The organism is Novosphingobium aerophilum, assembly GCF_014230305.1.
Taxonomy (GTDB): domain Bacteria; phylum Pseudomonadota; class Alphaproteobacteria; order Sphingomonadales; family Sphingomonadaceae; genus Novosphingobium; species Novosphingobium aerophilum.
In genome coordinates this window covers 1-99,077 of record NZ_JACLAU010000011.1, presented here as the reverse complement: position 1 = coordinate 99,077, position 99,077 = coordinate 1, and the positions used below count along the sequence as shown (strand labels likewise).

Below are 99,077 nucleotides of genomic sequence, written 5' to 3'. Positions count from 1 at the left end.
TTGGCGAGTGGAACCGGGTCTTCCCAGATCCCGCCATGACGCTCGCCGCCGTCGACAGGCTCGTGCACCACGCCACCATCTTCGAGATGAACGTCGAAAGTTACCGCAGACGTACCGCACAGGCCAGCCGCACCGGCGCCGGACGCCCCCCCGCCTACACCACGCCAAAGGTTCTCGAGACCATCCGCGACAATCAGGATGAGAACGACGACCTTGCCAGCGACAATCAAAACAGGCACTGATCGACGCGCCGCGACAATCACATTCTCATCCTGATTGACGCGCAATCCTCATCCAGTTTGTCGCGCTACACACCACACCCGAAAGCGCGACGTCGCGGCCCTGCACCAGTCGTTCGACCGCGATCGCCTCGGCCTCCATCCGTTCGGCATTGCCCAGCACGGCCTCGCCCAGCGGCGTCAGCTCATAGCCCCGCGGCGTGCGCTGGAGCAGCCTTGCCCCCGCGCGCAGCTCCAGGGCTTCCAGCCTCCGGCTCATCGTCGACTGGCGCACGCCCAGCTCGCGGGCGGCGCCGGACAGGCTCCGCGCCCGGGCAATGGCCAGAAAGCTGCGGACGTCGTCCCAATCCATAAGGGCATGCACTTTCGCATAGAAGAGTTGCATTTTCAGCGGATGGGCATGCACATAACACTGAACTATCTCGCGGCCGAGCCCTTCCTTCGCGGGATGTCACGATGCAACCGACCCTGTTCCTGTCCCACGGTTCGCCCATGCTGATCCTGCAGGACAGTCCCGCGCGCGGTTTCCTGGCCGGGCTGGGGCAAGAGCTCGATCGGCCGGACGCGGTGATGGTGGTGTCCGCCCACTGGGGAACGGCCGTTCCCACGGTTTCCGCGGCGGCCCGGCCGGAGACGATCCATGACTTCCACGGCTTTCCCCGGCCGCTTTACGCGCTGACCTATCCCGCCAAGGGCGCCCCCGACCTGGCCGATCGTCTGGTCGACCTGATCGGAGCGGCCGGGCTCCGGGGCCATCGCGATCCCGCGCGCGGGCTGGACCATGGCGCCTGGATCCCGCTGCTGTTGATGTGGCCGGAGCACGATATCCCGGTGCTGCAACTGTCGGTACAAAGCGCCCTGGGTCCCGGCCATCACCTCCAACTGGGCCGGGCTCTCGAGGCCTTGCGCCGGGACAACGTGCTGGTGATCGGTTCGGGCAGCTTCACGCACAATCTGCGGGCCTTGCAGCAGGATGCGCACGAGGGCCAGGAGCCGGCCTGGGTGACCGACTTCGCCGCGTGGATGGACGCGGCGATCATGGCCGGCCGGACCTGCGATCTCCTGTCCTACCGCCGCCTGGCCCCTCACGCCGAGGACAATCACCCGACCGAAGAGCACCTGCTGCCCCTGTTCGTCGCGCTCGGCGCCGCCGGCGCCCGGGCCAGGCCCACCCGTATGCACAGCTCGACCGATCTGGGCGTGCTGCGCATGGATTCGTACCGCTTCGACTGATCCCCAACCCTTACTGCAACAGGAACCCAAGCCCATGACCAAGATCCTTGTCATCCGTTCCGCCGCGACCGGTGCCGCATCGGTCAGCAACACGCTGATCGACGCCTATCTTGCGGCCCATCCCGGGGCCGAGGTGGTCGAGCGCGATCTCGATGCCGATCCGGTGCCCCACGTCACCTCGGCCAGCCTCGCCGGGATCGGCCGCGAGGCGCCGGAGGGTGCCGCCTTTGCTGAGACCCGCGCCCTGCAGGATCAACTGATCGGCGAGGTTTTCGCCGCCGACGTGCTGCTGATCGGCCTGCCGCTCTACAACTTCGGCATGCCCTCGACCCTCAAGGCCTGGTTCGACTACATCGCCCGCGCCGGGACGACCTTCCAGTACACGGCCGAAGGTCCCGAAGGGCTGGTCAAGGGCAAGCGCGCGATCCTCGCCCAGGCCCGTGCCGGCAAGTACGACGATGCCGCCGGGTTCCCCTTCGGCGCGGCGCATGTGAAGAGCCTGCTCGGCTTTGTCGGGGTCACCGACGTGACCGTGGTGACAGCCGAAGGCCTGGCCTTCGGGCCGGATGCGGCAGCGGCAGCGGTGGCGCAGGCCAAGGCCGAAATCGCGGCGCTGGCCTGAACCTGCAGGAAGGCGCCGCCGTTCAGGCGGCGGCGTCCTCCACCCAGTCGGCGGGCAGCTTGCGCCCCGCCAGGAACAGCAGCGCCGCGCTCACCAGGTACAGCGTGAGTCCGTAGAGCATGGAATAGCGCAGCGACTCCGAGCCGTAGAGCGGGGCAAGCGCCCGCGACAGGGCGCCCAGGGCATAGATCCCGCCGCCCAGCCCGATCAGGTTGTTGATCAGCAGGAAGCAGGCCGAGGCGGTCGCGCGCGAGGCGGCGGGGACCAGATGCTGGACCGCCGACAGGACCGGGCCGAGCCAGACGTAGGCGAGGGCCTGCGGAACCAGGAACAGGACGAAGGCGAGGCCGGCGCTGCCGCTGTGGATCCCCGCGGCGAACAGCGGGGCGGCGATGACGAAGGCCAGCGCCGGAAGCCAGGCGAACCAGCCGCGCTGGGTGCGGCCGAGCCGGTCGGCGATCCGGCCCCCCAGCAGCATGCCGGTGGTGCCCCCGATCAGCAGGATCGCCCCGATGAACCAGGCGGTTTCGATCAGGCTCAGCGCGAAGGAGCGTTGCAGCAGCGAGGGCAGCCAGAACGCGATGCCATAGCCCAGCATCGAGCAGGCCGCCGCCCCGAAGGCGAGCAGCCAGAACGAGGGCTTGTGCGCCAGGGCCGCGGCCACCGCCGCAAAGGCCGGGCTTTCGCCGGCGGCGCGGTCGGCGCGGGGCTGGTCGCGCACCACCAGCTTGAACAGGGGAGCCAGCAGCAGCCCGGCACCCCCCACCACCAGGAAGGCGGCGCGCCAGTCGACCGTGGCGGCAATGTAGCCTCCCGCCAGGACCCCGGTGGCCGAGCCGAGCGGGATGCCGAGCGAATAGACCGACAGGGCGAAGGCGCGGCGCTCGGACGGGTAATGGTCGGCGATCAGCGCATAGGAGGGCGCGACACCGCCCGCCTCGCCGATGCCCACCCCCAACCGGGCGAGGAAGATCTGCCAGAAGCCCCCGGCCAGGCCGCACAGCGCGGTGAACAGGCTCCACAGCGCCAGCGATCCGGTGATGACCCAGGATCGGCTGGTGCGATCTGCCAGCCAGGCGAGCGGCACGCCCAGGGTGGAATAGAGCAGCGCGAAGGCCAGCCCGCCAAGCAGCCCCATCTGCGCATCGTCCAGCGCCAGTTCGGCCTGGATCGGCCCGGCCAGGATCGACAGAATCTGCCGATCGACGAAGTTGAACACATAGACGGCCAGCAACATGGCCAGGACCAGCCCCGGTCGCGCCGGGCGTTCCGGGATCGGCGGCGCAGCGGTCGCTTCAGGCGGCATGCGCAGCCAGGAAGTCGCGGATCGGACCGAGCGCGGCCGGTTCGTCGAGAATCGGGGCATGGCCCACGCGTGGCACCTCGGTCTGGGCGAAAACGCCGGAATGGCGCCGGCCCATCTCTGCCACGGTCGCCGCGGAGAGCAAGTCCGACAGCGCGCCGCGCACCACCAGCACGGGTTTCGCGTCGAGCAGGCTCCACAGCGGCCACAGGTCGGGCGGGACCGTGGCGGGGTCGGTCCCCGCCACGCCGAGCGCGATCTGCGGATCGTAGGCGAACGCGACCCGGCCGTCCGCCTGTTCGATGCAGGTGCGCCGCGCGAAGGCCAGCCAGTCCGCCGCGGTGAAATCGGGGAAAGCCTCGCCATTGTTGGCCCGGCACCGCGCGGCGGCCTCGTCCCAGGACGCGAACGGCGCGGCGGGGCCGACGTAACCCTGGATCCGGGTCAGGCCCGCCTGGTCGATCACCGGGCCGACATCGTTCAGCACCAGGCAGCGCAGCGCCTCGGCGCGCATCGCGGCCATGACCATGGCGATCAGTCCGCCCATCGACGTGCCGATCACGCTCACGACCGGGACGTGCAGGCTGTCCAGCAGCGCGAACATGTCGCCCGCGTAGACATCCGGGCGATAGCTCGCCGGATCGGGATCCCAGTCCGACCGGCCGCGACCGCGCTGGTCGGGCACGATCAGCCGGTAGGACCCGGCGAGGTGGCGGGCCAGCGGCTCGAAATCGGCGGAATTGCGTGTCAGCCCGTGCATCAGCAGCAGCGCGGGACCCTGCTCGCCATAGAGGCGCGCGGACAGGTCGAGCCGCCCGCAGGCGCTGCGGTAGCGATGGACGCGATAGTCCATGGCGATCTCCCGTGGGGCCGGACGGAGGCTCACCTCCGTCCGGCCGGCCCGATCAGAACTGCAGCGTCGCTGTGGCGAAGACCTGCCGCGGGTTGCCGTAGAACGCGGTCAGCGTGCCTTCGCGGCCGAGCGAGGCGATCGGCAGGCCATTGGCGCCCAGGGTCGGGGCACCGGTCGTCGCATTGGCGGCGATGAAGGTGTAGCCCGAGGTCTTGTACTTCTTGTCGAGCAGGTTGCGGCCGTAAAGCCCCAGGCTCCACCGCCCGCCCGGCGCGGTGTAGACCGCGCTGGCGTCCCACAGCGCGAAGCCCGGCTGATCGATGTAGGGGTTGGGGATTTCGAACTGGTAGGTCTTCGACCGGTAGGACACGGTGGTCCCGAGGTTGACCTTGCCGTCGCCCACCGGGGTTTCGTAGGCCAGGGTCCCGCTCCAGGTCAGCCGCGGGGTGTTCTGCACCTTGCGGAAGGCGGCGACGTCGGTCGGCTGGCCGGCGATCAGCGTGATGTACTGGCGATATTCGGCATCGATATAGCCGAACGAGCCCGACAGGTTGAGTCGGTCACCCGAGCTCAGCAGGTCACGGCCCAGACGGGCGGTGCCTTCGGCCTCGAAGCCCTTGAAGCGGGCCTTGCCGGCGTTGGACACCACGCCGCAGAAGCTGGGCAGGTTGCCCACGGTGCAGGCCACCGAACCCGGGATCTGCACGTCGGTGTAGTCCGCATAGAAGCCGGTCAGCGAGATGTAGAGCCCGCCGTCGAACAGGTTGCCCTTGTAGCCGAGCTCGTAGGAATCGACCTTTTCCGGACGGAAGCTGAGGAATCGCGCGATCTCATCCTGCGAGCGGACGCCGTCGCCGTTGGTGTCGGGCGCGTTCACGCCGACGCCGCGCGGATCGAAGCCGCCGCCCTTGAAGCCCTGCGAATAGGACGCGTAGAGGTTGTGATCGGGACTGGGCTTGAAGCTGACCGAGGCGCGCGGCGTGAACTTGCGGAACAGCTGGCGACCGGTGAAATTGGTGCTCGGCGCGCCGAAGGCCACGCCCGCCCCGCCGAACACCGGCGAGCCGCCACCCAGGTAGTTCTGCCGCAGGATCGAGGCCCGACGCTCGTCCGAGGTGTAGCGGCCGCCCAGTTCCAGGCTGAGCTGCTCGGTCAGGTCGTAGGAGAAATTGGCGAAGACCGCCCAGGTCTCGGTATCGACATTGGCCTGGGTGAAGGCGGCAAGGCCGGCCACCGTCGTGAACAGGCGCACGTCGAAGGCGGTGTCAGCCTTCGCGCCCAGATAATAGGCCCCGACCAGGCCCTTGAGCGGCCCTTCATCGTAGAGCAGTTGGAATTCCTGGCTGACCTGCTCGTTGCGGTAGATGCCCGGCACGTCGACGTCGGAGGCGGGCAGGGCGTCGAAGTCGATCGGGGTGCGGCTGACGTCCTTGCGCCAGGCGCTGATCGAACGCAGCGTGATGGCATCGCTCAGTTCGGCGGTGGCATTGATCGCGAAGCCGCCGGCCTCGATGTCCTGCCGCGGATCGTTCAGCCCGCCGCGGGTGTCGAACACGTTGGGCAGGACCGGCGCGCCCGACAGCAGGCCCGGGATCAGGCGCGTGCCGCCGCGGGGGTTCGACTTGTCACGGGTATAGTCGCCCGAGAAGCGGACCAGCACCGGCTGACCGTTGCCACCCAGCTCGACCGTGGCGCGGCCGGCCCAGATGTTCTTGTCGTAGTTGTCGAGCCCGGTGGTGAGGTTCTTGCCGAAGCCATCGCGGCGCAGCCGGGCCAGCGATCCGCCAACGCGGATCAGGTCCGAGATCGGGGCCGAGGCCGTGATCACGCCTTCGGCCTGGTTGTAGGTGCCGTAGGTCGCGCGGACCCGCAGCGAGGGGGTGTCGGGCAGAGACTTGGTGACGTACTTCAGCGCGCCGCCGATGGTGTTGCGGCCATAAAGCGTGCCCTGCGGTCCGCGCAGCACCTCGATCCGCTCGACGTCATAGATGTCGAGCACGGCCGCCTGCGGGCGGTTGAGGTAGACATCGTCCAGATAGATGCCGACGCCCTGCTCGAAGCCCGAGACCGGGTCCTGCTGGCCGATGCCGCGGATGAAGGCCGACAGGGTGGAGTTGGTCCCGCGCGACGGCTCGAGCGTGACGTTGGGGGCGGCCTGGGCCAGATCGGTGATGTCGAGCGCGCCGCTGCGGGCAAGCTGCTCGCCGCTGAAGCTGCTGAGCGCGATCGGCACGTCGACCAGGCGCTCCTCGCGGCGGCGGGCGGTCACGACGATCGCGCCTTCGCCTTCGTCGGTGGTGGCGGCAGCGGCCTGATCCTGGGCCTGGGCCGCCGTGATGAACGGGCTTGTCCCGGTGGCGAGGAGCGTGGCGAGGGCCACGGCGCTTGCACGAGTCGCAAAGATTGAACGCTTAATCATGGCCTTACCTCCCAGCAGCATCCATTATGAGCGTACAGCTAGGCCAACCTGAAAACTGATTCAACTTTCATTGTTTGCCATGGCGCGGCAATCCGGTTAGCTGTGGCGCAATGACCACAGGTGCCGATCGTCCCGAGCCCGCGGCGGACCGCACGCCGCGCACCGAGCGCGGGCGCAAGACGCTGCGCAAGCTGCTTGATGCCGCGGCGGTGGAGTTCGGCGAGAAGGGGTTCCACGAGGCTTCCATCACCGGGATCACCCGGCGGGCGGGAACCGCGCTGGGCAGCTTCTACACCTATTTCGAATCCAAGGAGGAGATCTACCAGGCGCTGGTCCGCGACCTGTCGGGCCGGGTGCGCGATGCCGCACGCAAGGCCGCGGTCGGCGAGGGCGACGCTTTTGCGCGCGAACGCGCGGCCCTGCTCGGCTTCCTGCGGTTCGTGCGCGAGCACAAGGAAATCTACCGGATCATCGATGAGGCCGAGTTCGTCGATCCGGCCAGCTTCCGCATTCACTACGAAAGCACGGCGCGGCGGATGCACGAACGCCTCCGCGCCGGGGTGGAACGCGGCGATTTCCGCGCGGACCTGTCCGAAGCCCACGTCTGGGCGATCATGGGGATGAACGTGTTCCTGGGCTTGCGCTACGTCGTCTGGGGGGATGACCTGCCCGCCGACGATCTGGCGGCGCTCGCCAACGACTTTCTCCGCCGGGGCATCGCCGCCGATAGCTAGGCGGCCGACACGATTTCGACCGGCACGATGTCCAACGGCCGTTGGCGCTCGGAAGCAGCTGTTCGGGGCGTGGCCTTAGACCGGTTCCACCGCCTGGTCTTTTGTCGTCGCCCCGGACTTGATCCGGGCCCCGGCTCAGCGCTTCGTTTCGCCAGCGGGTTCCGGATCGGGCGGATTGTGTTTCAGCACGAAGTTCACCGAGGCCTCCAGCATGGCCTGGCGGGTCGCGCTTTTCGACAGCCAGTGATCCTCGCCCTGCAGGGTGACAAACTCCACCGGCTTGCCGGCGTCGCGCAGGGCATTGGCCATGGCGCTGCTCTGGGCATAGTCGACCACGGTGTCATCCTTGCCGTGGATCAGCATCACGGGCACCGTCACCTTGTCGGCATAGCGCTGCGGTGAGACCAGCTTGAGATCGCGGCCAGTGCCGATTTCGGCCTTGAGTGCACGGTTCAGGGCGGCGTCCTGATAGTCGTTGATCCGGCCTGCAACGAACCGGCCGAGATCGCCGATCCCGGCGACCGAGACGGCACAGCGGTACAGTCCTTGCTGCAGCGTCACCCCTGCCAGCGCGGCATAGCCGCCATAGCTGGCGCCAACGATCGCCATGCGCTTGGGATCGATGATGCCCTGTCGGACCAGTTCGGCGACGCCATCCGATATGTCGGTCTGCATCTTGCGGCCCCATTCGCCGTGCCCGGCTTGCTGAAAGGCGTCGCCATACCCGGTCGAGCCGCGGAAATTGGGCTGGAACACGGCGTAGCCGCGCGAAGCATAGGCCTGGGCCCACCAATCGAAGCCGGGCTCGTCATGAGCGGTTGGGCCGCCGTGCGGCATGACCACCGCCGGCAGATTACGCGGCGTGCGTCCGGGCGGCAGGGTGAGCACGCCCTCCATCTTCTGCCCATCGCTGGCAGTGTAGCTGATGAACCGGCTGGAGCCGACATCCTTCGGATCGAGAGGATAAGCGAAGCCGATAGGCGCGGCGCGGTGCTGCGAGACGTCGACCCTGTACCAGGTGCCAGGATCATCGCCGCCATCAACCTTGACCAGCAAATGATCGAAATCGTCGCTGGCGCTCTCGATCGACAATCGCTTGCCCGCAAAGGCGGCCTGGAGCTTGCGGTAGGCTTTGTCGCGTGCGGGATCGAAGAAGGCGCTGCCACCGCCGGCGCGGCCGCTGGTGTAGCCGGTCATTTGCCGGCCCTTGTCCAGCCACACCCGATCCACGTCGAGATCGTCGAGGAATGGTTGAGGCGTTCCCCCCGCGATCGGAACGGTGAACCAGCGGGATTCGACACCGGCATCGTCCTGGGTCGAATAGACCACCCCGCTGCCATCGGGGGTGAAGCCGATCAGCGAGGCGGAGCCCTTTGCCACGCCCGAGGCAATCGTGGCATGCTGGCCGTTGAGCAGCGTCCAGTGACCGTTACTGTGAACCCAGTTGAGTGTGGCACCGACCATGCCATGGCCATCGACCAGCCAGTCGCGCTCGGCGTCGCCGTCTTCGGCGCGCCTGGCGATGCGCTTGGATTTACGGGTCTGCAGGTCGACCTCGTAGAGGTCCGGCCGCACCGCGCCAGTCGGCAGATAGCTGTCCGACCCCGCCACCCCACGCACCAGCGTGACGCCTCCGAAATAGCCGAACCAGCGGCCGTCCCGTTCGATCAGGCCGAAGGTGCCGCGCACGCCGCCGGTGATATCGTGATCGTCATGGAAAACAGCCCAAGGCGGTGACTTGTCGAGCGGCAGGACGAACACGGCCCCCAGTTCCGTCTTGCTGGTGATGAAGCCCATCGGCAGCGCAGCGGTCACGCTGTAGCTGACCAGCACGGCCTGATCGCCGGCCCATCGGATCGCGCGCAGCTTGTCGTTCATGCCGAACGGGAAGCTGGTCACCAGCGCGCCCTGCTGGTCGATCACCAGAAGGGTACGACCGCCCTTGATCGTCGCGAGCATGGCGACATGGCGCCCGCTGGGCGAGATGGCCGCATCCTCGAAGCCGGGCAGCCGTCCGTAAGCTTCAAGCGGTGGTGGCGCGGCCAGGGCGGTAGGACCGAAAGCTCCGCCCAGGGCGAACAGCAGCGGTGCTGCCAGCATCCTGGCCCGCCCCGACCGGGCACCGGCACGCCGCAGTGTCCGAGCAATCATCAGCCCGTTCCCTTCCCCTGAGCCCCTATGCTCGGCACAGTCTTGACGGACCGGGCCGCCCCATCAATCGAGTTCGTAGAACCGCCGGATCACCGCCCAGCCCTCGGCCGCGGTCTCGACCGGGGTGAACAGGTTCAGGTCGGCGGCATTGATCACGCCCTCTTCGGCCAGGGCCCGGAAGTTGATCACGCGGTTCCAGAAATCGGCGCCGTAGAGCAGAATCGGGATCGGCTTCATCTTGCCGGTCTGGATCAGGGTCAGCAGCTCGAAGAACTCGTCGAAGGTGCCGAACCCGCCCGGGAACACCGCCACCGCCCGCGCGCGCAGCAGGAAGTGCATCTTCCGCAGCGCGAAGTAGTGGAACTGGAAGGACAGGTGCGGTGTGACATAGGCATTGGGTGCCTGTTCGTGCGGCAGCAGGATGTTGAGCCCCACCGTCTCGCCCCCGGCCTCGATTGCCCCGCGGTTGGCCGCCTCCATGATCGAGGGGCCCCCGCCCGAGCAGACCACGAACTGGCGCATGCCGTTTTCGACCACGGCGGCCTCCGTCGCGATCCGGGCGAGCTGGCGGGCCTCGTCGTACCACGGCGCCTTGGCCACCAGCCGTTCGATCACGGCGCGGCGTTCGGGCGTGGTCGCCGTGGCCAGCGCGGCCTCGGCGGCTTCCGGGGCGGGAATCCGGGCCGAGCCATAGACCACCAGGGTCGATCCGATCCTGGCCTCTTCCAGCAGCATCTCGGCCTTGAGCAGCTCAAGCTGGAAGCGCACCGGGCGCAGTTCCTCGCGCAGCAGGAAATCGGTGTCGCGGAAGGCCAGGCGATAGGCCGGGTCCTGGGTCTGCGGCGTGGTGTGGGGGTGGGCTTCGGCGAACGAGGCTTCCTGTTCGGCCTTGTAGAACTTGCGGCGGGTCAGCCCCCGCGCCTTGTCGTCTTCGCTCATGACCACTGGATGCTCGGAACGGCGGCAAAGCGCAACGGTCATTGCAGCGCTATCGGCGTTGGGCATGGCGGATTTACACGGCGGCGTTTCGCATTAGGCTCTGCGGCGGGGGACTATCGATGAGCTGGCACTGGGCCGCCTTTTACGCACTGGCCGTCCTGATCGCCCTGTTCGGCGTGGCGGCGCTGGTGGAGCGCGGTCGCTGGGCGCCGGCGCGCCATCCGACGATCCGCCACCGCGCCTACACCCTGGCCCTGGGGGTCTACTGTTCGAGCTGGACCTTCTACGGCGCAGTCGGCTCCGCCGTGCGCGAAGGGTGGAACTATCTGCCGATCTACGTCGCACCGGTGCTGCTGCTGCTGTTTGCGCCGCGCTTCCTGCGCGCGCTGTCGCAGGCCGTCGCCAACGAACAGGCCAAGACCCTGTCGGACTTCATCGCCGCCCGATTCGATCATGATCCGATCGTGGCCCGGCTGGTGACGGTGATCGCGCTGCTCGGCACGATTCCCTACGTCGCGCTGCAGTTCCGGTCGATCGGCAAGGCCCTGAGCCTGGTCACCGGGCAGCCGGTGGCGGTGCCGGCGATGATCGTCGCGGCGCCGCTGCTCGCGCTGTTCGCGATCCTGTTCGGCGCACGCCGATTCGAGCTCGCCGGGCGGAGCGAAGGGCTGGTCTTCGCGATCGGGGCCGAATCGCTGATCAAGGCGGTCGCGCTGATCGCGGTGGCGGCCATGGCGACGGGCTTGCTGATCGCCGCGCCCCCGGCCCAGTTGGCGGCGGGCCTCGCCACCCTGGGCGAACGGTTCCATCCCGGTCACATCTCGTTCGAGACGCTGGCGATCATGGTCATCTCGGTCTTTGCCGTGCTGATCCTGCCGCGCCAGTTCTACATGGCCGTGGTCGAGGCGCGCACCCCCGATGATCTGGTCGAGGCGCGCCACGGCCTTGCCGCCTTCATCGCCATCATGGCCGCCATGGCCCTGCCGATCGCGCTGGCCGGGGTCACGCTCCTGCCGGCGGGAGAGTCTCCGGACAACTTCGTGCTCGACCTGCCGACCCATGCCGGCAACCCGGGCATGCTCGTGCTCGCGCTGATCGGCGGGATCGCCGCCGCGGCCTCGATGGTGATCGTCGATTCGACCGCGCTGGCCACGATGGTCTCGAACGATCTGATCTTCCCCACGCTGCACCGGCGCGGGGCGGCGGGTCCGGGCGGAGGCGATGCGGCGATCCTCCAGGCCGGGGCGCTGGGACGGCGCATGCTGCGGGTCCGCCGGATCTCGATCATGGCGGTGATGTGGCTGGCGCTGGCCTGGGCACTGCTGGTCTCGCCACGCGAATCGCTCGCCTCGATGGGCTATGTTGCCTTCGCCGCGATGGCGCAGATCTCGCCGCACCTGCTGCTGGCCACTTATGCCGAGCGGCGCGACGTGCTGGCGGCGCGGGTCAGCCTGGGGGTGGGGATGGCGCTGTGGCTCTACACCCTCGCCCTGCCGCCGATCCTGCCCCAGCCCTGGCTCGATGCGCTGCGCCACGGCCCGCTCGACCCGCTGCGGCTGTTCGGGGTGGGGCAGGCGAGCCCGCTGGTCCATGGCGTGGTCTGGTCGCTGGGTGCCAACGTCCTCGCTTATGGCCTCTTCGCCGCGCGCGCCGCCCGCCCTTCGCCCCGCTTGCGGATCGCGCCGTTCGCCCGCGGGGTCAGCGACATCGGGGACCTGCACCGGCTGGTCGCCAGCTTCGTCGGCGAGGATGCCGCCAGCCGCGAATTTCCCGCCGATCGCCACGGACGCCCGATCGATCGCAAGTCGGCCCGCCGCGCGCGTGAGCTGATCGCCCGGGTGGTCGGCGCGGCCTCGGCCCGGGCGCTGGTCGCCTCGGCGCTGGCGGGAGGGCAGATGTCGCTGGGCGATGTCACCCGTCTGCTCGACGAAGGATCGCAGTCGCTAAGCTTCTCGCGCCAGTTGCTCGCCGCCACCTTCGAAAATGTCGATGCCGGGATCAGCGTGGTCGATGCCGAGATGAACCTGGTCGCCTGGAACAGCCGTTATCTCGACATCTTCGGCTATCCCCCGGGGCTGGTCCAGGTCGGGGTGCCGGTCGCCGAGCTGATCCGGCACAACGCCCGGCACGGCGATTTCGGCCCGGGCGAGGTGGAGTTCCATGTCGCCAAGCGGCTCGAGCACATGCGCCGCGGCAGCCCCCACGGGTTCGAGCGGCGCCGCAACGACGGGCGGGTGATCAAGACCGTGGGCGGGCCGATGCCCGGCGGCGGTTACGTGATGAGCTTCACCGACGTGTCGGAAGAGGCGCGGGTCCGCGACGAGCTGGAGACTACCCTGGCCGAACTCGAAAGCCGTGTCGCCGACCGGACCCGTGAGCTGTCCGCCGCCAATGCGCTGCTGGCCCGGGCCACCCGCGACAAGACCCGGTTCCTCGCCGCCGCCAGCCATGACCTGCTCCAGCCGCTCCACGCCGCGCGGCTGTTCGCCGCCGCCCTTGCGCGCGATCCCGGCACGGCGCGGCAGGATCTGGTGGCACGGGTCGATCGCGCGATCGTCGGGGCCGAGGCGCTGCTGCGCGCCCTGCTCGACATCAGCAAGCTCGATGCCGGCGGGGTCCAGCCCGACTGCGCCCCGATCGATCTGGCACCGTTTCTGGCCGACCTGGCCGAAGGCATCCGCCCGCTCGCCGAGGAGAAGGGCCTGACCCTGCGGCTGGGCCCGCTGGCCGGCGCGGTGGTGACCGATCCCGGCTTGCTGCGCTCGGTCCTGCAGAACTTCCTGACCAATGCGGTGCGCTATACCGATCGAGGCGGGATTGTGCTGGGGGTGCGCCGAAGGGGCGAGGACCTCAGGATCGACGTGATCGACAGCGGCATCGGCATCGCGCCCGACCGGCACGACGAGGTGTTCGGCGAGTTCACCCGCCTGGGCCAGGTCGAGGCCGAGGGGCTCGGGCTGGGCCTGGCCATTGCCCAGCGGATCGTCCGGCTGCTCGGCGGGCGGATCGAGCTCGCGTCCACGCCGGGGCGGGGCAGCCGCTTCAGCCTGGTGCTGCCACGGGGGGAAGCCGCGCCTCCGGTCCTGCCCTCCGGCACCGTGCCCACTCCGGCCGAGGCCCGCCCGCTGACCGTACTGGTGGTCGACAACGAACCCGAAATCGTCGCCGCCACGGCCGCGCTGCTCGCCGCCATGGGCCACACCGCGCACGCGGCAACCACCGCCGCCGAGGCCAGGGCCCTGGCGGGCGAGGTCGATGCCGCGCTGGTCGATTTCCAGCTCGGCGACGGGGCCGACGGCCTCGACCTTGCGGCTGCACTGCGCCGGACGCGCCCCGGGCTGCCGGTCGCCCTCGTCACCGCCGAGCGCGACAGCCAGGTCGCCGCGCGCGCCGCTGCGATGGGTGTGCCGGTGCTGGCCAAGCCTGCTGATCCCGCCACGATCGAGGCGTTTCTCGGGCGGGTGTAGCGCAAGGACCGTAAGCCGGCGGCGCCCGGACAGGACGGGCGGACGCGGTCTCAGCCGAGAAATGACTTGGGCAGGCTGGCCCACCCGGGTTAGCTGGTCCCATGGCCGATGCCGATTTCTCGTTCGACCTTGCTGGGCTGTCGCATGCGTTGGAGCTGCTGGGTGCGGTCACTGAGGGCGCTGAAGCTGCGCTTCCCTTGCCGAGCACCTTGCCCGAGGTGGGCTGTGGGACCTGCGCCGCGCTGGATCGGCTCGCTCCCCATGTGATTGGCGGCGCAGCCCGGCTCGGTGAGGCGACGGCCTTTGCCCACATGGATCCGCCCACGCCCTGGATCACGTGGGCCACGACCCTGTGGAACGCGTCGGTCAACCAGAACCTGCTGCATCCGGCGACGGCCCCCGTGGCTCGGGATATCGAGCAGAGGGTCATTGACTGGATCGTCCCGCTGTTCGCGATGGGCGGCGGGCACATGGTGCCGGGCTCGACGCTGGCCAACCTGACCGCGCTATGGGCGGCCCGCGAATGCGCAGGCGTCCAGGCCGTCGCCTATGGGGAGTCGGCGCATCTGTCGGTGGGCAAGGCGGCGCATATCCTGGGCTTGGCTGCGCATCCCCTGCCGTGCCGACCCTCCGGAGCGCTGGTGCCAGAGGCCCTGCCGGTGGATCTGCGGCGGACGGCTCTGGTTTTGACGGCCGGCACGACCAGCACAGGCGCGGTCGACGACCTGTCGCTGTGCGGGCGGGCCGCCTGGACCCACGTCGACGCCGCCTGGGCCGGGCCGCTCCGCTTCAGCCACCGGCACGCGCCGGTTTTGGCCGGGATCGAGCGTGCCGATTCGGTGGCGATCTCGGCGCACAAATGGCTGTTCCAGCCCAAAGAGTCAGCCTTGATCCTGTTCCGGGATGCCGCCCGGGCCCATTCCGCCATCGCCTTTGGTGGCGCCTATCTGGCGGCCCCCAATGTGGGGGTGCTCGGATCGCACGGCGCCGCGGCCGTTCCCCTGCTGGCCACTTTGCTGGCCTGGGGGCGCGAAGGTACCGCCGCCCGCATCGACGCCTGCATGGCCTTGGCAGCCCGGTTGGCGGACCTGGTGTCGTCCTGCGCGCAGCTCGAGCTTCTGGCGCCGCCGCAGACCGGCGTGGTGGTGTGGCGGCCCAAATCCGCTGCACTCACCGACCGGCTGTTCGCCGCCATGCCGGCCGGATCCTGTTCGCTGACCACGCTGGCAGGCGAACGCTGGATCCGGAATGTCGCGGCCAATCCGAACTTCGCGATCGCCGCTTTCGCAGCGGCCCTGGAGGACGCCCTGCGGACACTCGGGGCGTCGTGAGCAGGAGAAGGGAACTGCTGCCGCCCTAGCCGACGTTCACCCGACCCTAGTGCCGCAGGTCCAGCCCCAGCGCGCGCGCTGCCAGGGCCGCCTGGGTGCGGTTCTGGACGTCGAGCTTGCGCATGATCGCGGTCATGTGCGCCTTCACCGTCGCCTCGCTCATCGACAGGTCATAGGCGATCTGCTTGTTGAGCTTGCCGTCGAGCACGGCGAGCAGGACCTTGAGCTGGGTCGGGGTCAGGTTGGCGACCTCCCGGCGCACGGCATCGACCGGCTGGTCGCCGGTCGGGCCCGGGCCGCGCGGGGTGGTGCCGAGCGGCGTGGTGCCGAGCGCCTCGGCGATGGCCCGCTCGATCACCCCCAGGTCCGAATCCTTGGGCAGGAAGCCCACCGCCCCGAAGGCGCGGGCCTCGTCGGCGGCCCCGGCGCCGTCCGCGCTCGACACCACCAGGATTGGCACCTCGGGCCTTTCGGCATGGAGCAGGGCGATCCCCGAATAGCCGACCGCGCCGGGCATCTTGAGATCGAGCAGGATCAGTCGCAGGTCCGTCGCCTCGCCGGTCGCGCGGGCGGCGGCCGCCAGCGTTCCCGCCTCGATCACGTGGGCCTGCGGCACGACATTCGCCACGGCCAGGGCCAGGGCCTGGCGGAACAGCGGATGATCGTCCGCGATCAGGATCGTCTCTATGGCACCCCCCGCTCGCTCGGCCCGCCCGCCCGCTCCCTGTCGGGAGTCGGGCCGCGGGCCTAGACCGCCTCGGGCAACCGGGGCCGGTTCGCGAGCAGATTATCGACCACGGACGGATCGGCAAGGGTCGACGTGTCGCCCAGGTTCGAAACGTCGTTCTCGGCGATCTTGCGCAGGATGCGGCGCATGATCTTGCCCGACCGGGTCTTGGGCAGGCCGGGGGCGAACTGGATCACGTCGGGCGTGGCGATCGGCCCGATCTCGTGCCGCACCCACTGGACCAGCTCCTTGCGCAGCGCCTCGTCGGGTTCGATCCCGGCGTTGGTCGTGACATAGGCATAGATGCCCTGGCCCTTGATCTCGTGCGGCATGCCGACCACGGCGGCCTCGGCCACCTTGGCATGGGCGACCAGCGCGCTCTCGATCTCGGCCGTGCCCATGCGGTGGCCGGACACGTTGATCACGTCGTCGATCCGTCCGGTGATCCAGTAATAGCCATCGGCGTCGCGGCGGCAGCCGTCGCCGGTGAAGTACTGGCCGGCGAAAGTGGTGAAATAGGTCTGGAAGAAGCGCTCATGATCGCCCCAGACGGTGCGCATCTGGCCCGGCCACGAATCGGTGATCACCAGGCAGCCTTCCCCGGCGCCCTCGATCGGGGTGCCGTCGTTGTCGACCAGCGCGGGCTTGACCCCCAGCATCGGCCGCGTCGCCGAACCGGGCTTGAGCGCGGTGGCGCCGGGCAGCGGGGTGATCATCACCCCGCCGGTCTCGGTCTGCCACCAGGTGTCGACGATCGGGCAACGGCTTTCGCCGATGACCTTGTGATACCACTCCCAGGCTTCCGGATTGATCGGCTCGCCCACCGAGCCGAGCAGGCGCAGGCTCTGGCGGCTGGTCTTTTTCACCCACTCGTCGCCCTCGCGCATCAGCGCGCGCAGCGCGGTGGGGGCGCCGTAGAAGATCTCCACCTGGAACTTGTCGACCACCTGCCAGAAGCGGCTGGGATCGGGGAAGTTGGGCACACCTTCGAACATCACCGTGGTGCCGCCGTTCATCAGCGGGCCATAGACCACGTAGGAATGGCCGGTGACCCAGCCGATGTCCGCCGCGCACCAGTAGATCTGGCCCGGGCGGTAATCGAACACCAGCTCGTGCGTCAGCGAGGCCCAGACCGCATAGCCGCCGGTGGTGTGGAGCACGCCCTTGGGCTTGCCGGTGGACCCCGAGGTGTAGAGGATGAACAGCGGATCCTCGGCGTCCATCTCCTCGGGCGGATAATCGGCGCTCTGCGCGGCGACGCCTTCGTGCCAGTCCACGTCGCGGCCCGGCTGCATCGCCACCGCCGCGCCGGTGCGCTTCAGCACGATCACCGTATCGACCCCGGCGCAGTGGCCCAGCGCCTCATCGACATTGGCCTTGAGCGGAACCTTCTTGCCCCCGCGCAGACCTTCGTCGCTGGTCACCACGATCCGGCTGCCGCAGTCCTCGATCCGCCCGGCAAGCGCCTCGGGCGAGAAGCCGGCAAAGACGATCGAATGGATCGCGCCGATCCGCGCGCAGGCCAGCATGGCCACGGCCGCCTCGGGCACCATCGGCAGGTAAAGCGTCACCCGGTCGCCGCGCTTGACCCCGCGCGCCTTGAGCAGGTTGGCGAAGCGGCAGACCTGCTCGTGCAGCTCGCGATAGGTGATGCGCCGTTCCGGGTCGGCCGGGCTGTCGGGTTCCCACAGGATCGCCACCGAGTCGCCGCGTTCGGCCAGATGCCGGTCGAGGCAGTTGGCCGAGAGGTTCAGGGTGCCGTCGGCAAACCAGCGAATCCGGAAATCGGCGGCGTGGAACGAGGTCTGCTTGACCTGGGTGAAGGGGCGCATCCAACTGATTCGCTGGGCCATTTCGCCCCAGAACGCATCGGGTTCGTCCACCGAGCGGCGATAGAGTTCGTGATAGCGCGCCTCGTCGACCAGGGCATTCGCGGCCCATTCGGCAGGGACGGGATAGACGGCCTCGGCCATGTTCGGTTCCTCTCACGCTCTGATGGCTGTGCTGGTGGCTGTGAGTGTGTCGTAGCGCGGGGGCGCGTGACAAGCACTAAGACCTAGGTCGTAGGCCCCCACCCCTCTCCTCCGCCCTCTCCTCTACCATGGTCGTGCCTGTGCCGGTCCGATCCGCCTGATAGCCCCTGAAGCGGGACACGAGGGTCAGGACCGAGGCGCCCAGCGCCCAAAGACCGCACGACAAGACCGCACGACGGAGAGGGAACCGATGACGTTCAGGACAACCACGCTCGCCACGTTGCTGGCCGCCAGCGCGCTCGTCGCGCCGCACACCGCCATGGCGGCCACCGCGCGCGAGAAGGCGCTGGAGGCCCGGCTCGAGAAGCTGGAAGCCCAGATGCTGCAGTTGCAGGCGCAGCTCGCCGCCGCCCAGGGCGAACAGGCCCAGGCCGCGGCCGCCGTCACCGAGGCCCGCGCCGCCACCGCCCAGGCCCAGGCGGCTGCGGCCCAGGCCCAGGCCGCCACCGCCCAGGCCGGCGAGGCCCGCACCAAGCTTGCCGCGCTGGAGACCAGGCCGCAGCCCGAGGGCTTCCGCAATGGCAACACCACGCTCAAGCTGGGTGGCTATCTCAAGCTGATTGCCGCCTACAGCCACTTCAGCAACGGATCGGTGCCCAGCAACACGCTCGGCCGCGACTTCTACCTGCCCCAGGCGATCCCGACCACGCCGGGCGGGCGCGGCTTCACCACCGAGGACTTCACCGCCAAGCAGACCCGGCTGTGGCTCAACTTCGATTCGCAGGTCGCCGGCCATGCGGTGAAGGGGTATCTCGAGACCGACTTCCAGACCACGCCCAGTGCCTCGACCAGCGTCACCGGGGGCGGATCGCAGCGCACCACCAACGGCTACACCCTGGCGCTGCGCCGGGCGATCCTGACGGTCGACAAATTCACCTTCGGCCAGGACTGGACCACCTTCCAGTACACCGGCGCCCTGCCCGAAAGCACCGACTATGTCGGCGGCGCCGAGGGCACGGTCTTCGTCCGCGAACCGCTGATCCGCTATTCGACCCCGCTGTCGCGGCAGGTCACGCTGCATCTCGGGATCGAGAACCCGGAAAGCGCGCTGGCCATGGCCGGATCGGCCGCAGTGATGGAAAGCGGCACCGATCACATGCCCGATTTCACCGCGCGCCTCGTCTTTGCCGGCCAGCGCGGCGAACTGTCGGTCGCCGGGCTGGTCCGCCAGGTCCGCGGCGAGAGCACCGGCACGGCGCTGGTCAACAACACCGCCAGCGCGGGGGCAGTGGGCAGCGGGGTCACCGCAGGGGGGCTCGGCGGCAGCCTGGGCGGCAAGCTGTTCCTCAATGACGCCCGGACCAGCGACATCCGCTTCATCACCGCTTACGGGCGCAACATCGGCCGCTATGTCGGCCTGAACTTCGCGCCCGACGCGGTCTACAACCCGGCGACCAACCGTCTGGCCGATGTCGATGTCTTTGCCGCCCTGGCCTCGGCCCACCTGGCCGTCACGCCGCATCTGCGGGTCAACCTGATGGGTTCGGTCCAGACGGTCCACTATGCCAGCGGGCTGACCTTCGCCCAGCTCAACGGCCTCAACAAGCGCGCCTGGAGCGCCGCCGCCAACCTGTTCTACACCCCGGTCAAGAACATCGACCTCGGCATCGAGTATCGCCATGGTGAGCGCACCGTCGTCAATGCGACGATCGCGAACGGCGAGGCGAAGGGCCAGATCGACCGGGTGGAATTCGCCGCCAAATACAGCTTCTGATAAGGACACAAAAGGAGAGGGCCCATGTCGCAACTGGACATATCCGACGATTTCTCCGCCTTGCCACGCCATCACCAGGCCACGCACAGCGAGAAACTGATCATCACCGCATCCTCGCTCGGCACCGTGTTCGAGTGGTACGATTTCTATCTCTACGGCCTGCTGACCGCGATCATCGCAGCCAAGTTCCTGACCGGGCTGAACCCGACCACCTCGTTCATCATGGCGCTGCTGGTCTTCGCCGCGGGCTTCATCGTCCGCCCGTTCGGCGCGCTGGTCTTCGGCAAGATCGGTGACACCTTCGGGCGGCGCTACACCTTCATCATCACCCTGCTGGTGATGGGTCTTTCCACCTTCCTGGTCGGCTGCCTGCCCACTTACCAGACGGCCGGCGTCGCCGCGCCGATCATGCTGGTGGCGCTGCGCATGTGCCAGGGCCTGGCCCTGGGCGGGGAATACGGCGGCGCGGCGACCTACGTGGCCGAGCACGCCCCCGACAACAAGCGCGGGTTCTATACCAGTTGGATCCAGATCACCGCCACGGCGGGTCTGGCCATGGCGCTGCTGATCGTCATCACCGTCCGCTCGCCGGTCACCGGCGTGGGCGAGGACGCGTTCAAGGAATGGGGCTGGCGCATTCCCTACCTGATCTCGGGAGTGTTCCTGGCGATCGGGCTGTGGCTGCGCCTGAAGCTGCACGAAAGCCCCGTGTTCCAGAAGATGAAGGCGGAAGGCACCCAATCCAAGGCGCCGCTGACCGAGGCCTTCGGCGAATGGAAGAACCTGAAGATCGTGCTTATCGCCTTCTTCGGCGCGATCGCCGGGCAGGCGGTGGTCTGGTACACCGGCCAGCTCTACGCGATGTTCTTCCTGGAAAAGATGCTGAAGGTCGATGGCCTGACCGCCAACAGCCTGATCATCGTCGCGCTGCTGCTCGCCACCCCCTTCTTCCTGGTGTTCGGCGCGCTGTCGGACAAGATCGGGCGCAAGCCGATCATCATGGCGGGCTGCGCGCTCGCCGCGGTGACCCTGTTCCCCACCTTCCACGCCCTGACCAAGGCGGCCAATCCGGCGCTGGCGCATGCGCTGGCGACGGCCCCGGTCACCGTCACCGCCGATCCGGCCGAATGCTCGTCGCAGTTCGATCCGGTCGGCGCCAACAAGTTCGACACGACCAGCTGCGACATCGTCAAGAACGCCCTCGCCAAGGCCGGGATCAATTACGAGAACGTCGCCGCCCCGGCGGGGACGATCGCCGCGATCACGATCGGTTCGACCACCGTGGTCGCGCCCGATCCGGCCAAGGTCACGGGCGATGACAAGAAGAAGGCGATCGCCGCCTTCACCGCCAGGGTCGTCGGCGCTCCGGCGGTCAAGGCCAAGCCGGCCGAGGGCGGCAAGCCCGCGGTCGAGGCCAAGGAGGCCGTCGTGGGCGAGCTCGCCAAGGTCGGCTATCCGACCAAGGCCGATCCGGCGCAGATCAACAAGCCGCTGGTGATCGCCCTGCTGTGGTACCTCGTCCTGCTGGTGACCATGGTCTACGGCCCGATCGCCGCCATGCTGGTGGAACTGTTCCCCAGCCGCATCCGCTACTCGTCGATGTCGCTGCCCTACCACATCGGCAACGGCTGGCTGGGCGGACTGCTGCCGGCGATCGGCTTCGCCATGGTGGCGGCCAACGGCAACATCTACCACGGGTTCTGGTATCCGGTGGTGGTCGCCGCCGCGACCCTGGTGATCGGGCTGTTCTTCCTGCCCGAAACCTACAAGCGCAGCATCGACGGCTGACCGGGACCGCCCGGTGCGGCAGAAAGCCCCTCCCCGCCAGGGGAGGGGCTTTTCATTGGACCGCTGCAATTCGCCGGCTTCTTGCTCTCGATCAAGGCAACACAGCGATTTTTGCTGCACATGCGAAGTCACCCCCCTGATGGAGACTTCCGATGAGCGATCTCGAAACCCTCACCAAGCTGACCACCCGCACCGGCGTGGTCCTGACCGTCCGTCCCGCGACCGCGGCCGACGAGCCCGCGCTGGTCGCCTTCTTCGACGCGGTGAGTGATGAGGACCGCCGCTTCCGCTTCTTCGCCGCCGCGGCCCATGTCAGCCACGACCAGCTCGAGCCGCTGATCCACGCCGACCATTTCCGCTCGGAAAGCTACCTCGCCTTCGACCAGGCCAGTGGGGCGCTGGTCGCCTCGGCGCTGCTCGCCTGCGACAACGCGCTCGACACCGGCGAGGTCGCCGTCTCGGTCCGCGGGGATCGCAAGGGCGAGGGGATCGGCTGGGCCATGCTCGACCACCTCACCGCCGAGGCCCAGCGCCGCGGCGTGCGCCGGGTCATCGCGATCGAAAGCCGCGACAACCACGCCGCGATCGAGGTGGAACGCGACGAGGGCTTCGTTCCCGAGGCCTTCGAGGGGGATCCGACTTTGGTCGTCCTTGCGAAGACCTTCCGCTGAGGCGCAGAGTCGCCGGCGCGGACGGAGTCGCGCCGGCGACCGCTGCTGCACCGGAGGGGACCCATGAGCGAGGCCTATACCCGCGCCTGGCAGGCGAGCATCGACGATCCGCAGGGCTTCTGGTCCACAGCGGCCGGGGCGATCGACTGGATCGATGCGCCGCAGGCGGCTTATCGCGAGCAGGACGGCTGGTTTCCCGGCGGCAGGCTCAACACGGCCTACAACTGCATCGATCGTCACGTCGCGACGGGGCGGGGTGAGGCCCTGGCGCTGATCTATGACAGCCCGGTCACCGATACGGTTGCCCGCTACACCTATGCCGAGTTGCAGGGCGAGGTGGGCCGGGTCGCGGCGATGCTGGCGCGGCTGGGGGTCGGCCAGGGCGACCGGGTGGTGCTGTACATGCCGATGATCCCGCCCACGGTCTTCGCCATGCTCGCCTGCGCGCGGCTCGGGGCGGTCCATTCGGTGGTGTTCGGCGGCTTCGCTCCGCTGGAACTGGCCAAGCGGATTGACGACGCCACGCCCAAGGCCGTGCTGACCGCATCCTGCGGGATCGAGGGATCGCGCACGATCGCCTACAAGCCGCTGGTCGACGAGGCGTTGACCCTGGCCCGGCATGCGGTCGATCACGTGGTGGTCTACCAGCGCGAACGGCTGGCGGCCGAGCTGACCGGCCCGCGCGATCACGACTGGATGACGCTGCACGCCGCTGCCGCGGGCGATCCGGTGCCCCCGGCGGCCGAGCTGGCCGCAGCCGATCCGCTCTACATCCTCTATACCTCGGGCACGACCGGCACGCCCAAGGGCGTGGTCCGCGAAAACGGCGGGCATGCCGTGGCGCTCGCCTGGTCGATGGCGAACATCTATGGCGTCGGCGCGGGCGACGTGTTCTGGGCCGCCTCGGACGTGGGCTGGGTCGTGGGCCACAGCTACATCGTCTATGCCCCGCTGCTGGTTGGCGCGACCACGGTGCTGTTCGAGGGCAAGCCGGTGGGCACCCCCGATCCCGGAACCTTCTGGCGCGTCATCGCGCGGCATGGCGTGAAGGCCTTCTTCACCGCGCCGACCGCGATCCGCGCCGTGCGCAAGGAGGACCCGGACGCGCGCTTCCTGGCCGAGATCGGCACCGGGCCGTGCCAGGCGATCTTCCTGGCCGGCGAGCGCGCCGATCCCGAGACGATCGCCTGGGCCGAGGCCAGGACCGGGCTGCCGGTGATCGATCACTGGTGGCAGACCGAACTCGGCTGGCCGGGCGTCGCCTCCTGCGTGGCGCTGGGCGATCTGCGCCGGCGGCGCGGCTCGGCGGGCTTTCCCGTGCCGGGCTATGCCTTCGCGATCCTCGACGAAAGCGGCCAGCCGGTCCCCACCGGGCAGAGTGGCGCCGTGGCGATCAAGGCGCCCTTGCCGCCGGGCGCGTTCCGCACGCTGTGGAACAATCCTGCCGGCTACGCGAAGAACTTCGCCGCCTTTCCCGGCTGGTACGAGACCGGCGACGCCGGGTTCTTCGATGCCGACGGCTTCCTGCACATCATGGGCCGCACCGACGATATCATCAACGTCGCCGGGCACCGCCTCTCCACCGGGCAGATGGAACAGATCGTCGCCACGGTGGATGGCGTGGCCGAAGGTGCGGTGATCGGCGCGGACGATGCGCTGAAGGGGATGATCCCGATCGCCTTCGTCGTCCCGCGCGCCGGGGCCGAGGCCGATGCCACGCTGTCCGCCCGGGTGATCGCCGCGGTGCGGGGGGAACTGGGGGCGGTTGCCGCGCTGAAGACCGCCTTCGTCGTGCCGCAGCTGCCCAAGACCCGCTCGGGCAAGATCCTGCGCAACCTGCTGCGCAAGATCGTCAACGGCGAGGAGGCCCCGACCCCGCCGACGATCGACGACCCGGCGGTGCCCGCCATGCTGCGCGCGGTGGTTTTCGGGGAGAAGGTCTAGGCCGTAAACGCATAAACAGCGCCATCGAGGTTTGAGGCAGAAAGGCCCAGCGCAAGGCGGATAGGCGCAGGAATAGTGGTTCTATTTCAAGCCTATCCAACGCGGCGATGGGCCTTTCTGGGCAAATCCCTGCGGGACGCCCAAATGCCTTCCATCTCGGCCAAATCCGCCCTTGGAAAGGCAAGCAGCCTTCCCTGCGGGCGGCTTAGCCCGATCTGTTCGCCATTTGGGCGCCTCGATGGCGCTGTTTATGAGTTTACGACCTAGGGGGCTCCGTCCCGCGCGCGGCGGCTTTCTCTGGCGGCTGCCTGCGCTCAGTTCTTCTTGGGGACGCTGAAGCTGCCGCTCACCCGGCCGCCGGGGTTAGGGCTGCCGGGCTGGGCCGTGCCGCGCCCGTCGACGCTGGCCAGGCCGGTGTTGAGGTCGATCACCAGCCGCCCGCCCTTGAGTGTGTCCGCCCCGCGATTGAGCGAGACGTTCCCGGCCAGGGTGATTACCCGGCGGTTGAAGTCATAGACGCCCACGTCGCCACGGGCGGTCTGGCCGCCGCGCGACACCGTGACGCCGCCGGTCGCGTCGATCCGCTGGATCTTGACTCCGCCGTTGTCGGTATAGGCCACCGTGGTGCGCGCCGCGCGCAGCTTGAGATCGCCCTGGGTGATGTCGACATTGCCGGCCAGGATGACGCGGTTCTGCTTGTCCTGCAGCACGATGCTGTCGGCCGCATAGTCGACCGGGGCATTGCTGTTGAACCCGCTGAGCGACTGGGCACCGGCTTCGCGCCCCGACGGCGCGCCGAGGACGAGCAGGGCGATGGCCAGTCCAATTGGGAGGCGGCGGAGCAGCGGCACGGCGGATGCGGACGGCAGGTCGGGCATGACGGCCTTCTAGACCAAGGCCGCGCCAAGTGGGAACGGCTTTTTCCGTGCCGGCGCCATCACCGTCCCCCGCCGGGGGTACCCTGCATGCGCAGGTGCGCCCGCCCCTTCAGCGCGACCACCCGTTCGTCCAGGTCGGCCTCGATCCGGTCGGCGCTGAAGGTGCCGCTCGGCACGGCCCCGGCCACCCCGCCGGTGCCGGTGACCTGCTGGGCCTTGAGATCGATCTGCACGTTGCTGGTGGTCATGCGATAGCCGTCGGCGGCGCGGAAATCGATCGGTCCGGCCACGTCCAGGGCATTGGCCCGGACGTCATAGCGGGCCGATCCGGCCTTGAGCTCGGCCGGGCCGTCCTTCAGCAGGATCCGCGCCGACAGGTCATTCATCTGCACCACGGGCACCGCGTTGGAATGCTGCACGGCCTTGCCCGCGGTGACCGAGAAGGGCCGTCCGCGCTGGTCCTCGCCGCGGTACATCGCCTGTTCCACGCGCAGCCGTTCGGTGGTCAGCGCCACCTTGTTGCGATCCAGCAGGAAGCTCACCTCGCCGCGCGGAAACAGCGGGGCGATGACCATCACCGCCACCACCGCACCGATCCCGGCCGGCAGGAACCGGGCCAGGAACGCCACCAGCCGGTCATGCGACCCGCCCGGCATCGCGAAGAGCCGGCGGCGATTGCGGATGATGTCGGCCTGATCCGTCATGCGATCTCGGTCATGGGCTGGTCCAGCCGCTATTCGTGGCTGAAAATGTCCTTTTCCGCCCACCCGGCCAGGTCGAGCCGGGCGCGCACCGGCAGGAAATCGAAGCAGGCCTGGGCCAGCTCGGTCCGCCCCTCGCGCGCCAGCCGCTCGACGAAGATCGTGTGCATGGCGTGCAGATAGCGCACGTCCGACGCGGCATAGTCCTGCTGCGCCTCGCTCAGCACCGGGCCGCCCCAGTCGCTCGATTGCTGCTGCTTGGAGATTTCCTTGCCCAGCAGCTCCCGCACCAGCTCCTTCAGGCCGTGCCGGTCGGTGTAGGTGCGCACCAGCTTGCTGGCGATCTTGGTGCAGAACACCGGCGCGGCGGTGACGCCCAGGTAGTGCTCGATCGCGGCCAGGTCGAACCGGGCGAAGTGGAACAGCTTCAAACGCGCCGGATCGGCCAGCACCGCGCGCAGGTTGGGTGCGGCATAGTCGGAGCCGGGCTTGAACCGCACCAGGTGCTCGTCGGGGCCGCCGTCGGAAATCTGCACGACGCAAAGCCGGTCGCGCGGGGTGATCAGCCCCATGGTTTCGGTGTCGACGGCGATGGGCCCCGGGGCAAGCACGCCCTGGGGGAGATCTTCTTCGTGGAGATGGACAGCCATGACCGCCGTGCTTAGGCGCAATGCGGGGCCAGCGGAAGCCCCCTATAAGGCATGTGAGGCCGCGATGCTGCAGTCGGTTCCCCCTTCATGGCGAGACGCGCTGGCCCCGGCGCTGGGCACGCCGCAGGCGCGCCAGCTCGGCGGGTTCCTCCAGGCCGAGGAAGCGGCGGGCAAGCGCATCTATCCACCGCGCGGGACCCGCCTGGCCGCGCTGGAGCTGACCCCGCTCGACGCGGTCAAGGTGGTGATCCTGGGGCAGGACCCCTATCACGGTCCGGGGCAGGCGCACGGGCTGTGCTTCTCGGTCCAGCGCGGGGTCAGGGTGCCGCCCAGCCTGGTCAACATCTACAAGGAGCTGGAAAGCGATCTGGGCCTGCCGCGCCCCGCTCACGGCAACCTGGAAGCCTGGGCGCGGCAGGGGGTGCTGCTGCTCAACAATGCCCTGACCGTGGAGGACGGCCAGGCCGGATCGCACGCCGGCAAGGGATGGGAGGCGATCACCGATGCCGCGGTGGCCGCGGTCGCGGCCAAGCCGCAGCCCTGTGTGTTCCTGCTGTGGGGCAGCCATGCGAAGAAGAAGGCGTTGGCCGTCCCCGGCCTGGCGCAGAGCCACCACCTGGTGCTCACCGCGCCACATCCCAGCCCGCTCTCGGCCCATGCCGGGTTCCTCGGCTGTCGCCACTTCAGCCAGGCCAACGCCTTCCTCGAGGCCCAGGGGCGCGGGGCGATCGACTGGCGGGTGTGAAAGGGCTGTGGCCGCAAGGCTGCCTTCACGACATAACCAGCTTCGTCATGCTGAACTTGTTTCAGCATCCATTTCGCACGGGGCACGGTTCCAGCAGGGGGAAGCTGACGGCAGCGACGCGCGCGATTTCAAGACCTGAAGCTAAGGCGGCATGGATGCTGAAACAAGTTCAGCATGACGACCGGGGGGGGTCAGGGTCGAGCCTACCCCAATCGGCGCAGGGCTTCCTCGCGCCCGATCAGCGGCAGCAGCGCGGCCATGTCGGGGCCATGCTCGCGGCCGGTGAGCGCGAGGCGCAGGGGGAGGAACAGGGCCTTGCCCTTGCGTCCGGTCGCCTCCTTGAGTGCGCCGGTCAGCGCCTTCCAGATGTCGGCGTTCCAGTCCAGCCCCGCCAGAGTGGTCGCGGCTCCGGCCACGAAGGCTTGGTCCTCGTCCGCCAGCTCGGGCGTGGGCACCGGCCCCGTGACCACCTGCCACCAGTCGCCCGCCTCACCGATGTGCGCCAGATTTGGCCGGATCGCCTCCCACGCGGCCACGCCCATGCCGTCCGGCAGCAGGTGCGCCACGCGGGCATAGGGCAACTGGTGGACGATCTGGGCGTTCAGCCGGTGCAGCTCGGCCTCGTCGAAGCGCGCCGGGGCGCGGCCGAAGTGGGCGAGATCGAAGGTGGCCGCCAGCGCCGCCCGGTCGGCAATCGGCTCGACCGGCTGCGACGTGCCCAGCCGGGCGAGCAGCGCGACCAGCGCCTCGGGTTCGATCCCGGCCTCGCGCAGCTCGGCGATCCCCAGCGAGCCTAGCCGCTTCGACAGCTTGCCCTCGCTCCCCACCAGCAGCGCCTCGTGCGCGAAGGCCGGAGGTGTCGCGCCCAGCGCGGTGAACATCTGGGCCTGGACCGCGGTATTGCTGACGTGATCCTCGCCGCGCAGCACCTGGGTGATCCCCATCGCGATATCGTCGATCACCGAGGGCAGCATGTAGAGCCACGATCCGTCGGCGCGGCGCACCACCGGGTCGGACAACTGGGCCGGATCGAACCGCTGGGGTCCGCGGATGCCGTCGTCCCAGACGATCGGCTCGTCGTGGTCGAGCCGGAAGCGCCAGTGCGGCGCCTCGCCCGCGTCCGCCTTCGCGGCATGGTCGGCCTCGGTCAGGTCGAGCGCGGCACGGTCATAGACCGGCGGCAGCCCGCGCCCCAACCGGACCTTGCGCTTCAGCTCCAGCTCCTGCGCGGTCTCATAGCAGCGATAGACCCGCCCCGCCGCGACCAGCCGGGCGAACTCGCGCTCATACAGCGCAAACCGCAGGGACTGGCGCTCCTCGCCATCGGGCTCCAGCCCCAGCCACGCCAGATCGGCGCGGATCGCGGTGACATAGTCCTCGCGGCTGCGCTCGGCATCGGTGTCGTCGATCCGCAGCAGGAAACGCCCGCCCGCGCGCCTGGCGAGCAGCCAGTTGTGCAGGGCGGTGCGGATGTTGCCGACATGCAGCAGCCCGGTGGGCGAGGGGGCGAAACGGGTGACAGTGGTCATGCCCAGCGCCCTACCGCGCTGGCTCGGCCAAGGCTAGCGCGTGCTTTGGTCCTGCCGCAATGCGGACCCTGTCAGTGTGCCGCCTTACCTTTCGCGAGCACCAGTCGAACAATCACGAACCCACCCGACAGGATCACCGCTGCAAGTCCGACCAGGTGAGCGATTGGACCCCATCTGACCACAAATGAACTGACGATCCTTCCACCGGCGATTGTCACGCCTAAAGTCACGATCAAAGCCACCCAACCCTTCCAGTTGAGAGGTGCAGCGGAGAAGCGACCTGCTGATCGCGAATACACGAACCAATGGCCATCATGGTCCGACTTGCCGGGCCTTCACGCGCTCCGGAAGGAATGGGTGATCGGATAGCGCCGGTCGCGGCCGAAGTTGCGGCTGCCCAGCTTCACTCCGGGCGGGGCCTGGCGGCGCTTGTATTCGGCCAGGTTGAGCAGGCGTTCGATCCGCGCCACCGTGTCATGGGTGAAGCCCTCGCTCACCAGTTGGGCCACGCTCTTTTCGTGCTCGACCAGGCCGAGCAGGATCGCGTCGAGCTCGTCGTAGGGCGGCAGCGAATCCGAATCCTTCTGGTTCTCGCGCAGCTCGGCGGTGGGCGGCTTGGTGATGATGTTGTCCGGCATCACCGGGCCCTCCGGCCCCAGCCCAATCTTCGGGCGGTGCGCGTTGCGCCAGCGCGCGATTGCGAAGACCGTGGTCTTGTAGGCGTCCTTCAGCGGGTTGTAGCCGCCGGCCATGTCGCCATAGATCGTGGCATAGCCGACGCTCATCTCGCTCTTGTTGCCGGTGGTCAGCAGCATCGGCCCGAACTTGTTGGACAGGCCCATCAGCGTCACCCCGCGGATGCGGCTCTGCAGGTTCTCCTCGGCCAGGTCCGGCGCCCGGCCCGCGAAGACCGGGGCGAGCATGCCGGTGAAGGCCTCCACCGCCGGGCCAATCGGCACCGTGTCATAGCGGCAGCCGATCAGCCGGGCGCATTCGGTCGCGTCGTCCAGGCTCTCCTGGCTGGTGAAGCGGCTGGGCAGCATCACCGCCCAGACCCGCTCGGGCCCCAGCGCATCGGCGGCGATCGCCGCGCAGATCGCGCTGTCGATCCCGCCCGACAGGCCCAGCACCACCCCGGGGAAGCGGTTGCGGTCCACATAGTCACGCAGCGCCAGCACCATGGCGCAGTAGATATCCTCGGGGTGGTCGGCCAGTTTCGCCACCTCGCCCCGGTCACAGCGCCAGCCGGTGGCGGTGCGGGTCCAGCGGGTCTCGACCACCTGCTCTTCCCAGTCGGCCAGTTGCACCGCCAGGCTGCCATCGCCGTTGATGACGAAGCTGGCGCCGTCGAACACCAGCTCGTCCTGCCCGCCGACCCGGTTGAGATAGGCCAGCGGCAACCGGGTATCGACCGCGCGCAGCTTGGCCACGCCGTCGATCCGCAGCGTGTCCTTGTCGATCTCGTAAGGGCTGCCGTTGGGCACGATCAGCAGCTCGGCGCCGAAATCGGCCAGGTGGCGGCACACGTCGGGCTGCCAGATGTCCTCGCAGATCGGCACCCCGATCATCACCCCGCGGAACACGATCGGTTCGGGCAGGGGGCCTGGCTGGAACAGGCGCACCTCGTCGAAGGTGCCGTAATTGGGCAGCTCATGCTTGAACCGCACCGCCGCGATCTTGCCCTGGTCCAGCAGGGCGACGCCGTTGTGCAGCGCCCCGTCGCGGACGAAGACCGATCCCACCAGCATGGCCGGGCCGCCATCCGCCGTGGCCGCCGCCAGCCTCTGCAGCTCGGCCGCGGCGCGCTCGATCAGCGCGGGCTTGAGGATCAGGTCCTCGGGCGGATAGCCGATCAGGTGCAGTTCGGGAAAGACGATCAGGTCGGTCCCCCGCGCCCGCTCGCGCGCGGCGAGCATGGCGGCGGCATTGCCGGCAAGATCGCCGACCACCTGGTTGAGCTGGGCAAGCGTGATGGAAAGCGTATCGACCATGCACCTTCCTTAGGTAGGCAATGGTCGGGGGGCAATCGGGTTGCGGGGGCAGGCCCCGTTGATGGGGCGATGTGCCCGCGCCGAAAACCGTCATCCTGAACCTGTTTCAGGATCCATCCTGCCGCCGGTCGCGGAGTCCTGACCGACGCGTCTGCCTTCGCTCCGCACCATCGCTCCACTTGGGTCAAGGGGCGCGATGGATCCTGAAACAAGTTCAGGATGACGAGGAAGGCAGACGCGAGGGCTTGTGGGTCGGCTGCCCGCCCCTACTTGCTGGCGTAGGCCTTGACCAGCTCGGTCAGCATCGACCGTGCGGTGTAGACGCCCTGGACGCCGATCCGTTCATTCAGGCCGTGGGTGCCATTGCCATCCGGATCGCCCACCACGCCCGGCGGGCCGTAGGACGGGATGCCGATCGCCGAGAGATAGATCCCGTCGGTCGCGCCGGTCGACAGGAACGGCACCAGCGGCGCCTTGGGATAGTACTTGGCGGCCAGCTTCTGCGCCGGGCCGACGATCTTGGGATCGAGCGGCGGCGGCGTGCCCGGAGGGCCGCGGTCGTCGGCCAGGGTCACGGTCATGCGCGGGTCGGCGATCACGCGTTCCAGGTCCTTGCGCACGTCCTCGATCGCCACGCCGGGGAAGATCCGGCAGTTGACGTTGGCCGTGGCGCGCTGGGGCAGGGCATTGTTGGCGTGGCCGGCGCTGACCAGGGTCGCGACGCAGGTGGTGCGCAGCATCGAGTGGAAGGACTTGTCGGTGTTGAGCAGCGCTTCGGCCGCCTTGTCGCCCGGGTTGGCGGCGATCGCTTCCATCGCCTTGCCCATCTCGTCGCCGCGCGCCTTGCCGGCCTGGCTGAAGAAGGCGCGGGTGGTGTCGTTGAGCATGACCGGGAAGTCGAACTCGCGCAGCTTCACCATGGCATCGGACAGCTCGTAGATCGCGTTGTCCTTGACCGGGGCCGAGGAGTGGCCACCCGGATTGGTCGCCTCGATCCGGAAATTGGCCACGACCTTCTCGCCCACGTGGAGGTTCTGCACAACCACCGTGCCCTTGCCGTCGGTCCGCCCGCCGCCACCTTCGTTGAGCGCGAATTCGGCGCTGATGAGGTCAGGCTTGTTCTGCGCCAGCCAGCGGGCGCCGTTGAACGCGGTGGAGGTTTCCTCGCCGCAGGTCAGCGCCAGCTTGATCGTGCGGGGCAGCTTGGTGCCCTCCTTGCGGAAGCGGGCCAGCATATCGACCCAGATCGCGTCCATCGCCTTCATGTCGGCGGTGCCGCGGCCATAGAAGTAGCCGTTTTCCTCGATCAGCTTGTAGGGATCGCGGGTCCAGTCCTCGCGCTTGGCCACGACCACGTCGAGGTGGCCCAGCAGCAGCATCGGCTTCAGCGTCTTGGACGTGCCGGGCAGGGTGACGACGATCCCGCCCTCCTTCGGCGCTTCCGGCACGGCGAAACGGAAGATCTCGGCATCGCCGAAGCCAGCGCCGCGCAGGTGAGCCTCAACCTTGTCGGCCAGCAGGGTGCACGATCCGGTGGTGATCGAGGTGTCGGTCTCGACCATGTCCTGGAACAGGGCCCGGAAGGTGGCGAGATCGGGGGCGAGGACGGGGGCGGGGGCCCCGGGCGCCGAAGCCGGCTGGGCCGTCGCGGCCGTGCTCAACAGGCCGGCCATCACCAGCCCGGAAACGGCTCCGGCCATGCTGCGCTTCGCTTGCTTCATGCTGATTGCTCCCCTGGGGCGTTGTTGCTGAACCGCGACGATGCCCGATCGTCCCGACCGCGCCAAGGGGGCAATTCCGCTCCGCCCCGGCCCTGTCCCAGCGGGCAGGAGCGCCCAACGAAAAGCCCCGCCGGATCGCTCCGGCGGGGCCTTCTGTGTCACCTAGGCTGAAAGACTTACGCCTCGTCGCCCTCGATCAGGTAATCGCCGGCATCGGCGTCGGTGCCGTGGGTTTCACCCTCGACCGCAGCCAGCGGATCGTCGCCGATCGCCGCTTCCGGACCCTGGGCCAGCTCGGCGGCATGCTCTTCCGCGGCCGAGGCCGGGGCGATGAGCGATTCCTGCAGCTTGCGGTACTGCGCGCGCAGCGCCGCGTCGCGGCTGGAGGCCGCCACGCGCAGGCGGTTCATGCCGGCGCCGGTGCCCGCCGGGATGAGCCGGCCGACGATGACGTTCTCCTTGAGCCCGATCAGGCTGTCCTTCTTCCCTTCGACCGCCGCCTGGGTGAGCACGCGGGTGGTCTCCTGGAACGAGGCGGCCGAGATGAACGAACGCGTCTGCAGCGAAGCCTTGGTGATGCCCAGCAGCACCGGCTTGCCTTCGGCGGGCTTCTGGTCGCCCGACAGCTTGGCGTTGTACTCGTCCATCTCCTGACGGTCGACCTGCTCGCCGGCGAGCAGCACGGTGTCGCCACCGTCGGTGATCTCGACCTTCTGCAGCATCTGGCGAACGATCACCTCGATGTGCTTGTCGTTGATCTTCACGCCCTGCAAGCGATAGACTTCCTGGATTTCCGCGACGAGGTACTCGGCCAGCGCCTCGACCCCCAGCACTTCCAGGATGTCGTGCGGATCGGGCGAGCCCGAGATCAGGTTGTCGCCCTTCTTGACCCAGTCGCCTTCCTGGACGTCGATCACCTTCGACTTGGGGATCAGGTACTCGACCGGTTCGCCCTCCTCGGGGATGATCGCGATCTTGCGCTTGGCCTTGTAGTCGCGGACGAATTCGATCCGGCCCGAGACCTTGGCGATGATCGCGTTGTCCTTGGGCTTGCGCGCCTCGAACAGCTCGGCGACGCGCGGCAGACCGCCGGTGATGTCGCGGGTCTTGGCGGCTTCGCGGCTGGCACGGGCCAGCACGTCACCGGCCTCGACCGCCTGCCCGTCCTCGACCGACAGCGTGGTGCCCGGGGCCATCAGGTAGCGCGCGGCCTCGCCCGACTGCTCGTCGAGCAGGGTCAGGCGGGGACGCAGGTCTTCCTTCTTGCCGCGCGACGCGCCGCGGTTCTCGGTCACCACGCGCTGGGCGATACCGGTGGCCTCGTCGGTCAGCTCGGTCATGGTCCGGCCGTCGATCAGGTCCTGGTACTTCACGACACCCGACTTCTCGGTGATGATCGGGGTGGTGAAGGGGTCCCATTCGGCCAGGCGATCGCCCTGGCTGATGATCGCGCCGTTCTCGTGCAGCAGGTGGGTGCCGTAAGGCACGCGGTGCAGCGCGCGCTCGCGGCCCTCGCTGTCGAGCACCACGATCTCGCCATTCCGGGCCAGCGACAGCCGGCGGCCGCGCTTGTCCGTGATGGTCGGGATGTCGCGGTATTCGACGGTGCCGTCGCAGATTGCCTCGAGGTGCGACTGCTCGTTGACCTGGGCCGCACCACCGATGTGGAAGGTGCGCATGGTCAGCTGGGTGCCGGGCTCGCCGATCGACTGGGCCGCGATCACGCCGACGGCCTCGCCGATGTTGACCGGGGTGCCGCGGGCCAGGTCACGCCCGTAGCAGGTCGCGCAGACGCCCTGTTCGGCCTCGCAGATCAGCGGCGAGCGGATCCGCGCGCCCTGGACGCCGGCCGCCTCGATCTTGGCCACGGCGGGCTCGTCGAGCAGGGTGCCCTTGGCGACCAGCACGGCGCCGCTCTTGTCGGCGATGTCCTCGGCCAGGGTGCGGCCCAGGATGCGCTCACCCAGCGAGGCGATGGTCGAGCCGCCCTGGACGATCGCGCGCATTTCCAGCGCCCGTTCGGTCCCGCAGTCCTGGATCACCACCACGCAGTCCTGCGACACGTCGACCAGACGGCGGGTCAGGTAGCCCGAGTTCGCCGTCTTGAGCGCGGTGTCGGCCAGACCCTTGCGGGCGCCGTGAGTCGAGTTGAAGTATTCAAGGACGGTCAGGCCTTCCTTGAAGTTCGAGATGATCGGCGTCTCGATGATCTCGCCCGAAGGCTTGGCCATCAGGCCGCGCATGCCCGCGAGCTGCTTCATCTGGGTCGGCGAACCGCGCGCGCCCGAATGGCTCATCATGTAGATCGAGTTGACCGGCTTCTCGCGGCCATGCTCGTCCACCGGGGTGGCGCGGATCTCGTCCATCATGGCGGCGGCCACCTGGTCGCCGCAACGGCTCCAGGCGTCGATCACCTTGTTGTACTTTTCCTGCTGGGTGATCAGGCCGTCCTGATACTGCTGCTCGTAATCGGCCACCAGCGCCTTGGTCTGCTCGACCAGTTCATCCTTGCTGTCGGGGATGATCATGTCGTCCTTGCCGAACGAGATGCCGGCCTTGAACGCGTGGCGGAAGCCCAGCGCCATGATCGCGTCGGCGAACAGCACCGTGTCCTTCTGGCCGGTGTGGCGATAGACCTGGTCGATGACGTCGCCGATTTCCTTCTTGGTGAGCAGGCGGTTGACCACCTCGAAGGGCACCTTGTGGCTCTTGGGCAGGCATTCGCCGATCAGCATGCGGCCCGGGGTCGTCTCGAACCGCTTGATGTAGGTCACGCCGTTCTCGTCGGTCTGCGGCACGCGGGCCGTGATCTTCGAGTGCATGGTGACCGCGCCGGCCTCGAGCGCCTGGTGCACCTCGGCCATGTCGGACATGATCATGCCCTCGCCGGGTTCGCCCTTGCGGTCCATCGACAGGTAATAGAGCCCCAGCACCATGTCCTGCGAGGGCACGATGATCGGCTTGCCGTTGGCAGGGCTGAGGATGTTGTTGGTCGACATCATCAGCACGCGCGCTTCGAGCTGGGCTTCCAGGCTGAGCGGCACGTGGACCGCCATCTGGTCACCGTCGAAGTCGGCGTTGAAGGCCGAGCAGACCAGCGGGTGAAGCTGGATCGCCTTGCCCTCGATCAGCACGGGTTCGAACGCCTGGATGCCCAGGCGGTGCAGGGTGGGCGCGCGGTTGAGCAGCACGGGGTGCTCGCGGATCACCTCGTCCAGGATGTCCCAGACTTCCTTGCGCTCCTTCTCGACCCACTTCTTGGCCTGCTTCAGGGTCATCGACAGACCCTTGGCGTCAAGCCGGGCATAGATGAACGGCTTGAACAGCTCGAGCGCCATCTTCTTGGGCAGGCCGCACTGGTGCAGCTTGAGCTCGGGACCGGTCACGATCACCGAACGGCCCGAATAGTCGACGCGCTTGCCGAGCAGGTTCTGGCGGAAGCGGCCCTGCTTGCCCTTGAGCATGTCGGACAGCGACTTGAGCGGACGCTTGTTGGCGCCGGTGATGACGCGGCCGCGGCGGCCGTTGTCGAACAGGGCGTCGACCGCTTCCTGCAGCATGCGCTTTTCGTTGCGGACGATGATGTCCGGCGCGCGCAGCTCGATCAGCCGCTTCAGGCGGTTGTTGCGGTTGATCACGCGGCGGTACAGGTCGTTGAGGTCCGACGTGGCGAAGCGGCCGCCGTCGAGCGGGACCAGCGGGCGCAGTTCCGGCGGAATGACCGGCACGACTTCCAGGATCATCCATTCCGGACGGTTGCCCGAATCGATGAACGATTCGACGACCTTCAGGCGCTTGATGATCTTCTTCGGCTTCAGTTCCGACTTGGTCTCGGCCAGCTCCTTGAGCAGGTCCTCGCGCTCCTGCTCGAGGTCGAGCGACATCAGCATGTGCTTGACCGCCTCGGCGCCGATCCCGGCCGAGAAGGCGTCCTCGCCGTACTCGTCCTGGTATTCGTACAGCTCGTCCTCGGTCAGCAGCTGGTACTTCTCGAGCGGGGTCAGGCCCGGCTCGATCACCACATAGCTTTCGAAGTAGAGGATGCGCTCAAGCTGCTTGAGCTGCATGTCGAGCAGCAGGCCGATGCGGCTGGGCAGGCTCTTGAGGAACCAGATGTGCGCGACCGGGGCGGCCAGCTCGATGTGGCCCATGCGCTCGCGGCGGACCTTGGTCACGGTGACTTCGACACCGCACTTTTCGCAGACCACGCCCTTGTACTTCATGCGCTTGTACTTGCCGCACAGGCACTCGTAGTCCTTCACGGGGCCAAAGATGCGCGCGCAGAACAGGCCGTCACGCTCGGGCTTGAACGTGCGATAGTTGATCGTCTCGGGCTTCTTGATCTCGCCGAACGACCACGAGCGGATGCGCTCGGGGCTGGCGATGCCGATCTGGATCTGGTCGAAGGTTTCGGGCTTCGCCATCTGGTTGGTGAACTTGGTCAGGTCGTTCATGTCTTGGTCCCTCTAGGGGTCAAACTGGTGAGGCGAGGGCGGGGCGGCGCCAGGGGCGCCGCCCGCTCCTGTTACTCCGCGGCTGCGGCCAGGCCGTCGTCATCGTCGTCGTTGTCGAGCGACGAGAGTTCGACGTTGAGGCCGAGCGAGCGCATTTCCTTGACGAGCACGTTGAAGCTCTCGGGAATGCCGGCCTCGAAGGTGTCGTCGCCCTTGACGATCGCCTCGTAGACCTTGGTGCGGCCGACCACGTCGTCCGACTTCACCGTGAGCATTTCCTGCAGGGTATAGGCGGCGCCGTAGGCCTGGAGCGCCCAGACCTCCATTTCGCCGAAGCGCTGGCCGCCGAACTGCGCCTTGCCGCCCAGCGGCTGCTGGGTGACGAGCGAGTAGGGCCCGATCGAACGCGCGTGGATCTTGTCGTCGACCAGGTGGTGCAGCTTCAGCACGTACTTGTAGCCGACGGTGACCTTGCGGTCGAAGGCCTCGCCGGTGCGTCCGTCATACAGTGTCACCTGGCCCGATTCATCGAGCCCGGCCAGCCGCAGCATGGCCGACACGTCGGCTTCCACCGCGCCGTCGAACACCGGAGTGCCCATCGGCACGCCGCCGCGGACGTTCTCGGCCAGGTCGACGACCTGCTCCGGAGTGCGGCCCTTGATCTCGGCGGAGTAGTTGTCGCCATAGATCTCGACCAGCAGCTCGCGCACCGCTTCCGGCGCCTCGCCCGGGACCGGGTTCGGGTTGGCCTCGCGCCAGGCATCCAGCGCCGCGCCGACCCGCTTGCCCAGACCGCGCGCGGCCCAGCCAAGGTGGGTCTCGAAGATCTGCCCGACGTTCATGCGGCTGGGCACGCCCAGCGGGTTGAGCACGAAGTCCACCGGAGTGCCGTCCTCCAGGAAGGGCATGTCCTCCTGCGGCAGGATGCGGCTGATGATGCCCTTGTTGCCGTGACGGCCGGCCATCTTGTCGCCCGGCTGCAGCTTGCGCTTCACCGCGACGAAGACCTTGACCATCTTGAGCACGCCCGGGGCCAGCTCGTCGCCGCGCTCCAGCTTCTCCTTGCGGTCCTCGAACTTCTCCTGGATCGCCTTGACGGCCTCGTCGTACTGCGCCTTCAGCGCCTCGACCTGGGCCTGGGCGGCATCGTCCGCCACGGCGAACTTCCACCATTCATAGCGTTCGGCCTCGGCGAGCACCTCGTCGGTGATCTCGACGCCCTTCTTCACGCCCTTCGGCGCCGCCGCGGCGACCTGGCCGATCAGCATCTCGCGCAGGCGGTTGAAGGTGGCGCGGTTGAGGATCGCGCGTTCGTCCTCGCGGTCCTTGGCGAGGCGTTCGATTTCCTCGTTCTGGATCGCGCGGGTACGGTCGTCGATCTCGATACCGTGGCGGTTGAACACCCGCACATCGACGATCGTGCCCGACACGCCCGGGGGCAGGCGCAGCGAGGTGTCGCGCACGTCGCTGGCCTTTTCGCCGAAGATCGCGCGCAGCAGCTTCTCTTCCGGGGTCATCGGCGATTCACCCTTCGGGGTGATCTTGCCGACCAGGATGTCGCCCGGGTGCACTTCGGCACCGATGTAGACGATGCCCGCCTCGTCGAGGTTGCGCAGGGCCTCCTCACCGACGTTCGGGATGTCGCGGGTGATGTCCTCGGGCCCGAGCTTGGTGTCGCGGGCCATGACCTCGAACTCCTCGATGTGGATCGAGGTGAAGACGTCGTCCTTCACGATCCGTTCGGAGATCAGGATGGAGTCTTCGTAGTTGTAGCCGTTCCAAGGCATGAACGCGACGAGCACGTTGCGGCCCAAGGCCAGCTCGCCCAGTTCGGTCGAGGGGCCGTCGGCGATGATCTCGCCGGCCTCGATCAGGTCGCCCACCTTCACCAGCGGGCGCTGGTTGATGCAGGTCGACTGGTTGGACCGTTCGAACTTCTGCAGGCGATAGATGTCGACGCCCGACTTGCCGGCCTCGATCTCGCCCGCGGCGCGGATCACGATGCGGGTGGCGTCGACCTGGTCGACCACGCCCGAGCGCAGCGCGGCAATCGCCGCGCCGGAATCGCGGGCAACGGTCGCTTCCATGCCGGTGCCGACGAACGGCGCCTCGGCCTTGACCAGCGGCACCGCCTGGCGCTGCATGTTCGAGCCCATCAGCGCGCGGTTGGCGTCGTCGTTTTCCAGGAACGGAATGAGCGAGGCGGCGACCGAAACGAGCTGCTTGGGGCTGACGTCCATCAGCGTGACCTGCTCGCGCGGGGCCATCACGAATTCGCCGCCTTCACGCGCCGAGACCAGCTCTTCGACGAACGAGCCGTCCGCGTTGAGCTCGGCCGAGGCCTGGGCCACGGTGTGCTTCTGCTCCTCCATCGCCGACAGATAGACGACCTCGTTGGTCACCTTGCCGTCGATGATCTTGCGGTACGGGGTTTCGATGAAGCCGTACTTGTTGACGCGGGCGAAGGTCGACAGCGAGTTGATCAGACCGATGTTCGGGCCTTCCGGCGTCTCGATCGGGCAGATGCGGCCGTAGTGGGTCGGATGGACGTCGCGGACCTCGAAGCCCGCGCGCTCGCGGGTCAGACCGCCCGGCCCGAGCGCCGAGACGCGGCGCTTGTGGGTGACTTCCGACAGCGGGTTGGTCTGGTCCATGAACTGCGAGAGCTGCGAGGATCCGAAGAACTCGCGCACCGCAGCCACGGCCGGCTTGGCGTTGATCAGGTCGTTCGGCATGACCGTCGACACGTCGACCGACGACATGCGCTCCTTCACGGCGCGCTCCATGCGGAGCAGGCCGACGCGGTACTGGTTCTCGAGCAGCTCGCCCACCGAACGGACGCGGCGGTTGCCGAGGTTGTCGATGTCGTCGACCTCGCCCTTGCCGTCCTTCAGGTTCACCAGCTCCTTGACCACCGCCAGGATATCGTCGGTGCGCAGGGTGGTGATGGTGTCCTCGGCGTCGAGGCCCAGGCGCATGTTCAGCTTCACGCGGCCCACGGCCGACAGGTCGTAGCGGTCGGCGTCGAAGAACAGGCCGTCGAACAGGGCCTCGGCGGTCTCGCGCGTCGGCGGTTCGCCAGGGCGCATCACGCGGTAGATGTCGGCCAGGGCGTGGTCGCGGTCCGGGGCCTTGTCGGCCTTCAGCGTGTTGCGGATCCACGGACCGGTGTTGATGTGATCGATGTCGAGCAGCTCGATCCGGTCGATCCCGGCCTTGTCGAGCGCGTCGAGGTTCTCGGGGGTGACCTCGTCACCGGCCTCGATCCAGATGCGTCCGGTGCTCTCGTCGATCAGGTCGTGCGCCGAATAGCGGCCGAAGATTTCCTCGGTCGGGATCAGCAGTTCGACCAGGCCGTCCTTCTGCGCCTTGTTGGCCGCGCGCGGCGAGATCTTGGTGCCGGCGGGGAACACGACTTCACCCGACTTGGCGTCGACGATGTCGAAGGCCGGCTTGGCACCGCGCCACTGCTCGACGTGGAAGGGCACGCGCCAGCCGCCCTCGCCGCGGTTCCAGGCGACGGTCTCGTAGAAGTAGTTGAGGATGTCCTCGTCGTTCAGGCCCAGCGCGTGGAGCAGCGCGGTGACCGGCAGCTTGCGCTTGCGGTCGATGCGGACGTTGACGATGTCCTTGGCGTCGAACTCGAAGTCCAGCCATGAGCCGCGGTAGGGGATCACCCGGGCCGCGAACAAGTACTTGCCGGACGAATGGGTCTTGCCGCGGTCATGGTCGAACAGCACGCCCGGCGAGCGGTGCATCTGGCTGACGATCACGCGCTCGGTGCCGTTGATGAAGAACGTGCCGTTCTCCGTCATCAGCGGCATGTCGCCCATGTAGACGTCCTGCTCCTTGATATCGAGCACGGAGCGGGTCTCGGTCTCGGCGTCCACCTCGAACACGATCAGGCGCAGCGTGACCTTCATCGGGGCGGCATAGGTGATGCCGCGCTGGCGGCACTCGGTCACGTCGTACTTCGGCGCTTCCAGCTCGTAATGGACGAAGTCCAGCTCGCTGGTGCCGGCGAAGTCGCGGATCGGGAAAACCGAGCGCAGGGTCTTCTCCAGGCCCGAGACATAGCCGGTCGCCGGGTCGGAGCGCAGGAACTGCTCGTAGCTTTCGCGCTGCACCTCGATCAGGTTCGGCATCTGCACCACTTCGTGGATGTCGCCGAAGATCTTGCGGATGCGCTTCTTGCCCGACACTCGAGCAGCGCTCGAGCTGGGGTTCTGGGCCTTGGTTGCCATGGAGGAGTGTCTCGCCTCTTCGCTCAGCACCGGGGGAAGGGTCCGCCCGGCGAAAAAATCACGCCACGCGCGGCGGTGGCCATGCCGACGCGAATCGGTCGGACGCGCCCCATCCCTCACGGGATCGGCTGTCCGAACCGGTTCGCGTCACGCATGAAAGCCCGGTTTTCCGCTTCCTTCCTGGGCCAGCCCCCGCGCATGGGCCGCCTTGCTCGAAGCGTCGGGCGAAGGCGCGATATAGGGGAAGGCGCCGCGAAGTCAAGGATTTGGGGGAAACTGGGGGGGCGGAGTAGGCGCGTGGCCTTCGACACGCTCAGGCCGAGCGGGATTTGGTGAATGGGCCCGCGGTCCCGGGCCGGGAACCCAAACGCTCAGGCACAGGCACAGGCACACCCACACCCGCTCAGGCACACCCACAGCCGCTCAGGCTGAGCTTGTCGAAGCCCACGCGGCAAGCCCTCCCCTTGGGGAGATTCCCTCACTCCGGCGACGGAAACCGCGTCTTGAAGGTGAAGGCCTGCGGGCACGGCCCATAGCGGTCGAGCAGCCAGAGGCGCGACAGTCCCTCCTCGATCGTCGGCTGGTGCCCGGCGGGAACCCACCACAGCGCGTGATAGGCGCCCTCGAACCGCTCGAAGTACTCGCGCCGCCGGCCCAGCTCGGCCGCGTGGCCGCTCTGGTAGACATAGGCGTGGAGCGCATCGGCGTCGGCCCAGACCGACAGGTTCACGATCAGCAGCGGGTCCGGGGTGGGCTGCAGCGCGGTGGCGTTGCCGTCCTCGGTCTGGAGCCGCCAGACGAAGCCCGGGGCGGCATCGGCGAGGGCGTTGACCCGGTCGAGCGCGGCGAAGAACGGGGCGACGCGCGGGTCGCCCTCGGGGGCCAGCAGGCGGCCGATGTTGATCTGGGCGAGCTGCCAGGCGGACGCGGCAAGGGTGGCATTCATGGGCAGGGCACCTCCGGCGCGATCCATTGCAACCCGCGATGGTGTTCGCAACCCCGCGGTTTGCCGCCGGTTCGGCCAACCATCGCGTCGCCATATCGAAAAACAATATTATTGATTGACGATAAGGCCGACTCGGATTATTGAATATCAATATGACGCATATCGGAGAACAACCAATGACCGCCCGTCGCGCCACGCTTGCCGTGCTGCTTGTTGTCGCCCTCCTGTGGAGCCCCGCGCTGACCCTCGAGGTTCACGTGGTGCTGCGCCCGGCCACGGCCGCCCCGGTGGCCTGAGCCCCTTTCGAGGAGAACCCCCATGTCCCTTAAACCCAAAGACCCCCTGCTCGCCGCGGCGCGTATCGTCCTGTTCATCGCGATGGGCGCCATGGCGGTGGCCAGTGTCGCCACCCTCATCGCGGCCCCGGCCATCGTCATCTACCGTGATGCGGTGCTGGCCCAACTGGCGGCCGACGGAGCCCCGGCCGAGGCGTTGGGCGCGCTGGTCGCGATCATGGCCCTGGTCGCCCTCTGCACCGCGCTGGGCTTCCTGTTCTTTCGCCACATGGCCCGGATCGTCGGGACGGTGGGCGAGGGCGATCCGTTCATTCCGGCCAATGCCCGCCGTCTCAGCGCGATGGGCTGGATCGTGGTGGCGGTGAACGTGGCCTCCATCCCGCTGGTTTCGATCCTGCGCTGGCTGGAAAGCGTCACCGAGCACCTGCACACCGACGCGGGCCATGACATCGACGGCCTGCTGCTCGCCCTGGTCCTGTTCATCCTCGCCCGGGTGTTCCGCGAAGGCACGCGCCTGCGCGACGAAGTGGAAGGAACCGTGTGATGCCGGTGACCGTCAAGCTCGACGAGCTGCTTTACCAGCGCCGCATGACGCTGACCGAACTGGCCGAGCGGGTGGACATCACCCTGGCCAACCTCTCGATCCTCAAGACCGGCAAGGCCAAGGCGATCCGCTTCTCGACCCTCGAGGCGATCTGCCAGGTGCTGGACTGCCAGCCGGGCGACCTGCTGGGCTATGATGCGGAGCCGCGGTCGTGACCGCGGTTCCCTTCCCGCTGCCGCGCTGGCGCCTGGCCCTGCTGCGGCTGGCCTACCTGATCATCGTTGTCGGCATGGCCGCCACGCTGTGGCCGGACCTGCTCGATCCCGAGCGGACCTGGCCGCTGTCGGCCGGAGTGGTCAACGCCATGCTCGCGGCGCTGTCGCTGCTCTCGCTGGTCGGCCTGTTCCGCCCGCTCGCCATGCTGCCGGTGCTGCTGTTCGAAGTCCTGTGGAAGCTGATCTGGCTAGTCCGGATCGCCTGGCCCGCCTGGCGCGCCGGTCCGCTGTCGGCCGACATGGCCGAGACGCTGTTCGCCGTCGGCCTGATCCTGCCCTTCATGGCGCTGATCCCCTGGGACCTGGTCTGGCGCCGGCTGGCCGCAAGCCCGGCCTGAGCCGCGCCCTTTTGCCCGCGGCAGGGCCGATCAGAACAGTCCGGGGATCAGCCGCCAGCGCACCACCTGCATGTATTCGGCATAGGCCGGGTCCTGGCTCAGCAGCCGCTCCTCGGCCAGCAGGCGCAGGATCTGGGCCCACCAGCCGATCGCATAGATGACGATGTTCATCGGGTGGAACATCAGGATCATCACCGCCATGTGGACCAGGGCGTAACCGGCGTACATCGGATGCCGCACGAAGCGGTAGGGACCCGAAATCTTGATTCCGCGATTGGCCGGGGCGACCCCGAACGAGCGGCGCAGGGTCAGCTTGGCCCAGGCCTGGATGCCGTTGCCGACCACAGCCAGGAACACGCCGAGCGGAACCAGCAGCGGCAGCGGCGGCACGCCCGGCAGGACCAGCAGGCCGGCGCAGGTCGCGGTCATCGCCAGCAGCCAGTCGCCCAGCGCCATGGACAGCTTCTCGGTCGGCCGCCGGATCAGCGTGAACACCGCCACCGCGGTTTCCGAGATCAGCAGCAGCACGCTCCACGGGTTGCTGGAAACCTCCACCCGCGAGGCGAGCACGATCCACAGCAGCACGACCAGCACCTGTTCGGCGCGGTCGAGCACGGCAGGGCGGAGCCAGGCCGGCTGCTTGGTCAGGGTCGTCGTGGTCATGGCATGGGGCCCCTCGTGGCGGTGCCTGCCGAGGTGCCAGAACGCGGTTAACAAACCGTTAGGGGGTCTGCGGGGCGCGGCTTCCTTGACTCCTGCCGCCTGCCCGCGTAGTGGCCCGCCCCGACCGACCGGGATTCGTCCCGCCGGTCATCCGTCCGAGACAGTTGGTGCCACGGGTCTGCCGCGGCTTAATTTCCAGCCTAGACGGGGAAATGAGATTTTTCGCCCCCCGCCGCTGCGGCGTGGTGCTTCGCGTTGCTCCTGATTGTCCGGGGTGCGCACCTCCTTCCCCCTCAACGGACTCGCCCGGGCTGCTTCGGCAATCCGGTCAACCTAGCCGGTCGTCCGTTCGCGGGCGGCCAATGTGAAGGAGTAAGGCATGGATCGTTCGCAGAAAGCCGAATCGGTCGCATCGCTGAACGCGACTTTCCACGAGGTCGGCGTGGTGGTGATCACCCGCAACCTCGGCATGACGGTGGCCCAGTCCACCGCCCTGCGCGGAAAGGTCCGTGAAGCGGGCGCGACCTACAAGGTTGCGAAGAACCGTCTTGCCAAGCTTGCCGCCAAGGACACGGCTTACGAGGGGATCATCGATTTCCTCACCGGCCCGACCGCGATCGCCGCTTCGGTCGATCCGGTTGCCGCCGCCAAGGCCGTGGTCGACTTCGCGAAGACCACCGACAAGATCGAGATCGTCGGTGGCTCGCTGGGTTCGGTCGTCCTCAATGCCGATGGGGTCAAGGCTCTCGCCACGATGCCCTCGCTGGACGAAATGCGCGCCAAGCTCATCGGCCTCGTTCAGGCTCCGGCCACGAAGATCGCCCAGCTCTCGACCGCTCCGGCGGCCAAGCTGGCCCGCGTCTTCCAGGCCTATGCCGACAAGGCCGCCTAAGACGTTTCAGACGAATTTCCGGGACTGTCCCGGACCATCAATCAGGAGTGAAGCATCATGGCCGATATCGCCAAGCTTGTTGAAGAACTGTCGAAGCTGACCGTCCTCGAGGCGGCTGACCTTGCCAAGGCCCTGGAAGAGGCCTGGGGCGTGAGCGCCGCTGCCGCCGTTGCCGTGGCCGCTCCGGCCGGTGGTGGCGAAGCCGCCGCCGCGGTCGAAGAGAAGACCGAATTCGACGTCATCCTGACCGGCGACGGCGGGAAGAAGATCCAGGTCATCAAGGAGGTCCGCGCGATCACCAACCTGGGCCTGACCGAAGCCAAGGCGCTCGTCGAAAGCGCGCCGAAGGCCGTCAAGGAAGGCGTGTCGAAGGCCGAGGCCGAAGACATCAAGAAGAAGATCGAGGAAGCCGGCGGCACCGTCGAGATCAAGTAAGCTTCCGGTTTCTTCCCGGTACAGCAGAAAGGGCGGCCCCGGTGGGGTCGCCCTTTTTCTTTGGCGCCCGAACTTTTGCCCCGGTCCGGCCGGCAGCGCTTTCCTAACGCCGCCCGGCCGCCTAACGGCTGTGGGTGATGTCCCCGCCGGTCCCTTCCCGTCCCTGGCACGCCGAGATCGGTGCCACCCTGCGTCTGGCCGGGCCACTGGCCGCGGCCAATGTGCTGCAGATGATGGTCTATGCGATCGACGTGGTGTTCGTCGCGCGGCTCGGGGCCGAGCCGCTCGCTGCGGCCAGCCTGTCGACCGCGCTGTTCGGCCTGATCGCCTGGTGCTTCTCGGGCCTGACCGGGGCGGTCGCGCCGCTGATCGCCGCCGAGCTCGGCAGCCGGCGCCATGCCGTCCGGCAGATCCGCCGCAGCGTGCGCATGGCGCTGTGGCTGGCCCTGGCCTGCGCGGGGGTGGGCATGGCGATCTGCGCCCAGGGCGAACGGCTGATGCTGCTGACCGGCCAGGACCCCCACGTCGCCGCCCGGGCCGGATCCTTCCTGGCGGTGCTGATGCTGTCCCTGCCGCTGATGATCGCCGCCAATGTGCTGCGCACCTTCGTCTCGGCCATGGGCCGGCCCTACTTCGCCACCGCGATCACGGCCCTGTCGATCGGGGTCAACGCCGCCGGCAACTATGTGTTCGTGTTCGGCCATTTCGGCGCGCCGGCGCTTGGTCTGCGGGGCTCGGCCGTGTCGACCGCGATCACGGCGCTGCTCACCCTGCTGGCCTATGTCGCGGCGATCCGCGGTGACCGGCGGCTGCGGCGCTATCATCTGTTCGGCCGGTTGTGGCGCCCCGAATGGCAACGGCTGGGCGATCTGCTGCGGATCGGCCTGCCGATCGCCGCGACGATCCTGGCCGAGGCCGGGCTGTTCAGCGGCGCGGCCTTTCTGATGGGGCGGATTGGCGAGGCCCAACTGGCCGGGCACACCGTGGCGCTGCAGGTCGCCGCGTTCTGCTTCCAGGTGCCCTTCGGCATCGGCCAGGCCGCGACCATCCGGGTCGGTTATCACTTCGGCGCGGGGGACCGGGCCGGCGTGGCCCGGGCCGGGTGGGTCGCCCTGGCGACCGGAGCCGGGTTCATGGCCCTGACCGCCAGCGCCATGGTGCTGATCCCCCACCCGCTCGTCGCGCTTTATGTCGACATCGCCAATCCGGCCAATGCCGCGATGATCGGCTTCGCCACCCAGTTCATGCTGGTTGCCGCCGCCTTCCAGCTGTTCGACGGGATCCAGGCCGTGGCGGCCGGCGTGCTGCGCGGGCTGCAGGACACCCGCGTGCCGATGCTGATCGCGCTGTTCGCCTATTGGGTGCCGGGCGCCGCAGCCTCGATCGGACTGGGCCTGTTCACACCGCTGGCGGGCCTGGGGGTCTGGCTGGGCCTGCTGATCTCGCTGGCGATCGTCGCGGGGCTGCTGCTCTGGCGCTGGTCGCGGCGCGAACACCTGGGCCTGGTCACGGCCTGACCGTCGAATCCGGAGTCTGTTTCAGTCCGGTCGAAACGGCAACAGCGCCGCTACGTCGCAAACTCTAGCGCTTCACGAACCACGCATCGGCCGGCACCGCTGGCACCGGATCGAACCTGTGCGGATCAAACATGGGATGGTAGGCCGGATCGTGTGCCAGCCACTCCGACCAGCGCGACAGGAACAGTGCCACCTCCGCCCCGGGCGGTGCGGTCTCGCCGCGAGAGGCCTTCTCGGCGTGAGTGAAGCAGGCGTCGGGGTTGTAGACCAGCCGGTAGCCAAGCCCCCGGATGCGCAGGCACAGGTCGACATCATTGAACTCAAGACTGAAGCGCTCGTCGAAGCCGTTGACCCGTTCCAGGATCGACCGCCTTGTGGCCAGCACGGCACCGGTCAGCATCGACCATTCGCGCTGGGCCTCAGCCCAGCCGAAGTACGTTCCGGCGTCGGCCGGCCAGCCCAGCCAGGCGTGCACCGCCGTGCGCAGCGCCGGGATCATCCCCGCGTGCTGGATCGATCCGTTGGCATAAAGGAGCCTGGCCCCCACGGCGCCCACGCTGCGTTCGGCCAGGAACCCCACAAGGGCCTTGAGCCACTCCGCATCGCTGGGCTCGGCATCGTCGTTGAGGAAGATCACGTGATCGTCCGGGGCGAGCCGCCACAGTTGGTTGGCCTTCGCCGCATAGTTGAACTGGGCTCCGGCATGTTCGGGGGTGTGGACGCGGATCAGGCGGAATGGCCAGCGCTGCCTTGCCCAGCCGGGTTCATCGGCGAAATTGTCGCCAACAATGGCTGTGATCGTTTCCAGTGGCCAGTTGGCCCGAGCGATCGCCCCAAGCAGACGCTCGATATAGGTGCCGTCTTCCCCGGGCCGCAGCGCCCGGTTGGTCGGGATCAGCAGCGAGACACGGGGAAACAGGCCCTCGCCGAATTGCCGCTGCTGTCGGAGCTGGCCCGGGGCACCGGCCTCGACCAGGTCGACGCCGGCCAGATGGCGGCGGGCGACCAGGGCGGCGCGGCGCTGCTCGACCGGAGGCAAGGGGCGTTCCCCGGGATGGACCAGCAGCACCTCGGGAATGCGCGCGATCGTCCGCCCGGCCTCGGCGACGCGCAGGACCAGGTCATACAGCGCAGCACCGCGCCGTTCGCGTGCCAGTCCGCCCAGTGCGTCGAACAGGTCGCGGCGGATGATCACCGGCGCGCCGATATAGTCCTGCGAAACCAGCAGCGTGGCATTGAAGTCGGGCTTGAGCCGCACCCGGTGTTGCGCCGGGGCCTCCACCGCCGCATCGTCGGCATAGAACAGCGCCACGTCGGGCCGCTGCGCCGCGGCCTGCAGGATCACCCGGTCGGCATCGGCCCGGATCCGCGACGATCGCGGCGCCAGCACCAGCCAGTCGTTCGCCGGACCCGGCGGCAGGGGCGTCGCGTCCCAGGCCAGGTCGTCCGCCAGCCTGACCGGAATGACGCCCGCCTCGAAGGCGACACGGCCGAACGGCACCCCCGCGGTCGGATCGATCCGAACATCGGGGACAGGCGGCGGCTGGATGGCCGCGCTGCGTCGGGCAACTGGCTTCGCCTTGCCGTCATGCCCCGCGCTGTCCTCTACAGCGGCGGCGAAGCTGTCCTCAATCCGGCGTGCTACGCTGGCATAGCTCAGCCTGTGTGCCACCGCGGCACGGGCCGCCTGGCCCATGCGATGATCCCCCGCGCTGGCCGCATCGGCGGCTCGGGTCAGCGCGGCCGCCAGCGCACCCTCATCGATCCGAGCCCAGGCATGGCCCTTGAGATAGTGGCCATGGTCCTCTTCCAGGACCGCGCGGGTGGCGGACACCGGATAGCCGCAATCCGCGGACAGGAAATCGCGAGTGCCGCCGAAGTCGGTCGCCACTACCGGCCGCCCCACCGCCATGGCCTCGGCCACGGTCAGGCCGAAGCCTTCCGAACAATGTGGTGAAGCATAGACGTCAGCGGCCGCGATCAGGCTGGTCACCTCGTCCGCGTCCAGCGAAATGTCGGCGAGAACCGCTCCCGGCGTTGCGGCGACCAGCCTCGCCAGCGCCTCTCCTGCCGCTGGCCGGTCATAAAGATGCTTGGTCTTGAGCAGCAGGGACCAGCCGCGGCGGGCCAGCCCCGCCGCCGCGAAGGCCCGGACCAGCGCCTCGGGGTTCTTGCGGATTAGGTAGCTGGCCCCGTCGAAAATGTAGAGGATCACCCGCCGGTCGGGATCGACGCCCACCCGCCGCAGCATGGTCTCGCGCCCGGCGGCAATGCCTGCCGGCACGGGGACCGGATGCGGGATCACGTCGACCGGTAGATCGACATGGGCGGAGAAGATGTCGGCGCAGTACTGGCTGGGAGCCCAGATCCGGTCGACCGAGTGCAGGTCGTGCTGCCAGGCCGGAGGAATGGTGTCGGTCTCCCAGACCCAGTAACCGATCCGCTGCCTCGCGGACCGCACGATCTCGCGCTGGTCCGCAGTGAGCAGGTGCCACGAATCAGGGTTGAGGTGCACCACCGCGATGTCGGGCTGGCCGGCGAAGTCGGTGGTGGCGACCGGGGGGCAGATCTGGCGGTGCACGTGGAACGGCCGGGCCACGGGATGGACGTTCAGCCGGACGCCGGTGTGGCGCAGTGCGCACAGCAGTTCTCGGCTGGCCGAGCCCAGGCCGTTGTCGTAGTTCCAGGGGCCGAGGAACGCCACCTTGAGGGTATGGTCGCGGGAAATCGCCGTGCTACCCGATCCGGCCACGAGCAGATCGGTCGATGGGCCTGCCGGAATGTGGCTGCAGTCCGCGGCGTCAATCGCCGCCTGGACCAGACGGACATCGAACCCGGCAGCCCTCAGGATTCCCGGCCAGTTTTCGCGCAGATCCCGGAGCGCCCGCCGGACCGGCTCGGGCCAGTCACTGCCCGTTGCGAAACTGTCACGCAGCAGCAGCAGCTTTACGAAGGGGAAGCCCTGCGCAATCAGTTCCCGCCAGCAGAACAGGGTGGGATTGCCAGGGCCCGATCCGGTGTAGAGCGCTGCCACGGAAAGCCCGGCGGCCTGCATCCGGGCCGCGAAGGGCACCTCATAGGTGCGGATCACCTCGTCCTTGTCGCTCAGGTTGCGGATGTCGCGGAAGAAATGCTGGAAGGCCCAGGACCCCAGTGCCCGGGGGGCCAGGGCCAGGAAATAGCTCGACAGGTGCCAGCCATGCTCGTGGCTTGCGGTCAGCCCCGTCACGTCTGCGCCGCTGGCCCGCAGGCGTTCGATCAACGTGCGGAAGCGGGCCGGGTCGCTGCTGCAGACCACGCTGTCGTTGGTCAGGATCAGCCGGCTGGCGCCGAGCAGTGCAGGTTCGATCTGCAGGGCATGGGCCCAGGCGCCGAAATCGTAGCCAGCATTGTCGCGCACGATGATCCCGCTGGCGGTGGCGATCTCGGCCGGTCGCAGTTCAAGCGGGCGATCAACCACGGCCACCAGCAGCACGGTCAGGCCATTGGCGCGCAAGGCCTCCATATAGGGTTGCACGTGGGGCTTGAGGCGCCCGGCCGGGGCATGGGTGACCAGGACGGCCGCTTCATGGCCCGGTTCGAACGCCATCTCCTTGACGATCACGTGCCGCACCGCCTTGCCCCGCCGCGAAGGCGCGACCCGCCCGTTCGGTGCCCGACCTTCGCCTTGGCCCCAGCGCAGGTAGTGGACCAGCGGGTTGATCCCCGATGCGACCACGTCGGGGGAGGATTCGATATAGAATCGGGTATCGAAGGAGGGGCCCGGATTGCGCCCCTCGGCATGTCCGTGAAGCAGGTAGTGCTGCAGCGGATCGAGGCCTTCGGCCTTTACGTCGGGATAGGCCTGAAGATACCAGTCGGGGTCGAACAGCCCCGCCTTACGGTTATCCTCGGTGAAGACCAACGCGCGCAGCGCCGCGCTGTCCTCTGCCACCCCATTCGCCGACCGCAACCGCAACAACCTCTTGCCGACAACCCTGCTGAAATTCATCGATGCTATCCGACTTGGGCACATGCACGATCGCTGCACTTTGGCCGGATGAATGACATGCGCGGAGACCCAGACTTGAAGGCGGACCTGCGCTGTTTGTCGCACCTGCCTGCCGTCGGCGGCGTGTTTACCCAGGGTGCGGTCGGCTTTCCCTAAGCCATTTGATAGAAATCTAACTCGTTGGGCTAGTTGGTCTATGTCAGGGCGCGCGCCGCGCCGCACAATGCGCCTTGGCACAAGACACGACCGGCTCCGTCGCGCGACGGAGCCGGTCGTGAAAGGTCCCCCTGGTCGGGCAGGATCAGGCGAGCCGGACGCGCACCTGGGCAATGCCGCTGTGGGCGCGGTGACGGCGCAGGGCGAAGCCGATCATTCCCAGGCCCGTCATCAGCAGCAGCCAGGTCGCCGGTTCGGGGACCGCGCTGGGGTTCGGAATGTCTCCGGCGGAAAAGACGATTTGGCCGCTGTAGCCACTGTTCTCCAATGCCGGCGTGCCCTGGATGGACAGGGTGTAGTTGCCCGCATCGACCGGGAACGGATAGAGCCGGTACTGTTCATCGGTATCCATGCTGAACACGGTCGGGAAGATGTCCAGCACGCCGAGCGAGCCCCCGGACAGCCACACGCGGGTGATGTCGGTGTCGTTCGGACCGCCCGGATAGTTGGCGATCGTCTCGATGCTGATCCCCAGGATACCGGCCAGCGTGGTGAAATCCAGCGTGCGGGTGAACAGGCCGCCCGGCCCGACCGGCATGTTGGCATCGCTGAACGTGGTCGTGAACGATCCGTCGGCGGCCGTGTCGGTGTTGCTGGCGGCGACCGTGGTGGCCGCTTGCGAGGCCGGTGCCATGACGAGGGCCGATCCAACGGCCAGTGCTGCTACAAGTCTCTTCATACCCGGGTACTCCCTGCCTTGGCTGGTCGGTTAATGGGGGGTTAACCGAAGCTGGCGGGTTGCGTTCCTGCAGTTCCCGGAAATTTCTTTTATATCAGGCAATTATCGATTGTATCGGGATCGGCTGGGGCCGCCGCCGGATCAGCGGCGGCCCGCAGCGCGGTCATCGTCTCAGCGGGGCATGCCGCTCAGCCCGCTGGCCTTGCGCAGGGCGGCCCCGTCCAACCGGTAGCCGTCGAGGAACACGGTGTGGACATGGCGCAGCGCGGTGATGTCCTGGGACACGTCGCCCTCGACCAGGATGACGTCGGCCACCTTGCCGGGGGTGATCGATCCGGTGCGCCCGTCCATGCCGGTCAGTCGCGCCGGGACGATCGTGGCGGTCTGCAGGGCCTCGGCATTGCTCAGCCCGGCCTGCTGGTACAGCTCCAGCTCGCGCACCAGTTCCAGCCCATAACCATCGGTCCCCGCCACGATCCGCACGCCGGCCTTGTGCAGCCGGCCGACCAGCCCGACCATCTTGGCGAAGCTCTTGCGGAAATCGTCGCGGGTGAGCCCATCGAACAGCGGGTAGCCCGAAATCCTCCAGCCGCGCGCCACGGTCGGCGGGGCCACGTCGGCATAGGGGGCATATTCGGGCGGCATGGCGCTGCCGTCCGAGGTCATCAGCGGTTCCCACACGGTCAGGGTCGGGTCGATCACGGTGCCGCGCCGGGCCAGCTCGGCATAGAAGGCCGTCATCTCGGGAGAATCGAGATCGACGTCCTTGCCGTACTTGGCCGGGCCCTCCAGCCGCGCCGCGGTGTTGGCCTTGTCGACCACGGCCTGCGGCATGGCCTGCATCATGATGAAGTTGATGTGGGTGACTTCGTCATAGCCGGCCCGCACCGCCTCGAGCGGGCGCATCCCGGCGGGCACGTGGCCATGGACATGCAGCCCCAGCCGGTGCGCCTCGGCCGCGGCCGGGGCGATCCACGCCGGGTTCATCGAGGTGTAGAACTTCACCCCCCACATCCCGGCATTCTTGATCTGGCGCACCGCGGCGATCGCCTCCTCGGCCGAGGAGACCGTCAGCGAGCCCTGGGCCGCCAGCGGGTCCTTGCGGTCGATGATGATCGAGACCTTGCCATCGGGGGCCAGCAGGCTGCCCTCGGCGCGGCGCTTGAAGATGCTCTGCGCCTCGTCGATCTGGGATCCCGGGCTGCGATAGTTGGTCATCCCGGTGGCCAGGTTCTGCAGCAGGTTCCAGTCATCCCCGCCGACGTGGCGGTGCGCGTCCCACAGCCCCGGCGTGATCGTCTTGCCGCGACCGTCGATCACGGTCGCCCGGGCCGGGGCCTTGACCTGTCCGCCGGCCCCGACCGCGGCGATCTTGCCGTCCGCGATCAGCACCGCCCGGTCGGCCACGTAGCGGCCGCTGAGCGAATCGAACAGCAGCACGTGGTCGACCAGGGTGGGCGTGCGGTTGGCCGGCTTCAGGAAGTCCTTGGCCACCTCGCGCACCAGGGCGGCGGTCTCCGCCTCCTGGATGTCCTTCAGCTTGGGCCCCAGCGCCTCCAGACCCGCAGGCAGCAGCGACATGCCGCCGGCAAAGGCGAAGAACCGGTTGTCCGCGTCGAGCCAGATCGGCGAGGGCGCGAAGCCCAGGCCCTGGACGAAGGCCAGCTTGAGCGAAACCGGACCGTTCGGGCCCGCGACCGTCACCGGACGGACGATCTTCAGCGTGGCATGGCCGCTGGGCAGCATGTCGATGCCCTTGTCACCGGCCGCGACCAGGGCGTTGATGTCGGCCTCGCCGGCCAGCCAGGGCCCGCCATAGGTGGAGTAGCGCTTTGCCCCGAGCGGTGCCTCGCCGGAATCGACCGAGGTCTTCCAGCGGGCCACGCCCGCCGCGTCGACCGCGTAGTCCTCGGTCGCGTCGCCGCTGTCGGTGAAGCCGCGGATCGAGATGCGGGTCGGCCGGCCATCGGGCCCCAGGGTCATGATCTGGTCGGTCTCGGTGATCCAGCCCCGCAGCGACATCGACATGCGGTAAGCGATCTGGCCGTCGGGCAGGGTCCACTGCGCGATCTCGCCATGCTGGCCGGCGATCGAGCTGATGGTGTAGCGGCGCGCGCCCGCCGGGGCGACCAGCAGTTGCTCCTTGCTGGTGACCACGGGGCGCGGCGCGACCTCGTCGTGGGCCAGGACCGGCAGGGGGGCGAACAGGGCGGCGGCGGCCAACAGGGATGCCAGGAGCTGGCGGTGGGCTGGGCGGGACATCGGGTTCCTCTCCGGGACAGCACCCGGGCCCGGAGCGGCCCGCGGCGACAGGTGATTGATGCGCATAGTACACCTCGCAGGGTCGCGGCAAGGTCCCGCCGGGCGGCGCGAAAAATTGTCCAGCGTGACGGCCGTCACGCGCAGGGCCCGGGGCCGGGGTCTAGTCCGGGTCCTGTCGAACGAACCCGATCGACGCAACCAGACAGATCAGGAGACAGACCATGACCATCATCCGCTCGCACCTCGCCGTTCCCGCCCTTGTCCTGGCCGCCACCGCCATGCTGACCCCGCTGGCCGCCCTGGCCCGCGACGCGGCCCCCGAGGGCCCCACCGCGACGATCAAGCTTGACGCCGCCAGCCTTGCCAAGGGCGACGATGCCGGCCTGATCCGCAGCCGGATCGTCGCCGCCGCCCACCGCGTCTGCCCGCCGGAAGACTCCTCGCTGCAGGCCCAACTGCTGGCCCGCGAATGCTTCGCCAAGGCGATCCGCACCGCCGAAGCCCGCTACGCGGCGCTGCGCCAGGCCCAGCTGGACTCCGGCTTCACCGCCACCGGCAAGGCGGCCCTGGCTGCGGTCGATCCCAAGCCGGTGCGCTGAACCCGGCCCCCTCAGGGTCGCAGCCGGGTCTCGCGGGACGGTGCAGTCCGCTGCACCGTCCCCGGCCCGTTTCCGTTGCTCCGCTCGCCGCTTCCGGCATAAGGTTTTCCCATGACGCTGTCCGCCCCCCCGGCCACGTTGGCTCGCATCGTAACGGTGGCCCGTGCCGGCAGCCTGACCCATGCCCTCGCGCTGTTCCGGGCCGCCGGGTTCGACCGCGCCGATCATGACCCTGCCGCCCTCGCCGTGGCCGGGCGGCTCGCCAAGGATCAGGCGCTGCGGGCGCCCGCGGCGGAGCGTCCCGCCCTGCTTGCCCGGGCCGCAGCGGCCTATGCGGCAGCCGATGCCCTGGCCCCGCAGCCCTACACCCGCATCAACCAGGCGACCCTGACCTGGCTCGCCGGAGACCGCGCCGCTGGCGAGGACCTCGCCCGCGCCGTGCTGGCCTGGCTCGACACCGGGAACCACCCGCCCGAAACCCCCTACTGGCTGGCGGCGACCCGCGCCGAGGCGCTGCTGCTGCTGGGCGATCGCGCCGCCGCGGGGCAATGGCTCGGGCAGGCGATCGCGCGCCAGCCCGACGCCTGGGAGGACCAGGCCGCCACGCTGCGCCAGCTCGGCCTGATCCTGGTGGCCCAGGGCACCGATGCGGGCTGGCTCGACGCCTACCGGCCCGGGCGGGTGATCCACTTCGGCGGCCATCTGGGGATCGCCGATACCGCGGCCGCGGCGCTCGGGACGCGGGTCGAGGCGGTGCTGGCCGAACAGCGCGTGATCGCGGGCCATGGCGCTCTCGCGGCCGGGGCCGATCTGGTCGTGGCGGCCGCCCTGCTGGCCCGAGGGGCGGAGCTCCACGTGGTCCTGCCTACCGCGCCCGAATCCTTCGTCGCCCAGTCGGTCGCGCCCTATGGCGGGTTCTGGGTGGAGCTGTACCGGCGCGTCGCCGATGCGGCGACCAGCCTGCAGGGCGTGACCACGCTGGGGGGCGATTACCAGCCGCTGGCCAACCGGCTGGCCGCCGACGTAGCGATGGGCGCCGCCCGCCTGCACGCGCACCGGCTGGAAACCGCGGCGGTGCAGGTGCTGGTGACCGATTCCGCCGGGCCCGGCTATGGCCAGGGCACGGCCACGGCCTATCTCGGCGAGCGCTGGTGCGAGACCGCCGGAGCGGGCGGAGCCGGCCAGACCTGCCTGGCGGAGCCGCGCAGCGCCCCCGTGGCCGCATCGGGCACCAAGCCAGCGGAGGGCCGCCGCGACCTGCGGCTGATGACCTGGCTTTACCTGGCACCCATCCCTGCGACCGGCCCGAGCGATGCCGCCTTCGCCGCGCGGGTCGACGACGCGCTGACCCCGCTGCTCCACCGGCTGGATGCGGGGCCCCGGCCCGACGTGATGCTTTCCGCCGCCGATGGCGTGATCGCCGGGTTCGCCGAGGTCGAGCCAGCCTGGGACTATGCCGCGCTGGCCCTGGCCGGCGCCGACCCGCAGGTCTGCGTCGCCGGGCATTACGGGCTGGTCCACGCCATTGCGGCCGGTGGCGCGACGACCTTTGCCGGGGCGGCGCTGGCCCGGCTGGAGCCGCTCCGCCGCGCCGCCCTGCCGGGCGTGCTGCTCGCCTCGGACACGCTCGCCGCCTCGCTCTGCGTGCGCCACAGCCACGACCTGCTGGTCGAGGAGATCGGCGAGGATGACGGCGGGGCGCTCTATGCCATCCGCCGCCGCCCCGATCAGTAGAGCAGTTCCTCCAGCCGGTGCGGCGCGACGACGGTCAGCGCCTGGTCGGTCCGGCGGATCAGGCCGCGCCGCTCGAGCAGGCTGATCGTGCGCGACACCGATTCCCGGGTGCTGTCCACCGCAAGGGCCAGTTGTGCCAGCACCGGGGCCGGGGCGATCGTCAGGTCCGGGGCGGCGCGGGCCAGCCGCAGCAGCTCGGCGCAGACCCGGCCCCGGACCGACAGGGTGGTCCCCTCGGCCAGGCGCCGCTGGGCCAGGTTGAGCCGCGCCACCAGCAGCCGCGACACCGCCAGGGCCACTGCGGCATAGCGGCTCATCAGGCCAACGAACTCGGCATTGGCGAAGGCTCCGGTGCGCGACGCCCGCACTGCCACGACATCGTGCGGCAGGCCCAGCGGATCGAACAGGCCGCGCTCGCCGAACAGGTCGCCCGGGCGATAGTCCTCGATCACCGCCATGCGCCCTTCCAGCGCGGTGGCGATCATCCGGGCGTGCCCCTCGATCATCAGGTGGAGGTGCTCGACCGGCGCTTCGCCCCGCAGGATCGTGGCCCGCGCCGGATGGTCACGCAGCCGCGCCCGCGCCGCGATCACCCCGGCCAGCTCGTCCTGGCAGCCGAACGCCCGCGCCACGATCGCCGCGATCGGCGGGCTGTCCTCGCCCGGGGTGGCCATCATCCCGGCAGGACCAGGGGGCGGCCCTGGTACGTGTAGGTCCAGGAATCGAGGTCTTCGGTCAGCAGGGCCATGACCCGGCGCATCCGCACCACCAGCGTGTCGAAGCCGGGCGGCTCGTCACGGATCGCGCGCTCCAGTCCGGCCAGTTGCGTGTCGACCGCGTGGCTGCGCTCGGCGGCGCCGGCGAAATCACCCTGCATGCGGATCCCGTGCAAGGCCGCGCCCAGGGTGGGAAAGGCCGCGGTCAGCAGCGTCACCCACAGGGCCAGGTGATGGAGGTGTTCCTCGTCGACCGGATGGCCGGTCAGCCCCAGCCAGGCCTCGTAGCCCAGGAAGGCGACGCAGACCGCTGCCGTCGCCGAGAACAGGATCACCCCAGCCCGGTGCAAGGCATGGTCCAGCCGGTGCATGGTCCGCGCCTCGCGCGCGAAGTAGCCGCGCTGGTCGGCCGTCAGGGCCAGCAGCTCGTCACGCATCGCCGCCAGCCAGGCCGGCGTCACGGCCTGCGCGGGCAGGCCAAGGGCGCGCGCCGCGACGCAGGCCTCGGCCTGGACCCCGGGCCGGGTGCCCGCGCCATGCCCGCGCAGACCCAGATCACCCAGTCGCGCGGCCAGGTCCAGGCAGCGCAGCCGCTCGGCCAACTGGCGCTGCTCGATCCACACCTGATGCCAGCCGCGCCGGGTGCCCAGCCCGGTCACGGTCAGGATGGCCGCGATCAGGGCGATTTCCCCGGCCAGCAGCAGCGGCTTGGCGGCCATCGGCAGGACCAGGCCCGACAGCGACACCAGCACGGCGGCAGCGGCGAGCACGAAGTTGGCGACATAGGCGCCGCGATAGGCCGCTGCGGCCGCGCTGGCGGCGCGATCGGCGGCGGCGAACCGTTCCGCCAGGTCGGCGGCCAGCGGCGGTGGCGCAGGGTGGGCCGCAGGGGTCGCGGCAGCAAACCCGCGCCCCGCCCGGGCCCGGGTCAACCACAGCAGCATCCGATAGGGCCAGGCCAGCGGCGCCTCGAGCCAGGCGCGCGACGGCGGAGCGGAAGCCACCTGCGGACCGTCTGCGCCGCGCAGGCCCGGCAGCGCGGCAAGCACCTCGGGCAGCCGATCGAGCCCGGCGCGGGCGACGGTATCGACCGTATCCTCGCCCAGGGCATGGGCGTTCAGCCCGCTCCACAGGATCGTCGGCGCCACATCGGTGGCGAGGGCCAGGTGAATCACCGGCACCCCGGCGATCACCGCCTCGGCGACCACCTGGCCGGTGCCGCCGGGCCCGCCCGGGGGGCCTCCGTTCCAGATCCCGACCAGCAGGTCGCACTGGGCCAGCAGCACCCGGCCGGCCCGCTCATAGGCGCGGGCGCCGCGACGCAGATCGGTCTCGCCGGAGGCATCGTCCCGCACGCCGTCGAGCGCGAAGACCCGCTGCGCCGTCGCCAGGCTGTGCCGGAAGGCCTCGACATCCGGCCCCCCGGCGAAGTCGCGGGCATAGTCGTCGGCGGGGAAGGGCAGGATGGCCTCATGGGCCCAGCCCCGTTGCTCCCCGGCCGCCGCGGCCAGGCGATCGGCCCCGGCGGCAGCGCAGGAAATCAGCGTCACCCGGCCGTCGAACGGGGCCATGGCCTGATCCACCGCGGCAAAGACCGCAGCCACGCGGGCCTGCAGCAGGTCCGGATCGGTCTCGCCGAGCAGAGCCGGGCGGTGCCCGGTCACGCCGATGCGAAGCTGCGTGGTCATGGCCGGCAAGGGTCCCCGTCGGTGGTGCTGGCGGATGCGATCGTCCCTGCTTACAGCACAACGGCACGCGCCCGTACAGCAGGCGCGGGCTGGTCCGCCCGCCCGGCCGCGAGTTCTGGCACTCTCCCTGATAGAGTGCCAGAATATCTTTTGTTCGCAGAGGCTTAATTTGATCCATGCTTGACAGTTCTCAAGCATGGATGATCTATTGCCGATCACCACAACCACAGGGGAGCAGGCGACCAGATCGCGCGACGACGAGGAGACGCAGAGTGTTCGAGTCACGTCATCCCGGACCACACGACGATTTCCGGCGGCAATTGCTGGGCCAGGGCCTTTCGACCGTCGAGATCAGCTACTACCTGCCGGACTACCCGTCGCTGCTGCAGGTGTTCATCTGGCAGCTGTACGACGAAGCCCCGCATTTCCCCCAGTTGCGCCGCTTTCTCGATCACTGGCGGCGCGAGGTCGAGGCGGTGCTCCATTCGGTGCGGGTTGCGCACGATATCAAGCTGGGGCCGCGCCAGTGGCAGCGCCAGGGGGAAGTCTTTACCCTGCAATAGCGCCTGACGGACCAGCCCCCGCTGCCGGACGGTTCAGTCCAGGTTCGGCCGCAGCCAGCGCTCCGCCGTCGCCAGATCGATCCCGCGCCGCGCGGCATAGTCCTCCACCTGGTCGCGCCCGATCCGCGCCACGCCGAAGTACTGGCTGTCCGGGTGGGCGAAGTAGAAGCCCGAAACCGCCGCCGTGGGCAACATGGCCTGGCTCTCGGTCAGGGTCAGGCCGGCGTTGTCGGTGGCCTTCAGCAGGTCGAAGAGGATCGGCTTGAGGCTGTGATCCGGGCAGGCGGGATAGCCCGGCGCCGGGCGGATGCCGCGATATTGCTCGCGGATCAGCGCCTCGTTGGTCAACTGCTCGCCCGGGGCATAGCCCCACAGCGTGGTGCGGACATGCTGGTGCAGGCGTTCGGCGAAGGCTTCGGCGAAGCGGTCGGCCAGGGCCTTGAGCAGGATGTCGTTGTAATCGTCGTGCGCCGCCTGGAACCGGGCGAGGTGCGGCTCGATCCCGTGGATGCCCACCGCGAAGCCGCCCAGCCAGTCGCCCGTCGGATCGATGAAGTCGGCCAGGCAGAAGTTCGCGCGGCCGCGGCTCTTCTTGATCTGCTGGCGCAGGAAGGGGAGGCGGACTTCCTCCCCGGCCCGGGGAGGGGGACCATCCGCAGGATGGTGGAGGGGCACGGTGTTACCGGGGGTGAGGTGGCCCGACTCCACGCCTTGCCCCTCCACCGTCTGCGACGGCCCCCCTCCCCGTGCCGGGGAGGATATGATGATATCATCCCCATCCCGCCGGCACGGCCAGAACGCGGCGACACCCCGGGCGGTCAGCCACTTCTCGCTGATGATCTTGTCCAGCATCGCCCGCGCATCGGCATAGAGCGACCGCGCGCTGTCCCCCACCACCGCGTCGTCCAGGATCGCGGGATAGGTCCCGGCCAGTTCCCAGGCGCGGAAGAACGGGGTCCAGTCGATGCATTCGGCCAGGTCGGCCAGGTCCCAGTCGGCATAGACGTGGAGCCCGGGCTGGGCCGGGGCGGGGGCCTTTTCGGCCAGGTCGGGCACGAAGGCGTTGGCCCGCGCCTCGTCCAGCGGCAGCAGCGCCGATCCTTCCTTGCCGGCGCGCGCCTCGCGCACCGCCTCGTACTCGTTCGCCGTGGCGGCGATGAACGGCTTGGCCTGGGTATCGGACAACAACTGGCTGGCGACGCCGACCGCGCGGCTGGCATCGAGCACGTGGATCACCGGGCCGGTATAGGCCGGATCGATCCGCAGCGCGGTGTGGACCTTGCTGGTGGTCGCCCCGCCGATCAGCAGCGGGATGGTCAGCCCGGCGCGCTGCATCTCCTCGGCCACGGTCACCATCTCGTCGAGCGAGGGGGTGATCAGGCCGGACAGGCCGATCATGTCGACCTGCTCCTTCTGCGCCGTGTCGATGATGGTCGACCACGGCACCATCACGCCCAGGTCGATCACCTCGTAGCCGTTGCACTGCAGCACGACCCCGACGATGTTCTTGCCGATATCGTGAACGTCGCCCTTGACCGTGGCCATGATAATCCGGCCCTTGGCCTTGGCGCCCTCTTCCTTCTCGGCCTCGATGAAGGGGATCAGGTGCGCGACCGCCTTCTTCATCACGCGGGCCGACTTGACCACCTGCGGCAGGAACATCTTGCCCGCGCCGAACAGGTCGCCGACCACGTTCATCCCGTCCATCAGCGGGCCTTCGATCACCTCGATCGGCCGGCCGCCGCGCGCCGCGATCTCCTGCCGGGCGAGCTCGGTGTCGTCGACGATATGCGCGTCGATGCCCTTCACCAGGGCATGCTCGATGCGCTTGATCACGTCCCAGCCGCGCCATTCCTCGGCGGCCTTCTCGGCCACGGCGTCCTTACCCTTGAACCGTTCGGCCAGCGTGATCAGCCGGTCGGTCGCGTCCGGATCGCGGTTGAGGATCACGTCCTCGCAGGCGAGGCGCAGGTCGGGGTCGATCGTGTCGTAGACATCGAGCTGCCCGGCGTTGACGATCGCCATGTCGAGCCCGGCGGGGATCGCGTGGTAGAGGAAGATCGAATGCATCGCCCGCCGCACCGGCTCGTTGCCGCGGAACGAGAACGAGAGGTTCGATAGCCCGCCCGAGAAGTGGACATGCGGGCAGGCCACCCGGATCTCCTTCACCGCCTCGATGAAGTCGACCGCGTAGTTGTTGTGCTCCTCGATCCCGGTCGCCACCGCGAACACGTTGGGGTCGAAGATGATGTCCTCGGGCGGGAAGCCGATCCCCGTCAGCAGCTTGTAGGCGCGGGTGCAGATCTCGACCTTGCGCGCCTTGGTATCGGCCTGGCCCTGTTCGTCGAAGGCCATGACCACCACGGCCGCGCCATAGTCCATGCACTTGCGCGCTTGCGCCAGGAACGCCGCCTCGCCCTCCTTCATGGAGATCGAATTGACGATCGGCTTGCCCGACACGCACTTGAGGCCCGCCTCGATCACTTCCCACTTCGAGCTGTCGATCATCACCGGGACCCGGGCGATGTCGGGCTCGGCGGCGAGCAGCTTGAGGTAGGTGGTCATGGCGGCGACCGCATCGAGCAGGCCCTCGTCCATGTTCACGTCGATGATCTGCGCGCCGTTTTCCACCTGCTGGCGCGCCACCTCGATCGCCTTGGCATAGTCGCCCGCGAGGATCAGCTTCTTGAACGCGGCCGAGCCGGTGACGTTGGTGCGCTCGCCGATGTTGACGAAGCGGGCGCCGGTCGAACTTGCGGGGGAGGGGGTGGTCTGGGTCATGTCTTGCCTTCAAGCCCCTCCCCTTCAGGGGAGGGGTTGGGGTGGGGGTTGTGTCCTGGTCGAGCGTGGCGGGTGGGGAGCGCCCCCACCCCCGGCCCCTCCCCTGAAGGGGAGGGGTGTGAAATCAGGCCGCCATGATGAACGGTTCCAGCCCAGCGAGGCGCGTCACCGGTTCGAGCGACGGGATCGCCCGCCCCGGCAGGCCGGCCACCGCCTTGGCCATGGCCGCGATGTGCGCCGGGGTCGATCCGCAGCAGCCGCCCAGCACATTGACCTGCCCGGCCGCGGCCCATTCGTGGACCAGCCCGGCGGTCGTCTCCGGCAGCTCGTCATAGGCGCCCAGCTCGTTGGGCAGGCCGGCGTTGGGATAGACCATGATCGCGGTGTCGGCGATCTCGCTCAGCAGCTTGACATGCGGGCGCAGCTGGGTCGCCCCGAACGAGCAGTTGAGCCCGATGGTCAGCGGCCTGGCATGGCGCACCGCGTGCCAGAACGCCTCGACCGTGTGGCCCGAGAGGTTGCGGCCCGACAGGTCGGTCAGCGTCATCGACAGCATGATCGGCACCTCGCGGCCCAGGTCCTGCTCCACCTGCTTGACCGCCATGATCCCGGCCTTGGCGTTGAGCGTGTCGAACACGGTCTCGATCAGGATGAAGTCCGCCCCGCCCTCGACCAGCGCCGCGGCCTGTTCCTTGTAGACATCGACCAGCGTGTCCCAGTCGATCTCACGGAAGCCGGGATCGTTGACGTCGGGGCTGAGCGAGAGGGTCTTGTTGGTCGGCCCGATCGCGCCTGCCACGAAACGCGGGCGGCCATCCCTGGCCTGGTACTCGTCGGCGATGCGGCGGGCGAGCTGGGCGCTGGCCACGTTGATCTCGCGCACCAGATGCTCGGCGGCATAGTCGGCCTGGCTGATCCGGTTGGCCGAGAAGGTGTTGGTCTCGGCAATGTCGGCCCCGGCCGCGAAATAGGCGCGGTGGATCGATTCGGGCACTTCCGGCTTGGTCAGCGCCAGGATGTCGTTGTTGCCCTTCTGGTCCTTGGCCAGACCGAGCGTGCCGGCATAGTCGGCCTCGCCCAGCTTCCAGGCCTGGATCTCGGTGCCGAAGGCCCCGTCGGTGATGAGGATGCGCTTGGCAGCCTCGGCGAGGAAGGCCGTGCGCGCGGCGCTGGGGGTAAGGGCGTTCATCGGCTTGGTCCTTGCTTGTTTCCATCATCGTCACCCTGAACCTGTTTCAGGGTCCATTTCGCCTTGGGCACCGTCCGCGCCCCAGGGCACGCTGGATCCTGAAACAAGTTCAGGATGACGCGTGAAGATAGATCCTTCACCCCTTCGGCCTCAGACCAAGCAGGTGGCAGATGGCATAGGCCTGTTCGGCCTTGTTGAGCGTGTAGAAGTGGAAGTCGCGCACGCCCCCGGCGTAGAGCCGGCGGCAGAGGTCGGCGGCGGCCACGGCCGAGACCAGCGCGCGCGGGCCGGGGCGGTCGTCCAGCCCTTCGAACATGGCTTCCATCCAGGCCGGGATCTCGGTGTTGGCGCTCATCCGGCGGATCGCGGCGAAGCTGGTCACCGGCATGATCCCGGGCAGGATCGGCGCGCTGATCCCGGCGGCCAGGGCCTTGTCCAGAAAACGGAAGTAGGCGTCGGTCGAAAAGAAGAACTGGGTGATCGCGCGGTTCGCCCCGGCGTCGAGCTTGCGCTTCAGGTTGTCGAGATCGCTCTGCGCGCTGGCCGCCTCGGGATGGACCTCGGGGTAGGCGGCGACCGAGATGTCGAAATCGTGCCGCGCCATCAGCCCGGCGACCAGGTCGGCGGCGCAGGTGTAGCCCTGCGGATGCGGCACGAAGGTGCCCCCGTCGGCCGGCGGCGGATCGCCGCGCAGCGCGACAAGATGGCGCACGCCCGCCTCCCAGTACTGGTCCGCCACCTCGGCGATCTCGGCCTTGCTGGCGCTGACGCAGGTCAGGTGCGCAGCCGGCACGAGGCTGGTCTCGCGCACGATCCGCGCCACCGTGGCGTGAGTCCGCTCGCGGGTCGATCCGCCGGCGCCGTAAGTGACCGAAACGAAGCTGGGCTGCAGCGGGGCGAGCTGGGTGATCGCATCCCACAGCTGTTCCTCCATCTTCTCGCTCTTGGGCGGGAAGAATTCGAACGAGACCGAAATGTCGCCGGGCAGATCGGCGAACAGCGGGGCAGTGGCAGGCAGGGTCACGACAGGGTCTTTCGCAGGGAGGGCTGGCCGTGCACCGCGCCCACGCGGATGCCGGTCCAGATCTTGACGGTCAGCGGCTGGCCCGGGATCGCCAGGGGGGCGGCGGGCGCGAAGCCGACGCCGGTGAGCAGGTCCAGCATCTGTTCGTCGGAGAAGCCCAGGCGGGCATGGGCGTGCTGGCTGCGCAGCTCCTCATGCGCGTGCGCGGCGAAGTCGACCACGGCGATGCGCCCGCCCGGCGCCGTCACGCGGGCGGCCTCGGCGAGCACCGGGGCGGGCTCCTGCGCATAGTGCAACACCTGGTGGAACAGGACCGTATCGAACGATCCGGCGGGGAAGGGCAGGTCGGTGAAATCGCCCTGCTGCAGATCGACCTTCCCGGCGGGCAGGTGCTGCAGCCGGGCACGGGCCAGGCGCAGCATCTCCGGGCTCTTGTCGACCGCCGTGACCTGTCGGGCCCGCGCCGCGAACAGCTCGGCCATGCGGCCCGTGCCAGTCCCCACGTCGAGCAGGGCGCCCAGCTCCTGCCGGCCCAGCGCGGCGGCCAGCGCCGCCTCGACCGGTTCGTCCGGGGAATGGAGCGAGCGCAGCGTGTCCCATTCGGCGGCATGACGCGCAAAGTAGGCGGCCGCCTGTTCCTCGCGCGCCGCACGGATCGCGGCAAGGTGGCGCCGGTCTTCGGCGCAGCGGGCAGCGAACGCCGCGTCATCGCCTTCTCCGGCCTCGAGCAGCCGGGCCACCGCCGCCCCCAGCGGCGGCGCGCGATCGGGCCCCACCGCCATGCGCAGGAACACCCAGGAGCCTTCGCGCCGCCGTTCGGCGAGCGCCGCGTCGCACAGGATCTTGATGTGGCGCGAGACCCGCGGCTGGCTCTGGCCCAGCACCTGGGCCAGTTCACCCACGGCCAGCTCCATATCGGCGAGCAGGCGCATGATGCGCAACCGGGTCGGATCGGCCAGTGCCCGCAGGGTCGGTTCGAGCTTCATGGCCCAGCCATATAAAGATATCTTTATATCGTTTCAAGCGAAAGATATAAGGATATCTTTATATGGAACTGCAGTGGGGATTGACCCCTTGGTCCCGTTTGCCCTGCGGCCCCCGCATAGGCTAGAGCGGCTGCCAGGCAAGAGCACCAAGCAAAGGTCCCATTCCCATGAAGAAAGCGCTCCTCCTCGCCACCGCTGCTGCGGCGACCCTGGCCCTCTCGGCTTGCGGCAGCTCGGACGATGCGAACGAACAGGCCAGCCCCGACAACGTCGAGATGCCGGCCGAGGACAGCATGAGCACGGTCGCCGCCCTGCCGGTGCCCGATGCGGCGCCGATGACTCAGGCGGCCGACCCCAATGCCGCCGCCAAGCCCGATGATGCCGCCGCCGCTGCTGCGGCTGCCGCGGCCGATTTCAACGCGGCCGGCGATGGCGCCGATCAGGCGCTCGACCAGGCCGAAAAGAAGATGTGACCGGAAGGGGCGATGTGACAATGCCGCGCGGGGTCTTTCCGCCGGGGCACGCCATCGCCCCTGCCCCTGCCCTGCGATGGGCAGCGCCGCTGCTGGCGGGGGCGCTGGTCCTGGGCGGTTGCCAGAAGGCCGACAACGAACCCGGACCGGGCGGGGTGACCGTGGGTGAGGCTCGCGCGCTTGACCGGGCGGCGGCGATGATCGAAGGCCAGGCGCCTCCGGAACCGGCCCCGGCCGCATCCGAGGCTACACCGGTCCCGACCGCAGCCGCGCCACACTGACCGGGAAATCGTGCGTCCTGCCCAAAGCGGCGCTTGTGCCAGGGGGCGGAACGTGGCTTGGCGCCGCCATCTGCCGATGACGAGTGCGCTGGACCTTCACGCGTGAGCCGCAACACCCTTCAGGCCAAGGGCCGCCGCGAGCAGCTCGATTCGCTGCGCCTGCTGGCGATTTCGGGCGTGCTGTTCGATCATGCCGGGATCTCCACGCGGTTCCTCCCGGGCACGGTCGGGGTGCGGTTCTTCCTGCTGCTCAGCGGGTTCCTGATCACCCGCACGCTGATGGCCCAGTTGCCGGCGCGGTCGGCCGGGGTGGCCGCCCATGGTGGCACGGCCGCCCTGCTCAGCTTCTATGCCAAGCGGGCCCTGCGCATCTGGCCGCTCTATTACCTGATCATCGCCGTGCTGTTGGTCGGCGGCGTGATCGAGCTGCGCGAGGCGGCGATCCACGGCCTGTTCGTCACCAACATCATGCAGGCGATCAAGAACCACTGGCACGTCACCTCATGGTTCCTGCCGCATTTCTGGACCATCTGCGTGCAGGAGCAGTTCTATCTGGTCTGGCCGCTGCTGTTCCTGCTGCTCGACACCACCCGCCGCAACCTGCTGCTGTTCGCCATGATGGGGGTGGCGGTCCTGTTCCGGCTGGGCATGTGGTGGGCCGGCCTGCACACCCAGGTCGGGTTCCAGACCCTGCCCTTCGCCTCGTTCGATGCCCTGGCGGTCGGCTCGCTGCTGGCGATCGGCCATGCGCGCCTTGGGTTCCTGGTGGAACGCCGTGCCCAGGTCTGGGCCCTGGTCCTGGCCGTGCTGCTCAGCCTGGCCGGGATGTTCGGCGGGTTCATCGATACCGTGGTCCTGCCCGGCCTGTGGCTGGTCCCGCTCAGCGTGCTGATCCTGTCGGCCTTCGATGGCAAGCTGGGCGCGGCCGGGGCCTTTCTCGACTGGCGCCCGCTGGTCTTCTTCGGCCGGATCAGCCTCGGTATCTACCTGCTGCACCTGCCGGTGGCCTATGCGATCATCACCCACGGCCCGCGCGCGCTGATCCCCTGGGTCGAACATCGCACCTGGTCCGGGCTGGCGATCAACACCGGGGCGACCATGGCCCTGGCCACGTTGAGCTGGTTCCTGTTCGAAAAACCGTTGCAGCGGCTGCGCCGCTATCTGCCCGATGCCCGTCCGGCGCGGTCGGCCGCAGCGGACGCCGGCCTGGCCTGAGCCTGCCCCGCGCCGCGGCGGTTCAATCGAGCGTGACCTTGCCCCGCCCGGCCTTGACCGCGCCGTGTTTCTTCTTGCTGTCCAGCCGCTGCGCCTTGCCCACCCGGTTCAGCCGGCTCTTGGCGCGCTGTTCGGGCAGGCGGTGCGCGGCGCGGATCAGTTCGGCCAGCCGCTCGCGCGCATCGGCGCGGTTCTGCTCCTGCGTGCGGAAGCGGCGGGCGGTCAGCACGATCTCGCCCTTGGCGGTCATTCGGCTTCCGGCCAGTTCGCGCAGGCGGTGATAGACCGGCGGGGCCAGCCGCAGGGCGAAGACATCCACCCGCAGCTGCACCGCCGTCGCCACCTTGTTGACGTTCTGCCCCCCGGGACCGGCGGCGGCGATGAAGCTCTCGCCCGCCCCGGCCAGGGCCAGGGCGACCGCGGCCTCGGCCGGATCAGTCATCGGCAAAGCCAAGCGCGGCGAAATCCGCCGGCAGCGGGGCCAGCGCCACGACCGGATCCTTGCCCTCGCGCGGCACGGTCAGGCCCGCCGCATGCAGCATGGTGCGGGCCGCACCCCGGCCGTTGCCATAGACCGGATCGCCCAGCAGGGCATGGCCGAAGGCATGTTCGGCGTGGACCCGGATCTGATGCGTGCGGCCGGTTTCGGGGCGGAATTCGATCAGGGTGTGCCCGCCCAGCTCGGCCAGCTTGCGCCAGTGAGTCACCGCCGGCTTGCCCTTCTTCGCCACGATCATCCGCCAGCCCTCGCTGGCCGAGCTGATCTTGGAGAGGGACAGGGCGATGGTCCCTTCCGTGCCGCTCACCGGCCCGGCCACGATGCCCAGATAGCGCTTCTCGACCAGCCGCGCCTCGAAGGCGGCGGCAAACCGCTTCAGCGCCTTGGGATTGCGCGCCAGCAGGAGGCAGCCGGAGGTGTCGCGGTCCAGCCGATGGACCGGTGCGGGGGGGCGCTGGAAGCCCAGGCGCAGCTCCTCCAGCCGGTCCTCCAGGCTCACGCCCCCGGCGCGCGGGCGATCAAGCGGGAGGCCGCCCGGCTTGTCGATCACCAGCGCTTCGCCGTCTTCGAACAGGATGGGGAAAGGGGTGGTCATGGGGGTACGGCTGTCCAGATCGGCTCGGGCAGAGCCTGGCGAAGCCCGCGCGCGGCAGGCAGTGCCGGGTTCATGGCGCAGCGCGTGGTCTTCGACAAGCTCAGGCTGAGCAGGCAGGGGGTTGGCGGGTCAGGGGGTGGCGGGTCGGGGGGTGGCGGGTCGGGGGAGCTGCGCCGTCATCCCACGGCCGCCGCGATGCGCCGCAGGGCTTCGGTCAGGCGGGCCTCGTCCGCCGCGAAGGAGATGCGGAAGCCGTCGCGCCCGCCGAAGCCGCTGGCCGCCACGATGGCCACGCCGTGTTCCAGCAGGTGCAGCGCCAGGGCGTCGTCGTCGCCGAACCGGGGCATCAGCGGGGCCGCGTCGATCATGCAGTAGAACGCCCCGTCGGGGACCGGGGTGGACAGGCCGGGAATGGCATTGATCCCGGCCACCACCAGATCCCGGCGGGCGCGGAACCGCTCGCACCAGGCGGCCAGGAAATCCTGCGGACCCTCGAAGGCGGCGACCGCGGCGGCCTGCGAGACCGAGCTGGGGTTGCCCGAGGAGTGCGACTGCAGCTTTTCCATCGCCGCGATCAGCCAGGCCGGGCCGGTCGCCACGCCGATGCGGAAGCCGGTCATGGCATGGCTTTTCGACACGCCCGACACGGTGAGGATGCGGTCGGCCAGGTCGGGGCATTCCACCGCCAGGGTGGCGTGGCGCCCCGGCGTGTAGCGCAGCGGGGCATAGATATCGTCGCTCAGCACCAGCACCCGGGGATGGGCGCGCAGCACCTCGCCCAGGGCCTGCAGTTCGGTGGCGGGATAGGTCGCCCCGGTCGGGTTGCCGGGGCTGTTGAGCAGCAGCCAGCGGGTGCGCGGGGTGATGGCCGCGGCGAGCTGATCGGGCGAAATGCGGAAACCGCCGGAGGCGTCGGTCGGCAGGTCGGTCACGGTGCCGCCGGAGAAGCGGACGATTTCGGGATAGCTGACCCACCACGGGCTGGGGATCACCACCTCGTCGCCGGGATCGAGCGTGGCGAGCAGGGCGTGGAAGATCGCCTGCTTGCCGCCCGCGCTGATCGTCACCTGGCGGGGCGGGACGGCGATGCCCAGGTCGCGCTCGAAATGCAGCGTGGCGGCCGCTTTCATCCGTGCGGTCCCGCCCACCGCCGTGTACTTGGTGTCGCCCGCGTCCATCGCCGCCTTGGCCGCGGCGATGACGTGATCCGGCGTGGCGAAGTCGGGCTCGCCCACCGACAGCGAGATGATGTCGCGCCCTTCGGCCCGCAGCGCCATGGCGCGGTCGGTCATGGCGGTGGTGCGCGAGGCGGTGATCCGGGCGAGCGCCTGCGACACGCCCTGCGACGGCGGGGTCATCCGGCCAGCCGCGCCGGGATCAGGCCGCGCACCGCATTGCCCAGCAGGAACCCGTCGGCCAGATCGTCCAGCGTCAGGTCGGCCTCGCGCGCGCGGCCGGCGGCGATCAGGCTGCCACGCAGCACGCCGGGCAGCAGGCCGCGGGAGGCGGGCGGGGTCAGCAACTGGCCGTCGCGTTCCACGAACAGGCTGGTGTAGCTGCCCTCGGTCAGCACCCCGTCGGGGTGGAGCAGCAGCGCCTCGTCGGCTTCGGCCGTGCCGGCAACGCGGGTCGCGGCCGTGTAGAACTCGCGGTCGGTGGTCTTGTGGCGCAGCCGCCAGTCGCCGGGATCGACCGGCAGCGGCAGGACCACGCAGCGCGCCGGACCGGGCAGCGGCGCGGGCAGGGCACCGATCTCCAGCGCATAGGCACCGCTGCGCGCGATCACCAGCCGCACCCGGGCCGGTCCGTCCTGTTCGAAGCACAGCGCCTGGATGGCGTTGCGGATGGCGTGCCGGTCAAACCCGAAGCCCAGCGTCGCGGCGCTGCCCCGGGCCCGCTCGAGATGGTCCTCCAGCAGGGCGATCCCGCTGTCCGGATGAAAGGCCATGGTTTCGATCAGATCGAAACCGCCGGCGGATGCGCGCACGAAACCCCCCTTAACCAGGCACTCCCGCCACTCGGTCATGCCGTCCGAATCCGCGACGATGGCCGATCCGACTCCCAGCACCGCCCGGCCGCGGCCGTTGTCCTCGGGGGCCAGGCGAAGCGTGCGGATTGCCACATTGAAGGCGCTGTCGCCATAGCCATCTGAACCCGCCGCGCCGGTCCCGGCCGGATCGATGCGGCCGATCGCGCCGCAATAGGGTCCGCGCGGATCGGGCTCGACCGCGTCGATCAGCTCCATCGCCCGGATCTTGGGCGCGCCGGTGATCGATCCGCAGGGGAACAGCGCCCGGATCAGGTCGATCGTCCCCAGTCCCGGGCGGAGGGTGGCACGCACGGTGGACACCATCTGGTGCACGGTCGGATAGCTCTCGATCGCGAAGGGCGCCGCCACCTTGACCGATCCCGGCTCGGCCACCCGCGACACGTCGTTGCGCATCAGATCGACGATCATCAGGTTTTCGGCGCGGTCCTTGACCGATCCCGCCAGCTCGGCGGCGGCAGCAGCATCCTCGGTCGGATTGGCCAAGGGGTCTGCTGGCCGCGGGCGGGTGCCCTTCATCGGCTTGACCGTGGCCTGGGCGCCCTTCAGCGCGAAGAACAGTTCGGGCGACAGGCTGAGCAGCCAGTGTGACCCGTCGAACACGATCCCGCCATAGCCCGCCCCTCCGGCCGGGCGCAGCCGGGCATACAGCGCCAGGGGATCGCCGCGGTAGGTGCCGACCAGGGGAAAGGTCAGGTTGCCCTGATAGATATCGCCGGCCGCGATCGCCTGCTGCAGCGTCGCGAAGGCCGCGAGGTAGGCGGGCAGGGGCACCGCCGGATCGAGCGGGCCGACCACGGCGTCGCCTGCGCCGCCGGACCACCCGGCCAGCCGGGCGGGGACCTGATCGGCGGCGATCTCATGATAGCCGGCGAAGGCCCCGAACCACAGCAGCGGCCCGCCCGCCCCGCTCCGCGGCGCCGCCCGCCCGGCCAGTCGCGGTTCCAGCGCGAGCCCGGCTTCGTACGCGACATGGCCGGCCAGGTGCTGCCCGGCGGCATGCAGCCGGTCGAGCCGGTCCAGCGCGGCGGCCAGATCGGCCCCCGATCGGGCCACCACGATCTCGGTCGGGTCGGTGTAGAGCCGGGCCGGACTCGGGCGATCGGGCCGGGCATCGTCCAGCAGGACAAAGGGCGCGCGGTCCGGGCGCGGGTTGGATCGATCTGCGGGCATGGCAGCGGGCTTGTAAACATGATGCAGCGCCGTTGCAAAAGCCCGCGCGGGCAGCCTATGCCTGCACCGGGCACGGCGGGTTTCCCGCCCGGCGCAGCGGGAGCACGGCGGCAATGGACGATATCTTCCTGGGGCTTGGCAGCAATGGCGAACGGCAGGTCCTGCACCTCGGCCGGGCCAACCGCCACGGGCTGGTCGCCGGGGCGACCGGGACCGGCAAGACCGTGACCCTGCAGACCGTGGCCGAACAGTTCTCGACCCAGGGCGTGCCGGTGTTCCTCGCCGACGTGAAGGGCGATCTGTCGGGCATCTGCATGCCCGGCAGCCCCGAGTTCAAGCACGCCGCGGTGATCGAGGGGCGGGCCAAGGAGTTGGGCATCACCGACTTCGCCTACCGCGACAATCCCGCCGTATTCTGGGACCTCTACGGCGAAAAGGGCCACCCGATCCGCACCACGGTCTCGGAAATGGGTCCCCTGCTGCTCGCCCGCCTGCTCGGCCTCAACGAGACGCAGGAGGGCGTGCTCAACATCGCCTTCCGCTGGGCCGACGACAACGGGTTGCTGCTGCTCGATTTCGACGACCTGCAGCAGGTGCTGATCGCCTGCGCCGAACAGGCGGGCGAGCTCACCACCCAGTACGGCAACATCTCCAAGGCCAGCGTCGGGACGATCCAGCGCCAGCTGCTGTCCTTCGCCAGCCAGGGCGCGGACCGGTTCTTCGGCGAGCCGGCCTTCGAGATCAACGACTTCATCCGCACGGACGAGACCGGCAAGGGCATCATCAACATCCTCGCCGCCGACCGGCTGATGCAGAGCCCCAAGCTCTACGCCACCTTCCTGCTCTGGCTCCTGTCCGAACTGTTCGAGGCCCTGCCCGAGGTGGGCGATCCCGAAAAGCCGAACCTGGTGTTCTTCTTCGATGAGGCGCACCTGCTGTTCGACGATGCCCCGGCCGCCCTGTTCGACAAGGTCGAGCAGGTGGTGCGCCTGATCCGGTCGAAGGGCGTGGGGGTCTACTTCATCTCGCAGAACCCGATCGACATTCCGGAAAAGATCGCCGGCCAGTTGGGCAATCGGGTGCAGCACGCGCTGCGCGCCTTCACCCCGCGCGACCAGAAGGCGATCAAGGCCGCGGCCGAGACCTTCCGGATCAACCCGGAGCTGGACGTGGCCACGGCGATCACCGAGCTCAAGGTGGGCGAGGCGCTGGTCTCCACGCTCGACATGGAGGGTGCGCCATCGGTGGTCCAGCGCACCCTGATCGCCCCGCCCCGCTCGCGGCTGGGGCCGGTGAGCGACAAGGAGCGCGCGATCATCCAGTCGATCAGCCCCTTCGCCGGCAAGTACGATGCCGCGGTCAACCGCGAGAGCGCGGCCGAGGTGCTGGCGCAGAAGGCGCAGGATGCCGCCGCCGCCGCCCAGGTCGCGGCGGAACAGGGCGAGGATGCCCAGCGCGCGCAGGCCCGCCAGTCCCCCAGCCTGTGGGGCAAGGCGGGCAAGGCGGCGATGGGCGCGGTCGCCGCTTCGGCCGGATCGGTGCTCGCCGCCCAGCTTAGCGGGCGCAAGTCGCGCGCCTCGCCGGTGGCTTCGGGGCTGTCGGCCGTCGCCGGGACGATCGCCACGGCGGTTGGCGGCGAAGCGCTCGGGCGGTTCGCCCGCGGCCTGCTCGGCGGGCTGCTGCGCTGAGGTCGGCACCGGGGGCACAGGTCGGCGCATCTGCCCGCCGGAACGCTTGACCAGCAGTTACGTTTGCAACAATTTCGCCCCCCTTTGGCGGGGCAAGCCCCCGTGTTTGCCCCGTTTGTCCGGAAGGTCTCCCATGCGTCGGTTGCTGTTTGCGGTTTCCTCTTTGTCGCTTGCCCTTGGCGGCCTGGCTGCGCCCGCGCGGGCCGAGGCGACCACGTCGGCCGATGTGCTGGCGCTGGCCCCGCTGCCCGTTGGCCAGTTGACCGACGCCGCACGGCCGGGCGCCTATCGCCTCGACCTGACGGTGGACCCGGCGCAGGAGCGGTTCTCCGGCCATGTCGAGATCGATGTCCAGCTCAAGCGGGGCGCCCGTTTCATCGATCTGCACGGGCGTGACCTGGCGATGCGCCGGGCCGTGGCCCGGGTCGGCGGACGCGAGCTGGTCGGCACCTGGCATCAGTTGGACGAGACCGGCGTGGCCCGGCTGACCTTTGCCGAAGCCCTGCCGGCCGGGGCGGTGACGCTGGCCTTTGATTATGACGCGGCCTTCGGGACCGGGCCCTCGGGGCTGTTCCGGGTCAAGGTGGGCGACGCCTGGTACGCCTGGACCCAGTTCGAATCGATCGATGCCCGCGCCGCCTTCCCGGGCTTCGACGAGCCCGGCTTCAAGGTCCCGGTCACGCTCACCCTGCGCACTCCGGCCGGGCTCAAGGCGGTGGGCAATGCCCCCGAACAGGGCGTGACGCAGGAAGGCGGGTTCGACGTGCACCGCTTTGCCCCGACTCTGCCCCTGCCGACCTACCTGGTGGCGATGATGGTCGGGCCTTTCGTCACGGTCGAGGGCACGGTCCCGGCCAATGCCCATCGCGCCACGCCCCTGCCGCTGCGCGTGGTGTCGACCCGGCAGAACGCGGGCAAGCTCGGCTTCGCGCTCGAAGGCAGCAAGGGCATCCTCGCCCATCTCGAGGACTATTTCGGCCAGGCCTTCCCTTATCCCAAGCTGGACCAGATCACGACGCCGATCCTGCCCGGGGCGATGGAGAACGCCGGGGCCGATCTCTACAACGATTCGATCCTGGTCATGGACGATGGCGCCCCGGTCGCCCAGAAGCGCAACTTCGGCATGGTCGTCGCGCATGAACTGGCGCACCAGTGGTTCGGCGATCTCGTCACCCCGGCCTGGTGGGACGACATCTGGCTGAACGAAAGCTTCGCCAACTGGATGGGCTTCCGCATCGGGCAGGCCTGGCGCCCCGATCTCAACATCGGCGCCGGCGCGCTGGAGGAAGGCTTCGCGGCGATGGGCACCGATGCCCTGGTCGCCGGGCGGCCGATCCACCAGCCGATCACCACCAACAACCAGATCGAGGCGGCCTTCGATTCGATCACCTATGGCAAGGGTGGCCACGTCGTGGCGATGATCGCCGGCTACATGGGCGACGACAAGTTCAAGGCCGGGGTGCGGCGCTACATGGCCGCGCACCGCTATGGCAATGCCACCAGCACCGACTTCTTCCGCGCCATGGCCGAGGTGGCGGGCGATCGCCGCATCCTGCCGGCGATGCAGAGCTTCACCGACCAGCAGGGCGTGCCGCTGGTCACCTTCACCGGTGGTCCCGGCCGCTGGACCGTCCGCCAGAGCCGCTATGCCCGGCTCGGCACGACCCCGCCGCCGACCCGCTGGGGCGTGCCGGTCTGCGCGCGCCAGGGCGAAACGCGGCGCTGCCAGTTGCTGACCGCCGCCTCGGCGCCCTTCGCGATCAGCGGCACGGGCCCGTTCATGCCCAACGCCGGCGGCACCGGTTACTACCGCTTCGAACTGCCTGCCGCCCAGTGGGATGCGCTGATCGCCACGGCCGACCGGCTGCCGGGCAGCGAGGCGTTGGCACTCGCCGATTCGCTGCGCGCCAGCTATCAGGCGGGGCGCGCCAGCCCGGCCCAGTTGATCGCCCTGGCGCGCAAGCTCGCGGCCAATCCCGACAGCTATGCCAGTGGTGCGGCGCTCCCCCCGCTGATCGGTCTCCATGCCAGCGAGTTCCTGGATGCGGCGGGCACGGCCGGGTACCAGCGCCTGTTGCGCGGCCTGCTCGCGCCGCGGCTGGCGGCGCTTGGCTTCGATCCGCGCGCCGGGGCCCATGCCGGTGACGATCCGGAAAAGAGCCAGGCCCGAGTCCAGCTGGTCGAGACCCTGGCGGGCGAGGCGGAGGACCCCGCCCTGGGCCAGCGCCTGGCCGATGCCGCCACGGCCTATCTCGGTGGAGACCGGGCGGCGCTGGATCATGCCTTCATGGGCGATGCGCTGGCGGCCTGGTTGCGGCGCGAGGGACTGGCGGGCGCGCAACGGCTGTTCGCCGCGGCGCTGGCCTCGGAGGACCCGGTGTTCCGGCCCTCGGCCCTGGCGGCGATCGGCAGTAGTGGCAAGACCGACATCGCGAACTGGGTCCTGGCCGACGCCGACGATACCCGGTTGCGGCGCAGTGAGCGGATCGGGCTGATTTCGCGCGTGGTGGCCGGGCGCGAGACGCGCCGCCTGGGCTATGCCTGGCTCATCGCCCATTTCGATGCGGTGATGCGCAGCAACGGCGGGATCTTCTTTGCCGCCAGGCTGCCGCAGACCCTGGCCGGGGCCTGCTCGGTCGAGGAGGCGGACACCTTCGCGCGCGATCTGGGCCCGCGGTTCGCCGGGAAGCCGGGCCAGCTCGAACTGGAACGGGCCGTCGAACGGGTGCGCAGTTGCGGGCGGTTGAAGCAGGCGCGCGCGGCGGAAACCAGCGCGGTGCTCGCGGCCATCAAGGACTGATGCCGATGGGCCCGGCTGGCGTCGGCGCGGTGCGCCGCGTCACGCCGGCAAACGCAGCGTGACGTCCAGCCCTTCGACCGCCCCGCCCGGGCCGCGCCGGTTGGCCAGGGTCAGGGTCCCGCCGTGCTGTTCGGCGATCGCCCGGGCCAGGGTCAGGCCCAGCCCGGCGCCGCCCGTTTCGCTGTTGCGCGAGGGGTCGCCGCGGGTGAACGGTTCAAGCATGTGACTGATCTGGTCCTCGGCGATGCCCGGGCCATCGTCGGCAATGCGGATCACCGCGGCGCCGGCCTCGCGCGTCAGGCTGACCCGGGCGACCGCGCCATAGCGCAAGGCGTTGCCGATCAGGTTGCGCAGCGCGCGGCGAATCCAGGTCGAACGCAACGGCAGCACGATCCGGGCGCTGTCGCCCAGCTCGACCGGTTCGCCCATGTCCTCGTATTCCTCGACCACGGCCGCGACCAGCGCGGACAGCTCGGTGCTCTCGCGCTCGTCGGTCGGCCGCCCGACGCGGGCGAGTGAGAGGATATCGTCCAGCGTCCGGGTGATGTCCTCGATCGTGGTCGCCATGCGCTGGCGTTCGGTGTCGTCCTCGACCGTTTCGATCCGCACGCGCAGCGCCGCGAGAGGGGTCTTGAGATCGTGCCCGATCGCGCCCAGCATCACGTCCTTCTCGTCCAGCAAGGCGACGATGCCCGCTTCCATCGCGTTGTGCGCGGTGATCAGGCGGGCAATGTCGTCGGGGCCTTGCGGCTCGAGCTGCCCGGCGCTGTCGCGCGTTTCGGCAAACCGTTCGAGCCGGGTGGTGAGCGCGGCGAGCGGGCGGGTGATCCGCCGCAGCATCAGCCACATCGCCCCGACCAGCACGGCGTAGATGAACAGGGTCTGCCCGAACAGGGTGCGCAGCATCAGCCGTTCGGTGGGCGGCACGAAGACCCGCGCCACCAGCCAGTTCGGGCTGCTTTCCAGCCGCACCGCGGCGATCATGACATCGCTGGGCCGGGGTCCGCGATAGCGGCGGTCGCGGCGATCGAGCAGTTCGCGGGCCAGGGCGTCGCCGGTCACCGGGCGATGCACCACCAGCACCTCGGCCACCGGCACTTCCTGATCGATCAGGATCCGGCGCAGTTCCATTTCCTGGGACGTCTCGCGCCGATCGTCCGCCCGCACCGGCGAGGCGGGCGCCATGGTCACGCGGCTGCCGCGCAGGCGCTCGTGCCGTTCCGGTCCCCGGCCTTTCGGCAATTTGGGCTCGCCCTGGATCGCCACCCCCAACCGGAAGGCGGCATTGTGGACCAGCGCCCCCTCGATCCGCTCGTGCTCGGCCCGGTACAGCAGCAGCGCGCCAATGCCCTGGGCCAGGAACAGCGCCAGGGCGATGGCCAGCAGCATCTGCCCGCGCAGGCTGCGCGGCCACAGCCACGAAAGCAGACGTTCGCGCATCGGTTCAGGCGCCCGCCGGCCGGCGCCGCACTTCGGCCGCGAGCATGTAGCCGCCACCCCACACGGTCTGGATGAGCTGCGGGTTCTTGCTGTCGGGTTCGATCTTGCGGCGCAGCCGGCTGACCTGGTTGTCGACCGCGCGATCGAACAGGTGCGCCTCGCGGCCCTGGACCATGTCGAGCAGACGGTCGCGATCCAGCACCCGGCGGGGATGTTCCAGAAAGGCCATCAGCAGGCGGAACTCGGCGGAGGAGATCGCCACCACTGCGCCTTCGGGATCGGTCAGCCGGCGCTTGAGCGGATCGAGTGCCCAGCCTTCGAACACCAGCAGCTCGGCCCGGTCCTCGGCGGCCTGGGGCTCGCTGGCGGCGCGGGTGGCCCGGCGCAGGACCGAGCGGATCCGGGCGACCAGTTCGCGTGGTTCGAACGGCTTGACCACATAGTCGTCGGCGCCGATCTCCAGCCCGACGATCCGGTCGGTCGCCTCGCCCCGCGCGGTCAGGAAGATGGTCGGCAATTGCCGCGTTTCGACTAGATGGCGGCACAGCGACAGGCCATCCTCACCCGGCATCATGATGTCCAGCAGGGCCAGGTCCGGAGTCTCTGCGCGCAGGATCTCGCGCGCTTCGGCAGCGCTCGCCGCCTGTTGCACGGCAAACCCCTGGCGGGTCAGGTAATCGGCCAGGGGTTCGCGCAGGGCGGCTTCGTCATCGACCAGCATCAGCCGAACGGGCCGGTCGACCGGGGAGGTGTCGGTCATGGCCGCAGTCCGGCAGATCGTGGCGACGCTGTCAATCGTCCGGGTCATATCAGGCTCACTCGCCGCCGCCCCCCATCATCTCGCGCATGCGCTCCTCCATGCGGGCACGCATCGCTTCCATCGCGGCCTGGCGTTCGGCCTTGGTCAGCTGGCCGTCGTGATCGGCATCGCCCCGGTCGAACAGGCGCAGGTTGCCGGCCACGAACTCCTCGCGCGAGACTTTGCCGTCGCCATCGGCGTCGAGCATGCGGGCCATTCCGCCGCCCATCCCGCCGCCCATCCCGGGGCCGGGTCCGTCCGGACCGCCCGGCCCGCCTCCGCGTCGGTCACGCCGCATGGCGCGCAGTTCGTCGGGCGTCAGCACGCCGTCCCCATTGGCGTCCATCGCGGCAAAGCGCGCGGCGGCCTGGGCCTCGGCATCCTTGCGGGCGACCGTCGCATCGCCATAGGGGTCCTGCATCATCATGCCCGGTCCGCCCATCGGCTGGGCCAGCAGCGCGCTGCCGGTTCCCAGTTCGGTCCCCAGTCCGGCGACGAGCGTCACGGCCAGCAGGACGCGCCGGCGCTGGCGGCGGCCGGATGCGCTCACCCGCGCGGCCCTCACTTGCCGGGCTCCGGCGCAGGAGGCGGGGGCGGGGGCGTGTCCATCCCGCGCATGCCCCCCATCCCGCGATGGCTGCGCAGCGCGGTCATGCGGGCGCGGAACCCGGCCCGCCGCTCGTCACGGGTCAGCTTGCCGTCGTGGTTGGTGTCCTCCGCGTCGAACCGCTTCATCGCCTCGGCCATGAAGGCCTCCCGGGTGAGCGGCGGCCGCGCCGTGCCGACAGCGCCGGCCGGGGGCCTGTCTCCATGATCCATCCCGCCATGATCCATGCCGCCATGATCCATCCGGGCCGGGCCGCGCCGCCCGCCACGACCGGGGCCGCCCATGCCCTGGTGAGCGGCGGCGAACTCCTCGCGAGAAATCGTGCCGTCGTGATTGCCGTCGATCCGGTCGAACATGGCGGTGGTCCGTGCGGCGCGATCGGCCTGGTCCAGCTTGCCGTCATGGTTGGTGTCGAACCGTTCGAACAGGGCAGCGGCGCGGGCCTGGGCCTCGGCCCGGGTCACCGTTGCGGCACCCAGCGGATCGCCGCCCTTCGGCGCCTGGGCCATGGGCGGCGGTGGCGCGGCGGGCTGGGCGGTGGCCACGCCGGCGAAGGTCGCGGCCGTGGCGGAGGCCGCCGAGACGAGGGCAAGGATCGAAAGGCGCATGTCCATCTCCTGGTGGTGGAAGCCGCCGGTGCCCTGGGAGGGGAGAGAGGGGCAGACGGGCGGCCGGGCGGCTTCCTGAGGCTCGCTTTAGGGAGGCCTTGTCGCGCAACTATGCCGTGCGGGAGGATTTTTGTCGCCAATTGTCGTGCCCGGCCGCACAGTGGTCGCACCCCATCGAGGCGCACTCACGGAGGAGCATTGGGCGATGACCGACCAGCGGATCGAGAGCGACAGCCTGGGCGAGGTTCGCGTTCCGGCCTCGGCCTACTGGGGCGCGCAGACCCAGCGCAGCCTGGAGAACTTTGCCTTCGCTCCGGCCGAGCGCATGCCGCTCGGCATTGTCCATGCCCTTGCCCTGGTCAAGCGCGCCGCGGCCCGCGTCAACCGGCGCCACGGGCTCGATCCGGCGCTGGCCGATGCGATCGAGGAGGCCGCGCGCGACGTGGCAGCGGGTGTGCTCGATGCGCAGTTCCCCCTGGCCATCTGGCAGACCGGCAGCGGCACCCAGACCAACATGAACGTCAACGAGGTGATCGCCGGCCGCGCCAACGAGGCATTGGGCGCCGGGCGCGGGGGCAAGCATCCGGTCCACCCCAACGATCACGTCAACCGCGGACAGAGCTCGAACGACAGCTTCCCGACCGCGTTGCACATCGCCGCGGTGGTGGCGCTGAACCGCGATCTGATCCCCGCGCTTGACCGGCTGACCGGTGCGCTGAGCCGCTGCCGCGAGGCCTGGGGCGATGTGGTCAAGATCGGCCGAACGCACCTGCAGGATGCCACCCCGCTGACCCTGGGGCAGGAGTTTTCGGCCTATGTCCAGCAGCTGCGCGATGGTTACGAGCGGCTGCGCGATGCCGAACGGTTCGTGCTGCGGCTCGCCCAGGGCGGCACGGCGGTGGGCACCGGGCTCAACGCCCCGCCCAACTTCGCTGCAGACATGGCGGCCGAGCTGGCCGCGCTCACCGGCCATCCCTTCGTTCCCGCGCCCAACCCCTTCGAGGCGCTGGCCAGCCAGGATGCCCTGGTCCAGCTCTCGGCCACGCTGGCGACGCTCGCCGTGGCGCTCGGCAAGATCGCCAACGACATCCGCCTGCTCGGTTCGGGCCCGCGCTCGGGCCTGGGCGAACTGGTCCTGCCGGCGAACGAGCCGGGCAGCTCGATCATGCCGGGCAAGGTCAACCCGACCCAGTGCGAGATGCTGACCATGGTCGCCGCCCAGGTCATCGGCAATCATCAGGCGGTGACCGTGGGGGGACTGCAGGGCCATCTCGAGCTCAACGTGTTCAAACCGCTGATCGGCGCGGCAGTGCTGCGTTCGATCGATCTGCTCGCCTGCGGGATGGACGGGTTCGCGCGGCACTGCGTCGACGGGCTCGAGCCCGACCGCGCCCGCATCGCCGAGCTGGTCGGGCGCTCGCTGATGCTGGTCACCGCCCTGGCGCCCGAGATCGGCTACGACAACGCCGCCCGGATCGCCAAGCATGCCCATGCCCACGGCCTGACCCTGCGCGAGGCCGGCCTGGCGCTCGGCCTGGTCGATGGCGCGACCTTCGATCGGATAGTGCGCCCCGAAAACATGGTCTGATCGCACCTGCCGGCGGAACAGGACGGCCGCCCGGCGGATTGGTGGGAGGTCTAACCCCTTCCGGAGAGTGCCCATGTCCTTCCTCGACAAGCTTGCCTCGGCGATCATGCCCCCCGAAACCGCGGAAGACCGCGACAACGCCCGCCGCCTCGCCCAGGCGGCAGCCGGCAACGGCGATTGGCTGGCGCTGGTGATCGACCATCATCGCCAGATCGAACAGCACTTCAGCCGCGCCCTGACCGCCCCCGATGCGCAGAGCCGGCAGTCCGCGCTCAAGGCGCTGCAAGTCCTGCTGACCGGCCATGCCAATGCCGAAGAGAGCGTCCTGTACCCCGCGCTGGCCGATCACGGCGGCAAGGCCCACGCCACCATGGCCTATGAGGAGCAGGCGATGACCAAGGTCGAACTGGCCCTGCTCGAGCCCCTCGATCCGATGGGCAAGGCGTGGCGTGAAAAGCTGGAGCATATCCAGGGCGCCGTGCTGCATCACGCCTACGAGGAGGAGGGGACCTGGTTTCCCGAGCTGCAGCAGAACCTGCCCGCGGACGAGCGCCAGCGTCTGACCCGGCGCTTCCTCGAGGAGTTCGATCGCTATGCCCAGGGCGGGGCCGACGAGACGCCCTGGCGCGCGACGATGCAGCAGGCGGCGGAGAGCTTCGGGTCGGACAGCGCGCCCGGGGCCCGGTAAGGCAGCCCGGCATGGTCCCACCGGGGCCAGCCTGCTAGGGACAACCCGGCCGGGGCGCCACACTGCCCCGGCCGGGAGTCCCGCCGATGCCCTCGCTTGCCAGTCTGCTTGCCTTCGCCGCCCTGGCCCTGGGCATGGTCCTGACCCCCGGCCCGAACATGATGTACCTGGTCTCGCGCTCGATCTGCCAGGGGCGGATGGCCGGGCTGATCTCGCTCGGCGGCGTGCTGCTCGGCTTCGTCGTCTACATGCTGAGCGCGGCCTTCGGTCTGACCGCGCTGCTGCTGGCCGTGCCTTTCGCCTATGACGCGATCCGGCTCACCGGTGCGGCCTATCTGCTGTGGCTGGCCTGGCAGGCGGTACGCCCGGGCGGACGCTCGCCCTTCGCGGTGCGCCAGCTCCCCGTCGACAGCCCGCGCCGGCTGTTCACGATGGGACTGGTCACCAACCTGCTCAACCCCAAGATCGCGGTGATGTACCTGTCGCTGCTGCCGCAGTTCATCGATCCGGCGCGCGGCAGCGTGCTCGGCCAGGCGCTGGTGCTGGGGTCGGTGCAGATCGCGATCAGCGCCGCGGTCAACGCCACGATCGCCTGCTGGGCCGCCGCGGTCGCCGGGTTCCTCACGCGGCGACCGGGCTTTGCCCTGGTGCAGCGCTGGCTGATGGGCACCGTCCTGGCCGCGCTGGCGGTGCGCATGGCGGTGGAAAGCCGGCGCTGAGCCGACCCGGACCGGGCGCGCCCTTCCCCCCGCATGCCGGCCTCGTTATGCAGGGCCCGACCGACCCGCCTGAGGCAACCCGCGTGCACGTCTGCATCGTCTATGACTGTCTGTATCCCTGGACGATCGGAGGCGCCGAGCGGGTCTATCGCCAACTGGCCGAGGCTCACGCCGCCCGGGGCATCCGTGTGACCTATCTGACGCTGCGGCAATGGGATGCGGGTCAAGCGCCCGACCTGCCGGGGGTTGAGGTCATCGCGGTCGGCCCGCGTCTGGCCCTCTATACCGATGGCAAGCGGCGCGTCCTGCCGCCGCTGGTGTTCGGGCTGGGCGTGTTCTGGCACCTGCTGCGACATGGCCGCCGTTACGATGTGGTCCACGGCTGCTCGTTCCCGTTCTTCTCGCTGCTCGCCACCGGGCTGCTCAGCCCGTTCTTCCGCTATCGCGTGGCGGTCGACTGGATCGAGGTCTGGACCCGCGATTACTGGCGGCAGTACCTTGGCCCCCTGGGCGGTACGGTCGGCTGGTGGGTGCAGCGCTTCTGCGCTTTCGTGCCGCAGGTGCCCTTCGCCCTCGCCCGGCTCCATGCCCACCGGGCCGAGGCGCTGGGGGTCGGGCCGGTCACCGTGCTGGATGGCCAGTACAGCGGCCCGGCCCACGTTCCGCAGCCGGCGGCCCGGCCGCCGCTGGTGCTCTATGCCGGGCGCATGATCCCGGAAAAGCGGGTCCTGCTGCTGGTCGAGGCGCTGGCCCTGGTGATGCGCGACGATCCGCAGGTCCGCGCGGTGCTGTTGGGTCGCGGTCCCGATCTGGAGCGGGTCCGCAGCCGCATCGCCGCGCTCGGCCTGACCGGGCAGATCGCGCTGCCGGGCTTTGTTTCCAACGAGGAACTGGAACGCCTGCAGGCCGAGGCCGCCGTCATGGTCCAGCCGTCCGAGCGCGAAGGCTATGGCATGGTCGTGGTCGAGGCGGCCGCGCGCGGGGTGCCGGTGGTGCTCGTCGCGGGACCCGACAATTCGGCGGTCGAACTGGTCGACGAGGGCGAGAACGGCTTTGTTGCCCCGGACCCGAGCCCGGCTGCGCTCGCCCGGGCGATCGGCCAGGCCCTGGCCGGCGGGGACGGGCTGCGCCGCTCGGTCCACGACTGGTACGCCCGCCACGAGCGAAGGCTGTCGTTCGCGTCGTCCTACGCGGCAATCTGCGCCCGCCTGGGCCTCTAGCCGCCGTCCCGGTTTCGCGATCCGGTCGCGCCGCAGCCGGTTCGGTCGTTCCGGGTAGCGCCGAACAGGACAGGTTCTAGCCCGGCCGCCGCGCGATGATCCGCAGGGCGCTGGGTCGCCGGGTGAGCCGTTCGGCTACCCATTGCAACGGGCGCAGCCCCAGCGCGAGGGCGAACAGCAGGCCGTTCGGGCGGACCGCCAGCCATTGCGCCAGCGACAGGGCGAAGGTCGGGCCGCAGATGTCCTGCTCGGCCACGATCTCCAGTCCCTGCCGGACCAGCAGCGCGCGCAGGCTGGCGCGGGTGAAGTGGACCCGGTGGAACGGGGCGTACCAGTTGGCGCAGGCCTTGCCGAACCAGGGGTTCCAGACGCAGTCGACATTGGGGACTTCGATCACCAGCGTGCCGCCCGGGCGGACGAAGGCGAGCACCCGGGCCAGCATGGCGGCGGAATCATCGTCGTGTTCCAGCACATGGAAGCAGGTGACCAGGTCCATCGTGCCGTGCAGCGGCGCCGCGGCAGCGAAGCTGGCATAGCGCACCGGATCGAGCGGTCCCGGCGGATCGTCGAAGAAATCCAGCGCGTGGACCGTGGCGTCCGGACCGGCGGCATCGGCGAGCGCGCGGGCCAGCATGCCGTTGCCCGTGCCGAAATCCGCGATCCGGCGCGGCGGCGCAGGGGCGAAGGCGATCAATCGTCGCGCCAGGCGCCGGGTCGCGATGCGCTTGAGCGACTGGATCCAGCCGCTGTCCCGGGCCAGGTAATCGTCGCTTTCGCGCCCGGCATAGAGCGGCGAGACATCGGCCATGGCCGGCCGGGTGACACCGTGGCCGCAGGCGGTGCAGCGCCAGATCTCGACCTGCGGCATGTGGTGGTTGCCGGTGTCGAGCACCAGCTCCGGGGCCGTGCCATAGCGACAATCGCCGGGCCGGGCGGCGCAGGGCGGGGCGGTCACGGGCGTCGCTCCGGGGCGAAGCTGAACCAGCGGTGCGCCACGAAGTTGAACGGGGCCAGGACCCCGGCGGAAAGGAACACCGCCAGGCCATAGTGCAGGCCCAGCGCGACCAGCCCCCGGCTCGCCGCCATGGCGGCGAGGGTCCCCGCCACGGTGACGCCGTAATAGCGCACCACCTCGCGCCGTTGCACGCCGCCCGCCAGCGCGAAGGACCAGCGCCGGTTGGCGATGAAGCCGAACAGCGTGACCAGCACGAAGCAGAGGGCGTAGGCGATCAGGTAGTCGACCCGCAGCAGCTCGGTCAGAGCGACGATGATCGCGGTGTTGAGCAGCGCCGAGGCGCCGCCGACCGCCAGGAAGCGGATCAGCTCGCCACCGTGGCGGCGGGCGAAATCGGCGGGAGGCATGGGCGGCACGGTCTGCCGGGCGCGATCAGACCGGCACGCTCAGGCCGCGGCCCGCAGCGGGGGCGGTGCGGCGGGCGCCTCGGGCTGGGCCGGCGTGAACTGCGCGCGATGGCCGGCGATCACCGACACCAGCACCCCGCCCAGCAAGGTCTGGAACCCGATCACCCCCGCCGCGATTGCCAGCAGCAGCGGCAGGGTGGTCGGCAGCGCGCCGAAGTTGTTCGCACCCCACCAGACACCCACCCCGGTCAGCCCCAGCAACGAACCGGCGATCAGCAGCCCCCCCGCGACCAGCGCGCTTTCCAGGGTCAGCACGCGTTCGAAGCGGCGCAGGATCGGGCGCAGCGGGCGGAACCCGGCGGTCACCCCGTAAAGATGGGTGGCCAGGGCCATGATGGCCGCGAAGTGCCCGGTGGTGACCATGAACGTGGCCAGGATCGTCCAGCTCACCCCGAAATGGACCGGTCCGCCCAGGATGCCAAGGTCGTGCAGGGCCGCGATCAGGAGGATCCATGTGCCCAGCGCGATCAGCAAAAGGGCCGGTACGCCGAAGGCCCAGGTCGGGCTGAGCATGAACAGGTAGCGCAGATGCCGCCACCCGTCCCGCCACGGGCGCAGATGGGGCGGGCGGTCACGCAGGTCGGGCGAAAGCGTGGCCGGGACCTCGTCGATGCGCAGGCGCTTGAGGCTGGCCTTGATCACCATCTCGCTGGCGAATTCCATCCCGGTGCTTTCCAGCGCCAGTCCGGCATAGGCCTCGCGCCGGATCGCGCGCAGCCCGCAATGGGCATCGTCGACCCCGGTGCGGAAGAACAGGTTGAGGATTCCGGTCAGCGCCGGATTGCCGATGTAGCGGTTCTTCCAGGGCATCGCCCCGGGCTTGATCCCGCCCTGGAAACGCGATCCCATGCACAGGTCGGCGCCATCGACCAGGCGGCCGACCATCGCCACGCTGTCGATGAAGTCATAGGACCCGTCGGCATCGCCCATCACCAGGAAGCGCCCGGCGGCGGCATCGAAGCCGCCGATCAGCGCCGCGCCATAGCCCTTGCGCGCCACCGGCACGACCCGGGCGCCCAGCCCCTGGGCCAGGGCCTGGCTGCCGTCGGTTGACCCGTTGTCGGCGATGACGATTTCCCCGGTCAGGCCATAGGTGGCCTCGATCCGGGCCAGCGCCTCGCGCGCATTGGCGATGCAGTGCGCCAGCGACTGCGCCTCGTTCAGGCACGGCATGACGATCGAGACCGCAATGTCCTCGACGCGGCCCTGTCCCGCGGTCTGGTCGGTGCGCTGCATGATCTCGGTGTTCCCCGTGGTCCGGCCGTCTCTATCTTACCTGAAACGGATAATGAAGTCTTGCTCCCCCGGGGGTGCGGCCGGGGCTGCGCGCGCCATGGCGGCAGGATGGCGCGGTGTAAACCGGGTCGTGGGTTCAGGCGCTTCACCGGCACCGTCGCCGTGGCGGCGTCCGGCCATCGGGGATGGTCCGGGAACAGGGCTTGTCCCAAACCGCGCCACGGCGCTAGGCAGAGGCCATGCCGAGCCTTGTCCTCAATGACCAGCCGGTCGATTTCGCGCTCGATCCCGAGATGCCGCTGCTGTGGGCCCTGCGCGATGTCGCCAATCTCACCGGCACCAAGTACGGCTGCGGCACGGGTGACTGCGGCGCCTGCCTGGTCCTGGTCGATGGCGAGCCACTGCCGTCCTGTACGCTGTCCCTGGCCGAGGCCGAGGGGCGATCGGTCACCACCATCGAGGCGCTGGCCCGGCGCACCCCCGGCGCGGCGCGGCATCCGGTGATCCAGGCGCTGATCGACGAGCAGGCGATCCAGTGCGGGTTCTGCACCCCGGGGCTGGTCGTGGCGATCGCCGGCCTGCTCGCCCGCAACCCCCGGCCCAGCGACGGTGACGTGCGCTCGGCCCTGGGCAACGTCTGCCGGTGCGGGGTCTATCCGCGCCTGCTCGCCGCGGTGCGCCGGGTGACCGGGCCGGTCACGGCGACAACCCCGGCTCCCGTCCGGCCCGGCGAATCCGCGCCGGCGCCGCTCGACTAGCAACCCCGGGCCGCTGCGCCCGGCACGAGGACAAGATGAAGGCAACGATCTGGCACAACCCGGCCTGCGGCACCTCGCGCAAGACCCTGGCGATCCTGCAGGAGAGCCCCGGGATTGACCTGACGGTGATCGCCTACCTGAAGGCGCCGCCGACGGCGGACAAGCTCGCCCAGCTCTATCGCGACGCCGGGCTGACTCCGCAGCATGGTTTGCGCCTGCGCGGTACCGACGCGGCCGAGAAGGGGCTGCCCGATGCCGACGATGCCACCGTGCTGGCGGCCATGGCGGCCGATCCGATCCTGATCGAGCGGCCGCTGGTCGAGACCGAACGGGGCGTGCGCCTGTGCCGCCCGCAGGACCGGGTGCACGAGATCCTCTGACCGCCGGCGGCCCGGCGCCGCAACGCAACGGCCTGTCCGGCGCGGCCCGGGAGAACCGGTCCCGCGCGTCAGTCGGGCGCTTGCCTTGCTCCGCCAAATTTGCAATCGCCGGAAAAACCCCGATCCATCTTCGACCTGCCCCGACCTGCCTTTAGACAGAAAGAGCCGATGCCGTCATCCGATCTTGCCCCGCAGGCCCTCTCGCACCGGCTGAAACGCCGGATCAAGCAATGGCTGGGACCGCAGGGCGTGTTTCTGGAGGGCTTCCTGCGCCATCCGGTCATGGTCGGATCGATCATCCCGTCGTCGCGTTTCACGATCGACCGGATGCTGGCGCCGGTCGATTGGGACAACTGCCGCCTGTTCGTCGAGTATGGCCCCGGCGTCGGGACGTTCTGCCGCCCGGTGCTCGACCGGCTGCGGCGCGATGGCCAACTGATCGTGATCGATACCAATCCCGATTTCATCGACTACCTGCGCCGCACCATCACCGACAGCCGCTTCGTCGCCGTCCATGGCTCGGCTGCCGATGTCGAGGCGATCGTCCGGGCCCATGGTCATGACCATGCGGACTACGTGCTGTCGGGACTGCCCTTTTCGACCCTGCCCGAAGGCGTCGGTCCGGCCATCGCCGCCGCGACGCACCGGGTGCTGCGCTCTGGTGGGGCCTTCCTGGTCTATCAGTTCACCGCCCGTGCACAGGCGCTGAAGGCCCGCTACTTCCGCCGGATCGACAAGGCGATCGAATGGCGCAACGTGCCGCCCTGCTTCCTTTCCTGGGGCTGGAAGGACGCCGACCCCGCCGATTGAACCCTCCGCCCGGGCGGTCAGGCGCCCTGGGCCTCGGGCCCGGACAACTGGGCGTGGGTGGATGCCAGGATGGCGACGAAGATCAGGGCCAGCAGGGCCCCGAGCGTCGCCGAAATGACGGCAGCCCCGATCACCGCAAAGGCCTGCGGCAACAGCAGGCCGAGCAGGGTTCCGCCCAGCGCGGTGATGACCATCACCACCACGCTCGACGCCACCAGCACCAGCACCAGGAAGAACGCGAGGCGCAGCGAGTTGCCGCGTACCAGTTGCCAGGACCGGGTCAGGGCCCGGATCGGGTTGCGCACGCCTTCCACGGCGATGACCGGCGCAGCGAGCGACGTGCACACGATCGCGTAAACCAGCATCATCAGCATCGCGAGGACGCCGAAGGACTTGGCGTTGAGCATCACGAACAGGACCATGATCAGCACGGCGACCATGCCCATCACGAAGCCGACGATCAGTTGCGAGGCGAGATAGGGCAGAATCGCGCCGAACCCGGTCCGGATGGCCTCTGCCACGGTCGGCCGGCGGCGGTCCGTGAGCAGCGTGAGCATGCCCAGCGTGCCCCCGGCCTGCATCACGAACACGGGCAGGGCATAGGGCAGCATCCGGCCGTAGTAGTCCATCAGATAGGCGGCGGCCGCCTTCTGGTCGGCGCCGGCCGGGGGGGTGGGCTGCGGAAACAGCAGCGAGAAGGCCAGTCCGGGCAGCAGGAAGAACACGCCGGCCAGGGCCAGCAGCACCTCCCGGTTGGCCGAGATCGCGGCAAGGGCCTGTTGCCAGGCGCGGTTGCTGTCGAAGCGCGGCGTGGCGCGCGGGGAAGGGCTGTCCATGCCCCTTGATAACCGCAGCGAATGGCGCCACGCAACGCAGGATGCATGTCGACCCGTTTCCCGACCCTGCCGCCGCTCTGCCCGCCACCATCGAATGGCGGCGCGAGCAGGATCTCGTGCCCTATCGCGCCGCGCTGGAGGCCATGGCGGAGCGCAATGCCGCGATCGCCGAGGGTACGGCGCGCGAGCTGGTCTGGCTGCTCGAACATCCGCCGGTCTACACCGCCGGGACCAGCGCCGCGCCGGGCGAGCTGCTCGATCCGCGGTTTGAGGTGGTCAGCGCCGGACGCGGCGGCCGCTACACCTATCACGGTCCCGGGCAGCGCATCGGCTACGTGCTGCTCGATCTCAAGACCCGCGCCCGCGACGTGCGGGGCTTTGTCCACGCGCTCGAAGGCTGGGTCATCGCCACGCTGGCGGAGTTCGGCGTCGAATCCTGGCGGGCCGAGGGCCGCGTCGGGATCTGGACCCGCGACATCGATGGCCGTGAAGCCAAGATCGGCGCAATCGGTGTCCGCATCCGCCGCTGGGTGACGATGCACGGCTTCTCGGTCAATCTCGATCCCGACCTCTCGCACTTCGGCGGGATCGTGCCCTGCGGGATCGACGAGTTCGGGGTGACCAGCCTGGCCCGCCTGGGGCACCGGGTCACGGCGGCGGAGTGGGACCGGGCCTTGCTGGCCCAGGCGCCCGCCTTCCTCGCCGCGCTCGATCGGCCCTGTCCGGGCCAGGCCGAGACCGTTCCCGTTCCCGCCGCTGACGAGATTTCGCAATGATCCGTGTGCCCGCCGCTTTCGTCCTGGCGCTTGGCCTGGCTTCGACCCTGGCCGGGTGCCAGCAGGCCGGGCCGAGCCAGAGCGACGCCCCGGTGCCGGTGCTCGACGGGACGGCCAGCGATGCCATGCTGCCGCTCGATACGGCCACCTCGCAGCCGCCGCTCGATCCCCGTGCGGCGCGGGCGGCCCGATCCGGACCCGCTGCCGAGGACAGCGCGACCGAGGCGGCCGAGCCCGAGGCCGATCCGGACCCCGCCGCTCCTGCCCCGGCTCCGGCCGAGTGACCGTCGCACCCGCCACGCCGGTCCCTCCGCCGCAGACCGATGCCCGGGCCGCATGGTCGGGCTGGCATCTGGCCGCACTGCTGCTGGCGAACGTGGTGCTCGCGCTGGGCCCCTGGTCGGTCCGCCTGGCCGATTCCGGTCCGGTCGCGGCCGGGTTCTGGCGGCTGTTCCTGCCCCTGCCGCTGCTGTTCGGCTTTGCCCGGGCCAATCGCCAGCCGCTGACCGGGATTCCCGCCAAGACCATGCTGGTGATGGTCGCGGCAGGCGTGATGTTCGCCGCCGATCTGGGCACCTGGCACATCGGGATCGGCATGACCCGGCTGGGCAATGCCGCGCTGTTCGGCAACTCGGGCAGCCTGATCATCATGGTCTGGGGGCTGATGGCGCTGGGGCGGCGACCGAACGGCTTCGAATGGGGCGCGCTGGCCGCGGCCGTGGCCGGTGCCGCCATCCTGATGGGGCGCAGCCTCGAGATCGGCCGGGCGACGCTGATCGGTGACCTGTTCTGCCTGTTCGCGGGCCTGTGCTATGCCTTCTACATCATCGTCCTGCAGCGCGCCCGCGCCACGCTGGGCAACTGGGCCCTGCTCGCCTGGTCAAGCCTGGCCGGGGCGCCGGTGCTGCTGGGCCTGGCCCTCGCCCTGGGTGAGCCGGTCTGGCCCCACCGCTGGTGGCCCCTGTTCGCCCTGGCGCTCGGCAGCCAGGTGATCGGCCAGGGCCTGCTGGTCTTCGCGCTCAAGCACTTCAAACCGCTGGTCATCGGGCTGGTGCTGATGACCCAGCCGGCCGTGGCGATCACCGCCGGGTGGCTGGCCTTCGGCGAACGCCTGACCCTGCTCGATGCGATCGGCATGCTGCTGGTCGCCGCCGCGCTGGTGATCGCCCGGGCGGGGGAGCGTTCCGGGGCCGCGGCATGACGCGGATCGCGGTCCTCTCCGACATTCACGGCAATCTCGCCGCGCTCGAGGCGGTGCTTGCGGACATTGCCGCGCAAGGCGTGGATCAGACGGTCAACCTGGGGGATATCCTGTCCGGCCCGCTGCTTCCCGCGGAAACCGCGGACCGCCTCATGGCGCTGGCCCTGCCCACGATCCGCGGCAATCACGAACGCCAGCTGCTGGACCTTCCGCCCGAGGCGATGGGACCGTCCGACCGCTTCGCCGCAAGCCGCCTGCGCGCGGATCATCGCGCCTGGCTGGCCGGTCTGCCCACGCGGCTGCCACTGGGCGAGGACGCGCTGATGGTCCACGGCACGCCGGAGAGCGATCTGGTCTATTTCCTCGAAACCGTCACCCCGCAGGGGCTGCGCGCGGCGACCGCGGCCGAGGTCGCGGCGCGGGCCGGGGACACGCCCGGTGTCCGCCTGATCCTGTGCGGCCACACCCATGTCCCGCGCACGGTCGTGCTGGGGGATGGCCGGATGATCGTGAACCCGGGCAGCGTCGGCCTGCCCGCCTATGCCGACGATCATCCCTGGCCCCACGCGGTGGAAACCGGATCACCCCACGCCCGCTATGCCATCGTCACGCGGGGAGCGGACGGCTGGCAGGCCGAACACCGTCTGGTGCGCTATGACTGGGCCGGCGCCGCGCGACTGGCCCAGACCCATGGCCGGCCCGACTGGGCGGTGGCGCTGCGCACCGGGCGGATGACGGAGGGGGCATGATACCCGGCGCCCTGGGGGCCATCGTGCGCCACGCGCTGTGGCCGCCGCGCCGCCCGCCGTCCAGCCCGGACACGGCCCGGTTCTACCCGGCGCCGGACATGATCGCCAGCGCCTGGGTGTTCTTCGTGCTTGCCCTGTTCGAATCCGCCGTGCTGCACGCGCTGGGCCTGATGCTGGGCCATTCGCGGGTGCTGCTCGTCCTGGCCGTGCTGTCCGATGCGATGCTGGTCTGCGCGATCGCGATCCTGCGCTCGCTGGGACGCCTGCCCACGACCATTGCGGGCGATCGGGTGACGGTGCGGGTCGGCCTGCTGTTCGCGCTGGACTTCCCGGCCGCGGCGGTCGATCCGGCCGGGCAGGTCGGGGGCGATGCGCGGGTGCTCAACGGGGCGCTGCTGGCCAGTCCCAACCTGGTGCTGGTGTTCCGCGCCCCGGTGCGCGCGACCGTGCTGGGGCTGCGCCGCCTGGCCGTCGACGGCATCCGCCTCAAGCTCGACCGGCCGGACGAATTCCTTGCCCGGCTTGCCGCCGCCTCGGACAACCCCGGCGCCGGCTGACCGCCCCTCAAGCTCCGGGTGTCAGCTCCGCGCGCCCAGATCGCCCCGGCCGACCGACCCGCTCGCCATCTCCAGCATGCGGTCCAGGCTCGTCTTCGCTGCCAGCCGCAGGCTTTCCTCGATGTGCACCTGCGGGGTCAGGTCACGCAGCGCGAGGTAGAGCTTCTCCAGCGTGTTGAGCGCCATGTAGGGGCAGATGTTGCAGTTGCAGTTGCCGTCCGCGCCCGGGGCCCCGATGAAGGTCTTGCCCGGCAGGGCCAGTTCCATCTGGTGGATGATGTGCGGTTCGGTGGCGACGATCAGGGTGTCGCCGGGCAACTGCTTGGCATAGCCCAGGATGCCGCTGGTCGATCCGACGTAGTCGGCATGGTCGATGATGTGCGGCGGGCATTCCGGATGGGCCGCGACCGGCGCGCCCGGGTGCTGCGCCTTGAGCTTGAGCAGTTCGGTCTCCGAGAAGGCCTCGTGCACGATGCACACCCCCGGCCAGAGCAGCATGTCGCGATCGAACTTGCGGTTGAGATAGCCGCCCAGGTGCCGGTCGGGGCCGAAGATGATCTTCTGGTCGCGCGGGATCTGCGCCAGGATCGTCTCGGCCGAGGACGAGGTGACGATGATGTCGGACAGTGCCTTCACCTCGGTCGAGCAGTTGATGTAGGTCAGCGCGATGTGATCGGGATGGGCCGCGCGGAAGGCCTTGAAGGCCTCGGGCGGGCAGGCGTCCTCCAGGCTGCAGCCGGCGTTGACGTCGGGCAGGATCACGGTCTTTTCCGGGGCGAGGATCTTGGCGGTCTCCGCCATGAACTTGACCCCGCAGAAGGCGATCACCTCGGCATCCGAGGCGGCGGCCTTGCGGCTCAGCTCCAGGCTGTCGCCGATGTAGTCCGCCAGGTCCTGGATTTCGGGCCGCTGGTAATAGTGCGCCAGGATGACCGCGTTCTTTTCGCGCCGCAGCCGGTCGATCTCGGCACGCAGGTCAAGTCCGGCAAGGTTGGTTGGCGCGGCGGTCATCACGGGGTGTCCTCAGGCGGGGGTGCCGCCCAGATAGAAACGCTGTCCACGAAACCCAAGGGAAAAACGCCGGATCGATCCGCATCGTGCCCGATCGGTCAGGACCGCTGCCGGTTCAGGGGGCGACCAGCTGTGCGGCCCAGCTTTCGAGCAGAGGCAGCCTCGCCCCCAGTGACACCAGCGTGTGGGTGGCGATCAGCGTGGCAGCCACCGCCAGGGTCGCCGGCAGGACCCGTCCGCGCGATCGGCGATCCTCGCGCGCGATGGCGGCCACGAATCCCAGCTGGATCGCCAGGATCACCCATTGCCCTGTCTCGCCGCCGATCAGCGGCATCGGCAGCAGCCGGCCGAGTGCCGGTTCGAGCAGGACCAGCGAACTGCCCGAAATCAGGCGGCGGTGCGTTTCGGTATCGGCGCGCCGGGCGATCCCGGCCACCACCAGTCCGGCGAAACTGCCCGCCTCGCCGATTCCCAGCGCCAGGAAGTAGGCCGGGGTGAAGAACGGCGGATAGCGGTGCAGCACCAGCGCCATCATGCTGGAGTATCCGGCGATCAGAACGATCGCGCCGACCAGCCCCGCACCGATCCTGCCGAGTTGGCGATGGCGGGCTAGAGCGCCGCTTGCGGCCAGCCGGTTCTGGGTGATCAGCAAGCCCAGCCAGGCCAGCATCAGCAGACCATGCAGATGGACCCAGATCGGCACCAGCGGAATCGCGACCCGGCCCAGCGCGGCGTTCTGGACAAACCCGATGACGATGATCGCGGCGCAGATCCAGGCGAGCTGGACGAAGAACGACTGATTGGCCGCATAGCCCGTCTCGTCACTGCGCCTGACCATGCGTGTCGCCATCGGCCTTCTCCCCATTTCCGCCGACCGCAAGGCTAACCCAGATGGCCGGGAGGAGACAGGAGTTTGTTCGCGCGCCCCGGGGCCTCAGCGCTCCGCTGATTCGCCGTCGAAGCGCACGGTCACGGTGGCGTCGGCATAGCCGGCGACCTGCAGCGGGATCGTCAGGTTCTGCCGCAAGGCGTCCTTCGCGGCCGAGCGGGCCAGGGTCATCAGCGCGGGATTGGCCGCGGCCTGGGCCGCCTGCGTTTCGGCGAGGCGGGTGTTCTCGCGGGTCAGCTGCTCCTGGGCGGAGCCGGTGATCCAGGTGCCCTCGCGCAGGTACTGGGCCCGCCCCTCGTCCAGGTTGGGGCGCGACAGTTGCAGCGGGGGCAGGCGCACGTCCAGCCGGTGCGCCGCCGCATCCCAGCCCAGCCGGTCGCGACCGATCGCCGAGAGGTCGATCGCGTAATCGACCCGCGCCGGGATCACCGCGACCTGCCGCGATTTGAGCATGCCGAACAGCCGCGCGTCATCGCTGGCGACGACCGGGGCCAGTTCGGCCGAAAACACGGTGAGGCGGTCCTGCCGGGCGAAGGCGGTCAGCATGGTGGCCAGCGGATCGCCCGCCGGCGCCGGCTTCCACAATTGCCACGAGGTCATCCCGCCCCAGGCGAGGGCGGCGCCGCACAGCAGCCAGGGCAGCACCACCCGCAGGGGAGTCGGTCCGCTCAGGTGCGGGCGGGACGGGCGTTCCGGCTGGCCCGCACCGGATGGCGGGGCGGCGCTGTTCGGCGGCGGCCCGGTGCGCTGTGGTCCGGTCAGGTGAGGATCGTCCATGTCTCCTCCTCGCGCCGGACCACGCCGCGCTGCTCGAGGTCGATCAGGTGGGCCAGGACCGACTGCCCGGCGGCCTTCCACAGCGCCGGGTTCAAGCCCTTGTACATCTGCGGGACCAGCGCCGCCACTTCGGCGGGGGTCTCTTCCAGCAGGCGCAGGATCTGCCGCTCGCGCTGGCGGCGATGGCCGATCATCCCGCGGGTGAGCTGTTGTGGTTTGTCCACCTGGGGCCCGTGGGCCGGGTAGTAGACCCGGTCGTCACGGGCATGCAGCTTGTCCAGGCTGGCCATATAGGCGGCCATGTCGCCATCGGGCGGCACCACCACGCTGGTCGACCAGCCCATCACGTGATCGCCGGTGAACAGGGCGCCGCTTTCCTCCAGGGCATAGCACAGGTGGTTGGAGGTGTGCCCGGGGGTGGCGACGGCGGTCAGCGTCCAGTCCGGCCCGGTCAGGCTCTCGCCATCGGCCAGCACCCGGTCGGGGGCATAGGTGCGGTCGAATGGTGCGTCGCTGCGCGCGCTGTCGCCGGTCTCGATCACCAGCGGGGCGCAGCCGATGATCGGCGCGCCGGTGGCGGCGGCGAGCGGGGCGGCGGCGGGCGAGTGATCGCGGTGGGTGTGCGTGCAGCAGATCGCCGTGACCCGGGCCGGGCCGATCGCCGCGAGCAGCGCGGCGAGGTGTGCGGGCTCGTCCGGACCGGGGTCGATCACCGCGATCTCGTCCCCCGCCCCGATCAGGTAGGTCTCGGTCCCGGTGTAGGTATAGGGGCTGGGATTGGGCGCCAGCACCCGGCGCACCAGCGGTTCGAGCTGTTCGACAAGGCCGGTGGGCCAGGGGCGCGCAGGCAGTTCCATGGCGGCCGATATGGATACTCGCGGGCGCCCTGTCGAGCCTTGCTGCGGCGGGATGTGAAGCGGCCGGGGCAGCGGTCATCCTGCGTTCAGCTTGGCTCTGCTCGGTTGGTCTCCCGCCGGGTCGCGGATGGGAGGGAAACCATGAAGGCCGTTCTGATGCTGGCCCCCCTGGCCCTGGGCACCGCCCCCGCCATGGCGCAGAGCGGGCCGGGTTCCGTGGCGGCGACCACCGCGGAGTACAATGCTCGCTTCGTTGCCCCGACCCAACTGACCGTCGGAACCGGAGCGGTGAACGACTACTATGCCGCCGACAGCGCGGCTCTGCCCGTCTGGCTCGATAGCCTGAACCTCACCGCGCAGGAGCTGCGCGCCCTGGCGGCCACGGTTGGAACCTACGCCGCTCAGCCTTGGGAACCGTCGGACGATCCGCGCCAGCCGTCCGCCGCCGAAGTGGTGATCGGAACCGCGCTGGCCTTCATCGCCAACAACGATGCCCAGCGGCGCGGCGACATGCTGGCGGCGGGGCCCGGGCTGACGACAGACTGGCCCGTCCGGCGCAAGGCGCGGCCCGCGGTGCCGCCGAAGGACCGCCTGGCCGGCCAGTTGATCGCCTTCGACACCTGCGGCGGCGCCTTCTTCGCGGCGCTGACCCGGCTCAATCAGAGCCATCCCAAGGCGCCGTTCACGGCCTTTGTCCGCTCGGTCGGGGGGGCGGCGTTCTCCGGCCCGCTTCCGGCCGACCCCACTTGCGGGTCTCCGCCGGACTGAGGGGGCCGACGGATCGGGCCCACCCGTCCGGTGCGCCCCGCCCGGCCAGGTTCGTCCCTGGCTTGCCCCGGATGGCGATCCCTCAGGGTTCGCCCAGCGTCGTCTGTCCCGCGTTCTTGCCCGTGATACCGCGATAGAAGGCGAAGGCCGGGGCCATGTCGGCCTCATAATCGCCCGTGGGGACGATCACCGGACCGAGCCCCGAGCGGCGCGTCGCATAGTCCATATAGCCGCACACGATGGGCACGCCTGCGCCCAGGGCGATCTGGTAAAAGCCGGTGCGCCAGCGCTCCGCGCGGCCCCGCGTCCCTTCGGGCGCGATCGTCAGGACGAACTCGTCGCGACGGGCGAATTCCTCGATCATCTGGCTGACGGTGTCCTTCGCCTTTGCCCGATCGATCCGGACCCCGCCGACCTGACGCATGAAGCCGCCCAGCGGCCAGCGGAACAGCGACGCCTTGGCCATGAAATGGGCACGAATGCCCAGCGCCTGGGTCACACCCAGGAAATTGGGGAAGTCCCAATTGCTGGTGTGCGGCACGGCGATGAGGACGAAGCGCTGCGGTTCCGGCACCGTCCCGGTCGAGGTCCAGCCGCCGTGCCGGTAAAGCGCGACGAGCAGGCGGCGCAGCAGGCGGGCGGCAAGGCCCGGGGCGGCATCCGCGACCGCTGTTTGTTGTTGGCCCGCGGCCATGGCGCCCTCCCAACGGCGACGGCGTTCGTGCCGCGCCCGGGCTATAGCCGGGCGGGACGAGCACGACCACCGTTTTGCGTGGGGGGACGACCGGCAGTCCGCAGTCCCGACCGGCTGGAGCCAGCGGGCCCACGGACCCGCGCTCAGCCGACCGCGTGGACCAGCCGTTCGCGCAGGCGCTGGATCGCACTCGTCTCGCCGGTGCGGGGGGCGCGGTCCCGCCAGCCGGCATCGAGCCGCACCAGCCGCGCATAGAACCGCTCGGTCGCGCGGATCAGCTCCTGCACCGCCGGGGGCAACAGGGCCAGCCGGTCGGGCGCCGCATCGGGCAGGCTGGGCGAGATGCGGCCATAGCGGCGCAACTGGAACTCGCTGATCTCCTGCCGGAAGTAGGCGCGGTGATTGATCAGCCAGGCGACCGAATGCATCATCCGCGTGGTCGTGCGCAGCGCCTCGCAGGAAAAGGCGATGCGCGCGGTATCGCCATCGTTGCGGGTGTCGTTGGCCGCCCCTGGGGTCAGGTCGAATGCCGCCCGCACCTCGTCCGACAGCATCAGGCCCTCGATGTAGAGGGACTCGATGATCCGTGCGTTGAGGTCTACCATCCGGGCCATGATGGCCTGCGATAGACCCGGGGAATCGGGCGTTTCAATCGCGGGACGCAACTCATCCCCACCCAAATCGGGACTGTGCCGGATTGATACGGCGGATCGGGGTCAGCGGCCGGGCCACGCATCGCCCGCCGGGGTGAGGCCGGCGGAGAGTCAGGCGATGATGTCGGGGATCAGATAGTCCTCGAGCATGGCGATCTGGTCCTTGAGCCGCAGCTTGCGCTTCTTCAGCCGCGCCACCTGCAACTGGTCCATGGCCCCGGTCGAGCTCAGCGCATCGATCGCGGCATCGAGGTCCCGGTGCTCGATCCTGAGCATTTCCAGGCGCTTGCGCAGTTCCTCTTCGCTCACGTGATGATCCGCCCGTCCCTCGTCCGTCGAACCAGCGACCCTCCCGGCGATGGCCCGTTCAACGGTCCGTCGCGAATGCATCGGGTTTGGTCGCTTCCAGTTCTAATCCGCTTCGCAAGATAGGCTTAATATGATTTCCTGACAATCGCGGTGCTCGACTCATTTCCGGCGAGTCGGCTGTCCAACCTGCCTTCGCCGGTGCGGTGAGCGCGCGCAAACGGGCAAACTGAGGAGGTATGCTCCATGAAATCATCGCATGTCAGTGCTCTGCAGCTCAAGCACGCCGGGATCGAACGCCAGATCGCGGAGGAAATGAGCCGACCCGTGCCCGACCCGTCGACGATCCAGGCCCTCAAGAAGCGCAAGTTGCGGATCAAGGAAGAACTCGCCCACATCTGACCGCCCGGCCCCGACCGGGGCTGAGCGGTCCCATCCTGCCTGCGCAGGCCCCGCCTGGCGGAGCCGGCCCGGTTTTGCGCCGGCGGTCGGCCGCCCGGCCGCGCGCGGGGCCGGGCGCGGCGCCAGGTGCGGGGCCGGGT

At 69.4% G+C, this 99,077-nt stretch carries 85 protein-coding genes; 39 read left to right on the top strand and 46 right to left on the bottom strand.

The genetic code is table 11. The features are described 5' to 3' along the window. Nucleotides 1-242: ATP-binding protein (locus H7F49_RS09470; protein WP_185683349.1), on the top strand; the 242-nt coding region annotated here is incomplete at its 5' end. A gap of 25 nt (nt 243-267) precedes the next feature. Here H7F49_RS09470 and H7F49_RS09465 read toward each other — a convergent pair. After that, a complete protein-coding gene (locus H7F49_RS09465; RefSeq protein WP_214647741.1) occupies nt 268-624 on the bottom strand; it encodes a LysR family transcriptional regulator in 357 nt (118 codons plus the stop codon). A 71-nt stretch (nt 625-695) separates the two neighbouring features. On the opposite strand from H7F49_RS09465, the gene H7F49_RS09460 reads away from it, so the two are divergent. Together H7F49_RS09460 and H7F49_RS09455 are read left to right on the top strand one after the other, a co-directional pair. After that, nucleotides 696-1,472: a DODA-type extradiol aromatic ring-opening family dioxygenase gene (locus tag H7F49_RS09460; protein WP_185683348.1), complete on the top strand. Its 777-nt coding sequence runs from the start codon at nt 696-698 to the stop codon at nt 1,470-1,472. A 34-nt stretch (nt 1,473-1,506) separates the two neighbouring features. Next, nucleotides 1,507-2,094, top strand: coding sequence for an FMN-dependent NADH-azoreductase (locus tag H7F49_RS09455; protein ID WP_185683347.1), 588 nt, complete (start codon nt 1,507-1,509; stop codon nt 2,092-2,094). Between the two features lie 22 nt (nt 2,095-2,116). On the opposite strand, the gene H7F49_RS09450 is transcribed toward H7F49_RS09455, so the two are convergent. From H7F49_RS09450 to H7F49_RS09440, 3 genes are read right to left on the bottom strand one after another with little or no spacing between them, the layout of a single operon-like run. Continuing rightward, nucleotides 2,117-3,400: a spinster family MFS transporter gene (locus H7F49_RS09450; protein ID WP_185683346.1), complete on the bottom strand. Its 1,284-nt coding sequence runs from the start codon at nt 3,398-3,400 to the stop codon at nt 2,117-2,119. Then, nucleotides 3,390-4,250, bottom strand: coding sequence for an alpha/beta fold hydrolase (locus tag H7F49_RS09445; RefSeq protein WP_185683345.1), 861 nt, complete (start codon nt 4,248-4,250; stop codon nt 3,390-3,392). Before H7F49_RS09445 ends, H7F49_RS09450 begins: the two co-directional genes overlap by 11 nt. 52 nt (nt 4,251-4,302) lie before the next feature. Beyond that, nucleotides 4,303-6,669, bottom strand: a complete 2,367-nt coding sequence (locus H7F49_RS09440; RefSeq protein WP_185683344.1) for a TonB-dependent receptor — start codon at nt 6,667-6,669, stop codon at nt 4,303-4,305. Between the two features lie 110 nt (nt 6,670-6,779). Between H7F49_RS09440 and H7F49_RS09435 the strand changes: the two genes are divergently transcribed. Next, complete coding sequence (locus H7F49_RS09435; RefSeq protein WP_185683343.1) at nt 6,780-7,403, top strand: TetR/AcrR family transcriptional regulator; 624 nt, start codon at nt 6,780-6,782, stop codon at nt 7,401-7,403. 135 nt (nt 7,404-7,538) lie between these two features. On the opposite strand, the gene H7F49_RS09430 is transcribed toward H7F49_RS09435, so the two are convergent. Both H7F49_RS09430 and H7F49_RS09425 read right to left on the bottom strand, forming a co-directional pair. Then, nucleotides 7,539-9,554, bottom strand: coding sequence for an alpha/beta hydrolase family protein (locus tag H7F49_RS09430; RefSeq protein WP_185683342.1), 2,016 nt, complete (start codon nt 9,552-9,554; stop codon nt 7,539-7,541). Between the two features lie 63 nt (nt 9,555-9,617). Next, the gene (locus H7F49_RS09425) at nt 9,618-10,493 is read right to left on the bottom strand and encodes an LOG family protein (protein WP_185683341.1); all 876 of its coding nucleotides are present in this window, start codon (nt 10,491-10,493) and stop codon (nt 9,618-9,620) included. A 119-nt stretch (nt 10,494-10,612) separates the two neighbouring features. Here H7F49_RS09425 and H7F49_RS09420 point away from each other — a divergent pair, with 119 nt between their 5' ends. Further along, entirely contained in the window at nt 10,613-13,960 is a 3,348-nt protein-coding gene (locus H7F49_RS09420) for a PAS-domain containing protein (protein WP_185683340.1), read from the top strand. Nucleotides 13,961-14,061: 101 nt separating this feature from the next. After that, nucleotides 14,062-15,291: a pyridoxal phosphate-dependent decarboxylase family protein gene (locus H7F49_RS09415; RefSeq protein ID WP_185683339.1), complete on the top strand. Its 1,230-nt coding sequence runs from the start codon at nt 14,062-14,064 to the stop codon at nt 15,289-15,291. A gap of 46 nt (nt 15,292-15,337) precedes the next feature. Here the strand turns inward: H7F49_RS09415 and H7F49_RS09410 are convergent, their stop codons facing one another. Both H7F49_RS09410 and acs read right to left on the bottom strand, forming a co-directional pair. Further along, the gene (locus tag H7F49_RS09410; RefSeq protein WP_235982060.1) at nt 15,338-15,925 is read right to left on the bottom strand and encodes a LuxR C-terminal-related transcriptional regulator; all 588 of its coding nucleotides are present in this window, start codon (nt 15,923-15,925) and stop codon (nt 15,338-15,340) included. A 113-nt stretch (nt 15,926-16,038) separates the two neighbouring features. Next, nucleotides 16,039-17,991 carry an acetate--CoA ligase gene (gene acs / locus H7F49_RS09405; protein ID WP_185683338.1) on the bottom strand — a complete coding sequence of 651 codons (1,953 nt, stop codon included), beginning with the start codon at nt 17,989-17,991 and terminating at the stop codon, nt 16,039-16,041. 250 nt (nt 17,992-18,241) lie between these two features. Between acs and H7F49_RS09400 the strand changes: the two genes are divergently transcribed. From H7F49_RS09400 to H7F49_RS09385, 4 genes are all read left to right on the top strand, one after another. Next, nucleotides 18,242-19,765, top strand: a complete 1,524-nt coding sequence (locus H7F49_RS09400; RefSeq protein ID WP_235982053.1) for a DcaP family trimeric outer membrane transporter — start codon at nt 18,242-18,244, stop codon at nt 19,763-19,765. 24 nt (nt 19,766-19,789) lie between these two features. After that, the gene (locus H7F49_RS09395; RefSeq protein ID WP_185683337.1) at nt 19,790-21,553 is read left to right on the top strand and encodes an MFS transporter; all 1,764 of its coding nucleotides are present in this window, start codon (nt 19,790-19,792) and stop codon (nt 21,551-21,553) included. A 152-nt stretch (nt 21,554-21,705) separates the two neighbouring features. Beyond that, on the top strand, nt 21,706-22,224 hold the full coding sequence (locus H7F49_RS09390; protein ID WP_185683336.1) for a GNAT family N-acetyltransferase: 519 nt from the start codon (nt 21,706-21,708) through the stop codon (nt 22,222-22,224). Between the two features lie 63 nt (nt 22,225-22,287). Further along, nucleotides 22,288-24,168: an AMP-binding protein gene (locus H7F49_RS09385; protein ID WP_185683335.1), complete on the top strand. Its 1,881-nt coding sequence runs from the start codon at nt 22,288-22,290 to the stop codon at nt 24,166-24,168. A gap of 314 nt (nt 24,169-24,482) precedes the next feature. Here H7F49_RS09385 and H7F49_RS09380 read toward each other — a convergent pair whose 3' ends face one another. The 3 genes from H7F49_RS09380 to H7F49_RS09370 are packed head-to-tail and all read right to left on the bottom strand — an operon-like array spanning nt 24,483 to nt 26,397. Beyond that, complete coding sequence (locus tag H7F49_RS09380; RefSeq protein ID WP_185683334.1) at nt 24,483-25,046, bottom strand: LptA/OstA family protein; 564 nt, start codon at nt 25,044-25,046, stop codon at nt 24,483-24,485. Nucleotides 25,047-25,105: 59 nt separating this feature from the next. Then, entirely contained in the window at nt 25,106-25,750 is a 645-nt protein-coding gene (locus H7F49_RS09375) for an LPS export ABC transporter periplasmic protein LptC (RefSeq protein ID WP_185683333.1), read from the bottom strand. Between the two features lie 29 nt (nt 25,751-25,779). Beyond that, a complete protein-coding gene (locus tag H7F49_RS09370) occupies nt 25,780-26,397 on the bottom strand; it encodes a ribonuclease D (RefSeq protein ID WP_185683332.1) in 618 nt (205 codons plus the stop codon). Nucleotides 26,398-26,461: 64 nt separating this feature from the next. Between H7F49_RS09370 and ung the strand changes: the two genes are divergently transcribed. Then, nucleotides 26,462-27,142 carry a uracil-DNA glycosylase gene (gene ung / locus H7F49_RS09365; RefSeq protein ID WP_185683331.1) on the top strand — a complete coding sequence of 227 codons (681 nt, stop codon included), beginning with the start codon at nt 26,462-26,464 and terminating at the stop codon, nt 27,140-27,142. Between the two features lie 203 nt (nt 27,143-27,345). Here ung and gltX read toward each other — a convergent pair whose 3' ends face one another. The 6 genes from gltX to H7F49_RS09335 form a co-directional block, all read right to left on the bottom strand. Continuing rightward, a complete protein-coding gene (gltX, locus tag H7F49_RS09360; RefSeq protein WP_185683330.1) occupies nt 27,346-28,671 on the bottom strand; it encodes a glutamate--tRNA ligase in 1,326 nt (441 codons plus the stop codon). A gap of 335 nt (nt 28,672-29,006) precedes the next feature. Beyond that, on the bottom strand, nt 29,007-30,662 hold the full coding sequence (locus H7F49_RS09355) for an NAD+ synthase (RefSeq protein ID WP_185683329.1): 1,656 nt from the start codon (nt 30,660-30,662) through the stop codon (nt 29,007-29,009). A 266-nt stretch (nt 30,663-30,928) separates the two neighbouring features. Then, complete coding sequence (locus tag H7F49_RS09350; protein WP_235982052.1) at nt 30,929-32,383, bottom strand: M20/M25/M40 family metallo-hydrolase; 1,455 nt, start codon at nt 32,381-32,383, stop codon at nt 30,929-30,931. A 176-nt stretch (nt 32,384-32,559) separates the two neighbouring features. Beyond that, a complete protein-coding gene (rpoC, locus tag H7F49_RS09345; protein ID WP_185683328.1) occupies nt 32,560-36,837 on the bottom strand; it encodes a DNA-directed RNA polymerase subunit beta' in 4,278 nt (1,425 codons plus the stop codon). Nucleotides 36,838-36,908: 71 nt separating this feature from the next. After that, nucleotides 36,909-41,081, bottom strand: a complete 4,173-nt coding sequence (gene rpoB, locus H7F49_RS09340) for a DNA-directed RNA polymerase subunit beta (protein WP_185683327.1) — start codon at nt 41,079-41,081, stop codon at nt 36,909-36,911. A gap of 478 nt (nt 41,082-41,559) precedes the next feature. Further along, nucleotides 41,560-42,027 carry a DUF3291 domain-containing protein gene (locus tag H7F49_RS09335; protein WP_185683326.1) on the bottom strand — a complete coding sequence of 156 codons (468 nt, stop codon included), beginning with the start codon at nt 42,025-42,027 and terminating at the stop codon, nt 41,560-41,562. 318 nt (nt 42,028-42,345) lie between these two features. Here H7F49_RS09335 and H7F49_RS09330 point away from each other — a divergent pair, with 318 nt between their 5' ends. From H7F49_RS09330 to H7F49_RS09320, 3 genes are read left to right on the top strand one after another with little or no spacing between them, the layout of a single operon-like run. Beyond that, nucleotides 42,346-42,867 (top strand): DUF2975 domain-containing protein, encoded by a 522-nt coding sequence (locus H7F49_RS09330; RefSeq protein ID WP_185683325.1) that lies wholly within the window; start codon nt 42,346-42,348, stop codon nt 42,865-42,867. Next, nucleotides 42,867-43,082: a helix-turn-helix domain-containing protein gene (locus H7F49_RS09325; RefSeq protein WP_185683324.1), complete on the top strand. Its 216-nt coding sequence runs from the start codon at nt 42,867-42,869 to the stop codon at nt 43,080-43,082. Before H7F49_RS09330 ends, H7F49_RS09325 begins: the two co-directional genes overlap by 1 nt. Next, complete coding sequence (locus H7F49_RS09320) at nt 43,079-43,480, top strand: hypothetical protein (protein ID WP_185683323.1); 402 nt, start codon at nt 43,079-43,081, stop codon at nt 43,478-43,480. Before H7F49_RS09325 ends, H7F49_RS09320 begins: the two co-directional genes overlap by 4 nt. A gap of 30 nt (nt 43,481-43,510) precedes the next feature. On the opposite strand, the gene H7F49_RS09315 is transcribed toward H7F49_RS09320, so the two are convergent. Continuing rightward, nucleotides 43,511-44,143, bottom strand: coding sequence for a methyltransferase family protein (locus H7F49_RS09315; protein ID WP_185683322.1), 633 nt, complete (start codon nt 44,141-44,143; stop codon nt 43,511-43,513). Nucleotides 44,144-44,522: 379 nt separating this feature from the next. On the opposite strand from H7F49_RS09315, the gene rplJ reads away from it, so the two are divergent. The 3 genes from rplJ (at nt 44,523) to H7F49_RS09300 (ending at nt 46,987) form a co-directional block, all read left to right on the top strand. Further along, nucleotides 44,523-45,035 carry a 50S ribosomal protein L10 gene (rplJ, locus tag H7F49_RS09310; protein ID WP_185683321.1) on the top strand — a complete coding sequence of 171 codons (513 nt, stop codon included), beginning with the start codon at nt 44,523-44,525 and terminating at the stop codon, nt 45,033-45,035. A gap of 57 nt (nt 45,036-45,092) precedes the next feature. Continuing rightward, nucleotides 45,093-45,470, top strand: a complete 378-nt coding sequence (rplL, locus tag H7F49_RS09305) for a 50S ribosomal protein L7/L12 (protein WP_185683320.1) — start codon at nt 45,093-45,095, stop codon at nt 45,468-45,470. Between the two features lie 137 nt (nt 45,471-45,607). After that, complete coding sequence (locus H7F49_RS09300) at nt 45,608-46,987, top strand: MATE family efflux transporter (protein ID WP_185683319.1); 1,380 nt, start codon at nt 45,608-45,610, stop codon at nt 46,985-46,987. Nucleotides 46,988-47,051: 64 nt separating this feature from the next. Here the strand turns inward: H7F49_RS09300 and H7F49_RS09295 are convergent, their stop codons facing one another. The 3 genes from H7F49_RS09295 to H7F49_RS09285 all read right to left on the bottom strand — a co-directional run bounded on the left by H7F49_RS09295 (nt 47,052) and on the right by H7F49_RS09285 (nt 54,135). Beyond that, a complete protein-coding gene (locus H7F49_RS09295; protein WP_185683318.1) occupies nt 47,052-50,921 on the bottom strand; it encodes a glycosyltransferase in 3,870 nt (1,289 codons plus the stop codon). 358 nt (nt 50,922-51,279) lie between these two features. Then, nucleotides 51,280-51,873, bottom strand: a complete 594-nt coding sequence (locus H7F49_RS09290) for an FxDxF family PEP-CTERM protein (RefSeq protein ID WP_185683317.1) — start codon at nt 51,871-51,873, stop codon at nt 51,280-51,282. Nucleotides 51,874-52,044: 171 nt separating this feature from the next. Beyond that, entirely contained in the window at nt 52,045-54,135 is a 2,091-nt protein-coding gene (locus H7F49_RS09285) for an amidohydrolase family protein (protein WP_185683316.1), read from the bottom strand. A gap of 221 nt (nt 54,136-54,356) precedes the next feature. Between H7F49_RS09285 and H7F49_RS09280 the strand changes: the two genes are divergently transcribed. Both H7F49_RS09280 and H7F49_RS09275 read left to right on the top strand, forming a co-directional pair. Further along, complete coding sequence (locus H7F49_RS09280) at nt 54,357-54,734, top strand: UrcA family protein (RefSeq protein ID WP_185683315.1); 378 nt, start codon at nt 54,357-54,359, stop codon at nt 54,732-54,734. A gap of 111 nt (nt 54,735-54,845) precedes the next feature. After that, nucleotides 54,846-56,468 (top strand): tetratricopeptide repeat-containing protein, encoded by a 1,623-nt coding sequence (locus tag H7F49_RS09275; protein WP_185683314.1) that lies wholly within the window; start codon nt 54,846-54,848, stop codon nt 56,466-56,468. Here H7F49_RS09275 and H7F49_RS09270 read toward each other — a convergent pair. Together H7F49_RS09270 and H7F49_RS09265 are read right to left on the bottom strand one after the other, a co-directional pair. Continuing rightward, nucleotides 56,462-57,145, bottom strand: coding sequence for a Crp/Fnr family transcriptional regulator (locus H7F49_RS09270; protein WP_185683313.1), 684 nt, complete (start codon nt 57,143-57,145; stop codon nt 56,462-56,464). The genes H7F49_RS09275 and H7F49_RS09270 overlap by 7 nt on opposite strands. Further along, complete coding sequence (locus H7F49_RS09265) at nt 57,142-58,872, bottom strand: hypothetical protein (RefSeq protein ID WP_185683312.1); 1,731 nt, start codon at nt 58,870-58,872, stop codon at nt 57,142-57,144. Before H7F49_RS09265 ends, H7F49_RS09270 begins: the two co-directional genes overlap by 4 nt. Before the next feature lie 272 nt (nt 58,873-59,144). Here H7F49_RS09265 and H7F49_RS09260 point away from each other — a divergent pair, with 272 nt between their 5' ends. Continuing rightward, a complete protein-coding gene (locus tag H7F49_RS09260; RefSeq protein ID WP_328806641.1) occupies nt 59,145-59,435 on the top strand; it encodes a protein usg in 291 nt (96 codons plus the stop codon). Nucleotides 59,436-59,468: 33 nt separating this feature from the next. On the opposite strand, the gene metH is transcribed toward H7F49_RS09260, so the two are convergent. The 4 genes from metH to H7F49_RS09240 all read right to left on the bottom strand — a co-directional run bounded on the left by metH (nt 59,469) and on the right by H7F49_RS09240 (nt 65,415). Then, nucleotides 59,469-62,216: a methionine synthase gene (gene metH / locus H7F49_RS09255; RefSeq protein ID WP_185683310.1), complete on the bottom strand. Its 2,748-nt coding sequence runs from the start codon at nt 62,214-62,216 to the stop codon at nt 59,469-59,471. 124 nt (nt 62,217-62,340) lie between these two features. Further along, on the bottom strand, nt 62,341-63,405 hold the full coding sequence (locus H7F49_RS09250; RefSeq protein WP_185683309.1) for a homocysteine S-methyltransferase family protein: 1,065 nt from the start codon (nt 63,403-63,405) through the stop codon (nt 62,341-62,343). Nucleotides 63,406-63,541: 136 nt separating this feature from the next. Further along, nucleotides 63,542-64,429, bottom strand: a complete 888-nt coding sequence (gene metF / locus H7F49_RS09245; RefSeq protein WP_185683308.1) for a methylenetetrahydrofolate reductase [NAD(P)H] — start codon at nt 64,427-64,429, stop codon at nt 63,542-63,544. Then, entirely contained in the window at nt 64,426-65,415 is a 990-nt protein-coding gene (locus H7F49_RS09240; protein WP_185683307.1) for an ArsR/SmtB family transcription factor, read from the bottom strand. Before H7F49_RS09240 ends, metF begins: the two co-directional genes overlap by 4 nt. Before the next feature lie 167 nt (nt 65,416-65,582). On the opposite strand from H7F49_RS09240, the gene H7F49_RS09235 reads away from it, so the two are divergent. The 3 genes from H7F49_RS09235 to H7F49_RS09225 all read left to right on the top strand — a co-directional run bounded on the left by H7F49_RS09235 (nt 65,583) and on the right by H7F49_RS09225 (nt 67,384). Then, nucleotides 65,583-65,888, top strand: a complete 306-nt coding sequence (locus H7F49_RS09235; protein ID WP_185683306.1) for a hypothetical protein — start codon at nt 65,583-65,585, stop codon at nt 65,886-65,888. A gap of 14 nt (nt 65,889-65,902) precedes the next feature. Then, complete coding sequence (locus H7F49_RS09230) at nt 65,903-66,169, top strand: hypothetical protein (RefSeq protein ID WP_407940299.1); 267 nt, start codon at nt 65,903-65,905, stop codon at nt 66,167-66,169. A 102-nt stretch (nt 66,170-66,271) separates the two neighbouring features. Further along, on the top strand, nt 66,272-67,384 hold the full coding sequence (locus H7F49_RS09225; RefSeq protein ID WP_185683305.1) for an acyltransferase family protein: 1,113 nt from the start codon (nt 66,272-66,274) through the stop codon (nt 67,382-67,384). 22 nt (nt 67,385-67,406) lie between these two features. Here the strand turns inward: H7F49_RS09225 and arfB are convergent, their stop codons facing one another. The 4 genes from arfB to pabB form a co-directional block, all read right to left on the bottom strand. Further along, on the bottom strand, nt 67,407-67,826 hold the full coding sequence (arfB, locus tag H7F49_RS09220; protein ID WP_185683304.1) for an alternative ribosome rescue aminoacyl-tRNA hydrolase ArfB: 420 nt from the start codon (nt 67,824-67,826) through the stop codon (nt 67,407-67,409). Further along, nucleotides 67,819-68,478, bottom strand: coding sequence for an RluA family pseudouridine synthase (locus tag H7F49_RS09215; protein ID WP_185683303.1), 660 nt, complete (start codon nt 68,476-68,478; stop codon nt 67,819-67,821). Before H7F49_RS09215 ends, arfB begins: the two co-directional genes overlap by 8 nt. A gap of 176 nt (nt 68,479-68,654) precedes the next feature. After that, on the bottom strand, nt 68,655-69,836 hold the full coding sequence (locus H7F49_RS09210; RefSeq protein ID WP_235982050.1) for a pyridoxal phosphate-dependent aminotransferase: 1,182 nt from the start codon (nt 69,834-69,836) through the stop codon (nt 68,655-68,657). Beyond that, nucleotides 69,833-71,698 carry an aminodeoxychorismate synthase component I gene (pabB, locus tag H7F49_RS09205; protein ID WP_185683302.1) on the bottom strand — a complete coding sequence of 622 codons (1,866 nt, stop codon included), beginning with the start codon at nt 71,696-71,698 and terminating at the stop codon, nt 69,833-69,835. The genes H7F49_RS09210 and pabB overlap by 4 nt, the downstream gene beginning before the upstream one ends. 113 nt (nt 71,699-71,811) lie before the next feature. Between pabB and H7F49_RS09200 the strand changes: the two genes are divergently transcribed. Both H7F49_RS09200 and H7F49_RS09195 read left to right on the top strand, forming a co-directional pair. Beyond that, on the top strand, nt 71,812-73,386 hold the full coding sequence (locus H7F49_RS09200) for a helicase HerA-like domain-containing protein (RefSeq protein ID WP_185683301.1): 1,575 nt from the start codon (nt 71,812-71,814) through the stop codon (nt 73,384-73,386). Nucleotides 73,387-73,549: 163 nt separating this feature from the next. Then, nucleotides 73,550-76,186 carry a M1 family metallopeptidase gene (locus tag H7F49_RS09195; RefSeq protein WP_328806639.1) on the top strand — a complete coding sequence of 879 codons (2,637 nt, stop codon included), beginning with the start codon at nt 73,550-73,552 and terminating at the stop codon, nt 76,184-76,186. A gap of 39 nt (nt 76,187-76,225) precedes the next feature. On the opposite strand, the gene H7F49_RS09190 is transcribed toward H7F49_RS09195, so the two are convergent. From H7F49_RS09190 to H7F49_RS09175, 4 genes are read right to left on the bottom strand one after another with little or no spacing between them, the layout of a single operon-like run. Continuing rightward, nucleotides 76,226-77,626 carry a sensor histidine kinase gene (locus tag H7F49_RS09190; protein ID WP_185683299.1) on the bottom strand — a complete coding sequence of 467 codons (1,401 nt, stop codon included), beginning with the start codon at nt 77,624-77,626 and terminating at the stop codon, nt 76,226-76,228. Nucleotides 77,627-77,630: 4 nt separating this feature from the next. Further along, nucleotides 77,631-78,386 (bottom strand): response regulator, encoded by a 756-nt coding sequence (locus H7F49_RS09185; protein ID WP_185683298.1) that lies wholly within the window; start codon nt 78,384-78,386, stop codon nt 77,631-77,633. A 55-nt stretch (nt 78,387-78,441) separates the two neighbouring features. Further along, a complete protein-coding gene (locus H7F49_RS19525) occupies nt 78,442-78,975 on the bottom strand; it encodes an EF-hand domain-containing protein (RefSeq protein ID WP_185683297.1) in 534 nt (177 codons plus the stop codon). 11 nt (nt 78,976-78,986) lie between these two features. Beyond that, the gene (locus tag H7F49_RS09175) at nt 78,987-79,640 is read right to left on the bottom strand and encodes an EF-hand domain-containing protein (RefSeq protein WP_185683296.1); all 654 of its coding nucleotides are present in this window, start codon (nt 79,638-79,640) and stop codon (nt 78,987-78,989) included. A 205-nt stretch (nt 79,641-79,845) separates the two neighbouring features. On the opposite strand from H7F49_RS09175, the gene fumC reads away from it, so the two are divergent. From fumC to H7F49_RS09155, 4 genes are all read left to right on the top strand, one after another. Then, nucleotides 79,846-81,228 carry a class II fumarate hydratase gene (gene fumC / locus H7F49_RS09170; RefSeq protein ID WP_185683295.1) on the top strand — a complete coding sequence of 461 codons (1,383 nt, stop codon included), beginning with the start codon at nt 79,846-79,848 and terminating at the stop codon, nt 81,226-81,228. Between the two features lie 73 nt (nt 81,229-81,301). Next, on the top strand, nt 81,302-81,916 hold the full coding sequence (locus H7F49_RS09165; protein ID WP_185683294.1) for a hemerythrin domain-containing protein: 615 nt from the start codon (nt 81,302-81,304) through the stop codon (nt 81,914-81,916). An 86-nt stretch (nt 81,917-82,002) separates the two neighbouring features. Then, nucleotides 82,003-82,635, top strand: coding sequence for a LysE family translocator (locus H7F49_RS09160; protein WP_185683293.1), 633 nt, complete (start codon nt 82,003-82,005; stop codon nt 82,633-82,635). An 83-nt stretch (nt 82,636-82,718) separates the two neighbouring features. Then, nucleotides 82,719-83,855, top strand: a complete 1,137-nt coding sequence (locus H7F49_RS09155) for a glycosyltransferase family 4 protein (protein WP_185686001.1) — start codon at nt 82,719-82,721, stop codon at nt 83,853-83,855. A 76-nt stretch (nt 83,856-83,931) separates the two neighbouring features. Here the strand turns inward: H7F49_RS09155 and H7F49_RS09150 are convergent, their stop codons facing one another. From H7F49_RS09150 to H7F49_RS09140, 3 genes are read right to left on the bottom strand one after another with little or no spacing between them, the layout of a single operon-like run. Beyond that, a complete protein-coding gene (locus tag H7F49_RS09150) occupies nt 83,932-84,810 on the bottom strand; it encodes a class I SAM-dependent methyltransferase (RefSeq protein WP_185683291.1) in 879 nt (292 codons plus the stop codon). Continuing rightward, entirely contained in the window at nt 84,807-85,217 is a 411-nt protein-coding gene (locus H7F49_RS09145) for a GtrA family protein (protein ID WP_185683290.1), read from the bottom strand. The genes H7F49_RS09150 and H7F49_RS09145 overlap by 4 nt, the downstream gene beginning before the upstream one ends. A 39-nt stretch (nt 85,218-85,256) precedes the next feature. Then, nucleotides 85,257-86,513 (bottom strand): glycosyltransferase family 2 protein, encoded by a 1,257-nt coding sequence (locus H7F49_RS09140; RefSeq protein WP_185683289.1) that lies wholly within the window; start codon nt 86,511-86,513, stop codon nt 85,257-85,259. A gap of 239 nt (nt 86,514-86,752) precedes the next feature. Between H7F49_RS09140 and H7F49_RS09135 the strand changes: the two genes are divergently transcribed. The 3 genes from H7F49_RS09135 to H7F49_RS09125 all read left to right on the top strand — a co-directional run bounded on the left by H7F49_RS09135 (nt 86,753) and on the right by H7F49_RS09125 (nt 88,461). After that, complete coding sequence (locus H7F49_RS09135; RefSeq protein WP_185683288.1) at nt 86,753-87,271, top strand: (2Fe-2S)-binding protein; 519 nt, start codon at nt 86,753-86,755, stop codon at nt 87,269-87,271. Nucleotides 87,272-87,306: 35 nt separating this feature from the next. Further along, entirely contained in the window at nt 87,307-87,651 is a 345-nt protein-coding gene (locus H7F49_RS09130; protein ID WP_185683287.1) for an arsenate reductase family protein, read from the top strand. Between the two features lie 168 nt (nt 87,652-87,819). Further along, nucleotides 87,820-88,461: a class I SAM-dependent methyltransferase gene (locus tag H7F49_RS09125; RefSeq protein WP_185683286.1), complete on the top strand. Its 642-nt coding sequence runs from the start codon at nt 87,820-87,822 to the stop codon at nt 88,459-88,461. Nucleotides 88,462-88,478: 17 nt separating this feature from the next. On the opposite strand, the gene H7F49_RS09120 is transcribed toward H7F49_RS09125, so the two are convergent. Further along, on the bottom strand, nt 88,479-89,297 hold the full coding sequence (locus H7F49_RS09120; RefSeq protein WP_185683285.1) for a hypothetical protein: 819 nt from the start codon (nt 89,295-89,297) through the stop codon (nt 88,479-88,481). Nucleotides 89,298-89,338: 41 nt separating this feature from the next. On the opposite strand from H7F49_RS09120, the gene lipB reads away from it, so the two are divergent. The 5 genes from lipB to H7F49_RS09095 are packed head-to-tail and all read left to right on the top strand — an operon-like array spanning nt 89,339 to nt 92,580. Next, nucleotides 89,339-90,073, top strand: a complete 735-nt coding sequence (gene lipB, locus H7F49_RS09115; protein ID WP_185683284.1) for a lipoyl(octanoyl) transferase LipB — start codon at nt 89,339-89,341, stop codon at nt 90,071-90,073. After that, nucleotides 90,070-90,357 (top strand): hypothetical protein, encoded by a 288-nt coding sequence (locus H7F49_RS09110; RefSeq protein WP_185683283.1) that lies wholly within the window; start codon nt 90,070-90,072, stop codon nt 90,355-90,357. Before lipB ends, H7F49_RS09110 begins: the two co-directional genes overlap by 4 nt. Next, complete coding sequence (locus tag H7F49_RS09105) at nt 90,354-91,274, top strand: DMT family transporter (protein ID WP_185683282.1); 921 nt, start codon at nt 90,354-90,356, stop codon at nt 91,272-91,274. Before H7F49_RS09110 ends, H7F49_RS09105 begins: the two co-directional genes overlap by 4 nt. Then, nucleotides 91,271-92,023, top strand: a complete 753-nt coding sequence (locus H7F49_RS09100) for a metallophosphoesterase family protein (protein ID WP_185683281.1) — start codon at nt 91,271-91,273, stop codon at nt 92,021-92,023. Before H7F49_RS09105 ends, H7F49_RS09100 begins: the two co-directional genes overlap by 4 nt. Then, nucleotides 92,020-92,580: a hypothetical protein gene (locus H7F49_RS09095; protein WP_185683280.1), complete on the top strand. Its 561-nt coding sequence runs from the start codon at nt 92,020-92,022 to the stop codon at nt 92,578-92,580. Before H7F49_RS09100 ends, H7F49_RS09095 begins: the two co-directional genes overlap by 4 nt. A 21-nt stretch (nt 92,581-92,601) precedes the next feature. Here the strand turns inward: H7F49_RS09095 and nadA are convergent, their stop codons facing one another. The 4 genes from nadA to H7F49_RS09075 all read right to left on the bottom strand — a co-directional run bounded on the left by nadA (nt 92,602) and on the right by H7F49_RS09075 (nt 96,114). Next, the gene (gene nadA, locus H7F49_RS09090; protein ID WP_185683279.1) at nt 92,602-93,591 is read right to left on the bottom strand and encodes a quinolinate synthase NadA; all 990 of its coding nucleotides are present in this window, start codon (nt 93,589-93,591) and stop codon (nt 92,602-92,604) included. A 115-nt stretch (nt 93,592-93,706) separates the two neighbouring features. Continuing rightward, nucleotides 93,707-94,441: a hypothetical protein gene (locus H7F49_RS09085; protein ID WP_185683278.1), complete on the bottom strand. Its 735-nt coding sequence runs from the start codon at nt 94,439-94,441 to the stop codon at nt 93,707-93,709. Nucleotides 94,442-94,525: 84 nt separating this feature from the next. Then, nucleotides 94,526-95,257: a DUF4230 domain-containing protein gene (locus tag H7F49_RS09080; RefSeq protein WP_235982049.1), complete on the bottom strand. Its 732-nt coding sequence runs from the start codon at nt 95,255-95,257 to the stop codon at nt 94,526-94,528. Then, entirely contained in the window at nt 95,239-96,114 is an 876-nt protein-coding gene (locus tag H7F49_RS09075) for an MBL fold metallo-hydrolase (RefSeq protein ID WP_185683277.1), read from the bottom strand. Before H7F49_RS09075 ends, H7F49_RS09080 begins: the two co-directional genes overlap by 19 nt. Nucleotides 96,115-96,255: 141 nt before the next feature. Here H7F49_RS09075 and H7F49_RS09070 point away from each other — a divergent pair, with 141 nt between their 5' ends. Beyond that, nucleotides 96,256-96,882: a hypothetical protein gene (locus H7F49_RS09070; RefSeq protein ID WP_185683276.1), complete on the top strand. Its 627-nt coding sequence runs from the start codon at nt 96,256-96,258 to the stop codon at nt 96,880-96,882. An 82-nt stretch (nt 96,883-96,964) separates the two neighbouring features. On the opposite strand, the gene H7F49_RS09065 is transcribed toward H7F49_RS09070, so the two are convergent. The 3 genes from H7F49_RS09065 to H7F49_RS19520 form a co-directional block, all read right to left on the bottom strand. Continuing rightward, nucleotides 96,965-97,576, bottom strand: coding sequence for a lysophospholipid acyltransferase family protein (locus tag H7F49_RS09065; RefSeq protein WP_185683275.1), 612 nt, complete (start codon nt 97,574-97,576; stop codon nt 96,965-96,967). 143 nt (nt 97,577-97,719) lie between these two features. Then, on the bottom strand, nt 97,720-98,190 hold the full coding sequence (locus tag H7F49_RS09060; protein ID WP_185683274.1) for a DUF1465 family protein: 471 nt from the start codon (nt 98,188-98,190) through the stop codon (nt 97,720-97,722). Between the two features lie 150 nt (nt 98,191-98,340). Beyond that, nucleotides 98,341-98,538: a YdcH family protein gene (locus tag H7F49_RS19520; protein ID WP_185683273.1), complete on the bottom strand. Its 198-nt coding sequence runs from the start codon at nt 98,536-98,538 to the stop codon at nt 98,341-98,343. A gap of 243 nt (nt 98,539-98,781) precedes the next feature. Between H7F49_RS19520 and H7F49_RS09050 the strand changes: the two genes are divergently transcribed. Then, nucleotides 98,782-98,937, top strand: coding sequence for a YdcH family protein (locus tag H7F49_RS09050; RefSeq protein WP_185683272.1), 156 nt, complete (start codon nt 98,782-98,784; stop codon nt 98,935-98,937). Nucleotides 98,938-99,077: the final 140 nt, after the last annotated feature.

Coding starts and splice junctions, on each gene's coding strand:
- H7F49_RS09465 (WP_214647741.1), bottom strand. CDS start 624: ATGCAACTCTTCTATGCGAAAGTGCATGCCCTTATGGATTGGGACGAC.
- H7F49_RS09460 (WP_185683348.1), top strand. CDS start 696: ATGCAACCGACCCTGTTCCTGTCCCACGGTTCGCCCATGCTGATCCTG.
- H7F49_RS09455 (WP_185683347.1), top strand. CDS start 1,507: ATGACCAAGATCCTTGTCATCCGTTCCGCCGCGACCGGTGCCGCATCG.
- H7F49_RS09450 (WP_185683346.1), bottom strand. CDS start 3,400: ATGCCGCCTGAAGCGACCGCTGCGCCGCCGATCCCGGAACGCCCGGCG.
- H7F49_RS09445 (WP_185683345.1), bottom strand. CDS start 4,250: ATGGACTATCGCGTCCATCGCTACCGCAGCGCCTGCGGGCGGCTCGAC.
- H7F49_RS09440 (WP_185683344.1), bottom strand. CDS start 6,669: ATGATTAAGCGTTCAATCTTTGCGACTCGTGCAAGCGCCGTGGCCCTC.
- H7F49_RS09435 (WP_185683343.1), top strand. CDS start 6,780: ATGACCACAGGTGCCGATCGTCCCGAGCCCGCGGCGGACCGCACGCCG.
- H7F49_RS09430 (WP_185683342.1), bottom strand. CDS start 9,554: ATGATTGCTCGGACACTGCGGCGTGCCGGTGCCCGGTCGGGGCGGGCC.
- H7F49_RS09425 (WP_185683341.1), bottom strand. CDS start 10,493: ATGAGCGAAGACGACAAGGCGCGGGGGCTGACCCGCCGCAAGTTCTAC.
- H7F49_RS09420 (WP_185683340.1), top strand. CDS start 10,613: ATGAGCTGGCACTGGGCCGCCTTTTACGCACTGGCCGTCCTGATCGCC.
- H7F49_RS09415 (WP_185683339.1), top strand. CDS start 14,062: ATGGCCGATGCCGATTTCTCGTTCGACCTTGCTGGGCTGTCGCATGCG.
- acs (WP_185683338.1), bottom strand. CDS start 17,991: ATGGCCGAGGCCGTCTATCCCGTCCCTGCCGAATGGGCCGCGAATGCC.
- H7F49_RS09400 (WP_235982053.1), top strand. CDS start 18,242: ATGACGTTCAGGACAACCACGCTCGCCACGTTGCTGGCCGCCAGCGCG.
- H7F49_RS09395 (WP_185683337.1), top strand. CDS start 19,790: ATGTCGCAACTGGACATATCCGACGATTTCTCCGCCTTGCCACGCCAT.
- H7F49_RS09390 (WP_185683336.1), top strand. CDS start 21,706: ATGAGCGATCTCGAAACCCTCACCAAGCTGACCACCCGCACCGGCGTG.
- H7F49_RS09385 (WP_185683335.1), top strand. CDS start 22,288: ATGAGCGAGGCCTATACCCGCGCCTGGCAGGCGAGCATCGACGATCCG.
- H7F49_RS09380 (WP_185683334.1), bottom strand. CDS start 25,046: ATGCCCGACCTGCCGTCCGCATCCGCCGTGCCGCTGCTCCGCCGCCTC.
- H7F49_RS09375 (WP_185683333.1), bottom strand. CDS start 25,750: ATGACGGATCAGGCCGACATCATCCGCAATCGCCGCCGGCTCTTCGCG.
- H7F49_RS09370 (WP_185683332.1), bottom strand. CDS start 26,397: ATGGCTGTCCATCTCCACGAAGAAGATCTCCCCCAGGGCGTGCTTGCC.
- ung (WP_185683331.1), top strand. CDS start 26,462: ATGCTGCAGTCGGTTCCCCCTTCATGGCGAGACGCGCTGGCCCCGGCG.
- gltX (WP_185683330.1), bottom strand. CDS start 28,671: ATGACCACTGTCACCCGTTTCGCCCCCTCGCCCACCGGGCTGCTGCAT.
- H7F49_RS09355 (WP_185683329.1), bottom strand. CDS start 30,662: ATGGTCGATACGCTTTCCATCACGCTTGCCCAGCTCAACCAGGTGGTC.
- H7F49_RS09350 (WP_235982052.1), bottom strand. CDS start 32,383: ATGAAGCAAGCGAAGCGCAGCATGGCCGGAGCCGTTTCCGGGCTGGTG.
- rpoC (WP_185683328.1), bottom strand. CDS start 36,837: ATGAACGACCTGACCAAGTTCACCAACCAGATGGCGAAGCCCGAAACC.
- rpoB (WP_185683327.1), bottom strand. CDS start 41,081: ATGGCAACCAAGGCCCAGAACCCCAGCTCGAGCGCTGCTCGAGTGTCG.
- H7F49_RS09335 (WP_185683326.1), bottom strand. CDS start 42,027: ATGAATGCCACCCTTGCCGCGTCCGCCTGGCAGCTCGCCCAGATCAAC.
- H7F49_RS09330 (WP_185683325.1), top strand. CDS start 42,346: ATGTCCCTTAAACCCAAAGACCCCCTGCTCGCCGCGGCGCGTATCGTC.
- H7F49_RS09325 (WP_185683324.1), top strand. CDS start 42,867: ATGCCGGTGACCGTCAAGCTCGACGAGCTGCTTTACCAGCGCCGCATG.
- H7F49_RS09315 (WP_185683322.1), bottom strand. CDS start 44,143: ATGACCACGACGACCCTGACCAAGCAGCCGGCCTGGCTCCGCCCTGCC.
- rplJ (WP_185683321.1), top strand. CDS start 44,523: ATGGATCGTTCGCAGAAAGCCGAATCGGTCGCATCGCTGAACGCGACT.
- rplL (WP_185683320.1), top strand. CDS start 45,093: ATGGCCGATATCGCCAAGCTTGTTGAAGAACTGTCGAAGCTGACCGTC.
- H7F49_RS09300 (WP_185683319.1), top strand. CDS start 45,608: ATGTCCCCGCCGGTCCCTTCCCGTCCCTGGCACGCCGAGATCGGTGCC.
- H7F49_RS09290 (WP_185683317.1), bottom strand. CDS start 51,873: ATGAAGAGACTTGTAGCAGCACTGGCCGTTGGATCGGCCCTCGTCATG.
- H7F49_RS09285 (WP_185683316.1), bottom strand. CDS start 54,135: ATGTCCCGCCCAGCCCACCGCCAGCTCCTGGCATCCCTGTTGGCCGCC.
- H7F49_RS09280 (WP_185683315.1), top strand. CDS start 54,357: ATGACCATCATCCGCTCGCACCTCGCCGTTCCCGCCCTTGTCCTGGCC.
- H7F49_RS09275 (WP_185683314.1), top strand. CDS start 54,846: ATGACGCTGTCCGCCCCCCCGGCCACGTTGGCTCGCATCGTAACGGTG.
- H7F49_RS09270 (WP_185683313.1), bottom strand. CDS start 57,145: ATGATGGCCACCCCGGGCGAGGACAGCCCGCCGATCGCGGCGATCGTG.
- H7F49_RS09265 (WP_185683312.1), bottom strand. CDS start 58,872: ATGACCACGCAGCTTCGCATCGGCGTGACCGGGCACCGCCCGGCTCTG.
- metH (WP_185683310.1), bottom strand. CDS start 62,216: ATGACCCAGACCACCCCCTCCCCCGCAAGTTCGACCGGCGCCCGCTTC.
- H7F49_RS09250 (WP_185683309.1), bottom strand. CDS start 63,405: ATGAACGCCCTTACCCCCAGCGCCGCGCGCACGGCCTTCCTCGCCGAG.
- H7F49_RS09240 (WP_185683307.1), bottom strand. CDS start 65,415: ATGAAGCTCGAACCGACCCTGCGGGCACTGGCCGATCCGACCCGGTTG.
- H7F49_RS09235 (WP_185683306.1), top strand. CDS start 65,583: ATGAAGAAAGCGCTCCTCCTCGCCACCGCTGCTGCGGCGACCCTGGCC.
- arfB (WP_185683304.1), bottom strand. CDS start 67,826: ATGACTGATCCGGCCGAGGCCGCGGTCGCCCTGGCCCTGGCCGGGGCG.
- H7F49_RS09215 (WP_185683303.1), bottom strand. CDS start 68,478: ATGACCACCCCTTTCCCCATCCTGTTCGAAGACGGCGAAGCGCTGGTG.
- H7F49_RS09210 (WP_235982050.1), bottom strand. CDS start 69,836: ATGACCCCGCCGTCGCAGGGCGTGTCGCAGGCGCTCGCCCGGATCACC.
- pabB (WP_185683302.1), bottom strand. CDS start 71,698: ATGCCCGCAGATCGATCCAACCCGCGCCCGGACCGCGCGCCCTTTGTC.
- H7F49_RS09200 (WP_185683301.1), top strand. CDS start 71,812: ATGGACGATATCTTCCTGGGGCTTGGCAGCAATGGCGAACGGCAGGTC.
- H7F49_RS09190 (WP_185683299.1), bottom strand. CDS start 77,626: ATGCGCGAACGTCTGCTTTCGTGGCTGTGGCCGCGCAGCCTGCGCGGG.
- H7F49_RS09185 (WP_185683298.1), bottom strand. CDS start 78,386: ATGACCGACACCTCCCCGGTCGACCGGCCCGTTCGGCTGATGCTGGTC.
- H7F49_RS09175 (WP_185683296.1), bottom strand. CDS start 79,640: ATGCGCCTTTCGATCCTTGCCCTCGTCTCGGCGGCCTCCGCCACGGCC.
- fumC (WP_185683295.1), top strand. CDS start 79,846: ATGACCGACCAGCGGATCGAGAGCGACAGCCTGGGCGAGGTTCGCGTT.
- H7F49_RS09165 (WP_185683294.1), top strand. CDS start 81,302: ATGTCCTTCCTCGACAAGCTTGCCTCGGCGATCATGCCCCCCGAAACC.
- H7F49_RS09160 (WP_185683293.1), top strand. CDS start 82,003: ATGCCCTCGCTTGCCAGTCTGCTTGCCTTCGCCGCCCTGGCCCTGGGC.
- H7F49_RS09145 (WP_185683290.1), bottom strand. CDS start 85,217: ATGCCTCCCGCCGATTTCGCCCGCCGCCACGGTGGCGAGCTGATCCGC.
- H7F49_RS09140 (WP_185683289.1), bottom strand. CDS start 86,513: ATGCAGCGCACCGACCAGACCGCGGGACAGGGCCGCGTCGAGGACATT.
- H7F49_RS09135 (WP_185683288.1), top strand. CDS start 86,753: ATGCCGAGCCTTGTCCTCAATGACCAGCCGGTCGATTTCGCGCTCGAT.
- H7F49_RS09130 (WP_185683287.1), top strand. CDS start 87,307: ATGAAGGCAACGATCTGGCACAACCCGGCCTGCGGCACCTCGCGCAAG.
- H7F49_RS09125 (WP_185683286.1), top strand. CDS start 87,820: ATGCCGTCATCCGATCTTGCCCCGCAGGCCCTCTCGCACCGGCTGAAA.
- H7F49_RS09120 (WP_185683285.1), bottom strand. CDS start 89,297: ATGGACAGCCCTTCCCCGCGCGCCACGCCGCGCTTCGACAGCAACCGC.
- lipB (WP_185683284.1), top strand. CDS start 89,339: ATGCATGTCGACCCGTTTCCCGACCCTGCCGCCGCTCTGCCCGCCACC.
- H7F49_RS09110 (WP_185683283.1), top strand. CDS start 90,070: ATGATCCGTGTGCCCGCCGCTTTCGTCCTGGCGCTTGGCCTGGCTTCG.
- H7F49_RS09100 (WP_185683281.1), top strand. CDS start 91,271: ATGACGCGGATCGCGGTCCTCTCCGACATTCACGGCAATCTCGCCGCG.
- H7F49_RS09095 (WP_185683280.1), top strand. CDS start 92,020: ATGATACCCGGCGCCCTGGGGGCCATCGTGCGCCACGCGCTGTGGCCG.
- nadA (WP_185683279.1), bottom strand. CDS start 93,591: ATGACCGCCGCGCCAACCAACCTTGCCGGACTTGACCTGCGTGCCGAG.
- H7F49_RS09085 (WP_185683278.1), bottom strand. CDS start 94,441: ATGGCGACACGCATGGTCAGGCGCAGTGACGAGACGGGCTATGCGGCC.
- H7F49_RS09080 (WP_235982049.1), bottom strand. CDS start 95,257: ATGGACGATCCTCACCTGACCGGACCACAGCGCACCGGGCCGCCGCCG.
- H7F49_RS09075 (WP_185683277.1), bottom strand. CDS start 96,114: ATGGAACTGCCTGCGCGCCCCTGGCCCACCGGCCTTGTCGAACAGCTC.
- H7F49_RS09070 (WP_185683276.1), top strand. CDS start 96,256: ATGAAGGCCGTTCTGATGCTGGCCCCCCTGGCCCTGGGCACCGCCCCC.
- H7F49_RS09065 (WP_185683275.1), bottom strand. CDS start 97,576: ATGGCCGCGGGCCAACAACAAACAGCGGTCGCGGATGCCGCCCCGGGC.
- H7F49_RS09060 (WP_185683274.1), bottom strand. CDS start 98,190: ATGGCCCGGATGGTAGACCTCAACGCACGGATCATCGAGTCCCTCTAC.
- H7F49_RS09050 (WP_185683272.1), top strand. CDS start 98,782: ATGAAATCATCGCATGTCAGTGCTCTGCAGCTCAAGCACGCCGGGATC.